Annotated in this window: 106 protein-coding genes, 1 other RNA gene and 1 other annotated feature (2 of these 108 running past the window's edge); of the genes, 18 read left to right on the forward strand and 89 right to left on the reverse strand. The window is 47.4% G+C overall.

Annotation, left to right across the window (positions count from 1 at the left end; translation table 11 throughout):
* A protein-coding gene (locus AC1DLI_RS01990) for a MurR/RpiR family transcriptional regulator (protein ID WP_477599128.1) crosses the window boundary here: on the forward strand, nt 1–283 show its 3' portion. Its footprint begins 563 nt before the window's first position; 283 of the gene's 846 nt are visible here — the last part of the coding sequence; its start codon lies off the left edge, out of view; its stop codon occupies nt 281–283.
* A gap of 78 nt (nt 284–361) precedes the next feature.
* On the opposite strand, the gene AC1DLI_RS01995 is transcribed toward AC1DLI_RS01990, so the two are convergent.
* The 6 genes from AC1DLI_RS01995 to glgB form a co-directional block, all read right to left on the reverse strand.
* Nucleotides 362–1,711 carry a GntP family permease gene (locus AC1DLI_RS01995; RefSeq protein ID WP_477599130.1) on the reverse strand — a complete coding sequence of 450 codons (1,350 nt, stop codon included), beginning with the start codon at nt 1,709–1,711 and terminating at the stop codon, nt 362–364.
* A gap of 256 nt (nt 1,712–1,967) precedes the next feature.
* On the reverse strand, nt 1,968–3,953 hold the full coding sequence (locus AC1DLI_RS02000) for a glycoside hydrolase family 15 protein (RefSeq protein WP_477599132.1): 1,986 nt from the start codon (nt 3,951–3,953) through the stop codon (nt 1,968–1,970).
* Entirely contained in the window at nt 3,935–5,398 is a 1,464-nt protein-coding gene (gene glgA / locus AC1DLI_RS02005) for a glycogen synthase GlgA (RefSeq protein ID WP_477599134.1), read from the reverse strand. The genes AC1DLI_RS02000 and glgA overlap by 19 nt, the downstream gene beginning before the upstream one ends.
* Before the next feature lie 106 nt (nt 5,399–5,504).
* Nucleotides 5,505–6,617: a glucose-1-phosphate adenylyltransferase subunit GlgD gene (gene glgD, locus AC1DLI_RS02010; protein ID WP_477599136.1), complete on the reverse strand. Its 1,113-nt coding sequence runs from the start codon at nt 6,615–6,617 to the stop codon at nt 5,505–5,507.
* Complete coding sequence (locus AC1DLI_RS02015; RefSeq protein ID WP_477599138.1) at nt 6,614–7,780, reverse strand: glucose-1-phosphate adenylyltransferase; 1,167 nt, start codon at nt 7,778–7,780, stop codon at nt 6,614–6,616. Before AC1DLI_RS02015 ends, glgD begins: the two co-directional genes overlap by 4 nt.
* Nucleotides 7,781–7,796: 16 nt before the next feature.
* The gene (gene glgB / locus AC1DLI_RS02020; protein ID WP_477599140.1) at nt 7,797–9,704 is read right to left on the reverse strand and encodes a 1,4-alpha-glucan branching protein GlgB; all 1,908 of its coding nucleotides are present in this window, start codon (nt 9,702–9,704) and stop codon (nt 7,797–7,799) included.
* A gap of 697 nt (nt 9,705–10,401) precedes the next feature.
* On the opposite strand from glgB, the gene AC1DLI_RS02025 reads away from it, so the two are divergent.
* Nucleotides 10,402–11,295: a helix-turn-helix domain-containing protein gene (locus tag AC1DLI_RS02025; RefSeq protein ID WP_477599142.1), complete on the forward strand. Its 894-nt coding sequence runs from the start codon at nt 10,402–10,404 to the stop codon at nt 11,293–11,295.
* Nucleotides 11,296–11,297: 2 nt separating this feature from the next.
* Here the strand turns inward: AC1DLI_RS02025 and helD are convergent, their stop codons facing one another.
* A complete protein-coding gene (helD, locus tag AC1DLI_RS02030; RefSeq protein WP_477599144.1) occupies nt 11,298–13,625 on the reverse strand; it encodes an RNA polymerase recycling motor HelD in 2,328 nt (775 codons plus the stop codon).
* 240 nt (nt 13,626–13,865) lie between these two features.
* Here helD and AC1DLI_RS02035 point away from each other — a divergent pair, with 240 nt between their 5' ends.
* On the forward strand, nt 13,866–14,582 hold the full coding sequence (locus tag AC1DLI_RS02035) for a queuosine precursor transporter (RefSeq protein WP_477599146.1): 717 nt from the start codon (nt 13,866–13,868) through the stop codon (nt 14,580–14,582).
* A gap of 57 nt (nt 14,583–14,639) precedes the next feature.
* Here AC1DLI_RS02035 and AC1DLI_RS02040 read toward each other — a convergent pair whose 3' ends face one another.
* Both AC1DLI_RS02040 and AC1DLI_RS02045 read right to left on the reverse strand, forming a co-directional pair.
* On the reverse strand, nt 14,640–16,970 hold the full coding sequence (locus AC1DLI_RS02040) for an alpha/beta hydrolase family protein (protein WP_477599148.1): 2,331 nt from the start codon (nt 16,968–16,970) through the stop codon (nt 14,640–14,642).
* Complete coding sequence (locus AC1DLI_RS02045; RefSeq protein WP_477599150.1) at nt 16,961–17,749, reverse strand: ABC transporter ATP-binding protein; 789 nt, start codon at nt 17,747–17,749, stop codon at nt 16,961–16,963. Before AC1DLI_RS02045 ends, AC1DLI_RS02040 begins: the two co-directional genes overlap by 10 nt.
* A gap of 158 nt (nt 17,750–17,907) precedes the next feature.
* On the opposite strand from AC1DLI_RS02045, the gene AC1DLI_RS02050 reads away from it, so the two are divergent.
* Nucleotides 17,908–18,537: a GTP pyrophosphokinase gene (locus tag AC1DLI_RS02050; RefSeq protein ID WP_053376798.1), complete on the forward strand. Its 630-nt coding sequence runs from the start codon at nt 17,908–17,910 to the stop codon at nt 18,535–18,537.
* Between the two features lie 49 nt (nt 18,538–18,586).
* Here the strand turns inward: AC1DLI_RS02050 and AC1DLI_RS02055 are convergent, their stop codons facing one another.
* From AC1DLI_RS02055 to AC1DLI_RS02065, 3 genes are read right to left on the reverse strand one after another with little or no spacing between them, the layout of a single operon-like run.
* A complete protein-coding gene (locus tag AC1DLI_RS02055; RefSeq protein ID WP_308997830.1) occupies nt 18,587–19,003 on the reverse strand; it encodes a DUF4190 domain-containing protein in 417 nt (138 codons plus the stop codon).
* Between the two features lie 6 nt (nt 19,004–19,009).
* Nucleotides 19,010–19,222, reverse strand: a complete 213-nt coding sequence (locus AC1DLI_RS02060; protein WP_308997831.1) for a DUF1540 domain-containing protein — start codon at nt 19,220–19,222, stop codon at nt 19,010–19,012.
* Nucleotides 19,223–19,276: 54 nt separating this feature from the next.
* Nucleotides 19,277–19,777: a YpuI family protein gene (locus AC1DLI_RS02065; protein ID WP_477599153.1), complete on the reverse strand. Its 501-nt coding sequence runs from the start codon at nt 19,775–19,777 to the stop codon at nt 19,277–19,279.
* Nucleotides 19,778–19,960: 183 nt separating this feature from the next.
* Between AC1DLI_RS02065 and AC1DLI_RS02070 the strand changes: the two genes are divergently transcribed.
* Nucleotides 19,961–21,808, forward strand: a complete 1,848-nt coding sequence (locus AC1DLI_RS02070) for a S8 family peptidase (RefSeq protein ID WP_477599155.1) — start codon at nt 19,961–19,963, stop codon at nt 21,806–21,808.
* 65 nt (nt 21,809–21,873) lie between these two features.
* Here AC1DLI_RS02070 and rnpB read toward each other — a convergent pair.
* From rnpB to AC1DLI_RS02230, 32 genes are all read right to left on the reverse strand, one after another.
* Nucleotides 21,874–22,280, reverse strand: an RNA gene (rnpB, locus tag AC1DLI_RS02075) — RNase P RNA component class A.
* 111 nt (nt 22,281–22,391) lie between these two features.
* The gene (locus AC1DLI_RS02080; RefSeq protein WP_477599157.1) at nt 22,392–23,513 is read right to left on the reverse strand and encodes a Nif3-like dinuclear metal center hexameric protein; all 1,122 of its coding nucleotides are present in this window, start codon (nt 23,511–23,513) and stop codon (nt 22,392–22,394) included.
* On the reverse strand, nt 23,489–24,262 hold the full coding sequence (locus tag AC1DLI_RS02085) for a tRNA (adenine(22)-N(1))-methyltransferase (protein WP_477599159.1): 774 nt from the start codon (nt 24,260–24,262) through the stop codon (nt 23,489–23,491). The genes AC1DLI_RS02080 and AC1DLI_RS02085 overlap by 25 nt, the downstream gene beginning before the upstream one ends.
* Nucleotides 24,262–25,098 carry a hypothetical protein gene (locus AC1DLI_RS02090; protein ID WP_477599161.1) on the reverse strand — a complete coding sequence of 279 codons (837 nt, stop codon included), beginning with the start codon at nt 25,096–25,098 and terminating at the stop codon, nt 24,262–24,264. The genes AC1DLI_RS02085 and AC1DLI_RS02090 overlap by 1 nt, the downstream gene beginning before the upstream one ends.
* A 118-nt stretch (nt 25,099–25,216) precedes the next feature.
* Complete coding sequence (rpoD, locus tag AC1DLI_RS02095) at nt 25,217–26,347, reverse strand: RNA polymerase sigma factor RpoD (RefSeq protein WP_053376806.1); 1,131 nt, start codon at nt 26,345–26,347, stop codon at nt 25,217–25,219.
* A gap of 18 nt (nt 26,348–26,365) precedes the next feature.
* Nucleotides 26,366–28,219, reverse strand: a complete 1,854-nt coding sequence (gene dnaG / locus AC1DLI_RS02100) for a DNA primase (protein WP_477599163.1) — start codon at nt 28,217–28,219, stop codon at nt 26,366–26,368.
* 41 nt (nt 28,220–28,260) lie between these two features.
* Nucleotides 28,261–28,725 carry a YaiI/YqxD family protein gene (locus AC1DLI_RS02105; protein ID WP_477599365.1) on the reverse strand — a complete coding sequence of 155 codons (465 nt, stop codon included), beginning with the start codon at nt 28,723–28,725 and terminating at the stop codon, nt 28,261–28,263.
* Between the two features lie 85 nt (nt 28,726–28,810).
* The gene (locus tag AC1DLI_RS02110) at nt 28,811–29,626 is read right to left on the reverse strand and encodes a pyruvate, water dikinase regulatory protein (protein ID WP_477599165.1); all 816 of its coding nucleotides are present in this window, start codon (nt 29,624–29,626) and stop codon (nt 28,811–28,813) included.
* A 27-nt stretch (nt 29,627–29,653) separates the two neighbouring features.
* Nucleotides 29,654–31,735: a glycine--tRNA ligase subunit beta gene (gene glyS / locus AC1DLI_RS02115; protein ID WP_477599167.1), complete on the reverse strand. Its 2,082-nt coding sequence runs from the start codon at nt 31,733–31,735 to the stop codon at nt 29,654–29,656.
* Complete coding sequence (glyQ, locus tag AC1DLI_RS02120) at nt 31,728–32,615, reverse strand: glycine--tRNA ligase subunit alpha (protein WP_477599169.1); 888 nt, start codon at nt 32,613–32,615, stop codon at nt 31,728–31,730. Before glyQ ends, glyS begins: the two co-directional genes overlap by 8 nt.
* 365 nt (nt 32,616–32,980) lie before the next feature.
* Nucleotides 32,981–34,522: an MDR family MFS transporter gene (locus AC1DLI_RS02125; RefSeq protein WP_477599171.1), complete on the reverse strand. Its 1,542-nt coding sequence runs from the start codon at nt 34,520–34,522 to the stop codon at nt 32,981–32,983.
* A 155-nt stretch (nt 34,523–34,677) separates the two neighbouring features.
* On the reverse strand, nt 34,678–35,421 hold the full coding sequence (gene recO, locus AC1DLI_RS02130) for a DNA repair protein RecO (protein ID WP_477599173.1): 744 nt from the start codon (nt 35,419–35,421) through the stop codon (nt 34,678–34,680).
* 166 nt (nt 35,422–35,587) lie between these two features.
* On the reverse strand, nt 35,588–35,749 hold the full coding sequence (locus tag AC1DLI_RS02135; RefSeq protein ID WP_477599175.1) for a YqzL family protein: 162 nt from the start codon (nt 35,747–35,749) through the stop codon (nt 35,588–35,590).
* A 100-nt stretch (nt 35,750–35,849) separates the two neighbouring features.
* Nucleotides 35,850–36,773 (reverse strand): GTPase Era, encoded by a 924-nt coding sequence (era, locus tag AC1DLI_RS02140; RefSeq protein ID WP_477599177.1) that lies wholly within the window; start codon nt 36,771–36,773, stop codon nt 35,850–35,852.
* A gap of 8 nt (nt 36,774–36,781) precedes the next feature.
* Entirely contained in the window at nt 36,782–37,216 is a 435-nt protein-coding gene (locus tag AC1DLI_RS02145; protein ID WP_308997845.1) for a cytidine deaminase, read from the reverse strand.
* 30 nt (nt 37,217–37,246) lie between these two features.
* The gene (locus AC1DLI_RS02150) at nt 37,247–37,609 is read right to left on the reverse strand and encodes a diacylglycerol kinase family protein (RefSeq protein ID WP_308997846.1); all 363 of its coding nucleotides are present in this window, start codon (nt 37,607–37,609) and stop codon (nt 37,247–37,249) included.
* Complete coding sequence (gene ybeY / locus AC1DLI_RS02155) at nt 37,609–38,106, reverse strand: rRNA maturation RNase YbeY (RefSeq protein WP_477599180.1); 498 nt, start codon at nt 38,104–38,106, stop codon at nt 37,609–37,611. The genes AC1DLI_RS02150 and ybeY overlap by 1 nt, the downstream gene beginning before the upstream one ends.
* Nucleotides 38,103–40,349 (reverse strand): HD family phosphohydrolase, encoded by a 2,247-nt coding sequence (locus AC1DLI_RS02160; RefSeq protein ID WP_477599182.1) that lies wholly within the window; start codon nt 40,347–40,349, stop codon nt 38,103–38,105. Before AC1DLI_RS02160 ends, ybeY begins: the two co-directional genes overlap by 4 nt.
* Before the next feature lie 17 nt (nt 40,350–40,366).
* Complete coding sequence (locus AC1DLI_RS02165) at nt 40,367–41,338, reverse strand: PhoH family protein (RefSeq protein WP_477599367.1); 972 nt, start codon at nt 41,336–41,338, stop codon at nt 40,367–40,369.
* Between the two features lie 6 nt (nt 41,339–41,344).
* On the reverse strand, nt 41,345–42,538 hold the full coding sequence (yqfD, locus tag AC1DLI_RS02170) for a sporulation protein YqfD (RefSeq protein WP_477599184.1): 1,194 nt from the start codon (nt 42,536–42,538) through the stop codon (nt 41,345–41,347).
* Nucleotides 42,539–42,606: 68 nt separating this feature from the next.
* Nucleotides 42,607–42,885 (reverse strand): sporulation protein YqfC, encoded by a 279-nt coding sequence (gene yqfC / locus AC1DLI_RS02175; RefSeq protein WP_477599186.1) that lies wholly within the window; start codon nt 42,883–42,885, stop codon nt 42,607–42,609.
* Between the two features lie 170 nt (nt 42,886–43,055).
* Nucleotides 43,056–43,550 (reverse strand): hypothetical protein, encoded by a 495-nt coding sequence (locus AC1DLI_RS02180; protein WP_477599188.1) that lies wholly within the window; start codon nt 43,548–43,550, stop codon nt 43,056–43,058.
* Between the two features lie 61 nt (nt 43,551–43,611).
* Complete coding sequence (gene floA / locus AC1DLI_RS02185) at nt 43,612–44,601, reverse strand: flotillin-like protein FloA (RefSeq protein WP_477599190.1); 990 nt, start codon at nt 44,599–44,601, stop codon at nt 43,612–43,614.
* Nucleotides 44,602–44,652: 51 nt separating this feature from the next.
* On the reverse strand, nt 44,653–46,032 hold the full coding sequence (locus AC1DLI_RS02190) for an NfeD family protein (RefSeq protein ID WP_477599192.1): 1,380 nt from the start codon (nt 46,030–46,032) through the stop codon (nt 44,653–44,655).
* A 152-nt stretch (nt 46,033–46,184) separates the two neighbouring features.
* Nucleotides 46,185–46,628, reverse strand: a complete 444-nt coding sequence (locus AC1DLI_RS02195; RefSeq protein ID WP_139994357.1) for a GatB/YqeY domain-containing protein — start codon at nt 46,626–46,628, stop codon at nt 46,185–46,187.
* Nucleotides 46,629–46,643: 15 nt separating this feature from the next.
* Nucleotides 46,644–46,817, reverse strand: a complete 174-nt coding sequence (rpsU, locus tag AC1DLI_RS02200; protein ID WP_005547957.1) for a 30S ribosomal protein S21 — start codon at nt 46,815–46,817, stop codon at nt 46,644–46,646.
* 85 nt (nt 46,818–46,902) lie between these two features.
* Nucleotides 46,903–47,256: a histidine triad nucleotide-binding protein gene (locus AC1DLI_RS02205; protein WP_477599195.1), complete on the reverse strand. Its 354-nt coding sequence runs from the start codon at nt 47,254–47,256 to the stop codon at nt 46,903–46,905.
* A gap of 122 nt (nt 47,257–47,378) precedes the next feature.
* Entirely contained in the window at nt 47,379–47,687 is a 309-nt protein-coding gene (locus AC1DLI_RS02210) for a hypothetical protein (RefSeq protein ID WP_477599197.1), read from the reverse strand.
* 80 nt (nt 47,688–47,767) lie between these two features.
* Complete coding sequence (locus tag AC1DLI_RS02215; RefSeq protein ID WP_477599199.1) at nt 47,768–48,382, reverse strand: hypothetical protein; 615 nt, start codon at nt 48,380–48,382, stop codon at nt 47,768–47,770.
* A gap of 22 nt (nt 48,383–48,404) precedes the next feature.
* Nucleotides 48,405–52,265, reverse strand: a complete 3,861-nt coding sequence (addA, locus tag AC1DLI_RS02220; RefSeq protein WP_477599201.1) for a helicase-exonuclease AddAB subunit AddA — start codon at nt 52,263–52,265, stop codon at nt 48,405–48,407.
* A 6-nt stretch (nt 52,266–52,271) separates the two neighbouring features.
* A complete protein-coding gene (addB, locus tag AC1DLI_RS02225; protein ID WP_477599203.1) occupies nt 52,272–55,787 on the reverse strand; it encodes a helicase-exonuclease AddAB subunit AddB in 3,516 nt (1,171 codons plus the stop codon).
* 33 nt (nt 55,788–55,820) lie between these two features.
* Nucleotides 55,821–57,230, reverse strand: a complete 1,410-nt coding sequence (locus AC1DLI_RS02230; RefSeq protein WP_477599205.1) for a class I SAM-dependent rRNA methyltransferase — start codon at nt 57,228–57,230, stop codon at nt 55,821–55,823.
* Nucleotides 57,231–57,337: 107 nt separating this feature from the next.
* Here AC1DLI_RS02230 and AC1DLI_RS02235 point away from each other — a divergent pair, with 107 nt between their 5' ends.
* On the forward strand, nt 57,338–58,312 hold the full coding sequence (locus AC1DLI_RS02235) for a Na/Pi cotransporter family protein (protein WP_477599207.1): 975 nt from the start codon (nt 57,338–57,340) through the stop codon (nt 58,310–58,312).
* Nucleotides 58,313–58,314: 2 nt separating this feature from the next.
* On the opposite strand, the gene AC1DLI_RS02240 is transcribed toward AC1DLI_RS02235, so the two are convergent.
* From AC1DLI_RS02240 to gpr, 18 genes are all read right to left on the reverse strand, one after another.
* The gene (locus AC1DLI_RS02240; RefSeq protein WP_308997861.1) at nt 58,315–58,746 is read right to left on the reverse strand and encodes an NUDIX hydrolase; all 432 of its coding nucleotides are present in this window, start codon (nt 58,744–58,746) and stop codon (nt 58,315–58,317) included.
* Nucleotides 58,747–58,862: 116 nt separating this feature from the next.
* Nucleotides 58,863–60,254 (reverse strand): tRNA (N(6)-L-threonylcarbamoyladenosine(37)-C(2))-methylthiotransferase MtaB, encoded by a 1,392-nt coding sequence (gene mtaB / locus AC1DLI_RS02245; RefSeq protein WP_477599209.1) that lies wholly within the window; start codon nt 60,252–60,254, stop codon nt 58,863–58,865.
* Nucleotides 60,255–60,259: 5 nt separating this feature from the next.
* Nucleotides 60,260–61,036 (reverse strand): RsmE family RNA methyltransferase, encoded by a 777-nt coding sequence (locus AC1DLI_RS02250; protein WP_477599211.1) that lies wholly within the window; start codon nt 61,034–61,036, stop codon nt 60,260–60,262.
* A gap of 123 nt (nt 61,037–61,159) precedes the next feature.
* On the reverse strand, nt 61,160–61,834 hold the full coding sequence (locus tag AC1DLI_RS02255) for a site-2 protease family protein (RefSeq protein ID WP_477599213.1): 675 nt from the start codon (nt 61,832–61,834) through the stop codon (nt 61,160–61,162).
* On the reverse strand, nt 61,834–62,832 hold the full coding sequence (prmA, locus tag AC1DLI_RS02260; RefSeq protein ID WP_477599215.1) for a 50S ribosomal protein L11 methyltransferase: 999 nt from the start codon (nt 62,830–62,832) through the stop codon (nt 61,834–61,836). The genes AC1DLI_RS02255 and prmA overlap by 1 nt, the downstream gene beginning before the upstream one ends.
* 202 nt (nt 62,833–63,034) lie before the next feature.
* Nucleotides 63,035–63,253 (reverse strand): hypothetical protein, encoded by a 219-nt coding sequence (locus AC1DLI_RS02265; RefSeq protein WP_308997866.1) that lies wholly within the window; start codon nt 63,251–63,253, stop codon nt 63,035–63,037.
* On the reverse strand, nt 63,253–63,411 hold the full coding sequence (locus AC1DLI_RS02270) for a YfhD family protein (protein ID WP_308997867.1): 159 nt from the start codon (nt 63,409–63,411) through the stop codon (nt 63,253–63,255). Before AC1DLI_RS02270 ends, AC1DLI_RS02265 begins: the two co-directional genes overlap by 1 nt.
* Nucleotides 63,412–63,521: 110 nt before the next feature.
* Nucleotides 63,522–64,652: a molecular chaperone DnaJ gene (gene dnaJ, locus AC1DLI_RS02275; protein WP_308997868.1), complete on the reverse strand. Its 1,131-nt coding sequence runs from the start codon at nt 64,650–64,652 to the stop codon at nt 63,522–63,524.
* Nucleotides 64,653–64,756: 104 nt separating this feature from the next.
* Complete coding sequence (dnaK, locus tag AC1DLI_RS02280) at nt 64,757–66,586, reverse strand: molecular chaperone DnaK (RefSeq protein WP_308997869.1); 1,830 nt, start codon at nt 66,584–66,586, stop codon at nt 64,757–64,759.
* 83 nt (nt 66,587–66,669) lie between these two features.
* Nucleotides 66,670–67,230, reverse strand: a complete 561-nt coding sequence (grpE, locus tag AC1DLI_RS02285; RefSeq protein WP_308997870.1) for a nucleotide exchange factor GrpE — start codon at nt 67,228–67,230, stop codon at nt 66,670–66,672.
* 59 nt (nt 67,231–67,289) lie between these two features.
* Nucleotides 67,290–68,315, reverse strand: a complete 1,026-nt coding sequence (gene hrcA, locus AC1DLI_RS02290) for a heat-inducible transcriptional repressor HrcA (RefSeq protein ID WP_477599219.1) — start codon at nt 68,313–68,315, stop codon at nt 67,290–67,292.
* Nucleotides 68,316–68,463: 148 nt separating this feature from the next.
* Nucleotides 68,464–68,739 (reverse strand): hypothetical protein, encoded by a 276-nt coding sequence (locus AC1DLI_RS02295; protein ID WP_477599221.1) that lies wholly within the window; start codon nt 68,737–68,739, stop codon nt 68,464–68,466.
* Between the two features lie 227 nt (nt 68,740–68,966).
* Entirely contained in the window at nt 68,967–69,437 is a 471-nt protein-coding gene (locus AC1DLI_RS02300; RefSeq protein WP_308997873.1) for an N-acetyltransferase, read from the reverse strand.
* 92 nt (nt 69,438–69,529) lie between these two features.
* Nucleotides 69,530–70,690, reverse strand: coding sequence for a radical SAM family heme chaperone HemW (gene hemW, locus AC1DLI_RS02305; RefSeq protein WP_477599223.1), 1,161 nt, complete (start codon nt 70,688–70,690; stop codon nt 69,530–69,532).
* Between the two features lie 143 nt (nt 70,691–70,833).
* Entirely contained in the window at nt 70,834–72,651 is a 1,818-nt protein-coding gene (lepA, locus tag AC1DLI_RS02310) for a translation elongation factor 4 (RefSeq protein WP_308997875.1), read from the reverse strand.
* A gap of 80 nt (nt 72,652–72,731) precedes the next feature.
* On the reverse strand, nt 72,732–73,172 hold the full coding sequence (locus tag AC1DLI_RS02315) for a hypothetical protein (protein WP_477599226.1): 441 nt from the start codon (nt 73,170–73,172) through the stop codon (nt 72,732–72,734).
* A gap of 36 nt (nt 73,173–73,208) precedes the next feature.
* Nucleotides 73,209–74,486 (reverse strand): stage II sporulation protein P, encoded by a 1,278-nt coding sequence (gene spoIIP, locus AC1DLI_RS02320; RefSeq protein WP_477599228.1) that lies wholly within the window; start codon nt 74,484–74,486, stop codon nt 73,209–73,211.
* Between the two features lie 212 nt (nt 74,487–74,698).
* Nucleotides 74,699–75,640 carry a GPR endopeptidase gene (gene gpr / locus AC1DLI_RS02325; protein ID WP_374992137.1) on the reverse strand — a complete coding sequence of 314 codons (942 nt, stop codon included), beginning with the start codon at nt 75,638–75,640 and terminating at the stop codon, nt 74,699–74,701.
* A gap of 282 nt (nt 75,641–75,922) precedes the next feature.
* On the opposite strand from gpr, the gene rpsT reads away from it, so the two are divergent.
* On the forward strand, nt 75,923–76,195 hold the full coding sequence (gene rpsT / locus AC1DLI_RS02330) for a 30S ribosomal protein S20 (protein WP_053376847.1): 273 nt from the start codon (nt 75,923–75,925) through the stop codon (nt 76,193–76,195).
* A 138-nt stretch (nt 76,196–76,333) separates the two neighbouring features.
* On the opposite strand, the gene holA is transcribed toward rpsT, so the two are convergent.
* From holA to AC1DLI_RS02365, 7 genes are all read right to left on the reverse strand, one after another.
* Nucleotides 76,334–77,368, reverse strand: coding sequence for a DNA polymerase III subunit delta (holA, locus tag AC1DLI_RS02335; RefSeq protein WP_477599230.1), 1,035 nt, complete (start codon nt 77,366–77,368; stop codon nt 76,334–76,336).
* 243 nt (nt 77,369–77,611) lie between these two features.
* Entirely contained in the window at nt 77,612–78,601 is a 990-nt protein-coding gene (locus AC1DLI_RS02340) for an anti-sigma factor family protein (protein ID WP_477599232.1), read from the reverse strand.
* Nucleotides 78,598–79,146, reverse strand: a complete 549-nt coding sequence (locus AC1DLI_RS02345; protein ID WP_053376850.1) for an RNA polymerase sigma factor — start codon at nt 79,144–79,146, stop codon at nt 78,598–78,600. The genes AC1DLI_RS02340 and AC1DLI_RS02345 overlap by 4 nt, the downstream gene beginning before the upstream one ends.
* Before the next feature lie 385 nt (nt 79,147–79,531).
* Complete coding sequence (locus AC1DLI_RS02350) at nt 79,532–82,120, reverse strand: DNA internalization-related competence protein ComEC/Rec2 (protein ID WP_477599234.1); 2,589 nt, start codon at nt 82,118–82,120, stop codon at nt 79,532–79,534.
* 213 nt (nt 82,121–82,333) lie between these two features.
* Nucleotides 82,334–82,864 carry a deoxycytidylate deaminase gene (locus AC1DLI_RS02355; protein WP_477599236.1) on the reverse strand — a complete coding sequence of 177 codons (531 nt, stop codon included), beginning with the start codon at nt 82,862–82,864 and terminating at the stop codon, nt 82,334–82,336.
* A 57-nt stretch (nt 82,865–82,921) separates the two neighbouring features.
* Nucleotides 82,922–84,217 (reverse strand): homocysteine synthase, encoded by a 1,296-nt coding sequence (locus tag AC1DLI_RS02360; protein ID WP_477599238.1) that lies wholly within the window; start codon nt 84,215–84,217, stop codon nt 82,922–82,924.
* Between the two features lie 84 nt (nt 84,218–84,301).
* Nucleotides 84,302–84,883, reverse strand: a complete 582-nt coding sequence (locus AC1DLI_RS02365; RefSeq protein ID WP_477599240.1) for a ComEA family DNA-binding protein — start codon at nt 84,881–84,883, stop codon at nt 84,302–84,304.
* 186 nt (nt 84,884–85,069) lie between these two features.
* On the opposite strand from AC1DLI_RS02365, the gene comER reads away from it, so the two are divergent.
* Entirely contained in the window at nt 85,070–85,909 is an 840-nt protein-coding gene (gene comER / locus AC1DLI_RS02370; RefSeq protein WP_477599242.1) for a late competence protein ComER, read from the forward strand.
* A gap of 40 nt (nt 85,910–85,949) precedes the next feature.
* On the opposite strand, the gene leuS is transcribed toward comER, so the two are convergent.
* The 5 genes from leuS to AC1DLI_RS02395 form a co-directional block, all read right to left on the reverse strand.
* Nucleotides 85,950–88,388, reverse strand: coding sequence for a leucine--tRNA ligase (gene leuS / locus AC1DLI_RS02375; protein ID WP_477599244.1), 2,439 nt, complete (start codon nt 88,386–88,388; stop codon nt 85,950–85,952).
* An 82-nt stretch (nt 88,389–88,470) separates the two neighbouring features.
* Nucleotides 88,471–88,717: a binding site (T-box leader), on the reverse strand.
* A 105-nt stretch (nt 88,718–88,822) separates the two neighbouring features.
* Nucleotides 88,823–90,073, reverse strand: coding sequence for a CynX/NimT family MFS transporter (locus tag AC1DLI_RS02380; RefSeq protein ID WP_477599246.1), 1,251 nt, complete (start codon nt 90,071–90,073; stop codon nt 88,823–88,825).
* A gap of 31 nt (nt 90,074–90,104) precedes the next feature.
* Nucleotides 90,105–91,301, reverse strand: coding sequence for a GNAT family N-acetyltransferase (locus AC1DLI_RS02385; protein ID WP_477599248.1), 1,197 nt, complete (start codon nt 91,299–91,301; stop codon nt 90,105–90,107).
* Nucleotides 91,302–91,456: 155 nt separating this feature from the next.
* Complete coding sequence (locus AC1DLI_RS02390; RefSeq protein ID WP_477599250.1) at nt 91,457–91,759, reverse strand: hypothetical protein; 303 nt, start codon at nt 91,757–91,759, stop codon at nt 91,457–91,459.
* Nucleotides 91,760–91,822: 63 nt separating this feature from the next.
* A complete protein-coding gene (locus AC1DLI_RS02395; RefSeq protein ID WP_477599252.1) occupies nt 91,823–92,017 on the reverse strand; it encodes a YwbE family protein in 195 nt (64 codons plus the stop codon).
* A gap of 128 nt (nt 92,018–92,145) precedes the next feature.
* On the opposite strand from AC1DLI_RS02395, the gene AC1DLI_RS02400 reads away from it, so the two are divergent.
* Nucleotides 92,146–93,984, forward strand: a complete 1,839-nt coding sequence (locus AC1DLI_RS02400; protein ID WP_477599256.1) for a DEAD/DEAH box helicase — start codon at nt 92,146–92,148, stop codon at nt 93,982–93,984.
* Between the two features lie 274 nt (nt 93,985–94,258).
* The gene (locus AC1DLI_RS02405) at nt 94,259–94,351 is read left to right on the forward strand and encodes a YjcZ family sporulation protein (protein ID WP_477599258.1); all 93 of its coding nucleotides are present in this window, start codon (nt 94,259–94,261) and stop codon (nt 94,349–94,351) included.
* A 161-nt stretch (nt 94,352–94,512) separates the two neighbouring features.
* Here AC1DLI_RS02405 and AC1DLI_RS02410 read toward each other — a convergent pair whose 3' ends face one another.
* From AC1DLI_RS02410 to AC1DLI_RS02420, 3 genes are all read right to left on the reverse strand, one after another.
* The gene (locus AC1DLI_RS02410) at nt 94,513–95,310 is read right to left on the reverse strand and encodes a Cof-type HAD-IIB family hydrolase (RefSeq protein WP_477599261.1); all 798 of its coding nucleotides are present in this window, start codon (nt 95,308–95,310) and stop codon (nt 94,513–94,515) included.
* A 66-nt stretch (nt 95,311–95,376) separates the two neighbouring features.
* Complete coding sequence (locus AC1DLI_RS02415; RefSeq protein ID WP_477599263.1) at nt 95,377–96,138, reverse strand: pseudouridine synthase; 762 nt, start codon at nt 96,136–96,138, stop codon at nt 95,377–95,379.
* A 1-nt stretch (nt 96,139) separates the two neighbouring features.
* Nucleotides 96,140–97,795 (reverse strand): RsmB/NOP family class I SAM-dependent RNA methyltransferase, encoded by a 1,656-nt coding sequence (locus AC1DLI_RS02420; RefSeq protein ID WP_477599265.1) that lies wholly within the window; start codon nt 97,793–97,795, stop codon nt 96,140–96,142.
* Nucleotides 97,796–97,937: 142 nt separating this feature from the next.
* Between AC1DLI_RS02420 and AC1DLI_RS02425 the strand changes: the two genes are divergently transcribed.
* Both AC1DLI_RS02425 and AC1DLI_RS02430 read left to right on the forward strand, forming a co-directional pair.
* Nucleotides 97,938–98,453, forward strand: a complete 516-nt coding sequence (locus AC1DLI_RS02425; RefSeq protein WP_477599267.1) for a thioredoxin family protein — start codon at nt 97,938–97,940, stop codon at nt 98,451–98,453.
* Nucleotides 98,450–98,986, forward strand: coding sequence for a PCYCGC motif-containing (lipo)protein (locus tag AC1DLI_RS02430; protein WP_477599269.1), 537 nt, complete (start codon nt 98,450–98,452; stop codon nt 98,984–98,986). Before AC1DLI_RS02425 ends, AC1DLI_RS02430 begins: the two co-directional genes overlap by 4 nt.
* 186 nt (nt 98,987–99,172) lie before the next feature.
* Here the strand turns inward: AC1DLI_RS02430 and yjbM are convergent, their stop codons facing one another.
* Together yjbM and AC1DLI_RS02440 are read right to left on the reverse strand one after the other, a co-directional pair.
* The gene (gene yjbM / locus AC1DLI_RS02435; RefSeq protein ID WP_477599271.1) at nt 99,173–99,976 is read right to left on the reverse strand and encodes a GTP diphosphokinase; all 804 of its coding nucleotides are present in this window, start codon (nt 99,974–99,976) and stop codon (nt 99,173–99,175) included.
* 17 nt (nt 99,977–99,993) lie between these two features.
* The gene (locus AC1DLI_RS02440; protein WP_477599273.1) at nt 99,994–101,091 is read right to left on the reverse strand and encodes a quinone-dependent dihydroorotate dehydrogenase; all 1,098 of its coding nucleotides are present in this window, start codon (nt 101,089–101,091) and stop codon (nt 99,994–99,996) included.
* Nucleotides 101,092–101,265: 174 nt separating this feature from the next.
* On the opposite strand from AC1DLI_RS02440, the gene AC1DLI_RS02445 reads away from it, so the two are divergent.
* On the forward strand, nt 101,266–101,406 hold the full coding sequence (locus tag AC1DLI_RS02445; protein WP_477599275.1) for a hypothetical protein: 141 nt from the start codon (nt 101,266–101,268) through the stop codon (nt 101,404–101,406).
* 5 nt (nt 101,407–101,411) lie between these two features.
* Here the strand turns inward: AC1DLI_RS02445 and AC1DLI_RS02450 are convergent, their stop codons facing one another.
* The 3 genes from AC1DLI_RS02450 to AC1DLI_RS02460 form a co-directional block, all read right to left on the reverse strand.
* Nucleotides 101,412–102,818, reverse strand: coding sequence for a L,D-transpeptidase (locus tag AC1DLI_RS02450; protein WP_477599277.1), 1,407 nt, complete (start codon nt 102,816–102,818; stop codon nt 101,412–101,414).
* Between the two features lie 154 nt (nt 102,819–102,972).
* Entirely contained in the window at nt 102,973–103,209 is a 237-nt protein-coding gene (locus AC1DLI_RS02455; protein WP_056627358.1) for a ferredoxin, read from the reverse strand.
* Nucleotides 103,210–103,267: 58 nt separating this feature from the next.
* Complete coding sequence (locus AC1DLI_RS02460) at nt 103,268–104,554, reverse strand: DNA polymerase IV (protein WP_477599280.1); 1,287 nt, start codon at nt 104,552–104,554, stop codon at nt 103,268–103,270.
* A gap of 202 nt (nt 104,555–104,756) precedes the next feature.
* Between AC1DLI_RS02460 and cimA the strand changes: the two genes are divergently transcribed.
* On the forward strand, nt 104,757–106,373 hold the full coding sequence (gene cimA, locus AC1DLI_RS02465) for a citramalate synthase (RefSeq protein WP_477599282.1): 1,617 nt from the start codon (nt 104,757–104,759) through the stop codon (nt 106,371–106,373).
* A 137-nt stretch (nt 106,374–106,510) separates the two neighbouring features.
* Here the strand turns inward: cimA and AC1DLI_RS02470 are convergent, their stop codons facing one another.
* Nucleotides 106,511–107,050, reverse strand: a complete 540-nt coding sequence (locus tag AC1DLI_RS02470; RefSeq protein ID WP_477599284.1) for a TlpA family protein disulfide reductase — start codon at nt 107,048–107,050, stop codon at nt 106,511–106,513.
* A 259-nt stretch (nt 107,051–107,309) separates the two neighbouring features.
* Here AC1DLI_RS02470 and AC1DLI_RS02475 point away from each other — a divergent pair, with 259 nt between their 5' ends.
* Nucleotides 107,310–107,756, forward strand: coding sequence for a M67 family metallopeptidase (locus AC1DLI_RS02475; RefSeq protein ID WP_477599286.1), 447 nt, complete (start codon nt 107,310–107,312; stop codon nt 107,754–107,756).
* Here AC1DLI_RS02475 and AC1DLI_RS02480 read toward each other — a convergent pair.
* The 3 genes from AC1DLI_RS02480 to AC1DLI_RS02490 are packed head-to-tail and all read right to left on the reverse strand — an operon-like array spanning nt 107,742 to nt 110,963.
* Nucleotides 107,742–108,476: an exonuclease domain-containing protein gene (locus AC1DLI_RS02480; protein WP_477599288.1), complete on the reverse strand. Its 735-nt coding sequence runs from the start codon at nt 108,474–108,476 to the stop codon at nt 107,742–107,744. The two genes, AC1DLI_RS02475 and AC1DLI_RS02480, sit on opposite strands and share 15 nt — an antisense overlap.
* A 12-nt stretch (nt 108,477–108,488) precedes the next feature.
* Nucleotides 108,489–109,556 carry a DUF294 nucleotidyltransferase-like domain-containing protein gene (locus tag AC1DLI_RS02485; protein ID WP_477599290.1) on the reverse strand — a complete coding sequence of 356 codons (1,068 nt, stop codon included), beginning with the start codon at nt 109,554–109,556 and terminating at the stop codon, nt 108,489–108,491.
* 42 nt (nt 109,557–109,598) lie between these two features.
* A complete protein-coding gene (locus tag AC1DLI_RS02490; protein ID WP_477599292.1) occupies nt 109,599–110,963 on the reverse strand; it encodes an ammonium transporter in 1,365 nt (454 codons plus the stop codon).
* Nucleotides 110,964–111,520: 557 nt separating this feature from the next.
* Between AC1DLI_RS02490 and AC1DLI_RS02495 the strand changes: the two genes are divergently transcribed.
* Both AC1DLI_RS02495 and AC1DLI_RS02500 read left to right on the forward strand, forming a co-directional pair.
* Entirely contained in the window at nt 111,521–111,946 is a 426-nt protein-coding gene (locus AC1DLI_RS02495) for a MerR family transcriptional regulator (RefSeq protein WP_477599294.1), read from the forward strand.
* Between the two features lie 36 nt (nt 111,947–111,982).
* Nucleotides 111,983–112,663 (forward strand): zinc metallopeptidase, encoded by a 681-nt coding sequence (locus AC1DLI_RS02500; protein ID WP_477599296.1) that lies wholly within the window; start codon nt 111,983–111,985, stop codon nt 112,661–112,663.
* A gap of 72 nt (nt 112,664–112,735) precedes the next feature.
* Here AC1DLI_RS02500 and gltC read toward each other — a convergent pair whose 3' ends face one another.
* Complete coding sequence (gene gltC / locus AC1DLI_RS02505; protein ID WP_477599298.1) at nt 112,736–113,644, reverse strand: glutamate biosynthesis transcriptional regulator GltC; 909 nt, start codon at nt 113,642–113,644, stop codon at nt 112,736–112,738.
* A gap of 34 nt (nt 113,645–113,678) precedes the next feature.
* Nucleotides 113,679–114,326 (reverse strand): rhomboid family intramembrane serine protease, encoded by a 648-nt coding sequence (locus AC1DLI_RS02510; protein ID WP_477599300.1) that lies wholly within the window; start codon nt 114,324–114,326, stop codon nt 113,679–113,681.
* Nucleotides 114,327–114,426: 100 nt separating this feature from the next.
* Between AC1DLI_RS02510 and tpx the strand changes: the two genes are divergently transcribed.
* Complete coding sequence (gene tpx / locus AC1DLI_RS02515) at nt 114,427–114,945, forward strand: thiol peroxidase (protein ID WP_308997398.1); 519 nt, start codon at nt 114,427–114,429, stop codon at nt 114,943–114,945.
* A gap of 75 nt (nt 114,946–115,020) precedes the next feature.
* Here tpx and AC1DLI_RS02520 read toward each other — a convergent pair whose 3' ends face one another.
* Nucleotides 115,021–115,343, reverse strand: the 3' portion of a protein-coding gene (locus AC1DLI_RS02520; RefSeq protein ID WP_477599303.1) for a DUF1499 domain-containing protein. 67 nt of this gene lie beyond the right edge of the window; the window shows 323 of its 390 coding nt (coding positions 68–390); its start codon lies beyond the right edge, outside the window — the gene reads right to left on this strand; the stop codon is at nt 115,021–115,023.

The following is a 115,343-nucleotide window of genomic DNA, read 5'->3' on the forward strand; positions in this document are numbered from 1 at the left end:
CACGAATAAGGACACCATTCGAATCTTGAAGACAGCGGGCCAGAATGGCGCAAAGACAATAGCCATAACCGGTTTTCCAAAATCGCCCATCAGCCAGCATGCTGACGTTTCACTTCATACGAGCTCAGACGAAACAGAATACCGCTCCGAAGCTCTTGCCTCAAGAATCGGTCAGCTTAGCTTAATCGATGCCCTCTATGTCAATGTCATGATTATTAATAAAGACAGAGCGAATGTTTCTCTTGAAAAAGTACGCGAAGCTATTTCCGAGACAAGAATTTGATCCATTCTAATAATTAATGTTATAGAAGAAAGGTGAGCTGCTGACTGCGAGGTCAACGGTTCACCTTTTTTCGTACGATTAGACGAATATATCCACCACTAGAATGAGCAACAACGCAGTTACGGAAATAATGGTTTCAAGCGCCGTCCAAGTCAAAAGCGTTTCCTTCACGGACATTCCGAAATACTCTTTAATCATCCAGAAGCCTGAATCATTTACGTGAGACAGAATAAGCGATCCTGCTCCTGTCGCAAGAACAAGCAGTTCCAGATTAGCCCCTGGCACAACCGCAGCAATTGGCGCTACAATTCCTGCTGCTGTCATCATGGATACCGTAGCAGAACCTGTCGCTACGCGGATCAACGCCGCAATCCCCCATCCGAGCAATATCGGTGAAACATTTGAAGAGGTTGCCAATTCCGCGATATATTCACCGATACCAGAATCGAGCAAAACGCGGTTAAAAGCTCCCCCAGCGCCGATGACCAACAAGATTGTCGCTGTTGGAGCTAGACAATCGTTCGTGAATTTAAGTACAGTCTCCCTGCTGAGACCGCGGAAGAAACCTAAGCTAAAGAAGGAATAGATGGTTGCGATCAATAGCGCTGTAACTGGATCGCCGATAAAGCGCAATGCTTGGTAAAGCGCACTTTCTTTCTCAAGAAAAAGCTCAGCAATGGAAGACGTAAGCATAAGGATAACAGGCACTAGAACCGTAAATACCGTGTTAAAAAAGCCCGGTAATTTTCTTGTAGAATCTGCCTCTGCCAGCTGGTCACCGATTTCCTTAGGAACTGTCTTATGAATCCGTTTCCCTATCCATTGACCGTACATAGGTCCTGCAATAATCGCGGTCGGGAGACCCACGATAATGGCGTACAGGATCGTCAGGCCAACATCGGCATTGAAGATACCTACTGCTGCCATCGCTGCCGGATGAGGGGGAACAAGACCATGTACAACGGAAAGGCCCGCTACAAGCGGTACGCCAATTTTGACTAAGGATACGCCTGTCTGCCGAGCAATTGTAAATACCAATGGAATTAACAATACGAAGCCTACCTGGAAAAACACCGGAATTCCGACGAGAAAAGCAACAAACATCATCGCCCAATGAACATTTTTTTCACCGAAACGTTTAATGAGGGTTTGCGCGATTTTCTCGGCGCCTCCTGATTCAGCCATCATTTTTCCAAGCATCGTCCCCAGTGCAAGAACGATCGCAAGGAAGCCCAGCGTATTGCCCATTCCTGTTTTAATGGAATCAATGATGCCTGTTCCGCCTGTTTCCGTGGTGAACAAAGGCATTCCCGTTGCAAGTCCAACCCCGATCGCGGTAACGATCAACGAGACGAACGGATTAAGCTTAGCCACTGTGATGAGTAGCAGCAATACGACAATAGCCGCCAAAACGATAAGTAATAACATAGTGTGCCCTCCTAAGTTGTCTTGAGAATTTACCGAGCAAGCTTATCAATTATATGAAAAAAAATTTCTCAAATCAATATTATTCATAGAAAAATATTTTATTATTTGTGTCGAATATTCAGTTCTATATTATGGTTAATAAAAATCATTTCATTCAAACAGCCTACACAATTAAAAAAAGGCATGCCAAAAAGAACCCGCATGCTTGAAATACAGCATGCGGGTTCTTTTTTTTGATGCTTATCAGAAAGGAATATCACAAATTATTGTTTAATTCCCTTTCGAGACGAAGTCGCTTATATTTCTCTGCATATTTGCTTACACTGTGCACAACTGTTGCATGTGACCAGGTAAGCGGTGCAACTGATAATGGTGTTCCGTCATACGGATTCAACTGCTCTGGCAGCAATCCGCTTTGAAGCGCATGGTCCGACACCCATTGCAGCGTTTGACGAGGCCCTTCCAGCTCTTCTAGCGTTTTGGCGGAATCTATCTCAAAGTTAGCTACCCACAATGTGCAAATAATCCAAGGGTTGCCTGGAACCTTGTCAATTTCGCCGGACTGCTGGAAATAATAATCGTTCGTATAACGAGCGATTCCTCCAATATGCGTTTTGACCTGCAGACCTTCTTTGATCGCCAGCATCGTCTGAATGACACGGTAATCATCGACGGGAAGCACGCCAAATTCCAATACGCCGAACAAGCTGCTCTCGAGCGTCATATCCTTCACCCATCGGTTATCCTTCTGAATCAAACCGCGAGCGAATCGACCCGTTTCCTCGTCCCACAGATGCGTAATAATGCCATGCTTGATCATCTCTGCCGTACTCTTGTAATGGTCGCTGCGCTCATAATCTCCGAAGAGATCCGTAAAGAATGACGCAGCCATCAGACCGCCGTAAACGGAAGCTGCGGTATACGTCCAAATCCCGTAGCGTTCCTCCCATAAATCGTAGCTAGGCTTTGGCAGTGACAAGGAAGGCTCCATGTAGGAGCTTAAAAAGGTAGCTGCCTTCCGGATTAAGTTGCTGTAAAGCGATTGCGGCAGCTCAATGACTTGATTCCGGGAATAATCCTTCCACAAGGCGAACAGCACGAGCGCCGTTTCATCCTCTTGTATCGGCAAACGCCTGCTTCCTTGCACAATATAAGGATGCCAGCTGGAGCCTACTGTGCCGTCTGGATTATATTTGTGATACAAATATCCCTCAGGCGACAGAGCTTGCGCGCAGAAATGGAAAAACGGTGCTATAACGCTCTGATAACCCGCCATTGACATGGCATCCGCGATAAGCGCTCCGTCACGCGGCCACATGTAGCTGTAATGATCCCGATTATATTGCAAAATATCGGTATCGTTTGCTGCCAATATGGCTCCCCGTTCATCAACCTGTGTTCGAACGAGCAGCAAGCTTTGTTTGAACATTTTCACAACATCATGCGGCAGGTCACCGAGGTCGGTTTCTGCCCTGCGAAGCCAATGCTTCCAGTAAATGACCATTCGGCTGAGCAGCTTTTCCGGATGATTATCCTGCACGTATTGATTGAGTTCCTTAACTTCTTCTAAATTCTGACCGATAGACATCCAGTAATACACGGATTTATCGCTGTTTGGCGCTACGATTGTACGGAAGCTGATTGTACTGTCAACCGAGCCTTGAGCAATGGAATTGCCCATCAGCACGCCGTCCTCTGCGTCGCGCCACGTGCCTTCTGCGGATTGGAACCTTTTGATCCCCGTCGAATATTGGGTCATCCCGCCTTCGTCCGAGAAGCCGTTGAACATGAAATAATTATTCCGCTTGTAATGATAGAGGGTGTGATTTTCCGGATAATAAACGGCGGTATCGCCGACCTCTGAGCCGTCAATCATCAAATCCTGATGGAAAAACAAACGAACCTCTTTTGTATCGTTTGTTCTGTTGCGAATAACAACCCGTTTAATATAAATGCATTCCCGTTGATGAATTCCGTCATTCATATGGAGTTCAATACCTAAACCATCATGCTTTGCCGTAATATTCGTAACTAACGAATCATCAATATAATCCAAATCAAATTTCCACTCGGGCTCATCCAACCAGCTAAAGGCACCTTCTACCCACACGCCTAGGCGGCAATATTGACCGCCTACATGATTTAGCTGCCCGACGAATGGATAATAAATGTCCCGAATATAGCAATGCTGATCCAAATTAAGGAGCATCTTTCCGTTGCCGATTACAAGATGACGGGCCATGACTCTTTCTCCTTTCGATGCGCTAAGAGTTGTGAGTAAACGGATATATAGGCTTTGGCGGAGCGGTTCCAGCTATAATCTTCATTGCTGCCGTTACTCACGATTTGCTTCCAGGCTTCCTGATTACGATATAGAGCTAATGCTCTTCGCACGGTATACATATAATCATGCGCGTTGTAATTAGTAAAGCTGAAGCCGTTACCTTCGCCAGTATATTCGTTATAGGCTTGTACCGTGTCCTTTAATCCACCAGTCTCTCGAACAATCGGTACAGAGCGATAGCGCAAAGCGAGAAGCTGACTTAAACCGCATGGCTCAAATTGAGAAGGCATCGCAAATATATCCGAGCCTGCATAAATTCGACGGGCCAACCGATCGTCATAGCCGATCCAAACAGCAAATTTATCGGGATAATGGTATGCAATATGATTGAAAAACTGCTCATATCTCGCATCACCGGCACCTAACACAACAAATTGCACATCATCTTGCAGCAGCTCTTCGAGCGTAGCCGTAATTAAATCAAAGCCTTTCTGCTCCACTAACCGGGACACAATACCGATTAGGGGAATATCCTCTGATTGTGGAAGCCCCAACTCGCGTTGGAGCTCTACTTTATTTTTTCGCTTGCGGCTTAAGGAATTTCGGTATGGAATGTCCAATGTGCTGTCATTCATAGGATCAAACAGTTCGTCATCAATTCCATTTACGATGCCCACTAAGTCGCCTGATCGGTATCTAAGCAGGGAGTCCAGCTTCTCACCAAAATATTCCGTTTGGATTTCCTCCGCATAGGTGTTGCTGACAGTCGTAAGCTTGTCTGCGTAGACAAGACCGCCCTTCATACAGCTTCCTGCTCCATGAAATTCCAAGCTGTCAGCAAAGAACATATCAGGTCCCACGCCAAGCAAATCCATAAGCAGGTCAATACCGAACAAGCCTTGATATTTCAAATTATGGATGGTAAATACCGATTTGGTGTATGCCCATGCCGGATCGTGATAGTACCTTGTTTTGAGTAGAAACGGTATGAGTCCGGTTTGCCAGTCATGGCAATGAACGATATCAGGATGGAAATCCATGTAACGCACAGCCTCCATCACCGCAAAACAGAAGAACACGAAGCGCTCAGCGTCATCACCATAACCATAAAGACCTCTGCGCTTAAAATAAAACTCGTTATCGATCAAATAATATATAACACCGTCAAACTCAGCCCTTAGCAACCCGCAATATTGATTGCGCCAGCCAAAGGAAACCGTAAAATGTGCGATTTGCTCAAACTGCCCAATAAGGGCAGCAGGTATTTCTTCATATTTAGGCAAAACAACTCTGGTATCAACGCCCCGCTTATTCAGCGCCTTAGGGAGCGCCCCTGCAACGTCGGCGAGTMCGCCTGTCTTCGCAAGCGGCACAGCTTCTGAGGTTGCGAACAAAATGTTCATAGGATTMTCCTTTCTTATGGACGCCGCATCAGCAATGCATCAACCTAATCGGAAACGGCTTGCGTATTCCTATCGTGGTATAGCGCATGTTTCGCGGCAAAATAAATTAAATAATTTTTCTTTTCCCAGCTAAAAATGGCGCACTAGCGGCACCGCGAATGTCTCGCTCCGCTTCAACGCGTACATCCTTGTCCAAAATACTGTGCTGCAAAAAGCTGTCTTCACCGATAATACCGTTTTGCATCACGATGCTATTGCTTACAATTGCACCCTTTTGGACATGTACGCCACGGAACAAAATACTATTAACGACCGTTCCTTCGATTCGGCAGCCGTTTGCAATAAGCGAATTAGAAACCTTTGAGGTTCCTAAATAACGTGCTGGAGGTTCATCCTTAACCTTCGTGAAAATCGGGCCAGGTTGGTAGAAAAGCTCTTTCCATACGTCTGGATCAAGCAAATTCATATTATTGCGGTAATAGCTTCCGAGCGTGTTCACAACGCCCAAATAACCTTCATACATATAGCCGTAAACATTGAGCTGGCCGAGTCTGGAGAAAATCGCGTGCCGAACAAGATGATCCTGCCCTTGTGCCAACGAGGTTTCTACCAGTTCCATTAGTAAATCCTTACGCATGACATACATCTCCATAGAGTTGATGTCGCTTGCCATACGGCCATAGTGGTCTTGAATCGCCGTAATACGGCCATCCTCATTCATCTTCACCTTACGAGCCTTGCCTGACAGCAGATCTGTTTGCTGCTTGCAAACGACCGTAATATCAGCTTCGCGCTCCAAATGGAATTGAATGACCTTCTCAAAATCAATATTGCAAACCATGTGGCTGCGGGTAATAACCACATAATCTAGCGATGCGCGATTAAAATAATCACGTTGTTGATAGAAGTGATATAAATCGCCGCGGCTGATTTCTTGGATATCGTCAGTAGCCGGCGGAAGTACGAATAAACCGCTTTGTCGGTGCTGAAGATCCCAATGCTTGCCTGAACCAAGATGATCCATCAGCGAACGGTATTTGGTATGCGCAAATACCGCTACCTTTGAAATGCCCGAATTAACCATGCTGGACAATATAAAATCAATTAAGCGATATCGAGCGCCAAAGGGCACCGTTGCGAGGCAACGGCCCTGTGTTAATCCTTCGAGCTCATCCGTCTCATGAATCAAATTAATGACGCCCATGACTTTATGCTTCATGAGTGCTCCACCTCCCGCAGCAAATGATCGTTCGTCACATATTGGTCAACGGCAATAACCGTTATCGTGTCATCATCAGGGCTGCCTATCGTTACGCCAGCTTGAATGACTGCACCTTCTCCGATTATGGCTCTATATATGCGTGCTCCCTCGCCTATTTTCACATTGGGCATGACGACCGACTCGGAGATTACCGTATTTTTCTCAGCCTTTACGCCATAGAACAATACAGAACGATAAACGCTGCCTTCAATCAAACAGCCCTCCGTTATCATGGAAGCTGTCACTTCGGCTTTGGCCCCGATATGCTGAGCCGGCTGATTAGGATTAACAGAATAAATTCTCCAATCAGAGTCTGCCAGCTCCAATGAAGGCTCATCGGCAAGCAGATCCATATTAGCTTCCCATAGGCTGTCGATGGTTCCGACATCCTTCCAATACCCTTTGAAAGGATAGGAATGAAGCCGTTTGCCGTCCCGCATCATGGCAGGAATGAGATCCTTGCCGAAATCATGACTCGAGGTACGGCTAGCTTCATCGTAAATCAAATATTTTTGCAGCTCGGACCAAGTGAAGATATAAACTCCCATGGACGCGATATTGCTGGTTGGATTTTTTGGTTTTTCCTCGAAAGCGGTTATACGGTCCTCATCGTCAATATGCATAACCCCAAAGCGGCTTGCTTCTTTCCAGTCAACTTCGATGCCTGCGATCGTTACATCGGCGCCTGAGCGCTTATGATGCTGCAGCATGAGCTCATAATCCATCTTATAAATGTGATCGCCTGAAATAATGAGAACATATTCCGGATTATAAGGTTCAATGAAGGACATATTCTGATAAATGGCATTTGCAGTTCCTTTATACCAAACGCCGCCCTTTTGCTTCATGAACGGCGGTAAAATCGTCATGCCCCCGTCGCGCCGGTCAAGACCCCAAGGACTGCCGATGCCTAGATAACGATTGAGCTCAAGTGGTTGATATTGCGTAAGTACCCCTACTGTATCAATTCCAGAATGCGCACAGTTGCTTAATGTAAAATCAATTATTCTGTATTTTCCTCCAAAATAGACAGCTGGCTTCGCTAAATCCTTCGTAAGCACGCCTAATCTTTTACCTTCGCCTCCTGCGAGCAGCATTGCGATCATTTCTTTTCGGCCCATGGACACCAACCCTCTCTTAATGTGTGTTCCCCGAATCTAAGGTGAAGTACATGAATGCTAAGGGGGGCAAGTGAATCGTAATGCTTTGATTGTGACCGTGCCAAGCGACGCTTTCGCTGCTGTAGCATTGATTTGTTTGTGTTTCCGTACCGCCAAATTGCTCGTCGTTACTATTTATGAAAGAGCGATATGAACCTGGCTCTGGAACACCTAGACGAAACTCCTGGTAATCATTTCTGGAGAAATTAGCCACTACGATAGAAAAATCGGATTTTCCGCGGCGGATAAAGGATATGACCGATTGAGCTGCATTATGAACATCAATCCATTCAAAGCACCCATGCTCGCTATCCCGCTCCCACAGCGATGGCTGATCAACATACAAGTGATTAAGCGTTTTTACGTAGTGGTGCATGCTTCGATGCATATCGTATTCCAGCAGCATCCAGTCCAGCATATCGCCGTCCTTCCACTCGTCAAACTGGCCCCACTCACTTCCCATGAATAATAATTTCTTACCGGGATGAGTCATCCAAAATCCGTAAAAAAGCCTTAATTGAGCAAACTTTTCTTCATAGCTTCCAGGCATTTTGTTTAAAAGCGAACGTTTTCCATGCACGACTTCGTCATGCGAAAGAGGTAGAACATAATTTTCTGAAAAAGCGTAAAGGAGTGAAAATGTGATGAGATGGTGGTGRCTTGAGCGATCAGAAGGATCCAGCGCCATATAGCGCAGCATATCGTTCATCCAGCCCATATTCCATTTAAAATTAAATCCGAGGCCGCCTTTGTAGGTTGGTGCAGTAACAGCGGGCCATGCGGAAGAATCTTCAGCAAGCATTAGAGTATCGGGGTAATAATGAAACACGGTTTCATTGAGCTTCTTTATGAAGCGGAGAGCATCTAGGTTGTCAGGTCCGCCTAAGTAATTATAGGTGTGCATTTCCGGCGGTTTGTCCATATGTAAATTAATCATACTTGCAACGGCATCAACTCGTAAACCGTCGATGTGAAACATATCCATCCAATACATCGCATTGGAAATAAGAAAACTAACGACTTCTTGTTTGCCAAAATCAAAAGACAATGTGCCCCATAGCGGCTTCTCCGCACGTTTGGCATCTGCTCCTTCAAAAATGGGCGTGCCGTCAAAAAGACGCAGGCCATGGTCGTCTTTGCAGAAATGCCCTGGAACCCAATCCAAAATAACGCCAATGCCTGATTGATGGCATTTATCAACAAATCGCATCAGCTGCTTCGGTGAGCCGTAACGGCTCGTAACGGCATAAAAACCCGTAATTTGGTATCCCCAAGATTGATCTAGCGGATGTTCGGATATGGGCATTAGCTCAATATGAGTATAGCCCAATTCTGCCGCATAAGGGACTAAATCATCAGCCAATTCTTCATAAGTGAAAAAATCTTCTTTTCCTTTGATTTTCCAAGAACCGGCATGCACCTCATAAATGAGCAAAGGATTGTTATAAGCCGGCAGCTTGCTTTTCTTTTGCTGCCAATCTCCATCCTTCCATTTATAGCCGCTTAACCGAGAAACAATTGAAGCGGTACCAGGCCGACGTTCTGCAAAGAATGCATACGGATCGGCTTTTCTGATCATGGCGCCTTCCGGTGTTATGATCTCGTATTTGTACACTTCGCCTTCACCAATGTTAGCGACAAACAGGGAATAGATGCCTGTTGCATCAATTCTGTCCATAGAATGGAGTGTACCTACCCATTTATTGAAATCGCCGATAACACGCACTTCTGCTGCGTTTGGAGCCCAAACCGTAAATCTTACGCCGTCTTTACCGTCCACTCGGACAAGGTGAGCACCCATAAAACGGTAGCTGTGATAGGAAGTGCCTTGATTAAACAAATATAAATCCTTGTGCGAAAGCCCGTTCGGTGCCTTTTGAACCATTCTTGGTTTCACCCCCTGTTGGATGATCAATGACGAGTCAGAATCAGCGGAGCTTGCAATACTTTATCCACATTATACATGGTTTGGTGAAAAAAACACAGTCGTTTTCATAGAATTCGACAGTATTATTTATCTCCATGTCAGATTAAGTAACATTAACCTGACTTGCGCCCGTAACACGTTGGATGTAATAATGCTTAGCGCAGTAACCCTTCGTAATTGATACTTTAATACAATTTACCCATTTGCAGTTTGAAACTTGTTTTACTCGACGAGGTCTGACCGTATTCGGGTCCCCGTGTCGCAGTAATCTCTGATGATGCATCGCACATAAGTCTTTTGCTTTAATCGGCTTCATACAGTTTTCTATGCTGCAATGGTTCATATTCAGTCTCCCCTGTGTATGCCAAGTCGTTAAAATCTGATACGCTCTGGTTGTCTGCTATCATATTATCGGGAAAATGAAATAGAATAAAGCCTGCTGTACGTTTATTACAGGTGATTTAGACCAAACTATACACCATATGCACCGTATTGGTATGAATTAAGCTACCGAGTTTAATTAATTAAACTCAATTGACGATCGTGAAACATGCACGAAACCGTCAAATTCATATACTTGTTTGTCATGAAGCGCTATTTTATACTTTTACTTGGTTATTGGGATATGGAATGGAATTATGAGGAGTGTTTGCTGTTGTCGATTTATAGTCAAATTTTCAAAATAATGTACCAGCCTATGATTATTCTTTGCCAAAATGAAAGTGAGGTAACAATTGAAGATGCAAATGATGCTTTCCTTCGGTTATCTGGGTATACGCTTAAGGAACTTCAATCGAAGAAGAGCAAATATTTGCTTCAAAAATACCATATAGACAATTCAAAACAGGTGGTAAAAAGTGAGGTTCTCCTGAATACGAAGTTAAAACGTCAAATTTCGGTAAGAATCGACCAACAGCCTTTGCCAAAATGCAGCGATGACAACTCTTGCAGGGCCTATATTATTTTTGAGGATTTGACTCCCTATAAGTGGATCCAACAGCAAGCGGAGAGAAATAAAGTATTGATCAGCGGCATCGTCGACAGTCATCAGCATGTACGTTTTTTGAGAGACAGCTTGGCGCCGCTTCTCTTTGAGCCAGACCGCAAAATGCAAGACGAGACGCTGCTCCAATTTTTAGATACGACCGAACACGTCAAAATCATGAAAATCATTCAAGAGGCCCATCTGTTGAAGAAAGAGCGAAGCGTGCTGTTGAAGACGAGCAAGCTTAGCGGAATTGAGCTTGAGTTGTCCGTCACATTCACCCCTATTATCGATGGATTTGGCGAGGTGCTTGAATTTGCATTCGTTATCTGGGATTTACGCCCGGTAGATGATCAAATTGATGCTTCTATGAAACTTCGTATATGGATGGCCAAACGGGACATTACCGCAGGTCATTTGTCTTCATTAACCGGCATATCCATACAAACGATTTCAAAACTGCGCAACGGCAAAATTTTAAAGCCCCAAAGACTCACAGCAGAGCTGATCGCTTCGGAGCTTCAAGTTGACGTTCAAGAAATTTGGTCAGAAGTAAGAAAATAAGATTACCGAATGAAAGAAGTGAGCTCATCTGTATAGAACAGATGCAGCTCGTGCATCGCTCTTGTACATGCTGTATAGAACAGCTTTCTCTCGCTTTCTCGCCCGTAATGCTCATTGTTAGCATTACTAATTACGACAGCGTCGAATTCGACACCTTTCGCCAAATAAGTCGGTATTACGATAATGCCTTTTTCGAACGTTACCGTTTCTTTTTCGACAAGTCGGAGCTTAGGTACATGGACCTGCAAGGACGCATGAATACGATGGCTCTCTTCAGCTGTTTTACAAATAACCGCTATCGATTGATAGCCTGCCTCAACTAATTTATGGATTCTATCCTGAATCCCTGCGATAAGCCGGCCGTCGTCTTCCGCTTTGGTAACCGTTGGCTCAGCACCATCCCGGTTGAAGGGCTCGATCAGCTCTCCGCCTTCAATCATCCGGCTTGTGAACGAAACAATCGGCCTAGTCGAACGGTAACTTCGCGCTAAAATGATCTTCTCTGTCTCTTCCTCACTGAACAACTCTGTTAAAGGCTCAAATCCGTTGCCTGATACGGCGTGAGCGAAAATCGATTGATTCAGGTCACCGAGAACGGTCATTTTGCAGTTTGGAAAAATCCGCTTCAAATAGTGATATTGGAACGGTGAATAATCCTGTGCCTCGTCAATGAAAAGATGCTTAACCAACGTATTCGTATGAAAGCCCTCCAGCTTTTCCTTCAAATATAAATACGGCGTGGCATCCTCATAAAAAATTTCACCGCTGTTAAGCTTCGCAAGCGTCTGTCCACTAATTTCCGCCCAATTTTCCGGAAGCTCTTGCTGTTTTATCCATGATTGTTGCAGCATTGATGAGCCTTGATCAAATAAACGCTTATATATCATCGGCACATCCAAAAACAACAAACGTTTCACCCGTCTGCGCAGCTTTTTGAATTTCTCCTGCACGACCATCGCGGCCAAATAATCACGTTCCGCATCAAAATCATCAAATGAGTTGCCCGCGAATCGGTTTTTCCGCTGCAATTCCTCAAAGGCTTTCGCATAGGCCTCCTGATCGAGCAGCTCAATCTCCTCTTGCACCCAATCCTGCTCTCGCTCCTCGCGGCTCAGACTCGTGAGCTCCTTGAGCATCCACTCCGCCGTAAGACGCATACGGTTGCCGATTGACATCATGCGGTCCAATTTATAAAACTGTTCAGCGATTGAAGTATCGCTAATTAATGTTCTGCCTTTAAAGATAACCGCTTTAAAGGAAAGCCCGGCTTGACCAAGCTCAACCGCATAACTATCGATTAAATGCATAAAGGAAACACCTGATTTATAAGTAATCCCGGCGACTCTTGCTTCGTAACCCTCATCGTTATGCGCTGCCAATGTATATTCCATTTGTGAAAAAGGATCTTCCAGCGAAAATGTTTTGCCCAATCTGTGCTCTAAATATTGCTGATAGGTCGTTTGCTGCATATTCTGCTCGCCAAGTTCGGGCAATACAGTTGCCACGTAACTGTTGAACATCGGATTCGGTGAGAATAGGACGATTTGATCCGCCTGAAGTATACCCCTATAGCGGTAGAGCAGATAGGCTACGCGTTGCAGGGCAGCAGATGTTTTCCCGCTTCCAGCGGCTCCCTGCACGATAAGCAGCCTCGCACGTTCGTTACGAATAATACGATTTTGTTCGCGCTGTATAGTAGCCACGATGCTTTTCATTTGTGCATCGGACTGCTTTCCGAGAACCTCTTGCAGCAGCTCATCCCCGATGGTCACGCCCGTATCAAACATACTTCGAATTTGAGCATCACGAATGATAAATTGGCGTTTGAGTGACATTTCGCCTTTTATCGTACCGCTTGGCGTTTCATATTGAACCGGACCTGGCCCATAATCGTAATAAAGGCTGGAAACGGGAGCACGCCAATCATAAATGAGATACTCATAGCCGCTTTCATCAAGCAGCGAGCCAACGCCCAAATAAATAGGCTCTGAATTTTGCTGGCCTTGCTCGCTGATGTCGATTCGTCCAAAATAGGGGGAATGCTCCAGCTTCAATAAGGTTTTTAGCTGTTCCTCGATATGCCGATGGCTTCTTTCACGCTCCGACAGTACCTCTGCCTGCTGTTTCATGCTCGCATGCGATTCCGCCGACTCGGCGGCATCTTCAAAATTCAGCGTAACATCATCCCAGAAATTGCGACGTATATCGACAATATCCCCATGCATGCCGCTAACCTGCCCACGGAATTCCTCTATTCTTGTTCGAATGATCTCGGTTACGCTATCTACGCGCTGCTGCTCTATCTTTAGTTGATCATTAAGATTAGTCATTGTACCACTCCTTAACTCATTAGTAAGGCTTCTGAAATAATAAATGTACCGAATTAAAACGGCATCATCCATTTTACCATCTTCTGCTGATCAATGAAAACGTCGACGAAAAGTTATTGCCGAGGTTATTAGAAGCGTTTATAATGACAAAGGCAGAAAATCAAGTCAAAAGACTTGCCATCGGAGCATTCCGCGGTTCGAAAACTCCCGCGTTATCAAAACTAGGAGGTTAACGGCAGTATGTTTAATTTGTGGTTCGGCGCGATCTTTATGCTCGTGCACTTTACCTTGTTCCTTCTTTCCTATCGTTTTTTCGGCCGAGTCGGCATCTATGCCTGGATTGGGATGGCTACCGTGCTTGCCAATATACAAGTTGTCAAAACAATCGATATCCATGCTTTCGGCATGGTCATTGCCATTACGCTTGGCAACACGATGTACGGCACCATATATTTAGCTTCCGACCTTCTAAATGAGAAGTATGGTGAGAAAGCAGCTAAGCAAGCCGTATGGTTCGGTTTTTTCACACTTATCGCTACGACCATTATTATGCAGATGGCTCTCCTTTTTAATCCACTTGCCGAACCATTTCCTTTACAAGTACAAGGGGCTTTGGAGACCATATTCGGACTGATGCCTCGCATCGCCTTAGGAAGCTTATGTGCCTATTTCGTTAGTCAATTTCTTGATGTAAAGATTTATTCGGTATTAAAACGTTTATGTCCTGCACCGAATCAGCTATGGATTCGCAATAATGGCAGCACAGCGGTAAGTCAGCTTGTTGATACATTCATATTTTGCACGATTGCTTTCGCTGGCGCATCCGGCTACGATAGCAAGCTATGGCTTTCTATTTTCTTGTCGACTTATGTCATAAAATTTATTGTATCCCTTTGTTCGACTCCATTCCTATATGCGGCAAGAAGCTTTACTTTCCGCGAAGACAACATCATTTAATGACCCAAAAAGCGGGATTGCCAACTGCCTGGCATCCCGCTTTTTTTCATTCTCTGCTTACTTCATGAATCCGATATCGTCCAGCATCACCTTACCTGGGCCATTCGTAAACCGGAATGTGATCTTTCTAATCTGCTGCGATTCTATTGAAGAAACGTCCGGGATAAACTGCTCTATCGGAACGGTAAAGGTTTGAAATACAGGCTCCGTAGACTCCTTATACTTCTCTTCTTTCATACGCTTCTCAAGCCATGAAATCGTCATAAAAGCCGTGTAGGCAGGCGGAGAAACCGGCATAATATCTGCCAGGGCAAGCTCGCTGCTCTCGCCTCCAGTCATAGTGACCGTTATTTCAATAGCAAGAAGCGGTGGCAGTTCCGTCTCGTCTTCCTCATATAAATCCAAAGCAGCTTTATCTTCATCAGCCGATATCAGATCGCGTTCTAGGTTAGCAAGCGAGAACACAAGCTTGCTTTCGATCAGATCCGAAGCTTTCAAGCTTGTACTTGGCGATAGCTCCAATGCGTATTCCGCTCCCGGTTTCTCCCATTCCAATTCGATTCCTTTCGTGCCTTTAATCTTTCCATCCCTGTCTTCGGCCGAAGTAATTTCCCACTCCGACATCCCTGAAACGCCAGCCTTGCCACCGTCCTTAAGGACAGTTTTTCGTTTGCCGTCATCAAAGCGCGCAATCTCAGTAAACTCCGATGCTTCAAACCGATTCGTATATACTGTTTTCGGAAGCCAGTCTAACCCTAAACGATAATCTTCGAAAAGCAGCCGAAAGCCTTCTTGTCCGAGCAGCGTTTCCTGCAGAAAAGCGGACACATACACTTTTGAAATTTGCCGCTGCTCATCTGCCTTTAACAGTTCCTTGCGATTTAGAAATAATCCACCAGGCGGACGTTCATCCATCCGTCCCCACTCCGAATTAAACTGACTGTGGTTTGCATCCGCAATATAGAGCGCTGCTTTAAACTTATTCGATTGCCCGGCAAAAGTAGTCCGGCTGTACTGGCGGTCACCGTAAAAATTGTTTACATCCGCGTCCCTAGCCCCTTGAAGCGTTAAATAGTTTACATCGGATAACCGTGCCGACTTATCGTCTACTTGTTTATCCGTTGGCGCAATGGCGACCACCGACTCGATCAGAATGCCGCTTAAGCTGTCTAAGGTTTGATCTTCTTTGAACCAACGATCAGCATCCGCTGCCATTGCTACAGCTTGCCCTCCGCGCGAATGGCCAATCAAAGCAACCCGCTCTAAGTCCACGTGTCCAGAAAAGAAATTTCCTTCTTCTTTGTTGAACTGCTTAATTTGCTGTAAATGCTTGAGCAGCAGCCATGCCCGCACCTTCATATCGTTATTCGGTATACCAGACCAAACGGAATAATTCAAAAAATTCTCGTCAACCGAGACTGTGATAATGCCTTTACTCGCCAGTAATTCCCCGATATATCCATAACCGCCGTCTGAGAAATCTTCCATCAGATGGTTGCCATGGACAATTAACGCAAGCGGGAACGGCCCTTCGCCTTCAGGCATCCACACGCGGCCGTTTAAAGGCAATACATGCTCATCAAATCCCCAAAACTTCGTTTTCAAATTTGACCATTTGCTGATATATGCCGACGCATCGACCGCTGTCGATGGAATGCCGACCTTATCTCCGAAAATCGCTCTGTGCTTATCATTCCCGCTTCCATATGATAAGGTCTGATAAGCTAGTCCCCCCGGTTCAGACGGGTTTAGCAAGTCAAGCTTGGCGCCGGTACCCTCCATTGAAATTGGCTGTGTAACCTCTCTATGGGGCACAGCAGAGGGTCCCGGCCAGTCAAGCCCAACATAAGCCGCTGCCGCCGCAAAAGCAAAAATGAGTCCAAACGCGGCTTTGCTCAGTGGCTTTATTTTCATTCTCAAGAGATAACCCATTAAAACGCCTGCTAACATACCCGTAAATGTAAAAGCTAGGGAAATCACGACCGACATGATGATGCCGAACTCGGCATAATACAGGATCAAATACGTCTCGACCGAGGCGAATGTCCACGCGGCCAGAAGCCTGCGGGGTAAGGGCAAATACAGCATGCTGTAAAGGAATGACAGCAGCTTAGCTGACGCGATCATTGCAATAATGTTCAACGTTAGAAAAACAAAAACATCAATTCCTGTTCCAAATCCGGTAGGCATTCCCAAAACAGCTGCCAGCATTGCTAGCGATGCGAATACTGCCAGGCTTCCTGAAGCGACGCGTGCCACAAACTGATCGCGTGCGTTTCGAATAGCATATCGGCCGGTTAACCATGCCTTGAATTTTTTCCATCTGTTTGGAACGATCGGCTGTGGCTGTGGCTGCGGCTGTTCCGATTCCAGTATCTCTAATTCCATAAAGTACCCTTAACCGATAACCAGTTTCTTCCATCCCGCTTCTTGATTTCAACAGGCACCGAGAAAAAGTCACTCATGAGTTCGGATGTTAATACATCGGTAGTATCATTAGCCGCAAATACTTGCCCTTCTTTAATTAGCAGCGTCTTAGTAAAGCAAGGCAATATTTCCTCTACATGATGGGTAACATATATAATCGTTGGCGCATGCTTCTCATTTGCCACTGCAGCAATCATTTGTAGCAACTGCTCACGCGAAAAAACATCTAAGCCTGTACACGGCTCGTCCAAAATAAGCAGCTTAGGCGAAGCCATCAGAGCTCGCGCAATTAGTACGCGCTGCCGTTCTCCTTGCGAAAGCGTATCATACGTACGATTTATTAATGCGGTACAGCCAAGCGATCTCATTAATTCTTCGGCTCGTTCATTATCCTCCGCGTCCGTCTGGTCATACAATCCGATCGTTGCGAATTTACCGCTTAGCACAATTTTTATTGCTGTCTCGCTGCCGTAAAGCTTTTGCTGGAGGGACGTGCTTACCCAGCCGATCATTTTACGAAGCTCACGCAAATCGAACTCTCCAAACGGATTGCCAAGCACCGACATCCTTCCGTCGGTCGGCCATATGTAACCATTAATCATATTCAATAGGGTCGTTTTCCCAGAGCCGTTAAGCCCCAGCAGGCACCAATGCTCTCCGTCCTTCAGCTGCCAATTAATATTTCTTAAAATGTATTTGTCGCTTCGATACCATGATACATTTTGAATATCTATAATCATCGTTAGCTCTCCCATCAGTTGACAAATGCTCATTCTATAAATTTGACTTGGGTTATAATATCGCCCATTATTATAATACAGCGATTCCAAACGAGTCGGAACCGTCCTATCTCAAACGACACCTATACATATTTGTTATATCAGGAGTGAACTTGCATATGAAAACCAATCAATTAAAGCAATGGGCTCATTTTTTTCTTACTTATAAATTTGCGCTTGATGCCGTTGAAACAAAGCTTAATATTTTGAATGAAGAATTTCAATTTATTCATGATTACAATCCAATCGAGCATATGAAGACCCGAATTAAAGCGCCGGAAAGCGTTATGCAGAAGCTGCAGCGCAAAGGCCTGGATATTACGCTTGAGGATGCAAAAGAGCATATACGCGATATAGCGGGCGTTCGAGTCATTTGCTCCTTTTCCACGGACATTTATCAAATCGTTGACATGATCAGCAAGCAAAGTGACGTTCGGGTCGTAGAGCTTAAGGATTACGTAATCAATCCGAAACCTAACGGCTATCAAAGCATTCATTTGCTCATCGAAATCCCTGTTTTTCTCACGGATAGAACAGAAAATGTACTTGTAGAAATCCAAATCCGCACCATTGCCATGGATTTTTGGGCTAGTCTGGAGCACAAGATCTATTATAAATTCAATGAGCAGATTCCGCCACATATTCAGGAACAGCTGAAAGGCTCTGCAGACATGATCCATTTGCTTGATCGTCAAATGCTGGCATTAAACGTCGAGGTGCAGAAGCACCGCGAGCAGGCATTAAAATAAAAAGAAGCTCCCCCCCCGTTATTGCGGAGAGGAGCTTCTTCTTTTTTCTTTAGGTTATTGCATAATAAAAGGGCACAATGATTAAGTTTAAAGCTAATGCTATAAGTCCGATCGCCATAGACCAACCGCCGAGCCCTCGCGCGCCTTGTCGGTAAGCCATGAAGCCAAGCACAGTCGCTGTAGCTCCAATTAATACCGGCCAAATAAACCATGACGCAATCGCAAATACAAGGGCTACCCAGCCAAGCGCGAAACCGCCAGACCTCGTGTCTGATCGTTCCGATTTTTCCACATACCGGTCTTCTCTCCGCTCCGTATGCACAACTGGACCGCTGACCGCAAAATCAGCTGCCATTTCTTCATTAACATCAAGCAAGCGATCCGTCCCCATAACTGGATGGCTTGTGGGTGCTGACCGATCTCGTTCATCCAACAATTTTTTATAATCGTCTTCATAATTTCCCATCGATCATCACTCCTTCGGTTTAAAGGTCAGGCAGCATGTTGCTTTCGATTGTTCCGCGTGATCCTGATGATACAAACCAAGGTCATCGCCGGCGAACTCTTCATTGAAATGGGCACCTGCATGCTGATCGATTTCAATATTGATCGCGCTCGCCCCGCAGTTGTTGCCTTCCTTCCAGAAGCTACAGTTAGCTACACTACATGACACGCCTTTCGGCATAAAAAAATCACCTCCACTATCAAGTTTCCCTGAGTGGAGGTGATTCATTCTGCCTTATTTTTGTCCTTGCATGCGGCGCTGGGTCATGTAATCATTTTCGTAATAAGACAATTCGTCACGCAGTTCTTCAAATATCTTGGATACGCTAAGTACGATACCTCGTGAATCACGGTTCGGTTTGAAGCGGAAACGAATGGCATCCTGACCTGTATAGGCATAACGGCCATCCTCGGAATAACATTCGTTCTTCGGATAGAAAAACGCGCTTACGCATTGGTGGTAAACCTCATACAGCACGCGTTCCGCATAATCTGTATCGAAATTGGGCCGTCTGAGCAATACCCCCAGCTTTTCAACCGAGACTTCAGAAAACACCAATAAATGTCTCAAATCGGATAAAAGGCCTTTGTAAAACGCTTGGGCTTCTTCTCCATTATCCTCTCCGGTTAATTGGAGCAAAGCATTGTTATTCAGAAACGGTTCAAGCTGGTTAACCGCATCCTTTAGCTTTGTACGGGTTGATTCAGTTAGCGCTTTGACGTTAGCAGTTGGCATATAGGTAGTTCCCCTTTCATAATCCAAACACGCGTAAAAACTACAATCATTATTATGGTACCACAAATTACATTGAAGTGGTACTGGCGATTCACGGTTTCCTTCGCATATTTTCTGCTCTGAAATCCGAACCTATATATTAGACTTTGCTCTAATCTAGAACGATCAATGGAGGTTTCCTGCATGCGAAGAAAATGGATTGGCGCCTTTACAATTTTAGCCCTGGCAGCTCTGCTTATACCTACCACCCCTTTATTCGCTCCGAAAGAAGTCAAAAACGTTCCGAAAGCATCAAGCTTCACCGCAAAGCGGGAGCATACGCTAAAAATGGCAGCTGTTCAATCGGATATTAAAGCAACCGCTATGCTTTGCGCGTCGGAATGCTCTAAAGATTTTCAAAAACTAATGAATGCGAGCATGGGCTCGAAGGAAGAAGCAGGCCAACAAATCAAGCATATGATGCACGAACATATGCACATGAGCTACATCAGCTGGATTTCGGGAAACCGAAGTGTAGACCAAGGCAAGCTGCCTGAAACTGAAAATAAACAAGCTGAAAATTATGTGAAGGATGCAAAAGCCCAAGTGGGCAAAGGAGCCAAATTTGAATCTCCTGCTTTTACCGCAAAGGACGGAAGCCGTTATATGGTACTCGGTGTTCCTAATTCCAAGCATGCCGGCATTGGTGTAGTCGGTGTCATTAAGCAGGATATTTTAAAATCTGTTGAACAACATCAAATGCGCAACCTTCGATTAATCCCTTATCCCGCTGAAGGTAATTACAAGATTGAATCGGTATTGCCGAATTCAACGATTGATACAACCGTTCGTCGTGGCGAAGACAACGGTAATGCAAGCCATTATCATGTTCGTGACGTCGTCGTACATTTCATGAAGCCGTTATTGGCTTCTGAGCTTGAACGTGTAAAACGAGACATCAATGCGGAATCGATGAAGCAAGTCGGAGATACATTTATCTTCCGTTCGAGAAATTTGGAGACCGATCAACTCGTTAAGTATTTCAAGCAAACTTGGAATACGGAATATACAGAGCCTCATTACCTGTATTTGACAAATGAAACACCCGCTTCCATTAAGCCGAACGACGCACTATACTCGGAATATCAATGGAATTTGCCTAATATTGAAACAGAGAAAGGCTGGAGTACCTCCAAAGGCAATGATAAGGTAATCATTGCTGTCCTTGACACGGGTGTGCAAAGCAATCATCCCGATTTGAAGGGTAAACTTATTACGGGGACGAATATCGTTGATGAGGAAGCTGAACCGGATGATGACGTTGGCCATGGTACACATGTATCAGGGATCATTGGCGCCACAGTCAACAATAGTGAAGGCGTAGCTGGACTTTCTTGGTATAACAAAATCATGCCTATCAAAGTGCTCGACAGCAGCGGAGCAGGCTCAACCTATTCCGTCGCGCAAGGCATTATTTGGGCGACCGATCACGGAGCTAAGGTCATTAACATGAGCTTAGGCAACTATGCGCAAGCAGATTTTCTACATGACGCCATCAAATATGCTTACGAGCATGATGTCGTCATGATCGCGGCAAGCGGCAACGATAATACAGATCGCCCTGGCTATCCAGCTGCGTACCCAGAAGTATTTGCAGTCGCAGCTACAAACAGCAATCATGAAAAAGCATCCTTTTCAAACTATGGCGACTATATTGATGTCGCGGCCCCTGGAGACAGTATCGCCAGCACCTACCCTGGCAGCCAATATGCCGCATTGTCTGGTACATCCATGGCAAGCCCGCATGTCGCTGCTTTAGCAGGCTTAATCCGCTCTGTCAATCCTGAGCTCTCTAACGTCGAAGTAATGGAGCTGATGAGAAAATCGGCAGTCGACTTGGGTGCAGAAGGCAAGGATGATAATTTCGGATACGGTGAGATCGATGTCGATAAAGCGCTGAAGGCCGCATCTAAATTTGGCGGCACTTTGCAAACTTATCCAGATCAAGTAAAGAGAAGATTGGACCGCATTGTTTCCAAATATGAGAAGTAAACTTATTTAAATACAATAAAGCACCCATCGCAAGCGATGGGTGCTCTTTGTTTGTGTATAGTCGTGCGGAAAGTTTGTCTTAAGCCGGGTTCTGTACTTCTGGTGGTCCAAACGGGAACGACCCTCCCACGATGAAGCGACAATCATCTATCTAGGCCGCACATTGCTGTACGGCTCCAGCAACCAACCCGGACGCGCCTCAGGCTAAGGCTGCAGCTTAGGGGCTGCGGCGTCCTCTCGGTCTTGCTCCAGATGGGGTTTACCAGGAACGTAGTCACCTATGCTCCTCGTGGTCTCTTACACCACGGTTCCACCCTTACCTGTGCCGGCTAAAAGCCGGCCATCGGCGGTCCATTTCTGTGGCACTATCCTTCAGCTCGCGCTGACTGGACGTTATCCAGCATCCTGCCTTGTGGAGCCCGGACTTTCCTCTCGCGGCAACAAGGCCGCCAGCGATTGTCTGTCAAACTTTCCGTGGCATCGTTAAGTATACAAGTATTTTCGTAAAAGCTCAACCCTGAAACAAATTCCAACACTTATATTCTTTAATACTCGTCAAATATGCAGGTAAAGCGACCACCTGTTATACAAAAGTAAACGGTTCGGTATTCAGCGAAGAAGCAACTGCCTTCGTTTCAGACTTACTGCCAGCAAGCTGTTTATTCAACCATTCAGCAACCTTATTCTTCATGACCTTTTCAATGTTATGTCCAGGGTCAATGATCGTCATCCCGGCTGCAAGGGCATCATGCGCTGTATGGTAATCAATATCGCCTGTAACAAGCACATCCGCTCCAGCAAATATCGCATGCCGCACATATCTTGCGCCAGAGCCGCCGAGTACAGCCGCTTTGCGTATGACACGATCAAGTGGCCCAACTACCCGAACAGCAGGAACTTCGAAAATATTTTTTGCTTGCTCCGCCAGCTCGCCTAATGTGATTGGCTGCTCCAACTTGCCTGTTCTCCCTAATCCAAAAGAGCGTCCCTTTAGATCTATTGCGTATAAATCGTAGGCAACCTCTTCATAAGGATGCGCCTTCAGCATGGCTTGCACCGCTTTACGATGAACGCTGTGAGGCACGATCGTTTCAATACGTATTTCTGCCGCATGCTCAAGCTTGCCCTCTGCTCCAATATAGGGATTCGTTCCGGGTCCCGGAACGAAAGTACCCGTACCTTTTATGTTAAAGCTGCAATTGCTGTAGCTGCCGATTTCTCCGGCACCCGCACGCCAAATAGCCTCTAACACTTGCTCATGATGACTCTCAGGCACAAACACGACCAGCTTGTACAGCTTATCGGTATGAACCTCTTCTAAACACTGACGGCCTTCTGGCAAGATCCCGACAAGATCAGCAAGCCAATCATTAATCCCGCCGTCAGCAACGTCAAGATTTGTATGTGAAATATATACCGCGATATCATTTTTAATAAGCTTCTCGTATAAGCGACCGGCAGCGGTCGAGGTATCCAGCTTTGCCAGCGGACGATAGATGATGGCATGATGAGCAATAATGAGCTCTGCGCCTACTTCTATTGCTTCATTTACAACGGCATCGGTAACATCTAATGCTACTAGAATCTTATGGATCGGTTTATTCAATGTGCCCAGCTGCAGGCCAATTTTGTCATTCTCCACCGCATAATGTTTTGGAGCAAGCTGTTCCATTAGCTGGACTACGGTTTGTCCGTTCGCAAACATTGTAAAACCTCCTTAATCACATGCATCTCCGCAAGAAATTGTTCGCGCTTAACTGCCGATTCAGCAAGATCTGATCCTGCAAGCGATTCGCAAATTCGCTCCAGCTTATTCAGTTCATGACGCCACTTTTTGAATAGCGCAGGCTGCGGATCACGAAGAAGATACGGCCCCATCTGTATTAGAACCTTAAACAACAAATCTGTCTCAAGATTAAGTGCTAAGAAATGGCCATCATAAAGCTCGCTGTTGCGTGATACGGCATCATCTGAGCGCACTGCATGCAGCACCTCATAAATTTTCCCGTCCTCTTCCAGGATGCTTTCAGCTTTTAAAAACCAATGATGCTTGAGCAGCCATTGACGTACCACTTCTTCGCCTACATTAGGCTGCAGCACGAGCTCAGTGACCCCTTCCAGCTTTCCGGCTATAAACCCTGCCTCTAGAATGTCACTCATCAAGCTGCCGCCCATACCGGCAATTGTGACCGTATCAGCTTCACCTGGCATTAAAACATTCAATCCATCACCTTGTCGTACCGTCAATCGTGAGGTAAGACCTGCATCTGCACTCTGTTTCTTTGCCGCCTCAAAGGGACCTCTGTTTAATTCACCGGCAATAGCCGAAGGGCATCGATTACTTTGTAGTAAATACACCGGAAGCATCGCATGATCGGATCCAATGTCCGCCACACGCGCCCCCATTGATACGTAATCCGCAATTTTCTGCAGACGTTTTGAAAGTTTTAGCATTATACTACCCACACCATCCATTGTTTTCGCATTGCGAATAATAATCCGCCGCCAATTGCTATTTTGACGATTAGCTGCAGCTGCAGCCAAATGGCCCCATCTACGATCATGACCGAATACAGCTCAGGCATGAACCACACCAACGCGCAAGTTACGAAAAGCACAGCGGACGCTGGCTTTGACCAGCGATGAACAAACCAGCTCCCCCAACCGAACAAGCACGCAATAGGCAGCCAGTAAAGCTGTATTTCATACCATTTTGAATCGACCATAAATTGTGACAGCAGCCACGCATAAACAAGAATAGCTGCAAGCCAGCCGCTAAAGTGCAAAGCGGGTATGCGAGCTGCTATTCCGTATACAATCCAAAAGAGCGAGCAAAACGCAAGTAATCCCGTTTTCCAGCCCCATTGGTCAAGACCGTGAACGTTTAACATGTAAAGTCCCCCTCCTAAAAGAAGGAGCATGCCAGTGCTTGTAATAGCTAATCCAGCTGCCTCGTTTCGACTCCGAAGACGCTGCCCGATACGTAAAAAAACTGCCGTCCCAAGGGCAACGACGGCCATTTGCAATAACGGATGAAATTCGTTAAAATAAAGCACAACAAAGGAAATTAAGGTAAAAGTTCCAAATGTAAGAAACCATTGCAAACCCGTTGCCCTTTGAACAGCAGCAATCGCCTTTCCAACTGTATTTTGCTGTTGTTTGCTTTCATGGACCGTATCTTGATCAGCGTATAAATTCATTAGAAAGTCACAGTACTGATCCGGCAGCAGCTTGCTTCGCCGCCAATGATCAATTTCTTTCACGATAATTTGCCGACGATCCTGATTCATAAAATCTCGCTATCCTTTCGGGTTCGGCCTGCCGCTTGCAAGTCCTTATGTATGAGGCTCATTTTTAAGAAAAAAGACCTCGCTGCACGAGCAGAAAGGTCGATAATCATAAAGTTTTTTATTCGAGAAAATCCTTCAACCGTTTGCTCCGGCTAGGGTGACGAAGCTTGCGAAGTGCCTTAGCTTCAATTTGACGAATACGCTCACGCGTAACACCAAATACCTTGCCGACCTCTTCAAGTGTTCTTGTACGTCCGTCATCAAGTCCGAAACGAAGACGCAGTACGTTTTCTTCTCTTTCGGTCAGCGTGTCGAGTACATCCTCAAGTTGTTCCTTAAGCAGCTCATACGCAGCGGCATCAGCAGGTGCCAGCGCTTCTTGATCTTCGATGAAATCGCCGAGATGAGAATCATCTTCTTCCCCGATCGGAGTTTCCAGCGATACCGGCTCTTGGGCAATTTTCATGATCTCACGAACTTTTTCCGTGCTTAGCTCCATTTCTGCAGCAATTTCCTCCGGTGTCGGTTCGCGTCCAAGCTCTTGAAGCAATTGACGGGATACGCGAATCAGCTTGTTGATTGTTTCCACCATATGAACAGGAATACGAATCGTCCGAGCTTGGTCAGCAATGGCGCGGGTAATCGCTTGGCGAATCCACCATGTCGCATAAGTACTGAACTTAAAGCCCTTCTGATGGTCAAACTTCTCAACCGCTTTAATCAGGCCCATATTCCCTTCTTGAATTAAATCCAGGAATAACATTCCTCTGCCGACATAGCGCTTCGCGATACTAACTACGAGCCGTAAATTAGCTTCCGCCAATCTCCGTTTTGCTTCTTCGTCGCCGTTCTCTATTCGTTGCGCTAGCTCAACCTCATCATCCGCTGAAAGAAGCGGAACTCGGCCTATTTCTTTTAAATACATCCGTACAGGATCATTAATCTTGATACCTGGCGGCAATGCAAGATCATCATCGAAATTAAAGTCATCCTGCTCGCGCTCTTGCTCTTCCCCTTGGGCAGCGAGTGGATTCTCTTCATCGTTTTCGTTCAGTACCTCAATTCCAAAATCATCGAGCTGTTCGAAAAATTCATCAATTTGTTCAGGATCCTGATCGAACGGAGCCAACTTATCCATAATTTCTTTATACGTCAAAGAAGACCTCTTCTTGCCTTGTTCGATCAATTGATCCTTCACATGATCCAGTTTTTGTTCGGTATCTAGTTCAGTATGTTGATCATTCGCCATGTTCCGACTCCCTCCCCCCTAGAAACGATCTTCCTGTCGCCCTTTAAGCTGTCTCTCTAGGGTTATAATCTCACTTGCTATTTGTGCTGCTGTCAAAAAATCTCCGGTACGCTCAGCACGCACCATTTCTTCTTTCTTGCGCTCAATATCCCGATACTGCGGAACCTTGATAATGTCTTGAATATAAGCGTCCATCGTCGTATCGTCGAACGGGAAGTCACCGTCCATCATCAGAATCGATGCAGCTGCGCGTTCTAATCGGTCGTCATGCAGCGTTGCAATAAAACGGCTGACATCCGGATCATAGCCTTGAGCAAAATAAGCGTATAAATAAGCAGCAAGAGCTGCGTGATCCTCTACATTAAACGCATCACCCAAACGTTCATGAACCGCTTGTGCCACTTCCCGATCCCGCATCATAACATGCAACAACCTTCGTTMTGCATGCGTGTAAGCGGGCATAAGAGTAGGCGGTCCAGACTTTCGGGGCTTTTCATTCCTACCATTATTCCACGAATTGTCGTTATTATCCCCTTGCGGTTTCTTTTTTTGCAGCTCCTGTCTAATTTGATGACAGTCCTGCTTTAAGGCGTCAAGAGAGATTTCAAACTCACGGGAAATTTCCTTTAAGTAGACCTCGCGTTCCGTTGACGAATCAAGCTCTGCAACAATTTGTACCGCTTCAAGCAGATAGTTCTTTCTACCTTCTTCTTTTAGCAGTATATGGTTTTTCCTTGAATATATAAGCTTAAATTTTGTTACGGACACCGGCTGGTCCATCGTCTCCCGCAAGAAAGCCTCCGGTCCGTATTCGCTTATATAATCATCGGGATCCTTACCTTTCGGAAGCATCGCCACCGATACTCGCAAGCCTGCGCCCTCGAGCATAGGAATTGATTTGAACGCTGCTGCTTGTCCCGCATCATCACCGTCATAACAGACGATGACCTCTTCGGCTTGGCGCTTCAGAATGGCGCAATGTTCATCGGTTAAAGCCGTTCCCATCGTAGCTATTCCATTTTTTACGCCAGCGCTCCATGATTTGATGACATCCATGTAGCCTTCAAACAAAACGACCTGCTTGCTCTTTCGGATAGCTGGCCGTGCATAATGCAAGTTGTAAAGTGTTCTGCTTTTCGTAAAAAGCATCGTTTCTGAGGTATTCAAGTATTTCGGCTGTCCTTCACCTATAATGCGACCCGCAAACGCGGTAGCTTTGCCGTCTCGATCCCAAATCGGAAACATGATGCGATTACGAAACCGATCCACATACCCACTCCCGTCAGCCTTTGCCGAAAGCAGCCCGCCTTTTTCCATTAGTGCCAGATCGAATCCCCGGTTCGTTAAAAAACGAGCAAGCAAGTCCCATTCCTCTGGCGCATAACCAATCATAAAATGATCGATTAGCTTATCGCTGAGTCCACGCTCCCGCAAATATTGCTTTGCAGCCTGACCTTGCTTCGTATTATTGAGCACATGATGATAAAGCTTAATCGTAAGCTCATGCGCTTCAATGATTTTGGCACGGTCAGCATCATGCGGCGTGGATTTATTACCCTCAGCCGAGGCCCAAGTAACGGGCATACCTGCATCGAGGGCCAGCACGCGAACGGCTTCAGGAAACGAATAGCCTTCCATTTCCTCGAAAAAACGAATGACGTTTCCGCCTTTCCCGCAGCCATAGCAATGGTAAATTTGGAGCTCCGGCGTTACTGTAAACGAGGGAGTCTTCTCCGAATGGAACGGACATAACCCCTTCATATATTTGCCGTGCTTCGTGAGATGAACATATTTCCCGACCGTCTCTACGATGTCATAATGCTTGCGGACAGCATCAATGACCTCTTCCGGTATTTTATTACCGTATGTCATCGTTCATCACCTTCATCCTAGTAACACGTAAATAATATTCGCTATACGTCATGGTTCTCCTGCTCATTTCGCAAAACTTTTGTCAACTTTTGTTGAAAACGATCACGATCGTCATTATTCATCGCTTTCGGCCCTCTTGTTTTGCCTCCGGTGCGGCGACGTTTCGCAAGCTCATGTCTCCGCTCCATCAAATAATCAATGTTATCGTCCGTGTACTGCTCTCCCCTTGGAGACAGGACGATTGCGCCTTTGCCAATTGCTATGCATGCCAATCCGAAATCCTGCGTAACAACAATATCTCCGCGTGATATATGGTTCACGATATACAGATCGACGGATTGATTGCTCCGGTCGACCTGTACAATATCTACGCCTGGCTGTGGCTCTAATCTATGGTCATGAGAAGCAACCATAAGAACACGAACCGAGTATTGTCTAGCTGTTTCGCCTATTTCAGTTTTTACCGGACATGCATCAGCGTCGACTACAATAGTAGGTTTCTCAATCCGAATAGAAGATCACCGCTCGATTTCAAATTCTTGTCCTATATTATTATATACGGCATAACTGTAAAAAATCCTTCCCCTTGCTTTATGGCATACGTACATATTCCATAATTAAGCTTGCCGTTTCTTCAACTGCCCGGTGCGATACGTCAATGACAACGCATCCGAGCTGTTTCATAATGTTATCGGCATAGAGAAGTTCTTTTTCAATACGGTCCGGCGTGGCATAGGATGCATTATTAGGTAATCCAAGCGCTTTGAGGCGTTCCTTCCGAATGGTATTCAAATAAGGAACCCCAATCGTAAGTCCAATTACTTTGCGCTTAGGAAGCTTAAACAATTCTTCAGGCGGCTTTAATTCCGGAACAAGCGGCACATTCGCGACTTTAAACTTTTGATGGGCAAGATACATGGACAACGGGGTCTTCGACGTACGCGATACCCCTACCAATACAATATCTGCCTTTAATACCCCTGAAGTATCTCTTGCGTCATCATACTTAACCGCGAATTCGACTGCTTCCACTTTGCGGAAATAATCCGCATCAAGAACATGATTAAGTCCAGGCTCTTGACGGGATTGTCGACCTGTCCGCATTTCAAGCGTTTCTATAAATGACCCCAAAAGATCGATGGCGGCGACGTTATGGGTCTCGGCAAGCTTTTTCATGCTGTCACGGAGATGCGGTATGACTAACGTATAGATCACGATGGCATCGGCTTGCTTTGCCTGCAAAATAATTCGCTGCAAGCCTGCTTCCTCTGTAATAAACGGAGCTCTGCGAATATCTGTATGGAGCGGATGAAATTGCGCAATGGCTGCTCGAACAACAAGCTCACCCGTATCACCAGCTGCATCGGATACGACATAGACGATTACTTCCGGATTTAAACGAGACATCTTCCATCATCCTCCTGACTTCTTTTACTACCAAACTAGCTTAGAGAAATCGGCAACAACGGCAATATCCTCCGCGATACCAGCAAGCGTTGACAAACGGTTCGCGCGTACTGCCTCATCGGGTGCCATGACCATGACATTTTCAAAATAAGTATGAATATACGGCTTCAAGGATGACAATGAATGAACCGCTTTTGAAACATCTCCCGCATCAATCGCCTCTTTGAATACAGGACGCTGCTGCAGCCATTTTTCATACAGCTCGTTTTCTACCTGTTCGCTAAACAAAGCGGCATCCACCGTTGTTGCAGCCGCTTTGGAGCCTAGGTTGCTCACGCGGTTGAACTGTTCCACCGTTTGTTTGAACGCAGCGCGGTCCTCGCCCCCAGCTAGAGTCTGAACGACGTTAGCTCGCTCGATCGTCGACTTCAAATCCGTGAAGCCTGACGCCATAACCGCATCAACGACATCGTAACGAACGCCTTGCTCAGACAACACGTTCTTGACTCGAAGCGCAAAGAAATCCGAAAGATCCTTGCGAATATCTGTTGCTGCACGCTTCAAACCGCGGCTCTCATGTACAGACAAGGAAGCATCATACAAATCATTTAGTTCCAACTTTAAGCCGTGTGCCAAAATGATTTGAACGATCCCGGCTGCTTGTCTCCGAAGCGCATACGGATCCTGTGAACCTGTTGGAATAATTCCGATGGAGAAGCAGCCTACAATCGTATCGATCTTGTCAGCTAAGCTTACGATCGCTCCTGTTAATTCAGACGGAGCCAGATCGCCGGCAAAACGAGGCTGGTAATGTTCATTAATGGCTTTCGCCACCGATTCGCGCTCTCCTGCTTTTAGGGCATAATCTTCACCCATGATACCTTGAAGCTCAGGGAACTCATAAACCATTTGCGATACGAGATCGAATTTACAAATATCCGCAGAGCGGCTGATATCTTGGGATTGCTGCTCATCGATTTGCAAATGCTTGCTTAATAGATCAGCTGTCGCGCGGATTCTTCTTACCTTGTCGGCAACTGAGCCTATTTCTTCGTGATATACGATATTCTCAAGCTTGGAAAGAGCATGCTCAATCGTCAGCTTATGATCTTCTTCATAGAAAAATTTCGCATCTGAAAGTCTCGCGCGCAGCACCTTTTCATTACCCTTGGCTACTAGGTCAATCGACTTTAGATCGCCGTTGCGGACGGTAACGAAAAACGGCTGAAGCTGTCCCTCACCGTTGAATACAGGAAAGTATCTTTGATGCTCACGCATAGATGTGATGAGCACCTCTTGCGGGATATGAAGAAATGCCGGGTCGAAACCGCCAAATAGCACATTAGGATATTCGACTAGGAACAAGACCTCTTCCAGCAAATCCTCCTTAATTGCAATCTCCCAGCCCTTTTCCTTCGCAAGCTGATTTATTTGAGCAACAATCAGCTCCTCGCGTTCACTCACATCTGCAATGACATTCTGCTCGCGCAAGCGCTCCACGTATTGAGCTGGCTCTTGTACAGTCGTATTCTCTCCGAGAAAGCGATGTCCGCGGGATACGTTGCCGGTCTGTACGCCCGTTATTTCAAATGGAATGACATCTTGGCCGAATAACGCGACAAGCCAACGGATCGGTCTTACGAAACGAAGCTCATGGCTTCCCCAACGCATATTCTTAGGGAAAGACATCGACGTAATCAACGCAAGCAAACCTTCAGGAAGAACCACCGCGGTCTCTGCGCCCACGCTGCTTTTATTCGCATAAACATACTCTACGCCGGCGAGCTCTTGAAAATAAAGCTGCTCCGGTTCTACGCCCTGGCTCCGGGCAAATCCGAGTGCCGCTTTGCTCCAGTTTCCTTGGTCATCCTGGGCAATTTTTCGTGAAGGCCCTTTTGCTTCCTCATTCATATCAGACTGCTTCTCAGCTACATCTTGAATAAGGACTGCAATCCGGCGAGGTGTCGCATACACCTTTACAGCACCATGTTCGATGCGTGAATCCGACAGCCATTTTACCGTTTTATCCTTAAGCTGATTCATAGCACCGCGTACAAATCGAGCAGGAACTTCCTCTAGTCCAATCTCAAGCAACAAATCTCTAGTCATGCTGCTTCACTCCTTTCTTCAGCAACGGGAAACCTAAACGTTCTCTTTCCTCGTAATAGGTTGAGGCGCAGGCACGCGCCAAATTTCTCACCCTTGTAATGTATCCTGTTCTTTCCGTTACGCTAATCGCTCCGCGAGCATCGAGCAGGTTAAAGGTGTGTGAGCATTTCAGCACATAATCGTACGCTGGGAATACGAGATGATGCTCCATTGTTTTTTTCGCTTCTTCCTCGTACATGTTGAACAAGGAAAATAACATCGCCGTGTCCGATGTCTCAAACGTATATTTGGAATGCTCATATTCTGGCTGCTTGAAAACATCACCGTACGTTACGCCCTCTACCCATTCCAAATCAAACACGTTTTCTTTTTCTTGAATATAAGAAGCAAGTCGTTCCATACCATAAGTGATCTCTACGGCAACAGGATTAGCATCAATGCCGCCAACCTGCTGGAAATACGTGAATTGTGTGATCTCCATGCCATCCAGCCATACTTCCCAGCCAAGGCCCCAAGCGCCTAGCGTCGGTGATTCCCAGTTATCCTCAACAAAACGAATATCATGGTCATTCGCATCAATTCCKAGCTGTTTCAAGCTTTCCAGGTAAAGCTCTTGTATGTTGTCTGGCGAAGGCTTCAAAATAACCTGAAATTGGTGATGCTGGTATAGGCGATTCGGATTTTCACCGTAACGGCCATCGGCTGGACGACGGGATGGCTCCACGTAAGCTACATTCCAAGGCTCAGGCCCAATTGAACGCAAGAATGTCATCGGGTTCATCGTTCCTGCACCCTTCTCCACATCATAAGGCTGTACTAGAATACAATTTTGTTCAGCCCAGAATTGCTGCAGTGTTAAAATCATTTTCTGAAAATTCATTACTGACCCTCTCCTTCTTCTTCTGTATTCTGTCCTTTTGGGACATTTTCGCAAGTTCGGCAAAGGCGATGATACGCAAAAAACTCCCGTCTCTACGCCTGCTGCCAGACGTAGGGACGAGAGTTAAATTCCCGCGGTTCCACCCTACTTGGTTCGCTCCTTACGAACAAACCCTCTTTCTTCGATACGACTCCGGAGTGCCCTTTCATCGTTTTGTCCATCTGGGCTTTCACTTTTCCCAGCTCGCTAAGCTTGTCGACATAAAACGATTACTTTCTCCATCATTGCCCAATATTCATATTGCATTATTTTATGCTTCTTTATGGCAAATGTCAAACATGTGCTTCAAGCAATAAAAAATGTGATTAATGACTGCGCGCCTCTTTCTTAGAACCGCCCTGCACAGCATGATTGCCTAATATATCCTTCATTCCGGCATTCCCCATCATGAGAACACATATGAAAGCAAGCCCCGCAGGGACAATCGACCAAAGGAAGGTTACGGAAACCGAATCCGAAAGTGCGGCTACGATTTTGTCCATAACATCCGGTGGAATTTCAGCGCGTTTCTCGGGTGAAAGCAGCTCACGAGCATTTTCTGTCATTTGGCCTGGTCCTTCTCCCCCTGCAAAAGCTTCGGTCATCCCATTCGTAAAATGATTACGCTGAATGATACCAAAAATGGTAATGCCAACGGTCATTCCAAGCGATCGTACAAATGACATCGTTGACGTTGCGCTCCCTCTTTGACGCATATCGAAGCCATGAATGGATGACATGCCAAGAACCGAGAAGGAAAAACCAATTCCGAAGCCAGTCAAGAACATATATACCGACAACATAAAACGAGTCGTTTCCGGCGTGATCGTCGACAACAAAATGATACCTGCAATGAAGATGACTGCCGAAATCATCATTACGTTACGATAAGGCATTTTGTTAGCAAGGAAACCTCCGAGCTGCGCTGCAAAAACAGATCCAAGCGTCATAGGAAGGAGCGTCAAGCCAGCGCTTACCGCTGTTCCTCCGAATACGCCCTGTACAAACATCGGAATATACAGCGCAGCCGTAATAAATGCGGCACCGTAAAACAAACCAGCACCTGTGCTTGAAGCAAATAGACGCTGCTTAAACATTTTGAAGGAAATAATCGGTTCTGCAGCCTTCGTTTCAACGAACAAAAATATGCCAAGCAAGACAGTAAATCCGGCAAATAATCCAATGATTTGTGCCGAATCCCATGCGAATTCCGCTCCGCCAAGCTCAAGGGCAAACATTAGGCAAACAATGGATCCTACGAGCGTTGTTGCGCCCCACCAATCAATTTTTTGCTTAGAATGGGACAGCGACTCCTTATAATAAATAGCGATAAATGCAAGAGCGACGAGTCCAATCGGTACATTGATATAGAAAATCCAGCGCCAATTGATATACTCCGTTAAATAAGCGCCCGCTAAAGGACCGAACAAGCTGGACGTACCGAATACGGCTCCGAATAAGCCGCCCATTTTCCCGCGTTTTTCCGGAGGGAAAATGTCAAATACAATTGCAAAAGCGATAGGCATCATAGCGCCTCCGCCAATACCTTGAATAGCGCGGTAAATCGTTAATTGCGTTATCGATTCAGCCGTGCCGCAAAGCACCGATCCGATCAAAAACAATGAAATGCCGAGTACGAAAAAACGTTTCCTGCCATACATATCCGATAGCTTTCCGAAAATGGGCATGCCTGCCATTTCTGTTACAAGATATGCAGATGTAACCCACACATATTTGTCCAAGCCGCCAAGATCAGAAACAATCGTGGCCATAGCCGTCGAAACGATTGTGTTATCAATCGATGCGACAAGTATGCCTAGCAATAGCCCGGCAACGACGAACCCCAGTCTATTTTTTCCTGTAGACATCAGGTAAATCCCTCCATATAATTACGAATCTAAAACAACCTTCCTCATCTTAAATCAATTCGTCTATTCATGTAAACATGCAATAGTATGAGTGCTAACTACACCTTAAGACGGAGGGAAAACCAATGATATCCAACATAAATAGTGAAGGGCTTTCACATGAGTTTATCCAATTGGTCAAGAAAATTGCGCGATTTAAGCTGTAAGCCCAGATGAGTATCCATAAGCTTTCGCATGGAATGCTTAAGTTCTGCTTTCGTTTCCGGCTTTACTTGGATAGAACCCAGTCTCCTCATATCCATACGGCGAAATAACCGAAGCAGCTTATATGCTCCTTCTCCAAGCGGTACCCCATGGGGATCCTTTCCCTTGCAACGCGTACACAATATGCCGCCGGCGTAAGGTGAGAGCACAAAAGGACCAACAACGTTTCCGCAGCTAACGCATTCATCCAGTTCAGGAGCGTAACCTGATAAATCCAAAATTCGCATTTCGTAGAGATGTGTCACAATTTGGGCGTCTTTTCCTTCTTGAAGTGCGGCAAGACATGCTTTCAGCTGCTCAAAATGAAATCCTGTTGCTTCATCGTCCTGCAGCGAACGGTCCGTAAGCTCGGCTACATATGACGAATAGGCTGCCAAGTCTAGCTTTTCACGCAAAACATGGTGAGATTCGATAATCTCACCATGGTTAAGTGTGCCGAGTCCGCTGCTCCGAAAATAAACGAACTCGCCATATGTAAACGGCTGAGCGAGTGACGAATGCTTGCTCTTTATTTTCTTTGCGCCGCGTATTAATACGCCCGCTTTTCCGTTTGTTTTTGTAAGCAGAGTAACGATTTTGTTACCTTCCCCATAATCCATGCTTCGAATGACTATCCCCTCAACACGATACAGCATTGCACAAACTCTCCCCTGAAAGCAGAAACGCAAGGTTCACAGTCCCATGGCTGTGAACTCACGTTTAGCGGTTAAAGATAAGCTAACAGATAAATGCTGCTCACCTATTAGCTTATCTTTCCAAAACCTATACATGATCAATCGATACGATAATTCCATGGATGCATTAGCCTGAGGTATCTTCTAATTCAAGCGGGGAATGCTCCTCGTGTTCGCTGGCTAACGCATCGGAGCCGCCTTCTGCACCATATTGATTCATTTCCTTGTATAGCATGAAAGATTCGACATCCCCGGTCAACGTAAAATACTTCCACGAAAAATTTCGCATACGTATTCATCCCTTTCCGTCCCCTGAAATGCTGCTTCAGACGGTAATAGGATGCGATAAACGGGGGCTGTCTATCCTTAACAAAATACGTCAATTTTGTTTAATCGTGGCGATAGCCAAGATCCTTTAACACACGCTCTTGATTGCGCCAATCCTTCTTTACTTTTACCCACAGTTCTAGATAAATGCGCGAGCCAAGAAGCGCTTCGATATCTTTGCGCGCCTGTTTTCCGACTTCCTTCAAGAGATCACCTTTTTTGCCGATAATGATGCCTTTCTGGGAATCGCGTTCAACGAAAATTACCGCTCCGATATACACGACTCCATTTTCTTTAACGCGCATATCTTCGATCGTAACCGCGATAGAATGCGGAATTTCCTCGCGAGTCATGTGAAGAATCTTTTCGCGAATAAGCTCTGAGCAAACGAACTGCTCCGGGTGATCTGTAATTTGATCTGCCGGGTAATATTGCGGGCCTTCAGGTAAATAACGAGTTAGCTGCTCAAGCAACGTATCAACGTTATTTCCTTTAAGTGCTGAGATCGGAATAATTTCCGCAAATTCATGAAGCTCGTTGTATTGCGTAATCATTGGCAAAAGCTGCTCCGGTTCTACCTTGTCAATTTTATTCATAACAAGAAAAACTGGCGTTTTTACCTTTTTAAGCTGTTCGATAATGAAGCGGTCACCGCCGCCAAGCCCCTCGGATGCGTCAATTAGAAATAGTGCCGCCTCAACCTCTCTAAGCGCGCTCTCGGCTGTCTGCATCATGTAATTGCCAAGCTTTGATTGGGGCTTGTGGATACCTGGAGTATCCAAAAATACGATTTGTGTATCGTTAGTCGTATATACGCCGTGAATTTTGTTCCTGGTTGTTTGCGGCTTGTCTGACATGATTGCAATTTTTTGACCAATAAGATGGTTCATGAGCGTTGATTTCCCTACATTTGGCCTGCCAATTATAGCTACGAAGCCAGATCGGAATTTTTTGCTGTCACGGTCATTTGATGTTGTTCGATTCATATGTTTATTTAACGCTCCCTATTTTCTAATGACGCCGGCGTGAAAGCCCCCGGCAATATGTCTGATACGGTCGAAATCGTCCACTGACCGTTTATATTACCCATGATGACAGGCATGTCTGGTGCACAAAACTCAACTAAAACCTGACGGCAGACGCCGCATGGCGCGATTGGCCCCTCGGTATCGCCAATAACCGCAATCGCCTGAAATTGACCTGGTCGTTTCCCGTCGGAAACCGCGCGAAATATCGCCGAACGTTCTGCGCAATTAGTAGGACTATAAGCCGCATTCTCAATGTTGCACCCGTGATGGATATGTCCATCATCGTCTAGAAGCGCTGCTCCGACTTGAAAATTCGAATAAGGCACGTAAGCGCGAGACATCGCTTCCTTAGCCGCGTTCATCAGCGCCGTATATGACTCCGATAATCCTTCGTATACCATCCAAATCATCTCCCGTTCAGGATTGACTTCTTAACCTGCGAATAAACGCCATAAGGGCGGCCCAAGGATGAGCAGCCCTATAATCGCTGAAATGACTGCGGCAATGAGAACTGCTCCGGCAGCAACATCCTTGGCCACTTTCGCCACCGGATGTATGCTTGGGCTAGCAAGATTAACCGCTTGCTCAACAGCCGTATTGATCATTTCAGCACTAATTACGACTGCGATCGCTAGAAGGATAATCGCCCATTCCAGCGGCTCAAGCGACACGATTAATCCAACAACACATGCTATCAGCCCTGCTAACGCGTGAAACCGCATATGACTTTGCGTACGTAGCGCAAAGACGACTCCAGAGATCGCTACCGCGAAGCTTGCAATAAACTTCTGCATTAACGAGTTAAACCTACCTGCTGCAAAATAGCTTCCTGCTTTGCGGTCATCTCCGCTTCTGTCTCATCATCCTGGTGATCGTAACCAATCAAATGCAGAAAACCATGAACGAACAAAAAGCCGATTTCCCGCTCCAATGAATGTCCGTACTCTTCGCTTTGTGCAAGTGCCGTATCCACACTAATGATAATGTCACCAAGCATGCCTGAAATCGGATCGGCATCCTCTTCATTTTCAACCTCGAAAATAATGTCGAGCTCGTCCACGCCATCTTCCTGCATAGCGAAGGACAATACATCTGTCGGGCGGTCGATCCCGCGATATTCTCGGTTTAACTGGTGAATTTCCTCATCATTCGTGAGGGTTAACGAGACCTCGCCTTCTTGAATGCCTTCCGCCTCGCCCGCAAGCTTCAGCAGCTTTTCTAGTGTTGCTATCCATTCATCAGGGATCTCCAGCTTTTGCTGCTCATTGCTCCAATCGAGTTGTAAGCTCATGCCAAACGCTCCTTTGTTTTCACATCATCCGGGTATTCGATACGTGAATGGAATATGCCAATTACGCTTTCCTTAAGCGATTGCGCAATTTTATCAAGTTCCTTCAACGTTAAATCACATTCATTGTACTGGTTATCATCCAGCCTGCTCTTAATGATTTTGTGAATCATCGCTTCAACCTGCTCCACGGTTGGATTCCGCAGGCTTCGTACCGCTGCTTCAACGCAATCGGCAATTCCGACTACTGCCGCTTCCTTCGACTGTGCCTTAGGACCGGGGTAACGGAATTCATCTTCTGTGAACTGTGGTTCGATGCCTTGTTCTTCAGCTTGCTTTATTGCCTTGTAATAAAAAAACTTAAGCGAAGTCGTTCCATGATGCTGCTCTGCAATATCCCGAATAGGCTTAGGAATATTATGTCCCTTCAGCATATCTACACCGTCTCTTGCATGGGCGACAATGATTGATTTGCTTAGCTTCGGATCAATGGTATCATGCGGATTTTCGATATTAGACTGGTTTTCGATAAAATAATTCGGCCGTTTCGTCTTTCCGATGTCATGATAAAACGAACCGACTCGGCATAATAATCCATCGGCGCCGATGGCCTCGGCCGCCGCTTCGGATAAATTGCCAACCATCACGCTGTGATGGTAGGTACCCGGTGTTTCTGTCAGCAGCTTCCGCAGCAATGGATGATTCGGATTGGATAGCTCAACAAGCTTCAGCGCCGATAATATTCCGAATGTAATCTCGAAAAACGGCATCAACCCGATAACGAGCACTGCCGTAATTAATCCGCTTGCGAAAGCAAAAGCAACCGAATAGATGAACGGAGCGCGCTCGAGCTGCTCGGTTAGCAGCAAAACTGTAAGGACGGATAGTGAGCCAAACAAGCTGACCATGATGCCTGCTTTCAAAATCGTGGACCGTTGACTCGCGCGGTGTATGGAGAAAATCGCAGCGAACGAAACAACGATAATAACAAATCCGTACTGAAAATCGAAAATTTGATGCTGGCCGGTATTTAATATCACGCTACCCATAATCGCAAATAAAATGGAGCTGATCATTGCTAAGTGCATATCAAGCAAAAGCGTAATCAACATGGTGCCAAGTGCAGCAGGAGCCAAATAGCCTGCATACGGGGCAGCATCCGTTTGCGTCAAGGAAATGATTTGTATCGTTATGATATTGATTAGAAAAATAAGCCACAACATAAGCAAAGATGCATTGTTATATTTAGGCTTAACGCCATTTATGCTCCCCGACTGATGCAAATACGCGTACAGCGCGACGATGAACATTAAGGACATAATCAAAAGCCCAAGCTGCGGCCAGTAGTTTTTCTTATCCTGAAGCAGCGAGGAATCAACAAGGAGCTTGTACAAATCAGGCGTAATAGTCTGGCCGCGCTTTACAATCAGCTCGCCCTCTTTAATGACCACAGGAGGCGTGTTCTGCTTAGCTTGTACCATGGCTTCGTCTGTCGCTGCTTTGTCCAGAAACTTATTCGGCATAATTGCGAATCTAGCCAGCTCCTGTACAATTTCTCTGCTCGTCCGGCTTGAAAGCGAGCTGGCATTCACAAGCTCGGCTACCTGCGTCCGCGCCGTTTCGGCTTCCCGAAGCTGCTCGACCGTCAGCTTACGCACAATATCCCGAGCTACATTACGCATCTCGGTTAAGGTTTCGGCTGATAGGTTTGGCATTTTGTAAAAGGTTTCTTCCGGAATGGTGTATTCCTGTTCTTTTGCGACCAGCGACATTTCCTCAAGCAGAGTGTCGTTGTAGGTGCCTCTGCCCTTGTTGAGCTTAACAAAGGTGTCGATATACTCCGCATAGCGTCCCGGAATTTCATTACGATAAATATCAATTTTATTTTGCAAGGTTACTTGATCGTCCTGATTCAATTGCTCGATTCGAACAAAAATCTGATCAACCAATACTTCGTTGCGTAAGGGCACTATGGAATAAATAACGTCGACTTTTTCAGCTGCGTCCTCTTCCGCTTGTCGTGTCGCCTTCTCGTCTTTAATTTGGAAGGGCGCTTTGATATCCTTCTCGCTTACAGCGCCCTCCTCAATGTCGTATGTCTCAGGAACGAGATGCGGAGCTAAGCTGAAATAAAACAGCAGCACAAACATCAACATCAGCACCCAGCGAACGGCTGCACTCTGCTTCCAACCCGCCGTCTTAGATGGCAGCAAATTCCCCTGTTTTCCGGTCTGGTTTTGGTTCATGCAGCAGACATCCCTTTCTAGCCTTTGTTTTCAGCATCCCAGTTATAGGCAACAATAATCTTTTGAACTAATGAATGACGGACAACATCCTGCTCAGAGAAAAGGATAATGCCGATTTCCTCTATGTCCTTTAAAATACGCTGAGCCTCGATCAAGCCCGAGTTTTTGCCTCTGGGCAAGTCGATTTGCGTAACGTCACCTGTAATGACCATTTTGGAGCCAAATCCAAGCCTAGTCAGAAACATTTTCATTTGCTCGGGCGTCGTATTTTGCGCTTCATCCAAAATGATGAACGCATCGTCAAGCGTACGACCCCGCATATAAGCAAGCGGCGCGATTTCAATCATGCCGCGTTCTAATGCTTTAACTGTCTGATCCGGCCCCAGCACATCATGCAAAGCATCGTAAAGAGGACGCAAATACGGATCTACTTTTTCTTGCAAATCGCCCGGCAAAAATCCGAGATTTTCTCCCGCTTCTACTGCTGGTCTCGTCAATACGATACGTTTAACAGAGCCTTCCTTCAAAGCAGCTACGGCAAGTACGACTGCCAAATATGTTTTACCCGTTCCGGCTGGTCCAATACCGAATACGATATCCCGTTTGCGGATCGTCTTCACATATTGACGCTGACCGATCGTCTTCACGCGGATCGGCTTGCCTCGGAAGGTAGTCGTGATTTCTTTCTTAAATAAGTCTAGCAGCTCCTCTGCCTGCATGGATCTCGCGAGTTCTAATGCATAAGCGACATCCCGTTCCGATGGCTTATAACCGCCGCGAACAAGCTGTAAAAGCACATTGAATAGCTGCTCCAGCGATTCAACTTCATCTGAGGGCCCCGAAATAACAATTTCCGCTTCACGCGAAGTAATTGAAGATTCAACCTGCGCTTGTACAAGGCGTAAGTAATTGTCTTGTGGTCCGAGTACTGCAAGTCCTTCCGCTGCGTTACCGAGCGGTATTTTTACTACTTTCGTTTCAATTTGCAACAATCCTCATTCTCCCTGCATCTGGACTAGTGGCATTTCTTTAACGATAGATTGCTCGACCTCAAAAAGAACTTTCATATAAACTTTACCATTGTCCGCCTTTTCATGCAAAACAATTTCATCTCGGATGACCGCATCGCTGCCTGCTTTAATTAGTACGTTAGCTTTAGCCTGCAGGATTCCCGCGCTCTTTGCCTCCGCCTCTGTCAGTTCCCTGTCTTCTAAACGAGTCTCCATGACGGTCTCCTTCATCCTGCCGATGGGCAGGGTCCAATTGCGCCATGCAACCTTCTCCTCGTGACGAATCGCTTCCGAAGTGCCGTAGCCATCCTTCCCATAGCCGCTAACCTGCAGCGCTCTTGAGCCAATGACGGCGAACCATTTCGTCTTTTTTTCGCCTGTGTATACTTTAATCTGCTGAACTAGAGGAGAGGCAATTTCATACTCGTACCAGACGAGACCGCGGACGTTGCCTTTGGCAACGACAGTTCGCGAATTTTCTTCGCCGCCAATCGTTCCGGAAATCAGAATTTGATCTTTTTTCACGCGTGTGTTTTTCCGAACGACCGGCCTTCCCGCTTCTGCGATAATTTCAGTAACGACAGCATCCGCTGAAGCAACAAGATGACGCGGCGTATTCAATTCGGCTTGCCTCGGAATCGTTGACTCCACAACCTGGATAATTACCTTCGTGCCTTTTTTTTCGACGCCTACCCATGTAGATCCAGGAAGCTTTCGAACGAGCTGCTTAGATAATACGTCAGCGTCTGTAAGACGGAATGACCACTGCATGGGATACAAGCCTTCCTCTTTTGCAGCCAGTCTGATCTGATCCTCCGTCAACTTTACATTGCCCTGCACATCAATGCTCCAAACGAGTGACGAAAGCATGAATATGATTGCAAAAAACAATACGATTCCGCCAGCAAAAAGCTTTCTGCGCTCTGCCTTTACGAGAAGAAACGGCAGCCCCTTGCGTTTCGTAACATGGACTCGGCAGCCTGTCTCCTTCAGAAACGGACGAAGGCCAAAGAAATCGCTGACCGACAGCTCAAACTCAAGCAAGCCGCTGCTTGTCCAACGTATAGAAGACAGCTGCAGGCCGCCGGCTAGCGCGCGGTTGACGAGCTGCTCCGGTTGTCCTTCCCTTATGTGAACGGTAACCATTCCTTTTATCCAATTCGCGCCAATTCCGCTCAATACGTTCGCCTCCATTACGGTTTGCTCATTACATTTTGCCGTCAACAACCTTGTATTCATTTTCTATATCAGGGCAAAAGCTGAATGTTCGTTATTTGACCTTCCACAAATACTTCTTCCGTCCAAATCGTGCGTATGACAAGCGAGCTGCCCGTTACCTCCAGCTGGCCCTTGCTTAATGCTAATCTAAGGCGCTCGCTGGAGAAATGAACGACACCTCGATGGTTTTCGATATATAATTGGCGGTCTCCGATCATCGTAAGGCGAGGCAAATCAAAGACGACATCATGCGGCATATCAAGCAGCTCTGCTGTCATTTTGCGGAATTTCTTTTTTATACGGCGCATGTGCGAATCTTAGCCTCCTTAAGTTTTGTTTAAGCTGGATTGTAAGCCTAGCTGATCCATAGCAAAGGAACAGCATTTTCATGTACTGTTCCAAAATATGCGATTAATCGGATAAATATGGCTGTAAAATAAAAAAACCGCCTGAGCATTAAGCTCCGACGGTTCATTAGTTATTTCCGAAATGGTTTTTTTGAGCGTGGCGGTCCTAATATTTCAGCCCATATAACCGCTCTTCGCAAATCTTCTGCACGGTTAGGGTTCATGACAGCGCCCTGGCTTTCAGATTTGCGTTCTGCCGCACCAGAAACCTTATCCTTGTTAGTTGCTGCACTTTGAAGCACACGCTGCAGAGACGCAATCTGTGGGCTTTCAACAGACATTTCCGATTCTCTGGAAGCAAGTGACGGGATTTCCCTATCCTCACGCTTATTCTCCGTTTGCGAGCGGTAGAGGGTCTCCCCTACTGAGCCGGCCGGGAGCGGACGCTCTTCAAGTTCCTTTCGGCTATCCTGCGGATACAAGGTTCGCGGCAAGCCGCCTCCGCCAAAGTCTGGCATGCGTCCGGGTTTGTTCTTCGATCCTGACTTTCGGAATAGGGATGCGAGAGCCCCAACAATAACGACCACAATAAATATGTTGTTCATCAAAAATTCAATGATCTTCAATTTGCCTTCACCTCCAAGACGCACTCACGCTGCTCATAGCAACTACATTTTAGCGTTAGGATTAGCGGCCGTCTTTCGGATCAGCTGGGCCTTCCTGCTTGCCGATAGAGCTGCGCATTTGTGTGTCTGCCTCTACGTTTTTCAGGTTCAAATAGTCCATCACGCCGATTTTACCGCTCCTGAGAGCTTCCGCCATGGCAAGCGGAACCTGCGATTCCGACTCAACGACTCGCGCTTCCATTTCCACAACCTTAGCTTTCATCTCCTGCTCATGGGCTACAGCCATCGCACGGCGTTCTTCCGCTTTCGCCTGGGCAATTTTTTTATCCGCTTCCGCTTGCTCCGTTTGAAGATGAGCGCCAATGTTTTTGCCTACATCCACATCCGCGATATCGATGGAAAGGATTTCGAATGCCGTTCCGGCATCCAGACCTTTACCGAGCACTGTACGAGAAATCATATCCGGGTTCTCAAGCACATCCTTGTGGGAATTAGCCGATCCTACTGTTGTGACAATACCTTCGCCGACACGAGCGATGATGGTCTCTTCGCCGGCACCGCCGACAAGACGTTCTATGTTCGCACGGACCGTTACGCGCGCCTTTACCTTTACCTCAATGCCATCCTTCGCTACTGCGGCGACGATTGGCGTTTCTATGACTCGCGGGTTAACGCTCATTTGTACGGCTTGTAGCACATCGCGGCCAGCCAAATCAATTGCAGCCGCACGTTCGAAAATAAGAGGAATATTCGCTCGCTGCGCGGCAATCAAAGCATTAACGACGCGGTCTACATTTCCCCCTGCCAAGAAGTGGCTCTCCAACTGATTAATATTAAGGCCAAGACCCGCTTTTGTCGCTTTAATTAACGGATTGACAATTCTGCTTGGAACGACCCGGCGCAAGCGCATCGCAACGAGCGTAATAATTCCGACCCTAACTCCCGATGCCAATGCTGAAATCCAAAGCATAATCGGAAAGAAGCTAAGAAATACGGATAGTACGATAATAACTACGACGGCTATAATCAAAAATGAAACGATAGGATCCATTGTCTCAAACCTCCATATGGTTAAATTATTTTGTTAATTATTTAGATACTTCTATTTAGTCACTTCCTTGACTACCACCCAAGTACCTTCCGCTTTTATAACCGTAACCGTGCGATTCGCATCGATAAACTCCCCTGATGTGACTACATCAATGCGTTTATCCCCCAAAATAACAGTTCCTGCCGGCCTTAACGGGGTTATCGTCGTCCCTTCAAGCCCTAGAAGGGAATCCTTTAGATCGGCGGATACAAAGCCTTGTTCTGTTGTCAGCTTGTCGCGCAAAATGAATTTATTCCAAATCCCTCTCGATTTATTCATTCGCACAAATAAGACGATCAAAATAATCGCAGCAACAAGCGCAATAACGATGGAGATAAAAGCCGTCATCGGATCTGAAGCTGCCAATACCACGCCGGCGATCAATGCCGTGCTTCCGAGAATGCCCAGAATCCCGAAGCTTGGTACAAATACCTCGATGATAAGCAATGCTATCCCGATTACAAATAGAACAACGGATTCCATTCCGGCAAATCCAGCTACATAGTGACCGAAGAAATACAAACCAAACGATAGAAGCCCAACGATGCCTGGCACGCCAAAGCCTGGAACCAACATTTCAATGACGATGCCGGCGATGCCGAGAATAAGCAGCACAGTCATGACAACCGGATTAATTAGCCATCTTGCTGCATTTTCCGCAAGTGTGGGTGCAACCTCGATTTGTGTGCGGCCTTCAAGGCCAAGCCATTTAACTACCTCATCTACGGATGCGGCTGTATGCTCAGAGTAACCAAGCTTCTCAGCCTCTGACGCGGTAAGCGAGAGAATGTCACCCTTCAGCTTATCTCTGCCGATCTTATCCTTCAATTCCAAAACAACACTCGGATCAACCATGGCTGCAGCGATGTTTTTATCGCGGCCTTGCAAGCCTGCTGACTCACTCATCTCGGAAGTCCAAAATGAGATTGTCTTCGGATTGTCAATTAAATCACCGGAACCATCCACGACAGCTGCGGCACCTATCGTGCTGCCTGGCTGCATGACGATATTATCCGCATTTAACGCGATGTAGGTGCCGGCCGATACCGCTTTACCTTCCACGAATGCGGTTGTAGGAATTTTATTTTCCCGAATAAAATGACCAATTTGCTCTGCGTTAACCACTTTACCGCCCAGTGTATTTATAACAAGTATAACATGCTCCGCTTTTGCTTCTTCCGCTTCTCCATACGCTCTTTCCAAAAACGATTGAAGACCCGATTCAACCGTTTGTTTAACGGGAATCACATATACTGCAGGACCAATGTCGCCCGCGGCCTGTGCTCGATCGACTGGTGACCCGAATAGTCCGCTAAGCGCCACCAAGAGTAAGACGGCAAGCCATGCAATAGGAGTGATGGAAAAGCTTCTTCGCCATCGGTTCGTATGCAAGAAGGTTCCTCCCTTATTTGTGTATTGCTCCCTACTACGCGAAACCAACCTGTAGGTTTCGTTCGACGTTTTCAAGATTATACCATTTGCAAAGCAAGCGCACAAAAAAACACCCCTGTTTCCAGGGGTGTTTTGTGTGTCCGAATGTTTAGTTAGTTGAGATGTTGCTGTACGAGCTGATTTACTAGTTTACCGTCAGCGCGTCCTTTTGTTTTAGGCAAAAGGGCACTCATAACTTTTCCCATATCGGCTTTGGAAGAAGCACCGAGTTCATGGATGGTCTGCGTTACTATCTCTTGAATCTCTTCTTCAGTCAGCTGTTCGGGAAGGTATTGACTAATAATTTCAATTTCGACCTCAAGACCCGCTACTAAATCATCACGGCTGGCTTTTTTAAATTCTTGGAGGGAATCTTTACGTTGTTTGATTTCACGACTCAATATATCAAGCACTTCGTTATCGTCCAAAGGACGCTTGAGATCGATTTCCAAGTTTTTCACTGACGCGCGCATCATACGAATTACGGAAAGCTTAAACTTGTCCTGATTCTTCATGGCTTGCTTCATATCGTCGGTCAATCTTTCGCTCAGGTTCATTATGGAAGGATCCTCCTAAAACTTTCTCTTGCGCGCAGCCTCAGACTTCTTCTTGCGCTTTACACTTGGCTTTTCATAATGCTTGCGTTTTTTCACCTCAGCTAGAACTCCATCTTTAGCGATGGAACGTTTAAAGCGGCGAAGCGCAGCATCAATAGTTTCGTTTTTGCGAACTTTAGTTTCAGACACCAGTTTTCCCTCCCTCCGAAACAGACCGTCCAGAGCTATAACACGGTTTATCAAATTTCATTATATGTCAAACCAAAAGGCAGTGTCAACTTCGGATATCTGCGAGCAGCGGAGAAAGTTTTGTTCCGCCCAAGAGATGTATATGCAGATGATAAACAATCTGTCCTCCATCGGCATTTACATTGTTGACTAGACGATAGCCAGACTCAGCAATTCCGTGCTCCTTGGCGATCTCGCGGGCTACGGAAAACAGCTCTGCAACAACCTGCGCGTCTTCATCCGTAACGTCATTCATGGTAGGAATATGCTTCTTTGGAATGATTAGAATATGTACCGGAGCAGCTGGCTGTATGTCGTGAAAAGCAAGAATTCTGTCATTTTCAAAAACCTTCTTCGACGGAATCGTGCCTTCAATTATTTTGCAAAAAATACAGTCCATATGGTTCACCCCCTGTTCGTTAACCTTTCCCTATCATACCGAAATTTTGGATGCTCGTCCAATCCAAAAAAATAGCGGCGGAAGGAATAAGCATTCCTTCCGCCATCATCCGCGCACATACCTTAATAATAAGGCAGCAATGACAAACCTAGCAGGGCAGCAACCGGTAATATTTGGCGTACAAACCGCCTGCGCGGGTAATACGGGTATGGATATATCGGATATCCAAATGCCGGGTAGGGCAGAAACGCGCGGTTATCCTCCCATTCATTCGAGCCGCAAGGCACTGCGATACACAATACTTCGTCATCCAAATACTCTAGAAAACCGTCTGCGCACCAGCCGTCATGTGTTTGAGCCAAAACATAGCGATGCTTATGATACTCGCACCATTGCTTCATTTGCTCCTGATCCACTACAGCATGTTCCATCGTATCAGCCTCCTGTTCCTATATCTTATTCACAGGTGGGCACTTGGCTACTGCTATAACTCTCGTTGATTCTTCTGACTCTACGAAGCTGTATTTTCTGATTGTCCCATCATCTTGTTTTGCAGCTGCTCTACAAGGTCGATCCAATCAAGACCGCTGGACAAACGGATAATAGCAATTCGACTATCGCCAATATTAGAATTGAAACCGCTCAAGATGCTTGAAATCGCAACAAACGAATTTTTGAGCTCTGTCAGGTAGGACTGATCGGCTTCGTTCAAAGGGCCTTCGTAACGGCCGATCGCTTGCAAACCCTTTTCAACCTCACTAACGTAGCTATCTGGAAGCTTAACATTCCATTTCCCTTGTTGAACGGATATGCTCGCTGCTTCTTTTGTCAGTTCAGTCAATGCTGTGCCTTTCGCAGTCACCTTGCCTGCATCGAATTGCAGGGTTAGCCGCTCCCCCATAGTATTGCTTGCTAGAAACTCGTCAAGCAGAGGCGTCATTTCCTTTGCGTATTGCTGCGATTCGGTAGCTGCCGCGTAAATCCTTTGTCCTTTCTCATAGTTGTTCTCCTGCTTGTGCTGCAAAAATTGAGAGTATAAAAACACATTGCCGATTAAGCTAAATACGAGAATAACCAGTGTTATGGGCAACGCGATTGAGCGTTTGCCCGATTTCTGTGGTTCCAACTTCACTTCCTCCTTTTATGTTTTAATTCATCTTTATTAACTGAACCGATTGCCCGCCATCAAAGAAAAAGACATGACATTCATCTACTTTTCTACCAAGCACGGATTCAATAGCCTCTGCGTACAGCTCAAGCTGAAAGCGGTGACGCTCAGCGGCCTGCTCCCATTGCTGCTTATAGATCCGATCGGTTTTGTAATCCAGCAATACGACGCCAGCCGCATCCTCGAACAAGCAATCGATAACACCTTGAATCAATATAGATTCCTTCGTCAGCAGCCCTTCCGACTTTGGATATACTCGGCTTGCAGGAAACATGCAGCTGAAAGGGACTTCTCTTCTTACCCAATCGGCTCCCAATAAGCGCTGACCAAGCTCGCTATTGAAAAAAGCCGCGACAGCCGTCAGATCAATCGCTTCCGATTGTTTTGCCGTCAAGAGCCGTCGCTCAATCATGTTGTCCAATGTATGCTTCAGTTTTGTTTCATCAGCTGTTCCGGACAAGGATACATGCTGCATCAGCAAATGGTTCACAGAGCCCTTCTCCGCGGCGGTAAGCGACTTTTCCTCCATGAAGGCCGGCCGTCTCAATCGGAACGTATAGGAGGCTTCCGGTGCTTCTAGAGTATCTGCCTTGTCCGCGTTATCAAAGTTAGTTCCATTCGGATCTTCAAGTGGAACGGCATCCTCCATGATATCGGAATAAAGTCTTTTCATTTCGGTTACCGAAGTTTTTGCTGCAAGCAATGCGGCCTCCTGATGCGGATATTGCCAATCAAGCCGCGTGCGCAGCTCGGTATCCGCTTCAATGTCTTCCAGCACGGAAAGTGTTGTAACAGCCTGCAGCCGTTCCTCCTTAGCTCGGTCCTGCTGGTTGAGCCCTTCTGTTGCAGCAGCAGCCTCCGTGCCGAATAGCGCAGCGGGGACGATCCCTGCGTGCCATTGCGGTGCGTTTCTCGCCGTTTGCTGCCTGTCTTCCATTTGTCTTGCTGCCAAAGGCCCAAGCCAATCGATAAAGGAACGTGCTGCAGCGACTCGGAAATCCGGTAGATTTCCGTTCGCATCTACAGCGCCGAGCCAGCGCTTAAGTTTAGATTCCGCATCCGATACCGTCGCTACAAGATACATTTTCTCTTTTGGCCGAGTCAATGCAACGTATAGAATACGCATTTCCTCGGCGAGCATTTCCTTGCGCATCGCGCGGCGGATAGCCAAATAGGGTAATGTGGGATAGCTAATGCGAAGCGCCGGATCAACAAAACGAGGACCAAATCCAAGCTCCTTATGCTTAAGGAATACGCTTCGCACATCTTGTTGATTGAACTGCTTGCCTAAACCAGCAACGAATACGACCGGAAACTCAAGTCCCTTGCTTTTGTGAATCGACATGATGCGCACAACATCCTCTTGCTCGCCAAGCGCTCTTGCCGTCCCCAAATCGCCGCCGCTATCCCGCATGCGTTCGATAAATCTCAAAAAACGAAATAATCCACGGAAGGATGTCGCCTCATATTGACGTGCACGATCATGCAGGGCGCGCAAATTCGCTTGCCGCTGCGTGCCTCCCGGCAAACCTCCCACGAAATCGTAATAGCCCGTTTCACGATAGATCTCCCACAGTAAGTCGGCAAGTGAGCCCTGCCTAGCCTCTTCCCGCCAACGATCCAGACGTTCCAGAAACAAAGATAGCTTTCTGCGAGTATCCTCATCCAGCAGTAAGTCTCCTGCTGCATGCAGGACGGCATCGTAATACGACGACTTCGATGCGAGGATGCGAATTCGCGCCAGCTCCTCTGCATTTAGCGAAAATAACGGCGATCGCAAGGCCGCAGCAAGCGGGATATCCTGATACGGGTTATCGATGATACGAAGCATGGAAAGCATCGTCTCTACTTCTGTCGCCTCAAAGTAGCCGCTGCTCAGCTCTGCATACGCTGGGATACCGCTCGCTTGAAGTTCCTCGATTATAATCGGAGCCCAAGCTTGCGTTGCGCGGAGCAAAATAACGACATCTCTCCAATGCATAGGTCTGTACTCCCGCCGTTTGCCATCGTAAACCTGAAAACCGCTGTCGATAAGTGACTTCAACTGCTGCCCGATCCAACGCGCTTCAAGCTGAGCGGTCTTAAGCTCCGATACCGACTCTACTGACGCTGCGCCTTCCCCTTGCTCACCCTCATCAGTCAATTCGGAACCTTCCGTATTTTCGCTGCTTTCCGACTCATCGTCATCCGTATCCGTTTTATTCAGCACAGCAAATTCAACCTGACACCGATCTTCCGGCACAGGAGCAGGATAGGCCGCTCCGCATACAAGCTCTGCACGTTTATCATAGTCCATCTCCGCGACATTCTCTCGCATGATGGCGCGGAAAACCGCGTTTACACCATCCACAACCTCCTCGCGGCTGCGGAAGTTTCTTGCTAAATCAATCCGCAGTCCTCTCGCGCTGTCCGGTGCTGTTATATTGCCTGACTCATCGCGGGAAAGGTATGATTTGTATTTTTGCAAAAAAAGCTTTGGCTCGGCTAGCCGGAAGCCGTAAATGCTCTGCTTAACATCGCCAACCATAAAACGGTTGCCCGTGCCTGGCCGTTCGATTAATGAGACGATTGCTTCCTGAACCATATTCGTATCCTGATATTCATCAAGCAAGATCTCATCGAATTGCTGCTGGAATTCCATCGCGGCAATGGATGGCGACATCTGCTGCGGCGTAGATGCGGGATCTCTCAGGATCCGCAAGCAATAATGCTCCAGATCCCCGAAATCCAGCATGCCTTTTGCCCGTTTAGCCGCCTCATAGCCTTGCCCGAATTCAATGACCAGCTCAGCCAGCGCCCGCATTAACGGGGCCAGCTCCTGCAGCTCTTCTAAAAACTGTTCAGGGGTTCGTCCAAAAAGCTCCTCAGCGAGCGAGGTAACCAGCTTCTTCGCTTGATCGCGAAGCACCTTCGCCTGCTCCTGAAGCGATTTGTCATACTCATCGCCCCGCATCGCTTTCAGCTTACCGTATTGAATCATTTGAAAGGGCTCAATCCATGTTTCCCAAGGCTTAGTATGGATCATTTCGGAAAGGCCGCCGATTATTTGCAAATCTTCATCGAATGTTGCGGCATAAGGGGCAGGTCCTGCTGGCTGCCGCGTGAGCTCCAATGCCTGATGCAGCAGCGAGCCTGCTCCTTCAAGGACGAGCTGAATATCGGTTTTTAGGCTGATTACCCACTTGTTGTTTTGCAAGTCCGTCACATCGGCAACATTAAATGCTTCTGCTGTCTCCCGCAGCCAATGCTCCGGCCAAGGATGGCTTTGCGCAAAATCGAATAATTGCTGAACCAGCCTGTACAGAGGCTCGTCCCCGCGTTCACCGCCATAACGGTCTGCTAATCGAAGAAACGCGCCGTTATCGTCTGCACCCTCGTATTTTTGCTCAAAGAGCTGATCGAGTACATCAAGCCGCAAAAGCTCGCTTTCCGTCTCGTTCGCGATCCGAAAACCAGGATCTAGACCGATCAGCGGATAATAGCGGCGTATGACGTCCATGCAAAAGGAGTGAAGCGTCGTTATGGAGGCCCGGTTCATCAAAGCCAGCTGGCGGCGCAGATGCTCGGAGTCCGGCTGACGTTCAAGCTCCTGCTCCAGGGCAAGCCGGATTCGGTCCTTCATCTCAGCTGCCGCCGCCTTCGTAAAGGTTGCCACGAGCAAGCGGTCGACATCGGTAAACGCGGATATTTTGCGAATAATCCGTTCTACAAGCACCGCAGTCTTTCCGGAACCAGCCGCAGCTGCTACAAGAATGTTCGAGCCGCTTGTAACGATGGCGTCCCACTGATCATCCGTCCAGGTGCTGTTCTCCGGCTTAGGAGAATCCTTCGCAGTATGCATCTTCTCTTACTCCCCCTCAAGCTGCTGCCATATCTCTTCCTTCGAAGGCTTGCTCAGCTTCCTATATTCATTACCGTCAAATTGGGCATCGAACTGACAGACGGCTTTATAATCGCAATACTGACAGGGAGTCTTTGTTCCCATGCGATAGGGCTCTATGGATACATCGCCCGCTTGAATCGAGCTTCCAATCCGGCTAATCGTATTTCTCACAGAATGCCTAAGCACGTCCCATTGCTCATTGGAGACAACGGAGGAGCTGCTGTAAAAGCTTCCGTCACGCTTCAAGGCAACCGGAAGCAGCTCTGAATAACCGGTTTCTAATTCATCATCCATCAGCTTCACCGTTTCCGGATCTGCCGTAACGAGTCCGCGCATTTTGAAGCGCTTCAGCAGCCGATCATTTGCATCCACGGGGCTAATACCGTTGGTAAGCGCCAAAATAGGATTATGAACATGGAAATACAGAACGCCGGCCGGAGAAGCAGGCTGCCCCAGCCATTCGGTGGCATGCGTTACCAAAACGTCGAGATAAGTAAGCATTTGGAGGGATAGGCCGTATGCGACCTCCTCCAGTCTAAGATGTGTCGAGCTCGATTTGTAATCAAGCACGCGCAGCAGCAGACCTTCCTCTGTCTCCGCTGCGTCAACACGGTCAATTCTCCCGATAATTTCGATTTCCCCGCCAGCTTCAAGCGGAATGCGAAGAGAAGGCAGCGTACCGTCAGGGCCAAAATCGACCTCGGTCCCAACAGGCTGAAATTGTGCTCTCCTCGCATGTTCGCCCAGCATGAACGCCGCTTGTCCAACAATCTCCTTCAGCTTTCGGGCGATGTACTTAAACCGGCTGCTGCTAAGCAGAATTTGAGATTGCAGCTTTGGAACCAGCTCGTCGACGGTTTGCGAGACGACGGCCTTCAGCTCCGCTTCGGACGCCTTGCCCCATCCGCCTCCTAACCCTGTCGCCAGCTTGCTCAGCGCCGCATGGAACAGCTGCCCTACGTCAGGAGCGTCAAGCCGGTAAAGCTTTCTCTCCCGGAGCCTTAAGCCATGTATCGCAAAATGCTGGAAAGGACAGGATACAAAACGTTCCATCCGTGAAACGCTGACTTGCAATCGCGCTCCATAAAGCTCTCTAGCTGTGTCCTTAGTAAGGAAATTCGCCTTGTTCTCATAGGTCAGCGAGCCTGTAAGGAGCTGAAGCTTTAACTGCCATTCCGGCCGGATGGCATACCAATTGTACATATCCCACCAAAAAGGCGCGATGTCCGAACCCTGCTGCCATTTTCGAATAGCGCCGATCATATAGGACATCGTTCGCTGAGGCTGCGACACGAACATCCTTTGCTCCGCGATGGGCATGTTCGGAGATGGCTCTGCGGCGACGCTTTGTACTGGAATACCAGGGAACAGCTGCCGAACATGGCGAACGATCTCAGAGGGAAGCAAGCTCTTGCCTTCCTCATCCGCCTGAGCCCAGCTTAGCCATAAATGGCGGCTTGGCGTAGTCAGGGCGTTATAGATCATAAACCGTTCATCGAGCAATCGTCGACGGACACCCGGTGCCATGGCCATGCCGTCCTCCGCGAGCCGCTCCCTTTCCGCTTCGGTCAGAATACCGTCCTCTTTCACGCGCATTGGCATAACACCGTCATTGGCGCCGAGCACATAACATACCTGCACATGGCCGGACCTCGTCCGGTCCATGCTCCCGATCAATACCTGATCAAGCGCGGGAGGGACGGCTGCAAGCTTCAAGCTGTCCAATCCCGCTTCGACCATGCCCGAGAAGAGCTCTGGCGAAACGGATTGCTGTCCTGCCAGCTCCACAAGTTGGTCCAGCAGTTGTATGACACCGTCCCACAGCTGCCTATGGCTTCTTCCTCGCTGCGTTTTACCGGCCTGTATGTCCTGTATGCCCCAACGCTCCAAACGATCCGCGGCTTCAGAATGCTCTAGGAGACGGTACAACGCTTCGCACATTTCTTGGACGTTATTCGCTTTCTTCAAAGCTTCTCCAAAGCGGCGCAGCGGCGGCACAACAGCCTCTTTGGCAGCAAGCACGATATCGAATTCCCGCTGTGCTTTTTCACTGATTTTGGTCTCTATATCTTCATCGTCATCCAGCGATACCGGGACTAACGGATGCCAGCGCTTGTTATCAAGCCATTTCCACCCATCAATACCAGCTGCCAAGGCGTAATTCTCCAGCAGGTCAAACCATTCCCTAAGCAAGCTGCCATCCATAGGGAACAGCATTTCGGTTTTTACGCAGCGGAACACCGCATCATATCGCCAGCCAAACAATACCGTCTCTAGGGCTGAGCGGATGAACTCAATGAGCGGATGATGAACAGCCTTTTCCTTCTGATCGACAAAATAGGGAATGCCGTTATCGGCAAAAACAAGCCCGATATAGTCGGTGTAATCCTCCGCATTACGAACCATCACTGCGATATCCCGCCAGCGAAGCTCTTCTGATCTCGCTCTGCGCACGATGTCGCGGGCGACGGCCTCAACCTCGGCCCTCCGGTTAGCCGCTGCATGCAGCGATACCCCGCAGCGAGAATCCTCGCAATCGAGCACAGCTCGATCTGTGAGCAGCATCGGAATCCGTTCACTATAATGCTTCTCCAAATGAGCAAGCATTGGACTGCGCTTAAAACGGATCGGTGGGCTTTCGCCCAGCATAATCGGTTCCTCAGCTTCAACGTTGTGTGAGGCTGCCAGCGCCATTAGCGTGTTGTAAGTTTCAGCTGTTGGATGGAACAGATCCAGCTCATGCGGCTGCTCTCCTATTCCATAAGGCCGGTTAAGCGTTAATGTAACCGTCACCTGTGCGGAGGATGCGATTAACACACCTAAAGCCTCATACTCAGTTGGGGTAAAGCCATAAAAGCCGTCAACCCATATTTGAACCCCACGCATAGCATCGGCATGGGCAAAGCCATTTTTCAAATAACGCAAATAATCCTCGGCGTCAATATACATGCCCGCGAGTTCCTGCTCCATCTGATTATAAATAAGCTGCAAATCATGCAGCTTCCGTTTCAATAAACTAGAATGCTCTACGCCTGACGCCGCAGCGTCCTGCTTGGCCTGTAAGAGCTCCGAATCAATCCCATACCGTTTCCATTCGGTCAGCAGCTCGGCAAGCCTGTCAATGAATCCAGGCTGCTCTGCGCCGCTTTGAAACAATTCCAGTTGATTCCCTAGTCGATGAACGATTTTGTAGAGAAGCATATGCTTCCCTGTATCACCGATCGGAACGAGAGCCGTACCGCCGGTTTCCTGCATGACCCGGAAAGCCAGACGCCGGAAGCTAAGCGCCTGTGCCCTGATCGTGCCGTTTAAATCGCCATTTTGCAGCAATGCATATTCCGTCTGAAAGGTAGCCTGTTCCGGAACGAGCATGACGAGCGGCGGTCCGTCCGGCTCTATATGCAGCTGCTCTCTTATTTCATTCAAGCAATAGGATGTTTTACCGGATCCCGAACGCCCGATGACAAAGCGAAGCGTCATGTGCAGCTCTCCCGTCTTTTCGATTAAACGCGATTATTTGCTTCTCACTTCAAAAATCGCGAATTTCAAGTAATGGCCTTCATTCACTCCCAGCAGCTGCGGATGATCCTTGCCTGCGGCACGCCACTCCACTAAACGCAATAGCTTTCCTGCGTCCATAGCGGCCTCTTGGATCGTCTCCAGAAATAATTCGGGACGCATGTGGTAGGAGCAGCTTGCGGTTACAAGATACCCGCCTTCGTTCACAAGCTTGAGTCCCTGCAGATTGATATCCTTATAGCCCCTGCATGCGCCAGGTACGGCGCTTTTTGTCTTCGCGAAAGCCGGAGGATCGAGAATAACGACATCCCATGTCCGGCCTGCAGCGGCATCCAGCTTCTTAGAGGTATCAATACCGCCAAGGCCGCGCTGCTTTTTATCGTCAATTCCTTTTACTTGAGTACGCAAATACTCAAAAGCATCGGCAACGACAAATTCGACACGCTCCGAAAACCCATTTCGTTCGACATTGCGCTTCGCTGTTTCTATGGCATGCTCCGAGACATCGAGACAGGTTACCTTCTTGGCACCGTATTTGCAGGCATGCAGCGTGAAGCTGCCGGTATGAGCGAAACATTCCAGCACTGAAGCACCGTCCCAGTAAGGAAAGGTTACGATTTTCCCGTTTGCGTTGACCGGCACTAGGTCTGCTGATACCGCTGACTTATTCAACGTATTATCTGCTGCTTCAATACGGCCTGATTCCGCAGCATCCCGGTCAACTAGACGAATCCCGCTCCTGCCTCCCCAGCCAGTCATAAGCGGCGCGATAGCAGCTCTGTTTTCGCGTTGGTCGAAGAAATAACCTGTTTTCTGGCCTTCTACGATATCAACCTCCAGCTTTAATCCATTTTCCTCGATCTCAATGATAGGCGGGCATTCACCGTATAACGTGCCCGTGCGCTCCTCCAGCCCCTCAAGTACGCGCACGCCGACATCGCTGCGCTCATAGATCCCCTGCGGTTTAAAAACGTCAATTAGTGCTTCAATTAATGCTTCTCTGCGAACATCCATTCCAAGTGTTAAAAGCTGCAGCACCAGCACATTGTTGAATCGGTCAACGACGAGTCCGGGCAGAAAATCCGCTTCCCCGTATACGAGTCGGCAGTCGGAATCCGGAACAAAGCGGCGACGGTGCTCTTGACATTGACGGAGCCTGCTTCGGAAAAACTCGGCATCCATTTCAGCAATGGGCTCATAGGAGACCACTCTAACGGTAATTTGGGATTTGGGATTCCAATAACCCGTTGCCAAATAACGACCTTGATGATTAACCACATCTACCAAATCGCCAGGCTTAGCTTCGCCTTCCAAGCGATCGATTTCAGTTGCGTAAACCCAAGGGTGACCTTGCTCCAATCTTTTTTTTCTTGCCTTTTGAAGATATATTTTTGAATTGCTCACGTTTATCTCGCTTCCCCTCGAATAGACTTGCTTGTCATGCTTGTCTTTCTTGCAGCATATGTATATTTATAGGACAAAACTCGAAATCAACAATAAGGAGATACCCAATGGCTCAATCCATTCTCATCCCCATGCTGCTTGGCTTCTCTGTTTTTATGTGCGGCATGAAACTAATGGAGCTTGCCCTCCATCGATTGGCCGGCCCTTATTTGACCCGCATGCTTGAACGGTCAACGGCTACTCCAATCCATGGACTTGCAATCGGAACGGTTACGACCGCATTTCTGCAAAGCAGCACGGCTGTCACAGTCATCTCAATTGGCATGGTCAATGCCGGATTACTGACATTTCCGCGTACCCTTGGGATTATTCTCGGGACTAATATCGGAACATGCATTACGACTGAGTTAATCGGTTTGAATTTAAATAAGCTAGCCTTGCCTTTGCTTATCGTCTCCATCGGATTATGGCTGTCAACGGCGCTGCTAGGCGAAATCAGATTATTCCCTGCTATTCGCAGCGCTGGGTGGCTCCATTCGCTTCGTTCTTCCTCGGTCGTTTTGTGCGGCTTCGCGCTGCTCTTGACGGGTATGGCGATGATGCAGGGCGTAGGGCCCGCTGTTCAAGAAAGCACGATGTTCACATGGTTTCTAGACAAAGCGGACGACAGTCTATGGTGGGGACTCGCAGCCGGTGCTCTCCTTACCGCAGCCGTGCACAGCAGCGCAGCCGTTATCGGGATTATTATGGGCTTCGTATCGCTTGGCGCAATGCCGATTGAGCTTGGAATTGCCGTCGTGCTCGGCGCTAATATTGGCACCTGCGCAACTGCACTTCTCGCTTCGATCGGGGGAACAAAGGCGGGTCAATATGTGGCTTGGTCACATGTCATCCTTAATGCTGGAGGCGCTTTGCTGTTTATGCCGTTTATCGGCGAGCTTGCTGACTTATCCGCATGGATTTCCTCGTCTACTCCCGGGCAAATCGCCCATACCCAAACGATTTTCAATATCCTAAGCTCCTTGATTGCGCTCCCCTTCTGTTACCTTCGGGTATTTCGGAAGCTGGATCCTGTTACCTAATACTATTCCGTTTGCAGCCCTAGCAATTGAAACGCTCCTGCTACGATGCGATGATTGTTGTCGTAGCCGGACTGCTTTTGCCGCTTCCATGCCTCTTGAGGATCAAACCAGTCAACACCACGGATTTCTTCCACCTGCGCTTGCAGGGAGCCTCCTACCGCCTCAACCAAATAATAATGGACCTCTTTATCGACTATCCCATATGTGTCATTCTCATATTTATATTTGATTTGGTCAATCGGAGCGATGATTACTCCTTCAAGACCTGTTTCTTCAACGATTTCTCGCAAAGCGGTTTGTTCAATGGTTTCGCCGGCCTCCATTTTACCTTTTGGCAGCGAGACTTTTCCATATCGATCCTGAATGAGCTGAATTTGCAGCTTTCCTTCCTCAGTGCGGCGATACACGACACCGCCTGCTGAAATTTCCTTCATGTCCGTTTCCCCCTTGCAGCATTAAATGAATAGTATATGCAGCAAAGGATTCCTCCATCTTTTCCTCCAAAAGGAATCGATGAGCAAAGGAATCCCCGCATTTGTTATAGCTTTATCTATGCTCTAATCGCTTCTGGACGCTCCAGCACGAAGCTGTGATGCGCTGCTTCGCTTAGATCAGCAGGGCTCGAGTCCAGCACTCGTACGAGTTTTGCACGACATTCGTTAACTCCGGCTTCCGTAATTTTGACACGGCATAGCTTGCCGATCAGTTCTTCAGAGCCGTCAAATACGACTTGAATATAGTTATCCGTATAACCCATGACAAGTCCCGTTCCGGGCGCACCCTTATAATCACGCTCCGGAATGACGTCAAGCACTTGGCCTACATACTGCTTGGCATACGCAAGCTGCATTTTCTCGGACAAGTCGATCAGCTTATGAACGCGCTCGTTTTTCACTTCGTCATCCACCTGCTCATCCATTCGGGCAGCTGGCGTACCTGTACGTTTCGAATAAGGGAACACATGCATTTCGGCAAATTTCAGTTCTTCCATGAATCGGAAGCCTTCTTCGAACATCTCTTCCGTTTCGCCCGGGAATCCAACGATGACATCCGTCGTTATGGCAACGCCAGGCATCGCTTCATGCAGTCTTTTAATTTTTGCTGCAAACTCAGCAGTCGTGTATTTCCGGCGCATCCGTTTCAATACGGAGTCTTCTCCGGCTTGAAGCGGAATATGCAGATGACGGCACATTTTACTGGAGCGATTCAGAACATCGATCATGGCATCGTCGATTTGGCTGGCTTCAATGGAGCTGATCCGAATCCGCTCAAGACCCTCTACCTTATCTAAATCCCACAGCAAGCTCGTCAAATTATAGTTTTCCATATCATCGCCATAACCGCCGGTATGAATGCCCGTCAAGACGATTTCTTTGTAGCCGGAAGCAACAAGCTGTTTCGCTTGCTCCAAAACGCTTTGCGGCGCGCGGCTGCGCGAAAGTCCGCGTGACCAAGGGATGATGCAGAACGTGCAGAAATTGTTGCAGCCCTCTTGGATTTTCAAAAAGGCACGTGTGCGCTCAGAGAAATCCGGAACATCCAGCTCCTCGAAATCACGGGTCTTCATAATGTTCCTTACAGCATTAACTGGCTTACGATCACCGTGAATTTGATTCACGAAGGTCATAATTTTATCACGATCCTGTGTTCCGATTACAAGATCCACACCCTCGATAGCCATAATCTCAGCTGGAGATGTTTGAGCGTAACAACCTGTCACTGCAATCACAGCGTCTGGATTACGACGGACAGCCCGTCTAATAATTTGACGGCTCTTCTTATCTCCCGTATTAGTTACCGTACAGGTGTTGATCAAATATACATCTGCGGTCGCTTCAAAATCGACCTGCTCATAACCTTCATTTTTGAATAGCTGCCATATCGCTTCTGTGTCATAGAAGTTCACTTTGCAGCCCAGCGTATAAAATGCGACTGTTGGCATAGTTGTTACGCTCCTCCCATTTCTCCGGATTCATATAATAAGCAGGTTAATCCTACGATTCCCGCTGTTTCCGTTCTTAATATTCGTCTGCCTAATCCGACTAATATGGCTCCTGCCGCTTCAGCCTCTGCTGCTTCACGATCGGTGAAACCACCTTCAGAACCGACGATAAGCAGCACTTTCGGATGGTTGACCGCGTCACCGCGCCCAGTCCACTCCTGAATCGCAGATCGGATTCCTCTGCCATGGGCAAGATGCCCTTCGCGTTCATAGCAAAACAACACCAAATCGAAGTTGGCTGTCGATTTTATCAGGTCGCGCCAGCTGTGCACCGGCTCAATTTCAGGAATGCGGCTGCGATGTGCTTGTTCCGCAGCTTCCTTCGCGATCTTGCTCCAGCGCTCGATACGCTTCGCTTCCTTCTTGGCATCATACTGCACAATCATTCGTTCTGACTGAAAAGGGATAAACGCGAAAGCGCCGATCTCCGTGCCCTTCTGAATAACAAGCTCCATCTTATCGCCCTTCGGCAGGCTCTGCGCAATGGTTACATCCCATTTCGGCTCACTATCCGCGTCCAGCATCTCGACAATTTCAGCCTTTATAAACAAAGGAGTAGCCTCTAAAACAGCGACGAGCGCCGTCCGGGACTGTCCATCGCTGACGATAAACTTATCACCCGGCTTCGTTCGCATCACCCGGACGGCATGATGCGCATCTTCACCAATTATGCGGACATTGGAGTCGCCAAACTGCTCCGCCGCTACAAAATATCGTTGCATTGTTGTTTTCCAACCACCCTTAAACAAATTCCATCCTTCATAATAGCATGTTTATCTTCCATAAATCTATCAGAAAGGGTTGCCAGCTTATACATCCAGTGAATGGACGGAGCATGGCTATCTCTAGAAAAACAATTCATAAGCCATTCTTAATGTGTTGCTAGCCATAGTGTTCCCTATCGACAAGATCGGGTCCAACGTAACACGGCGAAGTGGCGGAATAAACACGATAAGCAGGAAGATGAACATTCCCCATTGCACGTTCTGATCCATTTTATACCGAATTTTAAGCGGCATAAGATCAGCGATGATACGATATCCATCGAGCGGCGGCAATGGAATTAGATTAAATATAAATAACAAAAAATTATAAGAGATAAAATAACTGAAAAATCGTTGGATCGCAAGACTTACGCCCGGCGAGCTTGATTCCATTACACCCGCTGCATCTAGACCAACATAAATAAATACGCCAATAATGCCTAACAGCAAGTTGCTTAACGGTCCTACGACCGTTACAATGATGCTCATTAATCGCGGACTGCTGAATTTACTCGGGTTAACCGGAACCGGCTTAGCCCATCCGAAGCCAGCGATGAGGATCAAGAGTGTACCTAAAACGTCCAGATGCACTCGCGGATTAAGCGTAACCCGACCGGCATTGTAGGCGGTGTCATCACCGAATTTATAAGCACTATAGGCATGGGCGAACTCATGCACTGTGAATGCAATAATCAAGGCTAATACGATAAACGGCAAATCTTCAAGCGGAAATCGCAAAAAGCTCTGTAAATCCATTAAATCACCTGCGGCTTTCTCGCTACGAATGCGATCCAATCCTCATCGCGGCGCTTCTCGATAATTTCAAAGCCTGAACGAACCAGTCCTTCTTCCACATCGGTCTCTTTGTTTTTGTATACGCCGGAAGCAATATAAATGCCATTTGGTTTTAGAGCCTCGTATACATCGTCAACGAAGAGCAATATGATTTCTGCCAATATATTAGCAACAACTAAATCTACGGGTACTGTAACTGCGGTGGAAACTAGTGCGGAGACGTTCCCTTCCCCTGCTTGGCCTCCCTTGATTACGCCGAGCAGGTCGCTCAGCCTAACTTCTACTTGCTCTGAAAGATCGTTAAGCCTTACGTTCTCAGTTGCACTGGTTACGGCAATTGGATCAAGGTCAAGCGCAAGCACGCTCTTAGCTCCCAAACGGCATGCGCCGATAGCGAGAATGCCAGATCCGGTTCCAACATCAATAATTTCTTCTCCGCCGCGGATCACGGATTCAAGCGTCTGCAAGCATAGCGCTGTCGTAGGGTGTGTTCCCGTTCCGAACGCCATCCCTGGATCAAGCTCAATAATCCGCTCATTAGGGCCTGCCTCGTATACTTCCCATGTCGGCTTGATTGTCAGCGTGTCCGAAATACGAAGCGGCTTGAAATACTGCTTCCATGCTGTAGCCCAATCCTCATCGTCAACCACAAGCGCCGAGTATTCCACGTCACCGGGATCGATATCGAATTCCCGAAGCTCTTCTACACGCGGTCTGATCGCCGCAATTAGCGCATCTGTGTCTGTGTCTTCTCCAAAATAGCCCTTAATAATCGCTTGGCCTTCTGGAATATCATTAAGCGGAAGCTCATACCATTGCCCAAGCGATGTATCGCGCTGCTTGCTCAATGTACCCGATTCTTCGATAGATACGCCTCCTGCGCCGAGTTCATGCAAAAAGTTCGATATCATCTCTTGTGCTTCTTCCGTTGTTGAGATCGTAATTTCATGCCATTTCATATGTAATATCCTCCAATAACAATCGTAAACGGCCATTGCCGACCACAATCGGCTAGACAAACGTTTCGCTTTAAAAACCTAACATCTATTGTACACCAGAGTAGTGCCTTTACACAAAAAAATGATACAATTGCTCAGATTCTCAAATGTTGCCGTAACGTCAAAGAGACTGCAGGCATAAAGCCTGCAGTCTCTTTATTGTTCATTCAAATGGTTCATTCAATATCGTAGATGCATTTCCGCCTATTTGCGAAATAAGATGCAGCGCACGATCCGCTACGCTCTCATCGACGGTTGCCGTCAGCAAGCCGCTATCCAGCAAGCCGCTCACTTCAATGACACGCAAGGCTTGCAGCTTACGCCATGCCTCCTGAGCAGCACCTTCACCCTCAAAGGTCGCTTGAATTTCAATTTGACTCATTATTCCTGCTCGTTACGTTGATCGGCTGCAGCAGCACGTTGTGCGGCTTTGCGATCAGCTTCGTCAGCAAGCTCTTCGGAAAACTCCACATCCTCATTTTTTCCTACGGGCAAGTTACCAAAGTTTTGCTTTTCCAAGTTATTATTATTCTCTGCCATTGTTAAATTACCTCCGGTTTTTGTAGATGTATGGTTTTCCTACCCGAATAGAATATGTTTGTCCGACAAAATCTATACAGGCCAAAAAAAGAAAAAAAAGACGTGCCGGGTTATTCACCGCGGAACGCCTTTTTCATTTTTTCAAATATAGATTCATGATGCTCCTGGTCGTTCGAAACCGCATCACCGCTTAATCCGCCAAACTGACGAAGCAGCTCCTTCTGATCGTCCGTTAGGCTTGTCGGCGTAACGATGGTAACCTTCACATGCTGATCACCTTGACCGTAACCGCGCAGCTTTGGAACACCTTTGCCTTTAAGTCTAAAATACGTTCCCGTTTGCGTACCAGCAGGCACCTTAAGCTTAATTTTCTCTGTCAGCGTTGGAATCTCGATCTCATCGCCAAGCGCAGCCTGAACGAACGTAAGAGGAACCTCGCAATAAATATCATCGCCTTCACGCTCGAAAAACTCATGCGGTTTAACCCGAATGACAATATACAAATCGCCGGCAGGTCCGCCGCGAAGTCCGCCTTCACCTTCGCCAGACATCCGAATTTGCGCGCCGTCATCTACGCCGGCAGGAATTCGAATGTTGATTTTGCGTTGACGCTTCACTTTGCCAGCACCGTGACAAGTTGTACACTTATCTTTGATCACGCGGCCCGTGCCGCTGCAATTCGTACAAGCACGGCGGTTGACCATACGACCGAACGGTGTATTTTGAACAACCTCTTGCTGTCCGCTGCCCTTACAAACGGAACAAGTCTCCGGTTTCGTACCCGGTTTAGCTCCGTCACCATGACAGGTATCGCAGGTTTCTGTCCGCGGAATCGTAATTTCCGTTTCCTTGCCAAATACCGCTTCCTTAAATTCGACAGTCATCGTATATTGAAGATCGTTACCACGCTGTGGCGCGTTCGGATCGCGGCGTCCGCCGCCTCCGCCGAAAAACATGTCGAAAATATCGCCGAAGCCGCCGCCAAAATCAGCGCCGCCTCCGCCGCCCATGCCTTGATTCGGATCAACATGGCCGAACCGGTCATACGTCGAGCGTTTGCCGTCATCGCTTAAGACGTCATACGCTTCCTTCACTTCCTTGAACTTCGTCTCCGCATCCGCTGCCTTGTTCACATCGGGATGAAACTCCCTTGCGAGCTTGCGGTAAGACTTTTTAATTTCATCTGCCGAAGCGTCCTTGCCGACACCCAGCACATCGTAATAATCGCGTTTGCTTGCCACCTGTTCTCACCTCCGCTATCTATCATATGATTCCTTGTGCCTTTGCGCACGAAAGGAGGTCAAAGCCAGGTAGCGCCTGTCTTTGACCTCTCGCTCGCTACACTTTATTTATTGTCGTCAACCACTTCATAATCGGCATCCACAACATTATCTTTTCCTTTAGCCGAGCCAGCTTCAGGCTCTGCGCCTTCGCCTGCTTGCGCAGCTTGCTCATAAAGCTTAACGGAAAGCTGTTGAACGATTTCAGTCAACTCTTCAGCTGCTTTATTAATTTGTTCAAGATCGTCAGTTGCAAGAGCTGCAGTTACTTTTTCTTTAGCAACATTCGCTTTTTCAATTTCAGAAGCATCCACTTTATCGCCAAGATCTTTAATCGTTTTATCAACGGAGTAGATCAATTGGTCAGCGCTGTTTTTAGCTTCTACGAGATCGCGACGTTTGCGGTCTTCTTCAGCGTTCAGCTCAGCGTCCTTCATCATTTGATTAATTTCATCCTCACTCAAGCCGCTGGAGGAAGTGATCGTAATTTTTTGGCTCTTGCCTGTTCCTTTATCAAGAGCAGATACGTTAACGATACCATTGGCATCGATATCAAACGTAACCTCAATTTGCGGCACGCCGCGCGGTGCAAGAGGAATATCGTTCAATGTGAAACGGCCAAGCGTTTTGTTTCCTGCTGCCATCGAACGCTCGCCCTGCAATACGTGAATTTCTACGCCCGGTTGATTGTCCGCGTAAGTAGAATACACTTGCGATTTGCTCGTAGGAATCGTCGTGTTGCGATCGATCATTTTTGTGAACACGCCACCTGCAGTCTCGATACCAAGGGACAATGGAGTTACGTCAAGCAATACAACGTCCTTCACGTCGCCAGTGAGAACACCCGCTTGAACAGCTGCGCCAAGAGCAACAACCTCATCCGGGTTAACACCTTTATGCGGATCTTTGCCGATCAATTTTTTAACAGCTTCTTGTACGGCAGGGATACGTGTAGATCCGCCTACAAGTACAACTTTATCGATATCGTTGGAAGTCATGCCTGCATCGCTAAGCGCTTGACGAGTAGGTCCAAGCGTACGCTCTACGAGTGCAGCAGCAAGCTCTTCAAATTTTGCGCGGGTAAGGCTAAGCTCCAAATGCTGTGGAACGCCATCAACCATTGTAATAAACGGAAGCGAAATTGCAGACGTCAGCGTACCGGAAAGCTCTTTTTTCGCTTTCTCAGCCGCATCCTTCAGACGTTGAACAGCCGCTTTATCCTTGGAGAGGTCAATGCCTTGATCCTTTTTGAACTCAGCAACCAGATGATCGATAATGACTTGGTCAAAATCATCGCCGCCTAGCTTGTTGTCACCGCTTGTTGCTTTAACTTCGAAGAATCCATCGCCAAGCTCAAGAATGGATACGTCAAAAGTACCGCCGCCAAGGTCATAAACAAGAATCGTTTGGTCTTCTGTTTTCTCAAGGCCGTATGCTAGTGCAGCAGCCGTTGGTTCGTTTACGATACGTAGAACTTCAAGTCCTGCAATTTTACCAGCATCTTTTGTTGCTTGGCGCTGGCTGTCGTTGAAATAAGCCGGAACCGTAATTACCGCTTGCGTTACCGGTTGACCTAAGTATGCTTCTGCATCGGATTTCAATTTTTGCAAAATGATTGCAGAAATTTCTTGCGGCGTATAATCTTTATCGTCGATTTTTTCTTTGTGATTTGTACCGATATGGCGTTTGATCGAGCTGATCGTACGATCAGGATTCGTGATCGCTTGACGTTTTGCCGTTTCACCGACAACACGCTCGCCATCCTTTTTGAAACCTACTACTGAAGGCGTTGTACGGTTGCCTTCCGGGTTAGGGATAACGACAGCTTCGCCGCCCTCCATTACTGCTACGCAAGAGTTTGTTGTACCAAGGTCAATACCAATTACTTTACTCATAGCTATTGTTCCTCCTAGTTCGATTTGTATTTTAATGCGACATCATCTGACTGTGTCTCATTATCTTATAAAATCATTGCAGCTTAGCTGCTAACTTTAACCATTGCAGGTCGCAAAACCTTGTCTTTCAATATATAACCTTTCTGTACCTCTTCCACTACAATACCTTCTTCATGCTCATCGGAATCGACTTGCATAATGGCTTGGTGGAATTCCGGATTAAAAGGCTCGCCGACAACGTTCATGGCTTTCAGGCCTTCCTGCTCCAGCGTTTGCTCTAATTGGCGGAAAATCATATCCACACCTTTCGCAAGTGATTCAAAATCACCATTGACGGAGGCAGCGGCAACCGCTCGTTCAAAATTATCTACAACCGGCAGCAGCTGACCGATCAGCTTCATCGATGCGTACTGTCCGAGTTCTTCTTTTTCCTTCATTGTACGGCGACGGAAATTGTCGAAATCCGCTTGTGCGCGCAAGAAACGCTGTTGACTTTCATCTGCTTGCTTCACAAGCTCCGCATACCGCGAATCCTCTTCTTGGCCTTCGCCTGCCGGTTCCTCGGATGCTTGATCTGATTGCTCAGCAGATACTACTTCTTCCGCAGCTTCAACCGCTTCATTTTGTTGCTCTTTCGTACTCATGCAATCACCTCCTTATAAATGACGAAAAAAACTTGGCTTTATATGCATTGGCATAAAAACTATTTATACCAGCGGCCCAAAAGAACCGCCATATCTTTGGAGATCATATCCAAGAGACTGATGACTTTGCCGTATTCCATTCGTGTAGGTCCCAGAATGCCGATCGTTCCCAGCGATTGGCCATCAATAGCATAGGTTGCCGTAATAAGACTGCAATCGCTAATTGCCTTATGGTCATTCTCTGTCCCGATACGTACTTGTATACCTGACGGAAGACCGGTAAACATTTTCATTATAGCCGGGGTCTCGTCAAGCAAATCCAAAATCGTTTTTACTTTGTCAACATCCTTGAACTCAGGTTGGGTAAGCATGTTTGTCGTTCCACCGAGGAAGATCCGATGCTCATCTTCATTCTGCAGCGCATGATCCAGTACCTGAAGCAGCTGCTCATAGTGATCAACATGCCGTTCAAGTTCTTGCCCAACTTCAGTGTAAAGCTTTGACCTTAAACGGATCAACGGAACCCCTACCAGCCTCGTGTTCAAAATGTTCACGACCTTTTCCATATCCTCCATTTTGAGGCCTTCTGGAATCGAAATCGTCCGATTTTCAACATGTCCGGTGTTGGTTACGATAATGGCGACTGCCGAAGTTTGGTCTAGCGGCACAAGCCCAAAATGCTTCAACGAAGTGCTGAACATTTCCGGTCCAAGCAAAATGGATGTATAGTTGGTCAAATTGGACAGGATCATCGCAGTTTGCTGGATGACTTGCTCCATTTGATTCATTTTGTCCGTAACGAACGAGCGAACCATACCAATGTCGTTTTCATCCACTTCACTGAGCTTTACTAAATGGTCGACATAATAACGATAGCCTTTGGTCGATGGGACACGTCCTGCTGACGTGTGCGGCTGTTCAAGGAATCCCAGCTCTTCAAGATCCGCCATTTCATTGCGAATCGTTGCGGGACTGAATCCAACGTCGCCGCGCTTCGAAATACTGCGTGAGCCGACTGGTTCAGCCGAGCGAATATAATCATCCACAATTGCATGTAAAATCATCCGTTGTCGTTCCGTCAGCATTCGAATTCCCCCTACCTAAATGTCTTAATCGTTATTTCAGTTTACCTTCGTTAGCACTCAATCGAATCGAGTGCTAATCATTACTACAAAAATACCAAACCAACTTGTCGATTGTCAAGTCAGTTCGGCATTTTTGTACGTATTCATCCTATACTTTATGCACTCTGCCTGCTTCGTCTACTGCAAATTTCTCTTTTCTGACTCGTTTCTCGCCTTGATAAAGCTCTACAATCCGATTCGGAGAAGCTGTATCATCTATAATTACTTTCCAGCCGTTTGTGTTTAGCAAAGCAAAAACCTCATCGTACTCCATCGCCTTAAATCCGTAAAACCCGCTTAAGCCTGCCCACTTCTTTAGCAGCACGGTAGTAACATGCTTAAGCTTATCTTCAACTGCTATCAATTGCTCATTCTTTTCGCTCATCATTATTTCTCCTCTATATTACAATAAACACCTACAATGACTATATACCAAAACGCATCTTATTACTATCAACACCTATGACATTCCCAAGATCCTACCATTCTGCTATTCAAATGGCTTGCTCGGTTTTCACTGCACAAAAAAACCACTTCTCCATTACTCATCCTCATGAGCTGATGGGAAAGCAGTTTAAATGTTGGAGCATGCCAATACTGTTTGCTCGTTATTTAGCTCAGCATCTTCATTACAGCTATCTCATCACAAGCAAGCTGTTTTGGACAATTGACGCAATCTTTCCATACCTTTTCCGGAAAAATTTCCTTTTCGACAACTGTAAAGCCATTTTTTTCAAAAAAAGAAACGGCATACGTTAATGCCATGATTTTCGGAATTTGCTGTTCTTTTGCTTGTTCGATAAGAGCATCGACCAATTTGCTTCCAATGCCGACTCCTTTATAGCCCTCTGACATACCCAGTGAACGAATTTCCACTAAATCCTTGCCAAGTCTCGTCAGGGAACCGCAGCCGACAACCTCATCCCCGATCTCCGCCACAACGAATGTATCTATCATATATTCGAGTGCTTCCCGAGTGCGAGGCAGCATAATGCCTTTCTCGGCATAACCTTTAATTAATTGAAACAACGTCTCGATATCATCTGTTGTCGCTTTTCTGCATACTACTTGTACTGCCTGCATTAGTGCCCTCGCCTCCACCCGGTGCATGTTCAAATTCAATATGAATAAATATACAACACAATGAATTTTATCTCAAGAGAATTTTTGTCGGTTTATCCGATGAAAGCTCCGAAAACTTCATTGCCGAGCAGCACGCCTTTGTCAGTCAACCGGTAAATCGTGTCATCCTCGGTACTCTCGGCCTCCAGCAGGCCGTCATTCATTAATTTCTCAATAATACCGCCAAATTTCCCCTCCAGCGTTTGTCCCGAGAATTGTTTGGAGAAACGAGACGCAGGGACACCTTCGAGCAGTCTGAGACCTACCATCATCAGATCTTCCATCGCCTCAGCTTCCGGCACCTCGAATTGTTCCAGTCGAGGTAGCTTCGATGCCGCAGCTTCGATATATGGCGTAATTCCTTTGAGATTAACATGACGCATCCGATTCACATAACCATGGGCACCCGCACCCAAACCGTAATAAGGCTCATTACGCCAGTAGGTGGAATTATGGCGGCTCTCATAACCAGGCTTTGCAAAATTACTGATTTCATAATGCGCGTAGCCGTTTGATTTCAACATATCCATGAGCAGAATGAACATATTAAATTCCTCTTCCTCTGGAGGCAAAGGAAGCTCATTGCGTTCATACAGCTTATGGAATAAGGTGTTTTCTTCTACCTTCAAACTATAGATCGAATAATGAGGCAGCCCAAGTTCCATCGCCCTATTCACGCTGTCTCGCAGCAGTTCTACCGTTTGACCGGGCAAGCCGAACATCAAATCGATAGATAAATTACTGAAGCCTACTTTGCGGGCATTTTCAATGCTGCGGTAAACATCCTCCACATTGTGGATTCTGCCGATACGCTCGAGCAAGCTGTTGTCAAAGGACTGCACGCCAAAGCTAATGCGGTTGACACCGCCTTCTTTCATCGCTGTCAGCTTATCGATATCCGTTGTTCCCGGATTGGCTTCCATAGTAAATTCAACATCCGGCGCAAGCGGAAAATACTTGCGGACAGCCTTCAAAAACCGCTCCATTTGAGGGGGCGTCAAAACAGTGGGCGTTCCTCCGCCAACAAACACCGTATCGATTTCAATAGGAGGCCATTCTGCTACCGTACGCTGCATTTCCATTTCAAGCGCATCCAAGTACTGATCAACGGGCTGCCCCTTCAATACGTAGGAGGTAAAGTCGCAATAATGGCATTTATTCGTGCAAAAAGGTATGTGTATATATAAAGCGCGTGGTGATTGCATGATGGTCATCGGTCGTTTTCTCCTTCAAGCGTAAACGGTTGATCCCGCGGCAAAGCGGCAAAGACCACGTCTCGCATTGAAATATAAATAAAATAATGGCTAACTGGAATAGAAAAGAGGGAGAGCTGCGCTCTCCCTCATCCTCGTACGTCTTAGTCCTCGCCGATTTTGAGTACCGCCATGAACGCTTCCTGCGGCACCTCTACACTACCTACTTGTTTCATTCGCTTCTTGCCTTCCTTCTGCTTCTCAAGCAGCTTCCGCTTCCGGCTGATATCGCCGCCGTAGCATTTGGCAAGAACGTTTTTACGCATGGCTTTTACCGTTTCACGAGATATGACTTTGTTTCCGATGGATGCCTGGATAGGCACCTCGAACATTTGGCGCGGGATCAGCTCTTTCAGCTTTTCGCAAATCACCTTGCCGCGTTGGTATGCACGATCACGGTGAACGATAACGGATAACGCATCCACCTGCTCATTGTTGAGCATGATGTCCATTTTCACCAAATTGGATCTGCGATAGCCGCTAATCTCGTAGTCGAATGAAGCATAACCCTTCGTGCTTGACTTCAACTGATCGAAGAAATCATAAACGATTTCGGATAGCGGAACGTTGTAGGTAAGCGTAACGCGATTCGTATCCAAATACTCCATGTTGACGAATTCGCCGCGCTTGTTCTGGCAAAGCTCCATAATCGCTCCTACATAATCATTCGGCACGATAATGCCTGCTTTGACAAACGGCTCCTCAACGTAATCGAGTTTACCTGCTTCCGGGTAATTCGATGGATTATCAATCTCCATCGTTTCACCGTTCGTCAGCGTAATTTTGTAAATAACGCTTGGCGCGGTCGTAATAAGCGGAATATTAAACTCCCGTTCAATTCGTTCTTGAATAATTTCCATGTGGAGAAGGCCAAGGAAACCGCAGCGGTAGCCAAAGCCGAGCGCTGTTGAAGATTCCGGCTCATATCTGAGTGAGGCATCGTTAAGCTCCAGCTTCTCGAGCGCATCTCTTAAATCATTATAATCCTGCGTTTCAATCGGATACAGTCCGCAGAATACCATCGGATTGATCTGGCGGTAGCCAGGCAAGCGTTCCGGCGCAGGACGCTTCGCTTCGGTTACGGTATCGCCGACACGCGTATCCTTAACATTCTTGATGCCCGCAACGATAAAACCGACATCGCCGACCGCCAGTTCTTTAACGATCGACATACGCGGCATGAAAGCTCCTACCTCGATAACCTCGAATTCAGCTCCAGTTGCCATAAAGCGAATTTTCGAGCCAGCTCTGATGCTTCCGTCCATAACCCGAACATAGACGATTACGCCTTTGTACGGATCATAGTGGGAATCGAAAATAAGTGCTTTGAGCGGCTGATCCGGATCACCGGTCGGTGAAGGCATTTTAGCGACTACCTGCTCCAAAATTTCCTTGATGCCGATACCGGCTTTCGCGGAAGCAAGCACAGCATCGCTCGCGTCAAGACCGATGACATCTTCGATTTCCTGTTTTACCCGTTCAGGCTCGGCGCTTGGCAAATCGATCTTGTTGATAACCGGAACGATCTCCAGGTTGTTGTCTAAAGCCAAATAAACATTGGCCAGCGTTTGAGCCTCAATACCTTGTGCAGCGTCAACTACGAGCAGCGCGCCTTCACAAGCCGCCAAACTTCGGGAAACCTCGTATGTAAAATCGACGTGTCCTGGCGTATCGATCAAATTGAGTATATACTCAACGCCGTCATCCGCAATATAAGCTAGACGAACGGCTTGCAGCTTGATGGTAATCCCGCGCTCCCGTTCCAGATCCATCTGGTCAAGCACTTGCTCTTGCATCTCGCGAGAAGACAGCGCGCCGGTAAATTCTAAAATCCGGTCAGCAAGGGTCGATTTTCCGTGGTCTATATGCGCGATAATGGAAAAATTCCTAATTCTCTTTTGTCGGTCACGTACGTCAGTCATGCCTAACCCCCACAATTTCCAATAATGCTAATCATTCCTCCTATTATATCAGTTAAGGGGAATACCAGCAATGTTCATTATCACTTGGTCAAACCGTCAAAGATCGAAACGACCATCCGAATGCCTTCGCTCGACATATTTTGCAGCAATCCTGATGTTGAATCCGCTATTCGATTCACGGCCGGCTGATCATTCTGGAGCGGTACGCCTGGCAAGCGTTCATTTAATTCCGGCGATTTATCGGCAGTCTCGGACGGATTTTCGGAATCCACCCCCGAAGCAATCCGCTTTAATTCCTCAAGTTCCTTTTCGAGCTTGGCTATTTTTTGCTGCTGCTCCGTCTCGAATGTCTCGACCGGGGTCACGGTCACCTCGGGCTGCAAAATTTCTGTATATTCATCCGCACCTTCAATCGGCCCATAGATTCGCTCAATGCCATGTGAGGACATATCAATTCCGTACATCACGATTATCGCCAAAGCGCCTCCTAGCACTGTCCATTTCAGCGCATTAGATTTCATTTGCTCAACCTTCCTTTCTTTTAAACAAAAATAACGCTAGCTCGCCTTCCCTTTGCCTGCCGACGCCTTCTCTTCCTCCCAATAAATGTCCGAGATAACTTCCGCGAGCGCATCCGCAGTCCGATAGGACTCCTCTAGCGTATTGTCTACGCCACCAACTTCGATCAGCACATTGTCCTCGGCAAGCGATTGATTGTATTCCGCGTTGCCGGATGCGGCAGTTTTCCCCCAAATCCCGCGCGATATACCCGGGTATTTTTTATCCAGCGCTTCATGTATTTTGGTTGCGAATGCTTCGTTCTTCTCCCAATTCGGGTTTTTATGTCCGATGATAAAATAAACCTGTGCATAGCTTTTCCCATCAATATCGATCGTCGTATATTTCCTTTTTTGCGAATCGCGGTGAAGATCAAAGAAAAATTTCAAGTCCTTGCTGCTCGCGATCGCTTCCTTTATGGTTTTCATCGAATATTTATAGGATAATTCCCATCTGTAATTTTTAATGGCTGTAGGATAATCCGTGTCGGAATGCTGTGCGCCGACCCCTTCTTCCTCCAGCTTCTCCGCAAGCCGCTTGCCGACCAGCGTAATGTTTTTTGTGCTGGAATTAGGATCCTTCGATTTATCCGTCAGCTCGGGATACCAGGATTCGCGATTATGCGAGTGGTATACAAAAACCACCTTCGAGCCGCCAGTCGTCGGTTTCTCCGTTCCCCCTTTATCACCGGAGTCATTGCCGCCGTCATCCGTTTCGTCCGGCTTTTCCGTTGAAACAGGCAGCTGATCAGGATCCTTGTCCGTATTCGATCCGCCGTCTGTTACATCGGTGCCATCCCCCTCTTCTAGACCTCCTAGCGGGTCATAGGTGATAGGAGCGTTATCCTCCGGCCCTACAGCAGTGTCTGTTCCGATGCCTTTGCGGATGAGGAAAGCGTCATTTGCGCTCAAGCCGGGCAGCTCGCCCGCAAGCAAGCTCATCGGATCATTTGGATTAATATCTGTCAAAGCTCGCATCAACAAAGAACTAATCTGCTTTGTCGTGAAGGACTCGGTTTCCCGGCTGCTCTGAAAAGCAGGCATTTCCATCTCTAGCATATCCCCAAAAAACCCGCTGGATACAGCAGCAGCGAATCCTTTCATCGAATTGACCGGTGACGCGGTCGTTTGCTGATGCGCCATGCCTGCAACGCCCAGCATGACAAAAAACACCATAGAGAAAAAAGAGAGCAACGCGAACGTACGTCCCGTCACTAGTAAATGTCTCATCCGTTTACTTTCTCTTCCTAAATCAAGCAGCATGATCTTTCGTTTCATAAGCTGTCATACCTCCCGCTTTTTTGTAACAGTGGCTTTAGTTACTACTAATCTATGAGAGTGATAGAGTTCATAGAACCCCGGCCAAATGAAAGAATCGGAAGTAATAGATTCGATATTCAATAAGGAGTGTATTGAAACAAATACAAAAGGCTGTCCAAAAGCTTTGTCAGCTTCTAGACAGCCCTCGCTGTAAGTACATCTATTTGCGTTTAATGCGTATAAGCAGCTACATTGCTTGAATCTACGGCCTCATGAAGCGATGCGTTTAGGCCGCTGGCAATGATATTTGCGATATCTTCAATGAATTCATCGATTTCCTTAGGCGTAACCAATAGATCATGACCCAGCGGACTTAGTACTTCCCTTACTAGCTGCAGCCGCTCGTTTTCCTCCATCTGGTTGACCAAACCTAAAATATGATCGGAATTGGCATTTTGTTTATTAAAATGGCTGCTCATCATTTCAAGCGTGTTATTCACGATTGTTGAAGCATACACAACCGTGGGAACGCCGATCGCTATAACAGGCACGCCTAAAATCTCTTTTGTCAGCCCTTTCCGTTTATTCCCGATGCCTGATCCCGGATGAATACCCGTATCCGCAATTTGAATCGTCGTATTAACACGCTCCACAGCCTTGGATGCAAGCGCATCGATGGCAATGACGAGATCCGGCTTCGTTTTTTCAACGATGCCGTGCACGATCTCGCTGGACTCAATACCCGTAATGCCCAGCACGCCAGGCGCCACTGCGCTTACAGGACGATAACCAGGCGCGACTTGATCGGGCATCAGTTCAAAATAATGACGGGTAACCATGACGTTTTCTACGACGATCGGCCCCAGCGCATCCGGCGTAACATTCCAGTTTCCCAAGCCTACGATCAGGACCCGTGCGGTTTTACTAATGGAAAGCCTTTCGAGGAACGCTTCAAAATGTTTAGCGAACTGCGTAGCCACACGATCCTGAAGGACTGTATCTCCATTGCGAAGGCCCGGCACCTCAAGCGTTACATAGTGACCTTGCATTTTACCGATTGCCGCAGAGCCCTGCTCGTTTTGTACGTGAAGCTGTGTAATCGTGATGCCGTCATCTTCAGACGTTTCAGATTGTATGCCCGGAATTGGACCGCCTTGGGGTGTTTCCGCCATTTCCTTAGCCTCAAGGGCCAAATCCGTTCTAACGTTGTATTTCTGCAAATCAAGCTCTTTCTCCACTGCTTATTCTCCCTTCAAACGCATGTTCTGAGGTTATTGTTTGCAGATGGTTTATTTTCATACTCTCGAAGCACCTTTGACCTTACGTATGCTTGTTTCGATGCCTCTCTTCCTGCTATTGCTTTTTGGGCATTGGCATGATAATATATTTTAAGTTGTGTTGTCTAGGTTTATTATGTCTATAGACCGTTGTAAACAGTTTAGGAGGTGAATTCCATGCCAAATATTAAATCCGCGATTAAACGCGTTAAAACAAGTGAAAAGCGTCGTGCTTTGAATGCATCCCAAAAATCCGCACTTCGTTCGGCCGTTAAATCTGCTGACCAAGCTATCGCTGGCACTGATGTAGACGCTGCTAAAGCAGCTCTTATCGCTGCAACGAAAAAATTGGACAAAGCAGCAACTAAAGGCCTGATTCATAAAAATGCGGCTTCCCGCAAAAAATCACGTCTTGCTAAAAGACTTAATGCCCTTTCGGCTCAAGCCTAAGCATGACACTTGTCTAAACGGCTAAGTCATCCTTTGGTTGATTTAGAACTGTTTAGCGCAGAAAAAGCTCCACCGCCCTTTATGGACGGTGGAGCTTTTTTTTTATAAATAGGAAATAAAAAGACATGGAACGAAGCGCTAAGCGCCCTTTTCCATGCCGAGTGAAAGTAAATAAAGCTCTAAACCGAGCGTTTTGTCAATGGCTCCCGTTTTCATTTGGTAGTCGAGATCAGCAAGCGAAGCGAGCAGCCTGCCTAGTCTAGGCACTTGAAACTTACGACTCTTCTCCGCTGCAAGCTTCACTGCATACGGATGCAAGCCTAATTGACCAGCCATTTGTTGAGGCGAGTATTGATGCTGTTCCAGCTCTTTGATTTGGAGCATGATTCTAAGCTGCCTTGCGATTAATGCAGCAATTTTTATTGGCTCCTCACGGCGTACGAGCAGCTCTCTGTACAGCCGGATAGCTTTATCAATTCGAAGCTCAGCTATCGCATCCACTAGCGCAAAGACATCCTCCTCAACGGTTGCCGCGGTCATTAGCGCAGCCGTCTCCACATCGATAGTACCGCCAGATCCTGCGTGCAAACAAAGCTTTTCCACTTCTTGCGAGAGCTGCTGCATGTTGGATCCAGCACGAGCGAGCAGCAGCTCGGCTGCATCGGGCGACATCGTCCTTTTCTGATCTGCTGCCCGTTTGATCATCCATTGCTTCAGCTGCGCCGCATCCAGCTCCGCGAACGGGATCAATGCATTACGCTCCTTCAGTGTTTTAACAAGCTTTCGCCGCTCGTCCAGCTTCTCTGCATTGACGGATATGACAATGATCGATGTCTCTGATGGGTACTCCATATATTGAATCAGCTTCTCGGGCCGATGCTCTAGCTTGCCGCCTTCCTTGCCGCCAGCGCACATAACGGTAGCGTCGCGGATCAAGATTAGCTTACGCTGTACAAAGAAAGGCGATGTCTCTGCTTCTAAAACCGCCTCTTCAATTGACGTTTCAGCCGTATCGAATTTTACGATCCCAAGCTCACGTTCCTCAGGTGAAAACATCGCTTCGGTCAACATATTAATAAAATGCTGCACACGGTAGCGATCCTTGCCGTACAACACGTAAATCGGACGGAAACGTCCGCCTTTGATTTCCTTTAATGCTTCCTTTGCATCCATATCTTCACCTCATTACGAGTATGTACATTTAAACGGCAACAAAGGGATGAGCCGTCTATAGGCTTCATCCCTTTGCCGAACATCTATATAAACATTCGCAGGCAGGTCCATGGTACCGCCCTGCGGATGGTCATACGACGTTAAGGCTTCGTCGCAGACACTCTCTATGCTAATACTATACGCAATAGCGGATGAATGTGTGCGGATTTCTCATAAAATAAAAAGTTGCAAAAAAGCTTTTAATTAACGCGCTGCTTTCTGTTCTGTAAAGGTTGAAAGGTCAATCTCATACTTTTCGATTGCCCCATTCTCTACATGAACCTCATAGGTCAGCTTGGAGCTGTCCTCGGACCAGATCAGATTTAACAGCTTGCCATTTTTACGCGGCGATGTGAAGACAAGGGATTGGTCGGCTTGCGCAACCACCTTAACCTTAAAGTCTTCTGCTTTAACGCCGTACTTGCTATCTGGAGAAATAACGGCCGACACGGATGAAATGCCAAATCCCGGATCGCCTGAGTCACCTGCGGAACCCTCTGTCGATTTTTTCCCTCCGTTAACAGCGAGGTCTTTGTCTTGTTCAGCTGGAGCTTCACTTTCGCTGTCAGAATTGCCGCTGCCAGCGCTTGTGTCAGAGTTCCTCATGGTATCCGATTTATTATCTGATGATTCTTCAGAAGTTTCTTGCTTGTTCATTGCTTCGGTTCGTACCTCTGCTGAGTAGGCTCCATCCGCTGTATCCTGCGAGCGTAACGCCACTCCTTCAGGCACTTCTTCTGCACTATTTGCTGCTGCTTCATTCGAAGCATCTGCCGCAAATTTACTTGCAGTGAAGTCCGGTATCGCACCCGGCTTATACGTAACTAAAAACAAGCCTGCTACAATACCAGCCGCGATAACGCCGCTCATGACGCGCAAGGATGGCCAGCGTCGTTCACGCTTCAAGCGGCGCGGCGCCAATTCCGTTGTTTGGAGCCCTGCAGGCTCATCCGTTTCATTCTGGCTAAACAGCTCGATCTGCTCTAGCTGAGGCATAATGGCGTCTACCAAGCTGTAGCTCGGCATTACTTTTGGCAAACTGGTAAGCTCGGCGGATAAAAGCTGTAGCCGCTCGAACATGGCTGCACAGTCCGGACACTGTCTAGTATGGCTCATCAAGACTTCAATCTCGTTTTCATTGAGATCGTCATCTAGCTGTCTTTGCATTAATTCCATCACCTCTTGACAATTCATCCCCGGACACCACCTTTCTGATAATCATGGAGTAACGTCTGCAGCTGTTGCCTAGCTCTGAATAAATAAGATTTTACCGTATTGAGCGGCAAATCAAGCGAATCTGCAATTTCATTGTAAGAGAAATCCTGCAAATATCGAAGGACGACAACCGCACGATGATGCTCAGGAAGCTTATCGATTGCGGCTTGAATGTCTTTAACAGCATAAGCCGACATTACCTCGTCCTCCACGTTCTGTTTTTCGTGGAATACCATGTCGTGCTCATCTATTGAGACGGTCGGTTTATTTCTCCGGAACTTATCAATGCAAATGTTGGTTACAATACGCTGAATCCATGTTTTAAATTGCGCTTTTTCTTCGTACGAGCCTATTTTGGTATAGATCCGAATGAGTGCTTCTTGTGCTGCATCTAAAGCATCCTGTTCATTATTTAATATATAATAGGCTGTCCGATAAACATGCGTTTCAATCTCTCGCAAAAGAGTAATTAAAGCGTCGCGATCTCCCGACTGAGCGGCTCTTATGAGCTCTGGCTCCACCACGAAGGATCCCCCTCTCTTGCAACCATTCTGACGAAATGGCTGCGGTAAAAGTTGCAGATGAATTTGAAATATTACTTTATTTTTTTTAGTAACAATTTCCAGTCAATCATTTGTCCCCTAGCGGAACGTGCTTCCAATCATTTTACTGGAATAAATCAACAAAAATAATCATTTCACGCTAATCGGAAGTTCCGAAATAAACTCCACATTAAAGGATACCAAATTTCGAGTACCCCGTATATAGAAACGGATGAATACTGAAAGAGTAAGCATCGCTGTCAATCTAACAAAAAAGAAATGCCACCAAAAAACTAGGCTCGGCGATATTAATAAATGTATACCTGCCATATCGGTATGGCAAGCTCACGAATTTTGCTAAATCGAGTTATTTTTTCATATACGTAAACAAACCTTGATCCGTCACGGTAAAACGAACATCCCCGTCTATGTCTGTCCTCCAAACAGCCGCCCCTGATTCTGTCAATCTTGACAAAACTTCGGGATTCGGATGCCCATAACTGTTCGTGGCTCCTACGGAAGCGACTGCCCCGATTGGATTCCAATAGGCCAACCATTCCTCGCTTGTTGAAAACCGACTTCCATGATGCGCAACCTTCATAATGGATACGGGGTTCTGCTCAGAAATTAACGGACCTTTTTTTTGTTCATTTCGGATGATCGAAATTTCTGTTTCCGAATTGATATCGCCAGAAAACAGAAAGGTCGATTGATAGAGCTGCACGGTCATGACCACGCTGCTTTCATTTTGTTCTTCCAGCGCAACGATCTGTTCAGGAGCAGAGGCATCCCCCAAAGGCCATAATATATTCAGTTCGGTATTTTTGTCCAGCTGATGCTTTATGCCTGCCCTAACGCTGTACATTGGAATTCGGAGCGAGATCGCCTGCTTCAAAAGCTGGCTCGCGTCCTCAGACTCCTTCACCGTACCGTTCCACCATATGCTGCGAACGGGTATCGTATCCAGCACCGCTTTTAAGCCGCGTATATGATCGCTGTCCAAATGCGAAATTACGAGAATATCGATTTCCTGCACACCCCGTTTCATGAGCAGCGGAACAAGCACCTTTCGGCCGACCTCAAACGGATCGCTGCGCTCCCTCCATTCCTCGCCGGGCTTCCGGTAGGAAAGCGTGCCACCCCCGTCGATCAAGACATGCTTGCCTCCAGACGTTCGGATATGTATTGCGTCGCCTTGCCCGACGTCAATAAAGTTCACCGATGCTTGCTTACCTAATAAATCAGGCTTATAGGCGTAGAAGAGCATCACCAGCAAAAGAAATGCCAGCACATATAAACAAGTGCTTAATTTTTTATTGCCTCCTTTGGCTAATTCATAGGTTGTTACTATCCCAAGAGGCTTCGTCAGCTCCAAATCTAAAACTGCTTCGTCATCGTGGGCTGCTCGATTGTCCGACCAAAGACTAATTACTCGGAAAAGGGCTCCGAGCAGCGCAAGCCAAGCCGCAACCCACCAAATTGGCGGCGTTGCCCATATCGTTCGCAGCGCATCTACCCGGGAGAGGTGATCAACAAGCGCAAAGGTCCAATCATTAGCGTAATGCGAGACATAGGCGAACAGCTTTCCGCCAGGCTCCCACGGTATTGCAAGTAAAAGGGCAACGGCCCCTAGCGGCATGACAATAAAACTGATAAAGGGAACGAGCACAAAATTAGCAGCCATAGATAAGATATGAAATTGATTGAAATAATAGATCGTGACTGGAAAGGACACGAGCTGGGCGACAAGCGTAACCGCGAACAAATCGAGCAGCGGCTTCCCCTTGCCCCAGTTTGGCATCGCTTTACGAACAGGCTGAACGCCGACAATCAAACCAATCGTCACGATGAACGAAAGCTGAAAGCTGACATTTTCAATAATGAAGGGATCGTATATAAGCATAAGCACGGCAGCTGCGGCAAGAAGATGTGTGCCGTCCTTCAGCTTTCCAAGCCGTGCTGCAAGCAAGCCTAAAACGGACATTAGGCCTGCTCGGATGACGGAGGGCGAAGCTCCTGCCAAGAGCACGTATAACGGAACCGAAAGCATCAGCATCAGCAGAATCCTCTCGCGGCTCATCCGCGCGAAGCGCAGCAAGCCGCCAAGAGCGTATAGAAATACCGCTACATGGAGGCCGGAAATAGCCAATATATGCGTAAGGCCGAGCCGCGAGAATTGCTGGAATTGCTCAGGATCGAGGTCCTCGCGAATACCGAGGACGAGACCCTTCATGTACCCGGACTGCGCGGACGGGTACAGCCTGTCCATCCGCGCGCCAAGGTAGTCGCGCGCGTTGTCGACGCGGCCCAGCAGCGCGGCCGCGGTCCACTTGGGGCCCGCCGCCGCTTCGACGGCGGCGGTGCCCTGCACCTTGAGCAGCCAGTGGATCCTTTGGCTGCTGAGGTAGCGGCGGTAATCAAATCCGCCGCTATTGGATGCGCTGGCCGGCCGCGTTAGCTCACCGGCCAGGCGCACACGGTCGCCGCGCTGCCACGCCGCGGCGATTGCCTGCTCCGGCTGCACAGCCAGCCGGACATGCACTACCAGCCGCTCGCGCACCACTCGCGCGGCGGCTTCTCCCTCCACGTGGACGCGGTCCGCCGCCACGCGAAACATTACGCGGTCGCCGTCGACCTCCACCGCTGATATGATCGTGCCGACCGCCTCCGCCGCATACGCAGCTCGCGGACCATCCGCCTCAGCGGCGGCGAGCAGCGACGGCAGCTCGGTCACGTTGCGCGCATCCGCCCACAGCCGCTGCCCTGCGGCAAGGCCCACTGCAAGTGCGCAGGCTGCCGCGAGCTGCCAGCTCGCCAGCCTGCAAAGCACGGCTGCCGTCCAAAGCAGCGCACCCGCGACCACCGCAAGCAAAACGCCGCGGCTGCTAAAACCCGCAGCCGCAGCGCTTCCCACGACAAAACAAATCGCAAACCAAATCAAAGGACGTCGATTCATCCTCAGCCCCCTCTCTTTCTCTCCTCTGCCTGCGAACCAAGCGTATGCGGCTGACGCAGTCCTTGCCGACAAAAGCTCGTTTCGCGGTGAAATATAAGCATCGTATACGATTAAATTTTATGTTTTCATGTATTTCAAAAAAAAAAGAACCTCCGACGCATCCAAAGATGCAATCGGAGGTTCCTCCTCCACTGTAATAGGCTATTGAAACGGCTAAGATGTCACTTCCATATGCGTCTGAGCAGGTGGGTCGAATTGATCCAAACAGCGGAAGATGATGCCCTTCTGTTTCATTAAATGAATCACCTTCTCGCTATCCTTCGGATAGCTTCGATGATATACAATTTCGATCACGCCGCTGTTCGCAAGCATATTCGCACATGTCCAGCAGGGCTGGTCAGTGACGTAAACGGTTGAGCCCTCGCGATCTGCACGGTCAGTGAACAGCAGCAGGTTCTGCTCCGCATGTATCGTTCGAATGCAGCGCTGCTTCTTAAACAGCTGCTCCTTACCGTCGATCAGCTTCATCTCAACCTCCTCCGTGATCATGCAGCCTGCCTCAAGACAGTCCTGCACACCCATCGGGGCGCCATTATATGCTGTTCCGAGCAATTTCTTTCCTTGGACGAGAACAGCTCCAACATGCCTGCGCGGACACCGTGAACGTGTCGAAACCATATAGGCGATATCCATAAAATAAGTGTCCCAATCCTTGCGGACGGCATCCTGCGTTTGGGTATTCATAACTTTAACTTCCTTTCTCATGCTGCTTCTGATGCTCTAGTTGCATCGATATGTTTGTTAGCTTTGTTGGCTGGCCGCTATGGCTTGGCTGATATCCGCTAAAATATCTTCGATTCCTTCTGTACCGATAGACAGACGAATCATGCCGGGAGAAACGCCTGCACTCGTCTGCTGCTCCTCCGACAATTGCAGATGGGTCGTGCTTGCCGGATGAATGATCAGTGACTTCGAGTCTCCGACATTTGCTAAATGAGAGAACAGCTCAACCGAATTGATTACTTTTTTGCCGGCTTCAATACCGCCCTCTATTCCGAAAGTCATGATGGCGCCTTTACCCTTCGGCAAATATTTTTGAGCGAGCTCATAAGTCGGATGGCTGGCAAGGCCCGGGTAATTCACCCATTCCACCGCTTCATGGGCTTCCAAGAACTCAGCAACCTTCTGCGCATTGGAGCTGTGGCGTTCCATCCGGAGATGGAGCGTCTCAAGGCCCTGCAGTAACAGGAAGGAGTTGAAAGGCGAAATTGCGGCCCCCATATCGCGCAGCAATTGTACGCGTGCTTTAATAATGTATGCGACTGGTCCAACCGCGTCCGTATATACAACGCCGTTATAGCTTGGATCCGGTTCGGTCAAGCCCGGGAACTTCCCGCTTGCTTTCCAGTCAAACTTCCCGCCGTCTACAATGATACCGCCGATTGAAGTGCCGTGGCCGCCGATAAACTTCGTAGCCGAGTGAACAACGATATCCGCGCCGTGCTCGATTGGTCTGCACAAGTAAGGGCTCGGGAACGTATTATCTACGATAAACGGAATTCCGTTCTCATGCGCGATTGCAGCGACAGCCTCGATATCAATGACGTCGCCCTTCGGATTTCCGATTGTTTCCGCGTAAACGGCCTTGGTGCGCTCATTAATCGCTGCACGGAAGTTTTCCGGATCAGTCGGATCTACAAATCTAACAGTGATGCCCAGCTTCGCAAGCGAAATTGAAAATAAATTGTAAGTGCCGCCGTATAAGCTGGTTGCAGATACGATTTCATCGCCCGCTCCTGCAATATTGAGAATAGCGTATGTAATAGCCGATTGGCCAGAAGCAACCGCAAGGGCTGCCGGAGCGCCTTCAAGCTCCGCTACGCGTTTCTCAAAAACATCCGAGGTCGGGTTCATGATTCTAGAGTATATATTGCCGAATTCCTGCAATGCAAATAAATTTGCCGCATGATCCGTATCTCTGAATCCGTAAGATGTCGTTTGGTATATAGGCACCGCGCGCGACAACGTAGTCGGATCAATTTGCTGACCTCCGTGGACGGATAGTGTATCAAGAGAAAGCTTGCGTTGTTCTGACATTTTCTCGACTCCTTCTACATAAATGATTGATAGAATAATGGCAAGTGATGGGTAATTTACTCGCTTCCTTCCATTCTCTCACAATTATGGACGAGCTACAATGCTATCTTGCATCGCATTCAGCAGTTTTTCCCCAATTCCCTTGACACGCAGCAAATCGTCTATCGATGCATATTTACCATTTTTTTCTCTATCCTCTACAATAGCTTGCGCTTTTGCAGGGCCTATCCCCTTCAATGCGTCCAGCTCCGATGCTGTCGCGCGATTGATGTCAAGCTTGCCCGTTTCATTCGCTTCCGCGGCGGGATCTGTTGCAGCGATTTGACTTATAGCTTCTGAGCCAGACGATACTGGCTCTGAAGCAAACTGTTTTTCCGGCAGAGCATGATTATCCATTTTATCTGCGGGATCGCTGGGCAGATCACCCTTGTCGTCAACCAACCCCGTCTCTTTCTCTCCTGTTATCTGAAGCGCACCATTCCCTGCATCTGCCTTTTCAATTGCCTTTATCGCTTCTCCAGCGGCCTCGTTTACCAGCACCCACTCACCAGGCTCATTGTGCTTAGTCTCCATTAAAGCAGCAGAAAACAGGAATACGGCCGTAATTATAAATATGGAAGCGACTAAAATCGATTTGCTTGGTAAGCGAGATGACGATGATTTCATTTGATAGCCCCTTTTTTAGTCGACAATTTATTTAGGAATCCGTGACATATAAAACAAGTCCTCTGGAATAAGGTAAGAGAGCAACCAAAAAAGTATTGATTTTGACTCGGGATTTGCACGCGCATGGCCCTGCTTTTAACGCTCTAAGCATGCCGCGCACGCGCCAAACCTATAGGAGGGTTCAGCATGAATGTCGGATTTATCGGGACGGGCACGATGGGAAGCCTGCTTATTGAAGCACTGATAGCATCAGGCGCATTATCACCAACACAAATTGCCGTAAGCAACCGCACCTTTGCAAAAGCGCAAGCTTTGGCCAACCGTTATTCCGGCATGAAAGCCGAAAATACGAATGCTGCTGCTGCCTGCGGCAGTGATATTGTTTTTTTGTGCGTTAAGCCCTTGGAATTCAAAAAAGCCGTAGATGATATAAAATCCGTTATAAGGCCGAATCAAATTATCGTCTCCATTACAAGTCCAGTGCTCATCTCCCATCTAGAAGGCGAACTGGATTGCAAAATTGCAAAGGTCATCCCAAGCATTACTAATCATGTTTGGAGCGGAGCATCGCTATGTATATATGGCCAGACGATGAATGAACAAGACAAAACGCAGCTGGAGGAATTGTTATCCCATATCAGCCAGCCGCTTCGAATAGATGAAAGCTATACAAGAATCGTATCGGATTTATCAAGCTGCGGGCCGGCATTCATCTCATTCCTTCTCGAGCAGTTTGTTGATGCCGCCGTCGAGGAAACGGGGATCGGACGTGATGAAGCCCTTCGTGTAGCAAGCGCCATGCTACTCGGAACGGGATTGCTCTTGACCGAAGGAGGCATGACACCCGCGGAGGTTCAAGATCGTGTTGCCGTCCCCGGAGGAATTACAGCCAAGGCGCTGAACATGCTTCGCCGTGAGACTGACGGTGTATTCAACCAGCTTATCCGCACGACCCACGATAAGTTCAAAGAGGATTTAGCCAAGGTTACAAGCGCCTTTATAGGCGAAGAGGTGAACGGTCAATAGCTGTTCTTCAGCTAAATCCCGTTCACCTCTTCAATTTGCATTAATTTGCGACAATGTTCACTAGCTTGCCTTTAACCGCAATTACCTTGCGGATCGTTTTACCGGCTATCAGCTCTTGTACTTTTTCAAGCTCCTTCGCCAAGCTTTCCATTTCAGCAACATCCATATCAGCTGCGATGGAAACGCGGTCCGCGATCTTACCGTTCACCTGCACCACGATCTCTACCTCTTGATCGACAGTCCAAGCCTCTTCAAAGGTCGGGAACGAAGCGTACGTGAGCGAATCCGTGCGTCCAAGTTTCTCCCATAGCTCTTCAGCAATATGCGGTGCGATTGGCGAAAGCAATTGAACGAATTGTTCCATCGCCGCTTTCGGCAGCACATCTGTTTTGTAGGCCTCGTTGACAAAAATCATCAGCTGGCTGATCACGGTGTTGAAGCGCAAAGCCTCATAGTCCTCCGTAATCTTCTTAATGGAACGATGCCATGTACGTTTGAAAGCATCGCTCGTATCGCCGTCTCCAATTTTTGCGTTTAAGCTTCCATCCTCGTTGATGAACAAACGCCATACGCGGCTGAGGAAACGGTAGGTCCCTTCAACGCCATTCGTGTTCCATGGCTTAGTCGCCTCAAGCGGCCCCATAAACATTTCATACATACGCAGCGTGTCTGCTCCGAACTCATTAACGATGTCATCCGGATTAATGACATTGCCGCGTGACTTGGACATTTTCTCGTTGTTGTTGCCGAGAATCATGCCTTGGTTTACAAGCTTATGGAAAGGCTCTTTAGTATCTACAACTCCGATATCATAAAGTACCTTATGCCAGAAACGAGCGTATAGCAGATGAAGCACAGCATGCTCAGCTCCACCGATGTACAAATCAACCGGAAGCCATTCCTTCTGCTTCTCAGGCGAACAAAGCTGCTCATTGTTCTTCGGATCAATAAAACGTAAATAGTACCAGCAGCTTCCTGCCCATTGCGGCATCGTGTTCGTCTCGCGGCGAGCCTTCATGCCGGTCTCAGGATCAACCGTGTTTACCCAATCCGTTACGACAGCAAGCGGGGATTCACCAGTACCGGAAGGCTTAATCGCATCAACATCAGGCAGCAAGAGCGGCAGCTGATCCTCAGGAACGGTCTTCATCGTGCCGTCCTCCAAATGAATAATCGGAATCGGCTCACCCCAATAGCGTTGACGGCTGAACAGCCAATCGCGAAGACGATACGTAATTTTGCCTTTGCCTTTACCGGACGCATCCAAATGCTCAATCATCTTGGCAATGGCTTCCTCATTCTTCAAACCGTTAAGGAAATCGGAATTGACATGCTCGCCGTCCCCTGCATAAGCTTCCGTCGAAATATCGCCGCCTTGCACGACTTCCACGATCGGAAGCTCGAACTGCTTCGCAAACTCCCAGTCTCGCGCATCGTGGCCCGGAACTGCCATAATGGCACCCGTTCCATACCCGGCCAATACGTAATCCGCAATCCAGATCGGTGTTTTCACGCCGTTTACAGGATTAATGGCATAGGCTCCAGTAAACACGCCGGATTTATCCTTGGCCAAATCCGTACGCTCTAGGTCGCTCTTGCGTGCAGCAGCCTCTTGATATGCTTCAACAGCCGCCTTTTGGCCTTCGGTAACGATTTTTGCCACGAGCTCATGCTCTGGCGCCAATACGCAATAAGTTGCTCCGAACAGGGTATCCGGACGAGTGGTGAATACAACCAATGAAGAATCATGTCCATCGATCTCGAACGTGACCTCTGCGCCCTTCGACTTGCCGATCCAGTTCCGCTGCATATCCTTAATGCTCTCCGACCAGTCCAGATCCTCCAAATCATCCAATAGACGATCGGCATATTCCGTAATTTTCAATATCCACTGGCGCATCGGCTTGCGGACAACCGGGTGGTTGCCGCGCTCGCTGAGGCCGTTAATAACCTCTTCGTTAGCAAGCACCGTACCTAGTGCCTCACACCAGTTAACGGAAACCTCAGCAACATATGCAAGGCCGCGATTGTACAATTGAATAAATATCCATTGTGTCCATTTGTAGTATTCCGGATCTGTCGTGCTAATTTCGCGGTCCCAATCGTAGGAGAAACCGAGTGATTTGATTTGTCTGCGGAAATTGTCGATATTTTTGAACGTGATGTCGCGCGGGTGCTGACCCGTATCCAGCGCGTGCTGCTCAGCCGGTAAGCCAAATGCATCCCATCCCATAGGATGAAGCACGTTGTAGCCCTTCATTCTCTTATAGCGGGATACGATATCAGTTGCCGTATAACCCTCTGGATGGCCAACATGTAAGCCTGCTCCTGAAGGATAAGGGAACATATCTAACGCGTAAAACTTTGGTTTACCTGCGACCTCAGTCGTTTGGAACGTTTTGTTTTTATCCCAGAATTGCTGCCATTTCGGCTCGACAACAAGCGGATTATAGCCGTGAAATTGCTGTTCTTGACTCATTTGTTGATATCCTCCTAAGTAAATGTGCTGTATGCCGCCAGCTGCATAAAAAACATAAAACCTCTCGCCCCTAGCGATTATCGCTAGGGACGAGAGGTTGTTCTCCCGTGGTACCACCCTAGTTAGCGGCAGGCATGCTTTGCCTAACGCTCACTTGTCGCCCTTATCGCAGGCCAAACGGTGCTTTTCCCAAACGACAAATCTCATCGAATGATTATCCGCACAGCTCCAAGGCGAGCTTCATTCCGCAGCAGGTCCGGCTTCCACCACAAAACGCCGGCTCTCTTTGCCTTGCCATCGAAATTACTATTCCTCTTCAACGCTCCATATGCATAAAAATGGTTAGTTTCGATTATAAAGATCGAGCGGTTCGGTGTCAAGAGATCCTTACTCCATTAGATAAGAGCTGCTTCGCAGCCTCACTTGCCTTCATTTTATTTCAAATATTTATTTGCGCCGGCACTTAAACCAACAATACCGAAAATTACTGATACGATAACCAGCATCACTAATGAAATGGTCCAATTATGGGTGAGATCATGAATAAATCCAAATAACAGAGGACCGGCAGCGGCAAGCAAATAACCAATGGATTGCGCCATTCCCGACAGCTGCGCCGATTGTTCCGTACTGCTCGTCCGAAGCACGAAAAACATAACAGCCAGGCTGAACCCTGATCCGCCGGCTATACCGAGCAGAATCATGCAAATCGGAATCAGCGCAGAGCTTCCGATCAGTAAGCCTATATACCCGATTAAGAGCAGCACAGCCGTTAACACGACCAATCCTCGTTGACTAGCCTGCCTTCCTGCGATGACAGGAATGATAAATGTCGCAGGCAAGCTTACGAATTGCAGCAGTGACAGCATCCAGCCTGCATCGATATGGCTCATGCCGCGATCAAATAAAATTTCAGGCAGCCATGAAATATTGACATAAAAACAGAATGACTGCAAACCCATAAACAGAGTGACCTGCCAGGCTAAACCTGAGCTAAGCAAGCTAGACCTTTTCGCGCTGCCCGCTGTTTTCATGCGGCCGCTGCGGGTCAATGAGCGCGTTTGCGGAAGCCATGACGCAGTAGCGATGAGAGCAACCAACGACCAGCTTGCGAGCATCCCCTGCCAGCCGAAGCCGAGCTGCTCTGCGATCGGAATGCTGAAACCTGAAGCTAGTGCTGCCCCCAAATTCATAACGACCGAATATAAACCAGTCATCATACCGACGGTGGTCGGAAAATCCCTTTTGATCAAGCTTGGAAGCAGGACGTTTGCAGCCGCAATCGCCATGCCAAGCAGAGCAGTTCCAGCAAACAATGCAGCAACGGATGGAAGCGAGCGTATGACGATAGCGCCCGTTAGGACTACCATGGCAAGCAATAAAGTATTTTCCATGCTTATTCGCCGCGCAAAGCGCGGTGCCAGCGGAGAAACAAGCGCGAAAGCAAGCAGCGGCAGCGTCATCAACAGTCCCGTTATAGCACTGGATAACCCAAAGGCAGCTTGAATATCCGAGACGATGGGCCCGACGGCTGTTATGGATGCACGCAAATTAGCAGCAATAAGCAGGATGCCGAGCAGAAGCAGCCACGAGCTTGTTACAGCAACCGGCGAAGCTTGCGAGGCCGATGTCCATTTTACGTTATTCATTTTCACAAAATAATCCTTCTTTCTCTTGCTGTTCATTCTATGTTGTTAAGCTTCCCATTCAATTGCCTTAAACATTCGAAACGCGGTACCAATATTCATACTGTGCCGCGTAGCCGATCTTATCGTACATGGCATTGGCCGGCAAATTATTTTTGACGACGAGCAGATACCCTTGCTCCGCCCCTTGTTGCTTCCCCCATTGCAGCAGATGCAAAACGAGCTGCTCGCCATAGCCTTTATTTCGCTTGCTTGAATCGGTGACGATATCATAAAGACCAATCCAGCCATCCTCAATGACCGCGAATCCGCCTGCAACCGGAATGCCATTCTCATGCAGGAGAGCAAAGCATTTCTCGAGCGGTGATTGTAAAAGCATTTTACGGGTGACAGTCCTATACTCGTCCGTTAATCCGCTAAATACCGAAACTGCATCCAGCCAGCTTTCTGTAAGCTCGTTCTCGAGCCAAACATCCGCAAAACTAGGCGTTTGAACATCTGATAAGTGTATGGTCTTCACGATCGTATGGTCGACTAGATCATAACCGCGGGAGGCTAGCTCCCCGTCAAGCACGGATGGCTGGCTGAACGGCGTGATTTTAAAAACGGTACGCAGGTTTTGCCGTTCATACCGACCTTCGCATTCGCGGATTTTCGTATCCAGTTCTAAGGTATGGCCGAATAACGGATTTACCGAGTTGGATCGTTTGGTATACCCCTCTGCAAATCGAAGCAGCCAGCCGTCATAAACGAGCGTTTGAAGAGCCGGCCAGCCATTCAAGCTCATTTCCTCGATCCGAAAATGCAACAGCCGCTTTATCGGCACAATATGATGCCTGTCATGCCAAATAAAATCCTTTAAATACTGCGACGTATGAAACGGATGCCCGTCCGCGTCCTCATAGGCTGCTTCGTAGCGCTCCTTCGAAAACTTTGCAATCGCATTTATTATTCGTTCGCGGCTATGTATGGCTTGCGTTACCAATTCTATGACAGAAGTTGTCTTGCCGTAAGCTTTTGCTATTTCGTTAAAATCGTCATAGTCCAAATGCTTAACGGAGAGCGGCTCGCCCGTTGCCACCTTGTCGACCGCCTCCTGGTAGAAATAGTCATCCCACCGCAAAATATGGGCGACAACCCCACGTACGGTCCATTTCCCTGCCGCAATGCTCTGATTCCAGTACCGTTCATCATATTTCCCCAGATCGGCTACAAACGTTATCCATTCACCGAAGCTTTGCAGAAGCTGCTCTTTTTCAGAAGTCATTCTTTTTCCCTCTCTCTTTAAATAGGTAGACGCAGGTTTGCTGTCCTTTAATCATAATAGAAGCCGCGTTAACGGGCGAGAGGATTTTTAGAGCTATTAGCAAAAAAAACAGCCGCTCTTTGAGCAGCCGGTTACGTATTATTCCTTGCTTTTGACTACGACAGGCCGAAGCGCTCAAGCTGCTCCAACTGATTCGACCGCCGCAGCACTTCACCCTGCTTTGGACCAAGTAAATCAAAATGCGGATACTCTGAGCGGGCATGAATATAACGGGGGTCAAGGCCGTTTTCCAGACACCAGCGCGAGAGCTTACCCATATCGGAGCAGCCTACCTTTGTCACGGTCCGCATGTCTGGAAACCTCGGGTCAAGCCAGTAATGCGTAAGAAAAGCAATCTCTCCGCGCGCGACTGCCGCCTTCCATTCATTCATTTCTTTTCTTTTAATGCCAAATGCCATCGTACACGCTCCTTAAAGATCGACATTTACATGCTTGTCATATGGGGACCGCTTTATGGACGATTACGCTAGAATGTTCTTGACTCTGCCTACCTGGCCATCAGCGAGCCTTACCTTGATACCATGCGGATGCTTAGGTGCATTCGTAAGAATATCTTTCACGACGCCTCGCGTAAGCTTGCCGGTGCGTTGATCCTGTTTTAACACAATGTCTACCTGCAGGCCCGGCCTAATTGCCGAGCGTTCTGTTCCATTCATCCTAATCATTCCTCTGCTGCTCATAATGTTGCCTTTTAGCATAGCATATGCAAAGTAAAGATGCACATTATAAGGACAACTGTTATACTTAACATCAAACGATGTTTACGAAAAGAGGAAATGTATTAATGTCTAACGCATTTAACGCTTTGGGTATCATTCCCAAGCTTAGCGAACTGCTTCACCATGATGGTATTACGGAGCCGACTCCGGTTCAAAAACAAGCAATCCCTCTCCTGCTGAACGGGCAGGATGTCATTGCGCAAGCACAAACGGGCACAGGCAAAACGATCGCTTTTGCGTTGCCTATTTTGCAACGAATTAATATAGAGAAAGAACAAGTGCAGGCTCTCATCCTAACTCCGACAAGGGAGCTTGCCATTCAAATAACGAGCGAGCTTAAAAAGCTAGTGCCTGCTGTCGGTGTAAGCGTCCTTGCTGCTTATGGCGGTCAAGATGTAGACGCCCAAATCCGCAAGCTGCAGCGTTCGCCGCATATCGTCGTTGCTACACCTGGCCGTCTTATCGATCATATGAAGCGTGAAACGGTCAGCCTGGGCAAGCTGCAAATGCTTGTTCTCGATGAAGCCGATCAAATGCTCCACATGGGCTTCCTGCCCGATGTGGAAAGCATTATTTCGCAAACGCCGAAAGCGCGCCAAACGATGCTGTTCTCCGCAACAATGCCTGATGCCATCCGAAAGCTCGCGGCGGATTATATGAAAACGCCTGTCGATATCCGCGTACGGAGCACAAATGTCACGCTGGACAGCATTACGCAAATCGTCTATGAGACTACGGACAGAAGCAAGCAGCAAACACTTGTACATTTGCTGGAGCGCCATCAGCCGTATTTAGCTGTTATTTTTTGCCGGACGAAGGTTCGCGCTAAGAAATTAAATAAAGAGCTCCAAGAACTTGGCATTGAATCGGATGAGCTTCACGGCGATCTAACGCAAGCCAAGCGAGAACAGGTCATGAAACGCTTTAGAGACGCCCGCTTGCAGGTGCTTGTCGCGACTGACGTTGCGGCACGCGGACTTGATGTGGAAGGCGTCACGCATGTATATAACTATGACGTTCCGCAGGACGGCGAGCTCTATATCCATCGCATCGGCAGAACCGGGCGCGCTGGACAAGAAGGTGCCGCGATTACGCTCGCTACACCTTATGACAAAAATCACCTTATGCTCATTGAGCAGAGCATAAACGCAAAGCTTACGCGTCGCGCCATTGACAGCGAAGGCGTCGAAACTTCCGTACGGGCACAATCCGGCGATCGTCCAGAGAAGAGCCGGGGAGCTGCCGGCAAGAACGGCGCGCGCAGCGCAAGCGTCAAGCCAGCTGAAGGCGGGCGGCGCGGACGTGATCGTTCCGGTCAATCCGATCGCAATGCCAAACCAGGCGGACGCAGAGGACAACGCGATACCTTCCGTCCTGCTGCCTCAGGTAAACGCACTGTAAGAACAGCTGAGGTGCGCGGTGAAGTTAGCGAGCCGGCTGGTGAAACTTCCGGTTGGTCCGCTCGTCGCGGAGAACGCTTCGAAAATGACGGACCGGCTCGCGGCGGCGATCGTTCAAGCACACGAAGCAGCGCGCCTCGTGGCGGGGAACGTTCTTCTAGTCGCGGAACCGCAGCTCGTGGCGGCGAACGCTCCGAAAGTCGCGGTGGCGGCTCGGCTCGCGGCGGTGCAACCCGCAGCAGCAGCTTTGGAAGCCCTCGCGGCGCTGAGCATGCAGCAGGTCGCGCTCCTTCATCAGTCGACAGCCCGTGGGAAGCAGCTCGCAAAGATGAGAAAGCAAGCAATAACCGCGGCGCAGTCCGCGGCAACGCTCAGGCTGGCGGTCGCGGTGGTCAGCGCGGCAATTCTTCAGCCGGGGGGCGCAGCAGCGCTCCTTCTGGAGGACGCAGCAGCACGAGGGGCGGAAGTTCTTCCAACAAACCGCGCGGCGGGCGCAATCGCTAAATGATAATAAAAGTGGTTCCGACAGAATTTTTCATTCTGCAGGAACCACTTTTTTTCATACAAGACATCTACCCTTCCCTGTTAATTGACGGAACGGCTTACATCACGAATTACTGCCGGCAAGTACGGAGCAAATGCCTAAATGACGAGAAATCTAGACAAATGTCCAATCGTTATAGGTCATTTTACATATGATAATGTATACCGAACTACGGGAAAGCTCACTCGAAACTAATTTCCCAGAGTCGGAAATTTACTAATAGGGGGAATTGGCATGTCCGGTGTACATGGAGGTTTTACGTCGTTAGGCGTTATTTTGGTATTGTTCATTCTTCTGGTAATTATATCTAGATCCGTCCTTTTCTAATTCCTCTCAATAAACCATACAAGCGTAAACGGCTGTCGCCGTCCTCATTGGCAAAAGCTATCGTTTCGCGGAGATATATAAGCACATTTATAAGTGAAAACTTATAAATTCTTATATATTTAAAAAACCGCCTGAGCCTTTGCTCAGACGGTTTTTTGTGGTTAACGCCACGCATATTCGCGCAGCGCCTTCGCGACACCGTCCTCACTGTTCGAATAAGCTACCGCATTTGCAGCCAGCTTAACCTCTTCAGGAGAATTGCCCATCGCTATGCCCATGCCTGCAAATTGCAGCATAGTTATATCGTTATAATAATTGCCTATAGCCAAAATACGGCTGCGGTCTATGCCTCTGATTTCTGCAAGCTGCTGCAGCGCTCTTCCCTTATTAGCTTCCAAATGATGAACATCAATAAAATAATCACCGCTGCGAATGGTATGAAGCTGCTTTGGCCACCCCGCCCATTCTGCCTGCACCGTATCCATCACTTCTTTGCTTCCGAACACTGTAAATTTCACAAGCCCATTCGGCAATCCTAGTCTAAAATCTTGGACTAACGGCTTGGATTGATAATGTCCATACATTACCTCTGCTTCAGGAGTCATGCTCTCTACCATCATCTCAAAGGCCGTATTCAAATCAAAATGAATGCCATTTTCACGACAATAGGCGACAAAGCCAAGCAAATGCTCCGGAATCATTGCAAACTCATGAACGATTGATCGGTCGTCAGCATTAATGGTAGCTGCACCATTATGCGTAATTACCGTACCGCTAAGTCCAAGCTCCTGGAGCACCGGAAGTGCCCCCGATGGTCCCCGACCTGTGCATAAAACAATTTGAGCGCCTCGACTCGCAGCCTCGTTTACCGAATCCCGAATCTCCTCCGTGAGCACATGATCATCCGTTAACAGTGTTCCGTCTACATCTAACGCAATTAAATCATATTGCAAGCTCATAACTGCTCCACTCCTATTCCTATCTCTTTATCTCTCTCTATTTGGCTATTATACAGGCTCCGTTTATCAAATAGAATTCTCAGACAATTTCCTATGCGATCGAAGCAGTTCAACTTCCTCTGCAGATAACTCCCGGTAGGAGCCTTCAAGAAGCGTCTCATCCAGCTTAAGCGGGCCCATTGTTACTCTTTTCAGATAGACGACCTGCTTGCCGACAGCTGCAAACATCCTTTTTACTTGGTGGAACTTTCCTTCCATAATCGTAAGCGATATATTTGAGTATGTCCCGTCCTCCCGCTCCTCGCGGCTGCTTATCTTCAGTTCGGCAGGCATCGTAACGTAACCGTCATCTAATGTCACGCCGGCACTGAAAAAATCCTTGTCTTCTTCTGTTACATCCCCTAACACAAGCGCCTCATATGTTTTTGCAACATGCTTTCGCGGAGATAACAATTCATGTGCCAGCTGTCCATCATTCGTGAGCAGCAGCAGGCCTACCGTGTCTTTGTCGAGCCTTCCAACTGGAAACGGATCACGCAGCCGGTCCTGCGGCTCAAGTAAATCGATAACCGTACGCTCGCGTCCGTCTTCTGTAGCGGAAATGACACCTTGAGGCTTATTCAGCATAAAATACACGACTTCCCGATAAACAACAGGTACGCCGTCAAAAACAACCTCTGTCGCATCCGGGTCGACAATAAGTCCGCTGTCCTTAATTACCCGGCCGTCTACTTCAACCATGCCGAGCTTAACCGCTCTTTTTATTTCGCTCCGCGTGCCATGTCCCATATGTGCTAGCAGCTTGTCTACTCTTATTTTTTTGCCCATGCTACATCCATCTCCATCCTGCCGGAAGCTCATTTTTAATCATACCTCCGGCATATTTCCCCCATCCAATCGGATAGCCGTCCGTACATACCAATATATAACCTTTGACAGCCGCGCCGTCTTTTATCTTTATTTCCGACTCCTCGGCAAATAAAGTTTCTCCTTTGAGAAAGCGCAGCGTCTGCTCATGATCCGAGCTCCAATCCACAACGCGAACGGCAGTATCGCGGGTTAATCCCATTGCGAGCGGATGCGACGGCTCAAACCGTCCGCGTCCCGCTTCTCCCACATACCAGCCTGCTCTGACCACGCGCAGCCCATCTAAAGAAGGTAGCTCTTCCGGCTGAATATAAACCCGTGAGCCGTATGCGACCACACGTCCGGGCCAGCTTAATGCATTAGCAGCAAATTGTTCAGCAAACTGATACCAAAGCTCCACAGGATCGGCTGCTGTCAATTCTAGTGCAGCGAGGCCATCTCGACCGTTAGGAGCAGTTCGCTTGGCGGCTGGCCGCTCTGATCCTGCGCTTGCCCAATCCATTCTCGTTTGACGTTTACCCGCGCGCCGCTCTTCTCTATGATCCGTTTTTCTCTCATGACGTTTCCCACTGCTCTTAAGAGCTTCCCGTTTCAAGCTTCCGCCGGCATAACGTGTATCTGAACGCGCATCTGAGGCCGCTGCAAGTGTCCTCTCCCCGGGCTCAGTTGACCTTTCTCCGCTGCGTCCAAGCACAGCCGCATAATGCCCTTCTCCCTCAATGAGATGCGGCCATAGCCTTACCGTGCCATGAATGCTTTGAAGCCGCTCAGGATCCAACTGCGCAGTCTCGCCGGCTAGATCGACTCGGCCAGCCGCCCATCCAAAGCGATGCGGCACGGCTTCTACGAAAAAGTCGGGATGATCAGCCAAAAACCTGGCAATTTGCTGCTCGTTCTCTTCCGGCGAGAAGGTACAGGTCGAATAAACGATACGTCCGCCGGGCGCTAGCATCGCTGCTGCTTGCTCCAGAATATCATGCTGCATGACCGAGCAACGCTCGATCGAATGTTTTTCCCATTCCGCAATCATCGACTCATCCTTGCGGAACATGCCTTCGCCGGAGCACGGCGCATCGACGAGAATACGGTCGAACCACTCAGGGAAAACTATCGCGATTGCCGCAGGCTCCTCGTTAAGCACAACGGCATTGCGGACACCGGCAAGCTCGATATTTTTCGCCAATGCCTTCGTTCTTTCCCTCGCGTTGTCATTGGTAACGAGCACGCCGGTTCCTTGCAGCTTTCCAGCGATCTGCGTCGACTTTCCTCCAGGCGCCGCACATAAGTCCAGCACGCGGTGGCCGGGCTTAACGTCTAACAGTTCAACCGGCGCCATTGCGCTCGGCTCTTGAATATAGTAGAGGCCTGCATGATAATGTGGATGTTTGCCGGGACGCTCGCCCTCCTCGTAATACAAGCCATCCGGTGTCCATGGAATCGGCCGCAGCTCTCCTTTTAACGAAGTAAGCTTTTTCCACTGTTCGATATCGAGCTTCAATCGGTTGATTCTCAGGCCATATACTCTCGGAGCTTCATAGGAAGTCATAAATTTGTCATATTCGTCTCCTAGCAGCTTTTCCATTTTTTCCGTGAAATTACGCGGCAAATTGCCGTTCATGCTCAGTTCCTCCTGCCAATTATCATCGATGTCCTTGCTCTTACATACACTTATGGCTTTGTTATATAATATATTTAAGTAAGAACAAGCCTTTCTTCCCGGGCTTGTCCGCCATAATCCAGTTTCGGAGGTTGTCTCGCACATGAAAAAGAAAAGCAAAGTCAAAATGATCTATGTGTATATCGGTATCGTTGTTCTATTATTCGGCTTTATTTTCATTCTTAACAACAGCGGAAAGGTTAATGCCCTGTATGGCAAGCCCTTATCACAGTTGAACCCGGAAACGCGTAAGCAGCTTGACGATCCTAACTACCAGAATATCATATTACCGGATGTATTGGACAAGAAGGTTGCCGATAAGGAAGATTTCTTCGTCTACCTATTCGCTTCCGACTGCCCGCATTGTCAGAAAACAACGCCTCAGCTAATGCCATTGGTTGACGAGCTGGGCGTTGATTTGCCTCAATTCAACTTAAGAGAGTTTCCGTCATATTTCAATAAGTATAATGTGGAATATACACCTACCCTTGCTTATTTCAAAGACGGCGTACAAATCGATAAGCTTGAGGGCGGTCTTGCCGAAGAAGGCACTACTGGCTACAGCTTAGAAGATTTCAGAGCATTCTTTAACAAATATTCAGGAGCTGAGACAAAATGATGAAACGTCAGCGCCAAACGGACGAACAGATCGCAGAGGAGCAAAGAAGCTCGCGCATTCGCGGTTTTATGTATGCCATGCTGCTCGCCTTCGCAGTCATTACATTGCTCACCGCATGCGGCTTGGCGGATGACGATAAAGCGGGCGCTGAGCATCAACACGGCTCCGAAACATGGCAAACAACAGCATCGTATAACGAGCTGCCTGCTTTCCTCTCGGACTATACTCCGCATACGAGCGAGCTCTATAAAGCGGTACATGACCATGCCGACATCATGAGTGGAATTACCTGTTATTGCGGTTGTGCAGAAGGCGTTGAGGTTGAAAACCCGCATGATTCCCTTCTGCGCTGCTACGTTGCCGAGCATCCTGCAGACGAGGGCAGCGTAACCTGGACGAATCACAGCACCAGCTGTGGCATTTGCAAGAAAGAGATGGAAGAAGTCATCGCTTTAAGCAAGCAAGGCAAGACGACCGATGAGATACGAGCCGTGATAGACGACTTGTACAAACCCAAAAAGTCCATTGACTAGTCTTGATAATTGACGGAACCAAGCGTAAACGGCTGTCGCCGTCCTCAGTGGCAAAAGCTATCGTTTCGCGGAGATATATAAGCACATTTATAAGTGAAAACTTATAAATTCTTATATATAAATAAAAGAAGGGGCTGTCCAGCAGGTCTAACTAGACCAGGCGGACAGCCCTTTCCTTGTTTTCAATTAGCCTTGACTGCCTTTTTTGGCTTTCGCGATTGCCGCTTGAATCTCGAGCGACAGCTGATTCAGCTCATGGTAATCTTCTTTCTCAAACTTTTCGTTGAATTTCATTTGAAACTGCGCCGCTTCACGAACCCGATGATAGAAATATAAATCTTGAATGCCTTTCAGCACCTTCGAGACCACATTGGACTGCTCCTCGAATTCCGTTTGCGCATCCAAAATCTCTTTTCGAATGCTGGTCATTTCTGTATCGAGCTGCGATGCGGCTTCCGCTGCTTTTTTGAGGCGAGTACGTACATCCTCCGGTAAGCTTTCTTTAAACTTATAATTTAAGGAATGCTCGATTGTCGCCCAAAAATTCATCGCCAGCGTTCGAATTTGAATTTCTGCCAGCACGATCTTGTATCCAAGGGCGGTTTGAACCGGGTATTCGACAATCATATGATAGCTGCGGTAGCCGCTGTCTTTGAAATTTGTAATATAGTCCTTCTCGTAAACGAGCGATAAATCCTTACGTGTACGTATCAAACCAGCCACTCGATGAATGTCATCTACAAATTGGCACATAATACGTATTCCTGCAATGTCCTCAATTCCCGTATCCAGTTGATCCGAAGGGACATTCAGGCGTTTCGCTTTCTCCAAGATGCTTGATATTCGTTTAACCCGGCCGGTGACAAATTCTATAGGCGCATATGCTTCTCTTATTTTCAGTTCAACCCGCATCGTCTTAAACTTCACTTTAAGTTCTTCAACCGCTTGTTCATAAGGCTGTAAAAAAAGATTCCAGTCTCTACCGTCCATCCGGCCGCCTCCTGTTCTTAAACGTGATCTGCGCCAACTGCCTCGGCAATATTTCGGTAGCCATCCTTACGTAAACATTCCTTCAAACCGTTCGTCAACTCACGGAGCACTCCAGGGCCTTTGTAGATAAGCGCCGTGTAGATTTCAACCAACGAGGCTCCTGCGCGGATTTTATCGTATGCGTCTTGCGCCGTAAAGATGCCGCCGGATCCAATAATCGGCAGCTGCCCGCCAGTCTGGCGATATACTGCCCGAATGACCTCGGTAGAACGCTCACGCAGCGGCTTACCGCTGAGTCCGCCCGCTTCGCCTGCATTCGAATGCTGCAGCCCCGTACGGGATAATGTCGTATTTGTGGCGATTATCCCCGATACGCCGCTCTCCATTATGGTGGCCACGGTGAGCTCCAACTGCTCATTCGTCATGTCGGGCGCGATTTTGACTAGAACAGGTTTTGCTTTTGTTCCTACTTTCGCCGCCTGCGTGTTTATTTCCTTTTTTACAGCGCTAAGCAGATTTCTAAGCTCTTCACCATGCTGCAGGTCGCGTAGATCAGGAGTGTTCGGCGAGCTGATATTAACGACAAAGAAATCACCATATGTATACAAATCCCGAATGCAGGTTTGATAATCCTCATGGGCCAACTCATTCGGAGTCGTTTTGTTTTTGCCGATGTTTACGGCTATCGGTATTCGATTTATTTTGCGTCGTGACAGCTTCTCTGCCATAGCAGCCGTTCCATCATTGTTAAAGCCCATCCGATTGATAAGCGCTTCATCAGGCGGGAGTCGGAACAATCTCGGCTGTTCGTTTCCAGCTTGTCCTTTCGGTGTTACAGTACCTACCTCGGCGAAGCCAAAGCCTACGCTTGAGAAGCCGTCTGCTGCTTTGCCGTTTTTGTCCAGACCGGCGGCTAAGCCCACCGGATGTGGAAAATGCAGTCCGAATAGATCAGTCTCAAGCTCCGGCGACTTTGCCACGCCGTACATCGCATGCATTAGCCCGTTTAATCCTGGAACTACGCCGCCTGCTGCTAGGCCGTCAATAACAAGATGATGAGCCTTTTCTGGGTCCATTCGAAAAAAAATCGGCTTTAAAATTGAAGAATAAAGCAACTTACTCACTCCGATCTCAGATGTATGTTCTACATGTCAGTTTATCTTTTTTACGACAAAAAGAAAAGAGCCTGCACATAAGGTGCAAGCGTCCGTTATATTGCGGCTTGTCTAGAAAACGATTACAATGAGAACATATTCATTATCATTTTGAAATAGAGAGGTTGATTGTCGATGAGTTCACCAAAAAGAAAGCCTGCAACAATTAAAGCAAAGCCGAAGGAAGAGGTAAACAAGGAAGCACTCATTTGGATTGGTTCTATCGTCGGCGTTATTGTCGTTGCGGTTGCCTTGCTTTTAGTTTTCACTTCGTAAGCCTCTTACGTCAACCATTTATAAATTTTAGCGGGATTGGTTTCATTCTGGCGCGGCTCCAGCCTAAAGCGTTCGGGAGGCTGCTGCAGCTTGGATGGAAGCGTCCCGTTTTTTATTTGCACCGCCGTTCCGAGAGGCACCATATCGAAGAGCTCCTCGACATCCGCCTTGCCCATTCTAACGCAGCCCAGCGACTCATCCTTGCCTAAGCTGCTCGGCTCATCGGTTCCATGGATTGCGAATAAGGTGTTAGACAGCGTCATGCCGCGGCTTCCGAAATCTCCGTCCTCGCGTCCATTTGGATTCTTTACCTTTTCGCTGATATAAAAGCTCCCCTCAGGCGTTTCGTCTCCGCCAAGACCTACCTGATAACTGCGCACTACGATGTTACCTTGAACAACAGCAAGCCTATGGTTCGATTTATCGACAACGATCGAAAGAGGTTGGCTCCATTCTTTATCTAAAATACCGTTGCTGCCTACCATCGGATTACTACTCGGCTTCGTCAACTTATCCTTCCCCTGCATCGGCTGATTGCCCGCTTCTACGGATGGCACTTCGGCTTCACTAATGCTACTTTGGTGTGTGCCTTTGAGCTTCTTCAGCACCACCGGAAACATCGTCCTCATGCCTTCGCGTTCTCCAGCGATGACATTATTCGGGTAAGGCTTGATAAGATCATCCAGCTTCTCCGGCCATTTCTTGTATTTCTTCTCATAATGATAGACTGCGCTAGCGAGCGTCCAGTGTGTCTCCTGCTGCTCTCTCCAGCCTTTGTACTGTTCTGTGACTGCAGCTGCATCAGACGGCTCACACGAGCAGGCAAGCCGATCAAACATCGTCACATTTAGCTTTCCGTTTAAATCGCCCTTCTCCACAGACATAAGCAGTCTTGTATTTCCTGTCCATTTGCGCCAGCCGTTATCCTCCTCCAGCCGAGCTGCGATCGTGAGCAGCGAAGCTTCTTTCCCCGCAGCAATCAGACTATTCCAAGCACTTCCAATCGGATTTCGATCTTTTTGCGGAACCAATACAATTCCTATTGGAGGGATATAGCCTTGAGCCACCGGTTTGGGTTGTTCGTCCGTCTGTTTATAGATAGCGCCGTTAGCGGGCACTAATACAGCAATGAAGAGCAGTAAGACCACTAATGCTACGGTTCTGCGGACAAGCATTTTTTTCTTATGCCGCAAGCCCCATTCTTTAAGCAGCTGCAGCTGCTTTTCCGATAAAGGATGGCTTTCATGCTCAAAAGCGTCATAAACCTCGCCGGCTTGCAAAAAACAGTAGTTTGCTTTGCCCTCTTTTCCAGCGAGCAAATATTGCTTGCCAAGCAAATACCACCCCATTTGGTTATCAGGGTGCTGCTTTACAAATTGCTTCAAATATAATATGTCATCTGGAGAGTCCATCCCCCATCCTCCCAACATGTGGTATGTTTTCTTTATCGGCAGGATGGGTGCTTGTTTGTATCCCTTCAGCATTTTACTGTGCGTACAGAAAACAGAAAAAAGCTCCTCTTCGCAGTTTAAGCATGCGATGAGGAGCTTTGCTTCCGATTATGATTTAGTAATTAAAAGGAACGTCTGCAATTTTGATTGAATCAGTAGGACAGCCGTCAGCCGCATCCTGCAAATCATCAAACAAATCTTCCGGAATCTCTGTGTTTCCTTTGTTTCCGTCTGCTTTATAAATAACTTCTGCAAGACCTTCATCATCATAATCATAAATGTCAGGAGCGGTTGCTCCGCAAGCTCCACAAGCGATGCACGTATCTTTTTCAACCCAAGTAAACTTACCCATGGAAATTCCCTCCCAAATAAAAATATACGGAATAATCTCGTCTCTGATCAGTCAAGCTTCATTCATCAATATATAACAAACTATCATCCTTTTGCAAGGATGTACCGCGAATTCGTTTATTCCTAATTAAGGTTGATGGGTCATCACCAAGCATTCCCGCAGTCAGAACCGCGTCCTCTCCGTATTTGTCGCGGAGTCGGTCCATCGCTTTGGTTAATGCTTCCTTCCGCGGCTGCTGCTCATAGCTGAACAAATCAAGCTGAAGGGCCGTATCGTCCAGCGGCGTGAGATTTTGAAGGGTGATTCCGAGCAGACGGATTGGCTCGCCAATCTTCCAATGCTTCTCATACAGCCTGCAGGCTTCCCTGTAAAATACATCAGCCTCCTGTGTTGGGGCAGCCAATGTATGAGAGCGGGTAATCGTTGTCATATCCGGCTTGCGGATCGTAATCTGAACCGTTGTCGCAACTAACTTTTGCCTGCGCAGTCTTCGTCCAGTCTGATCGGCTAAATTGAGCAGCACCCTGAATACATCCTCGCGGGTCGTTAAGTCGCTCGGAAGCGTCGTTGTATGTCCGATCGACTTATTCCGCTCCCTGTTCGGATTAACCTCAGCGTGGTCAATTCCGTGCGCAGCGGATTTCATCCATGAGCCTACGACACCAAAATGCTTATTTAGCATGTGTTCCTCGGCAGCCGCCAGCTGCCCAATCGTACGAATGTTTAGCTTTGCAAGCTTATCAGCCGTTTTTTTGCCTATTCCGAACAACGTATCGCATGATTTATCCCATAATACACTTTTCACATCACGAATTCGCAGCACTGTTAGTCCGTTCGGCTTCTTCATATCCGAAGCCATCTTCGCAAGCAGTTTGTTCGGGGCCAAGCCAATCGAGCATGGAAGCGTCCACTCCGACTGGATTCGCTTCTGCAGGGATTCTGCAATTTCTAGCGGCGTCCCAAACATTTTCGACCCCGTGATATCCATATAGCACTCATCGATCGATACGGCCTCCACAAGCGGCGTATATTGTCTGGCGATAGCCATGAATCCCTGAGAATATTTTCGGTAAAGCGTAAAATCAGGCTTTATTAGTATAAGCTCGGGGCATAGCTGAAGTGCCTGTCTTACCGTCATTCCCGTCTTAATTCCTCTGTTTCTTGCCAAATAGGAGCAGGTAACCAAAATACCCTTTCGCTGCTCCACGCTTCCGGACACCGCTGTAGGCTTGTTCTTGTATTTCTCAGGCTCTTCGGCTTCATGGACGGAGCAATAAAAAGCATTCATATCTAAATGAATGATAACACGGCCTTTAGCCGGATAATGATCATTTGTATTTTTCATAATCGAGTTAAACACCGCCTAATTGAAGCAATAAGCGAACATAAGTTTGATCAACCCAAGCATACAATTCCAGTAGGGTCAAGTCAACGACAGCAGGTCTAGCCACAAAAATTACTTTTTTCCCCTCTACTTTCGTGAAGACAAGTGTTATAATAGTAAATTATGATTTGAATAGGCAATCAACGAAGGAGGCGTCCCGTTAATGACAAACAACATTTCCATATTTGATACGACGCTGCGTGACGGTACTCAAGGTGAAGGCATCAGCCTGTCAGCGGATGACAAATTAAAAATCGCCCAGAAGCTCGATGCGTTGGGCGTTCATTATATTGAAGGCGGCAATCCAGGAAGCAACAGCAAGGATATCGAATTTTTCCAACGGATCAAAGCATTCAACCTTAACGCCAAAATCACCGCATTCGGCAGCACACGCCGCAAGAACAGTTTGGCTGAGCAGGATGCAAGTCTCGTCCGCATCGCTGAATCGGGGGTTCCGGCCGCAACGCTTGTAGGCAAGTCATGGGACTTTCATGTACATACTGCCCTGCAAACGACACTAGAAGAAAACCTTTCGATGATTTATGATTCGATTGCTTTTTTAAAGCAAAACGAAATGGAAGCCTTGTTTGATTCCGAGCATTTCTTCGACGGCTACAAGAATAATCCGGAGTACGCAATATCCGTATTGAAGAAAGCACAAGAGGCTGGAGCGAACTGGCTGGTCCTTTGCGATACGAATGGCGGTACGCTTCCGAGCGAAATTCATGAGATCGTTTCGCGGGTTAAGCAAGAATTGGTTACACCGATCGGCATTCATACGCATAATGATTGCGAGCTTGCAGTCGCTAACTCCCTCGCAGCTGTTGAAGCCGGCGCGCGTCAAGTACAGGGAACGATCAATGGCTATGGCGAACGATGCGGCAACGCGAATCTATGCTCGATCATTCCTAACCTGCAAATTAAAATGAACTACGACGTTTTGCCGGAAGAGAAGCTTCGCGTGCTCACTAGTACGGCACGGTATATTAGTGAAATCGCGAATGTACATATGCCGGTTGGCCAAGCTTATGTCGGCAATGCAGCATTCGCGCATAAAGGCGGCATTCACGTCTCCGCCATTATGAAGGACTCCAAAACCTATGAGCATATTCAGCCGGAGCTTGTAGGCAATAAGCAGCGTATTCTCGTTTCTGAGCTCGCGGGACAAAGCAATATTATTTCCAAAGCCAAAGAGCTTGGACTTGACGTTAATGCAAACAATGAAAAAACGAAGCTCATAATGGATCAAATCAAAGATCTGGAGCATCAAGGCTATCAGTTCGAGGGCGCTGACGCTTCTCTCGAGCTCCTGCTGCGTGAAGCATTCGGCGGCGAGGTTAAGGAAGTGTTCACGGTTGAATCCTTCAAAATGCTCGTAGAAAAAACAAACGGTCAAATGATTTCCGAAGCTATCGTCAAGATTAACGTTGGCGGACAGCAGGTTTACACGGCAGCTGAAGGCAATGGTCCTCTTAACGCGCTCGATAACGCCCTGCGCAAGGCGCTGGTGCAGTTTTATCCCAAGATCGAAAGCATTCACCTATCCGATTATAAAGTTCGTGTCATCGACGAGAAGGACGCTACAGCCGCTAAGGTCCGCGTACTAATCGAATCAACAGGACTTGATAACACATGGAGCACAGTCGGCGTTTCCAACAATGTCATCGAGGCAAGCTGGGAAGCACTTGTCGACAGCATCCGTTATGCGCTGCTCAACATGGTTAAGGTTGATAATACGCATGTCGATCCGCTTGATCGCATCGGGCTTGTAAATCATTAATAAAAAAGGGTTGGCTGGATATCACATTGTGATATCCAGCCAACCCTTTTTTTATATAAGATTTTATAAGTATTCTCTTCTAAATCCGCAAACCGAGCTTTCTTCGCCAAAGGACGGCTGCAGCCATTTACGCCTGGTTACATCCACTTTTCAATCAACCGCTGCCATTCTTCATAGGGGATGACACCGTTAATACGTTCCCTAATGACGCCTTTACTATCAATAAGGAAGGTTGTTGGAAACGTATCTACCTTATATTGTTTCGTAACATCGCCCACCCGGTCCATCAATATCGGAAACGTAAACTCATGCTCATTCACAAAATCCCTGGCAGCCCGCTCTTTATCATATTTGGTTGCGTTTACGCCATACAGCTGAATGGCATCGCCATATTGCTCATGCAAACGCTGCAGATCTGGCGCCTCAAGCTCACAGGGTCCGCACCAGGATGCCCAAAAATTAACGAAGGTAAGCTTGCCCTGCTGCCCTCCTATTTCGTAAGACTGCTCATCAAGTGCGGGAAGCTTGAAAACAGTTGCTTCGTATCCCGCCTTCGGTTTAAAATCCCCCGCTGGAGCCGCCAGCGTAACAGATTTCGTACCGTCATCTTTATATTGAAATACAGCTAATCCCGCAAAAAGCAGCGCAATGGTAAAAAGAGCAATAACGCGTTTCATGACGTACCTTCCTTCTCTCGCAATATCATTTTCATGTATGGCTCCATGGTATCATGCACCGAATGGAAGCTCAAGGCAAGTGGCATATTAGCCATAAAAACGTCACGTTTATTGGTGTCTTGCCTTTTGTGCTTGTCCTATTATCGGTAACTGTCGCATCGTTCATACACAATCTGCTCCGATTAGCGAGCTTGGACCTATTTCGTTCCACTTAACTTATATGTTAACTTATATGAATGACTAAGAAGGAGGCGTTAATATGGAAGCGCAGCAATCGAAAGGCATGATCACCAAATCCGCATATGATCTGCTTATAAGCATTTGTAAACACGCTCGGCCTATGGAGGCTTGCGGGATCTTAGTTAGCAGCCAAAAAACAATGCAGGGTGAAAACCCAACCATAATCGATACGATCATTCCGATCTCCAATAAACATATCAATCCCACTCATTCGTTTACCTTCGATCCAGCCGAATGGACTGCCGCTTATTTTGAAATGCAAAAAAACCGACAAACGCTTGTCGGCTTGTTTCATTCTCATCCGCGTACAGAGGCCATTCCGTCTTCTAGCGACTCTGAAGGCTTTCTGCCAGCATCTGAGCTATCCTATTGGATTGTTTCATTACGCAACATCGAAACGCCTCACGTACAGCCCTACCGTCGCACGGAAGGTACATTTATTCCCATGCAATTAGTGCTTGCTTAAATAAGCATAAAGATCGCCCAGCGTCGTAATATTCCTCTCCAGAATACGAGCGAGATAGTTTTGCCATAACTTGGCCGTCATAATCGAATCCTGCAGCGCGTGATGCCGTTCCGTTATTGGAATACAGCAGCTATCCAGAAGTTCATCCAAGCTGTACCCTTCCAGGTTCGGCTCCAGCCACTTCGCTACCATCATCGTATCCAGCACTCTGTGGTTTAAATTAATTTTAGAGGTTCGCCATAATGCCGCGTTCAGAAACTGCTTGTCGTGGCCCGAAGCATGCGCCACGAGCAGTCGTCTGCCGACAAACTCCATAAAATCGTGAAGCACCTGCATTAAATCAGGTGCATCCTGCACCATTTCGTTTGTAATGCCCGTCAGCTCAACAATCGCTTTCGGTATTTTCCGTTTGGGATTAACGAGGCTGTAGAACGTTTCGTTCTCCATGATTTCACCGCCCCGCAGCAGTACGGCTCCAAACGAAATAATTTCATCACCGTTATTAGGATAGAAACCCGTTGTTTCCAGATCGAATACAATGACCTCAAGCTCCTTAAGCGGCATGTCGAACATCGATTGCTTACGCTGTTCTTTATTGACATTACGAATAAACGCCATTTGCTGCGCATTTTGAGAGCCTAGCATAGAAGCGATGGCAGGCGTAAATCCTCCCATTTTGTATAGGTTCCACATCCGACCGACGCCTTTTTGTTCCTTCATTTCCCCACCGCCTTAAGTAAGCCTGCCCATTGTTTGCTTAAAAACTGCTCTTTGCAGTTTCTTGCCCAGGCGCAGACTACTCTTTAATTCATCAGTCATTTCCTTCGTCAATTTACGGCTCGACATCTTGCCATTATTCGCATATAAGCCATCCGAATTTTGTTCGGTCGTCATTAATCGGAGTCGCAGTAAAATACGAAAAGCTTGATCGTAAATGGCGGCGTCCTTTTCAGACATCTTGCCCGCGTGTACGAGCATTTTGATTCTCTCTAATGTGGATGTTTCGCGAATGCCTTCCTGAATAGATAAAAGCCTGATTGAATTGACCATTGGTATATAAGCACCGTATTTAATATCAAGGCTACCCGCATCCACGCCATACTGCTCCTTTAAAAGTTGACCAAAAAAACCAAGCAGTACTTTATGGCGCAAGGTATTGTCCAACATTCGCTTCAAAATGATCGGATGGTTCAGCATGTCGGTAAAATACAAGTCCTTTAGTTCTTCAACCAACCCAAAGTCCCCATATACTCCGCGGCCATCCGCAATGATAAGCAAATATCGCACTGCCTCCCATGCCGGTTCTTCGAACCAATGATCCAGTTTACTGCCCCACTCTGAAAGTGATAAGCACCATTCCTGGTTGCTGCTCAGCACATTGCCTTCGCATGGAGGGTAACCTACCCCTTGAAGATTTTGAACAATAATCTCGCTAAGCTCTTTAAAATAATCCTTAACTTCTGCTGAATCGGCCACTGGATCCCGATAGACAATTCCGCTGTCTTGATCGCTTGACAAAGTCTGCTCTTTCCGACCGCCGCTGCCGAACAATAAATATGCGTAAGGCACGGGGGGAGAACCCTTCCCCAACCGTGCCATTTCCGCTTCTGCGAGGATAATCGAGCGTTCTATTACCGCATCGTGCACCTCATTCAATTGTTCGTTAAATTGTTCGACCGGACGCGTGGGGAGAAGAGCTTCCATATGCTCGTGTACCTGATCCCGCAAGTTTCGCAGCCCTTCTACATGATCGGCTGAACCAATCTGCTTTAGCAGCTGCAATCGCACCGGATCACTCATGCGATGCCCTCTCCCTTCGGTCAGTCCATCATGGTTATTGCATTACCCTTGAAAGTTTTGACCTGCTTTTTTCATTTGCTCAGGATAACCATAAGCCCCATGCTCACTCAGGTCAAGACCGATAATTTCTTGCTCTTCCGTAACACGGAAGCCCATGACAAGCTTCATAATGCCAAGGATAAGGAACGAAGCTGCAAGTACGAATGCGCCAACTACGACAACCGATTCAAATTGAACCCATAGTTGCTTCCAGCTGCCCGTGTCGATCAAGCCGCCTGTACCTACGCCAACTTTATCCGCAAGTAATTGTGTAGCGAAGATACCATTAGCAAGCGTACCCCAGATACCAGCTGCACCGTGTACGGACAATGCGTAGATTGGATCATCGACTTTAATTTTTTCGAAGAACTTCACGCTGTAGAATACAAGAACACCAGCAACCAGACCGATCACTACCGCAGCCCAAGGAGCGACATATGCACAAGATGCTGTAATCGCAACAAGACCTGCAAGCGTACCGTTAAGCATAGATGTAATATCTGCTTTACCTGTAACTGCCCAAGAAATAAGAAGTGCTGCCACGCCGCCCGCGCCTGCTCCAAGCATCGTGTTAAATGCTACATATCCGAAGAATCCATCGCCGATAGCTACCGTGCTGCCCGCGTTGAAGCCAAACCAACCAACCCATAGAAGCAAAACGGAAAGCGCAGTGAAAACCTGGTTATGACCCAAAATTTCGTTTGCCGAGCCGTCTTTATTGAATTTACCGATACGCGGCTTAAGTAATACGGTTGCTGCAAATGCGGCAAGCGCACCGGTTAAGTGAACGACCGTGGAGCCCGCGAAATCCTGTGCTCCGTCTTCAGCAAGCCAACCGCCGCCCCAGATCCAGTGAGCTACTACCGGGTAAATAATCGCAGTGAAAAATAATGTAAATACGATGTATGAGGATAGCTTAGCTCTTTCTGCAAAACCGCCCCATGCGATAGAAAGCGATACTGCTGCAAATGCTAGTTGGAACAAGAAGAACACTGTGCTTGGATAATTTTCACCTTCACCTGCAGTAATGGAAGGATCGAAGAAGAAGTTACCCCAACCGATTAGTGCATTAATGCCGCTATCGCCGCCAAAAGTGATGCCGTAACCGAATGCCCAATAAATAAGTGCAGCGAGGCCAGTAGTAAAGATCGTTTTTCCTGCCACGTGGCCAGCATTTTTCATACGAGTCGAACCAGTTTCAAGAAGAATGAATCCGCCTTGCATTAGTAGAACGAGAATGAATGAGAGCATAACCCAAAGCGAGTTTAGACCCATGTTCAACGTTGCGGCGGAAGGATCCTCTGCAAACGCCATTACCGGAAACAATAAGGTGAAGATTCCTAAAGCTAACATTGTTTTCTTAATCATTACGACCACTCCCTAAGTGTTATGTTTCCTTACATGAGAGGAAAGACTTAATGTCATTATAGTCAGTAGTGCTCAATTTGACAATACGTTTTATCTAAATTTACAAAAAAAATCAAACGTTCGGCACGAAATCTGACACGAACGTTAAGTTTTTGAACAAAACGTTACCTAAATTACCCATTTGGCCTGTTTATTCTTCGCATTTTCTCATTATATAGGCATTGATTCCTATTTCATGAAATCATATTTTTATCATAAGCAGCTTTAATCTGATTCATGTCACTATTTAAGGAGTTATATAGTAGAAATACAATTGCGCTATCCAGTCGACTAACGTGACGATGAACATTTGACGCAAGACCATGTAACACGTTTGACTGTATGGTTACTTTCCTATTATCATTAGAGGTACAGACATAGCCCTTTCCATAAGATGGCGTTAGCAAAAATCACTATAATAGAAGATAATTATTGTTTACGGAAATTACAGCAATAAAATAAGGATAAAGCTTGAATGAAAATACTTTATATATTCTGAACGAATGGAGGATTTGAAAATGTATCGAATCGGAGAACTATCGAAGCTTGCGCATATCAGTCCACGTACAATTGATTATTATACTTCAATCGGTCTAATCGAGCCTGCAGAGCGTTCCGCCAAAAACTATCGCCTCTATTCAGACGAAACTTTGCGACGCTTAGAACGTATTGAACAGATGAAAAAAGATAAATATACATTAGATGAGATCAAAGCCGCTATTGAAAGCTGGAGTAAGATTACGCCTGAGGAGCAGGTCTCTCGCAAGCTAACGGATCTGCAGCATCATATAAGCCAGCTGGAACGTGAAGTGAAGGAACTGGAGCCTGTTATAAAAAATCTCAAGCCAAGGCAAGCCAACCACCTTTACACGCGTCTCATGCCGCAAACCGCTGCTTGTATCGAGGCACTCATGCTTCTAATTAACAAAAGCTCTCTTATGTAGCGTTAGATCGCATCAATAAAATGGAGGGATGACTCAATGACGTTTATCTACATTTTAATTATACTCGCTTTTATATTAACGATTTGGGCTCAATTCCGCGTTAAAGGTACTTTTAAGAAATGGACTTCCGTACATGCTAACAGCGGTTTAACCGGCTATCAAGCTGCGAGGCGCATGCTCGATTCCAAAGGGCTGCATGATGTGCCCATCGAACCTGTGCGCGGCGTGCTCACCGATCATTACGATCCGATACATCGCGTCGTTCGTCTGTCTGAGCCTGTATATTATGAAAATACAATTTCTGCCGTTTCCGTTGCCTGTCATGAAGTAGGTCATGCTATACAACATGCCGAGCATTATCCTATGCTTGTTCTGCGCCACCGTATCTTTCCAATCGTGAATTTTGCTTCCGGCGTCGCTCCTTTTCTTTTCATCGCCGGAATTCTATTCTCGGCATTGAATTTAATCGGACTCGGCATCATCTTTTTCTCGGTTGCCGTTGCTTTCCAGGTCATTACGCTTCCCGTCGAGTTTAATGCCAGCAACCGCGCACGCGATATCATGATTGCCGAAGGCTTCATCACCAATGACGAGGAACGCGGAGTCGCGAAGGTGCTTAACGCAGCAGCATTAACCTATGTAGCCGCCGCCCTTCTTTCTCTCTTGGAGCTTATCAGATACATCTTAATCTTTGTTGGCGGCAGCCGGCAGGAATAACAAACGCAAAAAAATGGAGCTGTTCCAAAACGGTCTGCAAAGACCAAGCGGAACAGCTCCTTTTCTATATCATCATCTAATCGGTTTTTCCATTGTATCTTGAAAATAACGAAGCAGGAAGCCGTGGAACACCTTAGCGACCAACGGCAGCTTTTCATTAGACCGCCGAATAAGACCAATCGTTCGAGTCACTTGGGGCTCGGTCACACGAACCTTTGTCGGCTGCAAGGGGCCCGTATAATGTAGAGCCATTTCAGGCAGAAGACTCACGCCCATCCCCGCAGCCACCAAACCTCTAATCGTATCCGTTTCTTCTCCCTCAAAACCGATTCTCGGCGTAAAGCCAGCTTCTTGGCATGCATCCCAAACGATCGGCCTCAGTGAGTAGCCTTCGCTAAACAACACGAAAGTTTCATGCTCCAGCTCCTTCAGCTCGATTGATTCCTTGTCTGATAACCGATGGCCCGGAGGCAGAATTGCATACAGCTCTTCTGTTAACAAAACCTCGCCGCATACGAATTCATGTTCATTAGGAAATGGAGATATGAATGCCAAATCAATTTCGCCTTTGACCATGTCGCGGATAAGCGATGGATACATCCCCTGCTTAAATCTAAATTTCACATTAGGATGTAGTTTGCGGAAAGCCGCAACCACCTGCGGAATTAATGAAATCCCAAGACTATGCGGGAAGCCGAGCCTTATCTCGCCTTTCTCCGGATCAAGAAACTCATGTATCTCAATAACCGCACGCTCGAGATCAGCCAGAATGACTTCAGCGCGCTTTAAGAAAAGCTGGCCGACCGGTGTGAGCTGCAGGTTCCTGCCTTTTTGAACGAATAATTTAACGCCAAGTTCTTCTTCGAGTTGATGAATCTGGCGGCTGACCGCTGATTGCGCCACATGCAATTCTTCAGCAGCTTGCGTAACATGCTCTTTTTTTGCCACTTTTACAAAATAATGAAGCTGACGAAGTTCCATACCGGTTAGTTTCTCTCCCGTACATACATAGTTTTCATAATAGGCGTTGTTTTCTTCGCGTCTTTACACGGTCAAACACATTATAAAGCAGAAAGCCGGTTAGAGCGCCCCCTAGATGTGCCCATAGATCAATACTTGGCACAAGGAAGGAATAGATAACTCCAAATATTAATATGGTATATACCGTTTTACGCGAGCTTTCATCCAGCTGCGACTTTTGGAATAAGGAGATGAATAAAAAAGCTCCATAGACGCCATAAATCGCTCCTGAGGCTCCCACACCAACATGTTCGTATAGGTCACCTTCAACCACGTTGACAAAGGCACTCATTGCATTGCCAGCGATTCCGCATAACAAATAAAAAACCAGATATCGAGCTTGTTTTAGCAAATATTCCAGCGGCGGCGCGAATATGAGCAAAGCAAACATATTGTACAGCAAATGCTCTATTCCGGAATGCATAAAAATAGAAGTAACATACCGCCATGGCTCCTGCATCCCAAACGAATTATATTCGGGCTCCGTTACAAAGGCACCATATTTAGCAGCATCATAAACATTATTAGGATCGCCATTCCATGCGATTATAATGAAGTATATAATGTTTAGCGCAATTAAGACGGAAGTTACGGGATAAAGTTTTAAGTACGAGCGAAAGCTTTCATAACGCAAGAATATCATAGGATCACCCCTTTTCTATCCAACAATTGGACAAGGCTGATTCATTACGATTATAATTAATCAGGTATTCACCATACAATTTTGAGGAGGAATTATTCGAATGTCACAAGAACGCAATGGAGCCGCTACTTTCAAGGGCAATCCGATCACATTGGTAGGACCCGAATTGAAAGTAGGAGATAAAGCTCCTGATTTCAACCTTAACAAATCGCTTGTCGAGAATGTTTCTCTTAAGGACTACTCTGGTAAAATCAAACTAATCAGCGTTGTACCATCCATCGACACAGGTGTATGCGATGCACAAACGCGTCGTTTCAATGAAGCTGCAGGCTCGCTTGGCGACAATGTCGTTGTTTTAACCGTAAGCGTAGACCTTCCTTTCGCACAAGCACGCTGGTGCGGTGCTGCAGGAATCGATAAAGTCGTATTGCTGTCTGACTACAAAGCACATAGCTTTGGCGATTCATACGGCGTATACATCAAAGAGCTTGGTTTAGATCAACGCTCAATCTTCGTTATCGACGCTAACGACACTATCCAATATGTTGAATACCTACCTGAAATGACTGAGCACCCGAATTACGAGCAAGCAATCAACGCAGTTAAAGCACTCGTTTAGTAAGCTGCAAGCGCATTTTTATAATGATTGCAAACAAAGCGAGTGAAGGATACCCTTCCTCGCTTTGTTTATGTATTAATTATTAACTTTGAATGCAGAAAGCTTCTTATCAAGTGTTCGGTACAAATCCAGAATGACTCTGTAATTAGAACCAAGATCCCCTAAAGAGCCGCGGGATGCTGAATAAATATCGACAGCCGATTGCAGCGGGTTTACGCTAATAACGGAAACGGTAATGTCCATCGTTCTTCCAAATGCCGTGCGCTTCTCTAGAACAATTTCCCCAACGGATTGCACTTCGTGCAGCACCTTATAGCCTTGCATTTTCTTAAGAGTCGATATCACTTCTTCCCAAGCCTTGTCTTTCGATAGCTTGTAGAAATGAGATTTGAGCATTG

It is taken from the genome of Paenibacillus sp. 01T443, from assembly GCF_056398325.1.

What these genes read in the sequence shown, in the direction of transcription:
- AC1DLI_RS01995 (WP_477599130.1), bottom strand. Translation starts at nt 1,711, where the DNA reads ATGTTATTACTTATCGTTTTGGCGGCTATTGTCGTATTGCTGCTACTC.
- AC1DLI_RS02000 (WP_477599132.1), bottom strand. Translation starts at nt 3,953, where the DNA reads ATGGCCCGTCATCTTGTAATCGGCAACGGAAAGATGCTCCTTAATTTG.
- glgD (WP_477599136.1), bottom strand. Translation starts at nt 6,617, where the DNA reads ATGAAGCATAAAGTCATGGGCGTCATTAATTTGATTCATGAGACGGAT.
- AC1DLI_RS02015 (WP_477599138.1), bottom strand. Translation starts at nt 7,780, where the DNA reads ATGGGCCGAAAAGAAATGATCGCAATGCTGCTCGCAGGAGGCGAAGGT.
- helD (WP_477599144.1), bottom strand. Translation starts at nt 13,625, where the DNA reads ATGACTAATCTTAATGATCAACTAAAGATAGAGCAGCAGCGCGTAGAT.
- AC1DLI_RS02035 (WP_477599146.1), top strand. Translation starts at nt 13,866, where the DNA reads ATGTTTAATTTGTGGTTCGGCGCGATCTTTATGCTCGTGCACTTTACC.
- AC1DLI_RS02040 (WP_477599148.1), bottom strand. Translation starts at nt 16,970, where the DNA reads ATGGAATTAGAGATACTGGAATCGGAACAGCCGCAGCCACAGCCACAG.
- AC1DLI_RS02045 (WP_477599150.1), bottom strand. Translation starts at nt 17,749, where the DNA reads ATGATTATAGATATTCAAAATGTATCATGGTATCGAAGCGACAAATAC.
- AC1DLI_RS02050 (WP_053376798.1), top strand. Translation starts at nt 17,908, where the DNA reads ATGAAAACCAATCAATTAAAGCAATGGGCTCATTTTTTTCTTACTTAT.
- AC1DLI_RS02055 (WP_308997830.1), bottom strand. Translation starts at nt 19,003, where the DNA reads ATGGGAAATTATGAAGACGATTATAAAAAATTGTTGGATGAACGAGAT.
- AC1DLI_RS02060 (WP_308997831.1), bottom strand. Translation starts at nt 19,222, where the DNA reads ATGCCGAAAGGCGTGTCATGTAGTGTAGCTAACTGTAGCTTCTGGAAG.
- AC1DLI_RS02065 (WP_477599153.1), bottom strand. Translation starts at nt 19,777, where the DNA reads ATGCCAACTGCTAACGTCAAAGCGCTAACTGAATCAACCCGTACAAAG.
- AC1DLI_RS02070 (WP_477599155.1), top strand. Translation starts at nt 19,961, where the DNA reads ATGCGAAGAAAATGGATTGGCGCCTTTACAATTTTAGCCCTGGCAGCT.
- AC1DLI_RS02080 (WP_477599157.1), bottom strand. Translation starts at nt 23,513, where the DNA reads ATGTTTGCGAACGGACAAACCGTAGTCCAGCTAATGGAACAGCTTGCT.
- AC1DLI_RS02085 (WP_477599159.1), bottom strand. Translation starts at nt 24,262, where the DNA reads ATGCTAAAACTTTCAAAACGTCTGCAGAAAATTGCGGATTACGTATCA.
- AC1DLI_RS02090 (WP_477599161.1), bottom strand. Translation starts at nt 25,098, where the DNA reads ATGAATCAGGATCGTCGGCAAATTATCGTGAAAGAAATTGATCATTGG.
- rpoD (WP_053376806.1), bottom strand. Translation starts at nt 26,347, where the DNA reads ATGGCGAATGATCAACATACTGAACTAGATACCGAACAAAAACTGGAT.
- AC1DLI_RS02110 (WP_477599165.1), bottom strand. Translation starts at nt 29,626, where the DNA reads ATGTCTCGTTTAAATCCGGAAGTAATCGTCTATGTCGTATCCGATGCA.
- glyS (WP_477599167.1), bottom strand. Translation starts at nt 31,735, where the DNA reads ATGACTAGAGATTTGTTGCTTGAGATTGGACTAGAGGAAGTTCCTGCT.
- AC1DLI_RS02125 (WP_477599171.1), bottom strand. Translation starts at nt 34,522, where the DNA reads ATGTCTACAGGAAAAAATAGACTGGGGTTCGTCGTTGCCGGGCTATTG.
- recO (WP_477599173.1), bottom strand. Translation starts at nt 35,421, where the DNA reads ATGCTGTATCGTGTTGAGGGGATAGTCATTCGAAGCATGGATTATGGG.
- AC1DLI_RS02135 (WP_477599175.1), bottom strand. Translation starts at nt 35,749, where the DNA reads ATGCGAAATTTTTCGTGGAAGTATTTTACGTTGACCGGGGATGTCGAA.
- era (WP_477599177.1), bottom strand. Translation starts at nt 36,773, where the DNA reads ATGAATCGAACAACATCAAATGACCGTGACAGCAAAAAATTCCGATCT.
- AC1DLI_RS02145 (WP_308997845.1), bottom strand. Translation starts at nt 37,216, where the DNA reads ATGGTATACGAAGGATTATCGGAGTCATATACGGCGCTGATGAACGCG.
- AC1DLI_RS02150 (WP_308997846.1), bottom strand. Translation starts at nt 37,609, where the DNA reads ATGCAGAAGTTTATTGCAAGCTTCGCGGTAGCGATCTCTGGAGTCGTC.
- ybeY (WP_477599180.1), bottom strand. Translation starts at nt 38,106, where the DNA reads ATGAGCTTACAACTCGATTGGAGCAATGAGCAGCAAAAGCTGGAGATC.
- AC1DLI_RS02160 (WP_477599182.1), bottom strand. Translation starts at nt 40,349, where the DNA reads ATGAACCAAAACCAGACCGGAAAACAGGGGAATTTGCTGCCATCTAAG.
- yqfC (WP_477599186.1), bottom strand. Translation starts at nt 42,885, where the DNA reads ATGCGCCGTATAAAAAAGAAATTCCGCAAAATGACAGCAGAGCTGCTT.
- floA (WP_477599190.1), bottom strand. Translation starts at nt 44,601, where the DNA reads ATGGATCCTATCGTTTCATTTTTGATTATAGCCGTCGTAGTTATTATC.
- AC1DLI_RS02195 (WP_139994357.1), bottom strand. Translation starts at nt 46,628, where the DNA reads ATGAACCTGAGCGAAAGATTGACCGACGATATGAAGCAAGCCATGAAG.
- AC1DLI_RS02205 (WP_477599195.1), bottom strand. Translation starts at nt 47,256, where the DNA reads ATGGACTGTATTTTTTGCAAAATAATTGAAGGCACGATTCCGTCGAAG.
- AC1DLI_RS02210 (WP_477599197.1), bottom strand. Translation starts at nt 47,687, where the DNA reads ATGGAACATGCTGTAGTGGATCAGGAGCAAATGAAGCAATGGTGCGAG.
- addA (WP_477599201.1), bottom strand. Translation starts at nt 52,265, where the DNA reads ATGCATACTGCGAAGGATTCTCCTAAGCCGGAGAACAGCACCTGGACG.
- addB (WP_477599203.1), bottom strand. Translation starts at nt 55,787, where the DNA reads ATGACGCTTCGCTTTGTCATCGGGCGTTCGGGATCCGGTAAAACATCC.
- AC1DLI_RS02235 (WP_477599207.1), top strand. Translation starts at nt 57,338, where the DNA reads ATGGCTCAATCCATTCTCATCCCCATGCTGCTTGGCTTCTCTGTTTTT.
- AC1DLI_RS02240 (WP_308997861.1), bottom strand. Translation starts at nt 58,746, where the DNA reads ATGAAGGAAATTTCAGCAGGCGGTGTCGTGTATCGCCGCACTGAGGAA.
- mtaB (WP_477599209.1), bottom strand. Translation starts at nt 60,254, where the DNA reads ATGCCAACAGTCGCATTTTATACGCTGGGCTGCAAAGTGAACTTCTAT.
- AC1DLI_RS02250 (WP_477599211.1), bottom strand. Translation starts at nt 61,036, where the DNA reads ATGCAACGATATTTTGTAGCGGCGGAGCAGTTTGGCGACTCCAATGTC.
- AC1DLI_RS02255 (WP_477599213.1), bottom strand. Translation starts at nt 61,834, where the DNA reads ATGGATTTACAGAGCTTTTTGCGATTTCCGCTTGAAGATTTGCCGTTT.
- prmA (WP_477599215.1), bottom strand. Translation starts at nt 62,832, where the DNA reads ATGAAATGGCATGAAATTACGATCTCAACAACGGAAGAAGCACAAGAG.
- AC1DLI_RS02265 (WP_308997866.1), bottom strand. Translation starts at nt 63,253, where the DNA reads ATGAGTCAAATTGAAATTCAAGCGACCTTTGAGGGTGAAGGTGCTGCT.
- AC1DLI_RS02270 (WP_308997867.1), bottom strand. Translation starts at nt 63,411, where the DNA reads ATGGCAGAGAATAATAATAACTTGGAAAAGCAAAACTTTGGTAACTTG.
- dnaK (WP_308997869.1), bottom strand. Translation starts at nt 66,586, where the DNA reads ATGAGTAAAGTAATTGGTATTGACCTTGGTACAACAAACTCTTGCGTA.
- grpE (WP_308997870.1), bottom strand. Translation starts at nt 67,230, where the DNA reads ATGAGTACGAAAGAGCAACAAAATGAAGCGGTTGAAGCTGCGGAAGAA.
- hrcA (WP_477599219.1), bottom strand. Translation starts at nt 68,315, where the DNA reads ATGCTGACGGAACGACAACGGATGATTTTACATGCAATTGTGGATGAT.
- AC1DLI_RS02295 (WP_477599221.1), bottom strand. Translation starts at nt 68,739, where the DNA reads ATGAGCGAAAAGAATGAGCAATTGATAGCAGTTGAAGATAAGCTTAAG.
- AC1DLI_RS02300 (WP_308997873.1), bottom strand. Translation starts at nt 69,437, where the DNA reads ATGCAGGCAGTACAAGTAGTATGCAGAAAAGCGACAACAGATGATATC.
- hemW (WP_477599223.1), bottom strand. Translation starts at nt 70,690, where the DNA reads ATGACCATCATGCAATCACCACGCGCTTTATATATACACATACCTTTT.
- lepA (WP_308997875.1), bottom strand. Translation starts at nt 72,651, where the DNA reads ATGACTGACGTACGTGACCGACAAAAGAGAATTAGGAATTTTTCCATT.
- AC1DLI_RS02315 (WP_477599226.1), bottom strand. Translation starts at nt 73,172, where the DNA reads ATGAAATCTAATGCGCTGAAATGGACAGTGCTAGGAGGCGCTTTGGCG.
- spoIIP (WP_477599228.1), bottom strand. Translation starts at nt 74,486, where the DNA reads ATGAAACGAAAGATCATGCTGCTTGATTTAGGAAGAGAAAGTAAACGG.
- gpr (WP_374992137.1), bottom strand. Translation starts at nt 75,640, where the DNA reads ATGGCGGAAACACCCCAAGGCGGTCCAATTCCGGGCATACAATCTGAA.
- rpsT (WP_053376847.1), top strand. Translation starts at nt 75,923, where the DNA reads ATGCCAAATATTAAATCCGCGATTAAACGCGTTAAAACAAGTGAAAAG.
- holA (WP_477599230.1), bottom strand. Translation starts at nt 77,368, where the DNA reads ATGGATGCAAAGGAAGCATTAAAGGAAATCAAAGGCGGACGTTTCCGT.
- AC1DLI_RS02340 (WP_477599232.1), bottom strand. Translation starts at nt 78,601, where the DNA reads ATGAATTGTCAAGAGGTGATGGAATTAATGCAAAGACAGCTAGATGAC.
- AC1DLI_RS02350 (WP_477599234.1), bottom strand. Translation starts at nt 82,120, where the DNA reads ATGAATCGACGTCCTTTGATTTGGTTTGCGATTTGTTTTGTCGTGGGA.
- AC1DLI_RS02355 (WP_477599236.1), bottom strand. Translation starts at nt 82,864, where the DNA reads ATGAATACCCAAACGCAGGATGCCGTCCGCAAGGATTGGGACACTTAT.
- AC1DLI_RS02360 (WP_477599238.1), bottom strand. Translation starts at nt 84,217, where the DNA reads ATGTCAGAACAACGCAAGCTTTCTCTTGATACACTATCCGTCCACGGA.
- AC1DLI_RS02365 (WP_477599240.1), bottom strand. Translation starts at nt 84,883, where the DNA reads ATGAAATCATCGTCATCTCGCTTACCAAGCAAATCGATTTTAGTCGCT.
- comER (WP_477599242.1), top strand. Translation starts at nt 85,070, where the DNA reads ATGAATGTCGGATTTATCGGGACGGGCACGATGGGAAGCCTGCTTATT.
- leuS (WP_477599244.1), bottom strand. Translation starts at nt 88,388, where the DNA reads ATGAGTCAAGAACAGCAATTTCACGGCTATAATCCGCTTGTTGTCGAG.
- AC1DLI_RS02380 (WP_477599246.1), bottom strand. Translation starts at nt 90,073, where the DNA reads ATGAACAGCAAGAGAAAGAAGGATTATTTTGTGAAAATGAATAACGTA.
- AC1DLI_RS02385 (WP_477599248.1), bottom strand. Translation starts at nt 91,301, where the DNA reads ATGACTTCTGAAAAAGAGCAGCTTCTGCAAAGCTTCGGTGAATGGATA.
- AC1DLI_RS02390 (WP_477599250.1), bottom strand. Translation starts at nt 91,759, where the DNA reads ATGGCATTTGGCATTAAAAGAAAAGAAATGAATGAATGGAAGGCGGCA.
- AC1DLI_RS02395 (WP_477599252.1), bottom strand. Translation starts at nt 92,017, where the DNA reads ATGAATGGAACAGAACGCTCGGCAATTAGGCCGGGCCTGCAGGTAGAC.
- AC1DLI_RS02400 (WP_477599256.1), top strand. Translation starts at nt 92,146, where the DNA reads ATGTCTAACGCATTTAACGCTTTGGGTATCATTCCCAAGCTTAGCGAA.
- AC1DLI_RS02405 (WP_477599258.1), top strand. Translation starts at nt 94,259, where the DNA reads ATGTCCGGTGTACATGGAGGTTTTACGTCGTTAGGCGTTATTTTGGTA.
- AC1DLI_RS02410 (WP_477599261.1), bottom strand. Translation starts at nt 95,310, where the DNA reads ATGAGCTTGCAATATGATTTAATTGCGTTAGATGTAGACGGAACACTG.
- AC1DLI_RS02415 (WP_477599263.1), bottom strand. Translation starts at nt 96,138, where the DNA reads ATGGGCAAAAAAATAAGAGTAGACAAGCTGCTAGCACATATGGGACAT.
- AC1DLI_RS02420 (WP_477599265.1), bottom strand. Translation starts at nt 97,795, where the DNA reads ATGAACGGCAATTTGCCGCGTAATTTCACGGAAAAAATGGAAAAGCTG.
- AC1DLI_RS02425 (WP_477599267.1), top strand. Translation starts at nt 97,938, where the DNA reads ATGAAAAAGAAAAGCAAAGTCAAAATGATCTATGTGTATATCGGTATC.
- AC1DLI_RS02430 (WP_477599269.1), top strand. Translation starts at nt 98,450, where the DNA reads ATGATGAAACGTCAGCGCCAAACGGACGAACAGATCGCAGAGGAGCAA.
- yjbM (WP_477599271.1), bottom strand. Translation starts at nt 99,976, where the DNA reads ATGGACGGTAGAGACTGGAATCTTTTTTTACAGCCTTATGAACAAGCG.
- AC1DLI_RS02445 (WP_477599275.1), top strand. Translation starts at nt 101,266, where the DNA reads ATGAGTTCACCAAAAAGAAAGCCTGCAACAATTAAAGCAAAGCCGAAG.
- AC1DLI_RS02450 (WP_477599277.1), bottom strand. Translation starts at nt 102,818, where the DNA reads ATGGACTCTCCAGATGACATATTATATTTGAAGCAATTTGTAAAGCAG.
- AC1DLI_RS02455 (WP_056627358.1), bottom strand. Translation starts at nt 103,209, where the DNA reads ATGGGTAAGTTTACTTGGGTTGAAAAAGATACGTGCATCGCTTGTGGA.
- AC1DLI_RS02460 (WP_477599280.1), bottom strand. Translation starts at nt 104,554, where the DNA reads ATGAAAAATACAAATGATCATTATCCGGCTAAAGGCCGTGTTATCATT.
- cimA (WP_477599282.1), top strand. Translation starts at nt 104,757, where the DNA reads ATGACAAACAACATTTCCATATTTGATACGACGCTGCGTGACGGTACT.
- AC1DLI_RS02470 (WP_477599284.1), bottom strand. Translation starts at nt 107,050, where the DNA reads ATGAAACGCGTTATTGCTCTTTTTACCATTGCGCTGCTTTTTGCGGGA.
- AC1DLI_RS02475 (WP_477599286.1), top strand. Translation starts at nt 107,310, where the DNA reads ATGGAAGCGCAGCAATCGAAAGGCATGATCACCAAATCCGCATATGAT.
- AC1DLI_RS02480 (WP_477599288.1), bottom strand. Translation starts at nt 108,476, where the DNA reads ATGAAGGAACAAAAAGGCGTCGGTCGGATGTGGAACCTATACAAAATG.
- AC1DLI_RS02485 (WP_477599290.1), bottom strand. Translation starts at nt 109,556, where the DNA reads ATGAGTGATCCGGTGCGATTGCAGCTGCTAAAGCAGATTGGTTCAGCC.
- AC1DLI_RS02490 (WP_477599292.1), bottom strand. Translation starts at nt 110,963, where the DNA reads ATGATTAAGAAAACAATGTTAGCTTTAGGAATCTTCACCTTATTGTTT.
- AC1DLI_RS02495 (WP_477599294.1), top strand. Translation starts at nt 111,521, where the DNA reads ATGTATCGAATCGGAGAACTATCGAAGCTTGCGCATATCAGTCCACGT.
- AC1DLI_RS02500 (WP_477599296.1), top strand. Translation starts at nt 111,983, where the DNA reads ATGACGTTTATCTACATTTTAATTATACTCGCTTTTATATTAACGATT.
- gltC (WP_477599298.1), bottom strand. Translation starts at nt 113,644, where the DNA reads ATGGAACTTCGTCAGCTTCATTATTTTGTAAAAGTGGCAAAAAAAGAG.
- AC1DLI_RS02510 (WP_477599300.1), bottom strand. Translation starts at nt 114,326, where the DNA reads ATGATATTCTTGCGTTATGAAAGCTTTCGCTCGTACTTAAAACTTTAT.
- tpx (WP_308997398.1), top strand. Translation starts at nt 114,427, where the DNA reads ATGTCACAAGAACGCAATGGAGCCGCTACTTTCAAGGGCAATCCGATC.